This is a genomic window from Parafrankia soli, assembly GCF_001854695.1.
Lineage (GTDB): Bacteria > Actinomycetota > Actinomycetes > Frankiales > Frankiaceae > Parafrankia > Parafrankia soli.
In genome coordinates, this window is record NZ_MAXA01000113.1 from 115,343 (window position 1) to 230,685 (window position 115,343).

Annotated in this window: 88 protein-coding genes, 4 tRNA genes and 1 pseudogene (1 of these 93 cut by a window edge); 55 read left to right on the forward strand and 38 right to left on the reverse strand. The window is 73.5% G+C overall.

Annotated elements, in window-relative coordinates; translation table 11 throughout:
• Window positions 1-1,835, forward strand: partial view of a hypothetical protein gene (locus tag BBK14_RS10925; RefSeq protein ID WP_071061565.1) — the 3' portion only. The gene continues 910 nt to the left of window position 1, outside the view; only the last 1,835 of its 2,745 coding nucleotides appear in the window; its start codon lies beyond the left edge, outside the window; it ends in the stop codon at window positions 1,833-1,835.
• On the forward strand, window positions 1,832-3,109 hold the full coding sequence (locus BBK14_RS10930; protein WP_131802230.1) for a putative peptidoglycan glycosyltransferase FtsW/RodA: 1,278 nt from the start codon (window positions 1,832-1,834) through the stop codon (window positions 3,107-3,109). Before BBK14_RS10925 ends, BBK14_RS10930 begins: the two co-directional genes overlap by 4 nt.
• Before the next feature lie 13 nt (window positions 3,110-3,122).
• Here the strand turns inward: BBK14_RS10930 and BBK14_RS38845 are convergent, their stop codons facing one another.
• Window positions 3,123-3,449 (reverse strand): hypothetical protein, encoded by a 327-nt coding sequence (locus BBK14_RS38845; RefSeq protein WP_198541238.1) that lies wholly within the window; start codon window positions 3,447-3,449, stop codon window positions 3,123-3,125.
• A 24-nt stretch (window positions 3,450-3,473) separates the two neighbouring features.
• On the opposite strand from BBK14_RS38845, the gene BBK14_RS10935 reads away from it, so the two are divergent.
• Both BBK14_RS10935 and BBK14_RS35080 read left to right on the forward strand, forming a co-directional pair.
• Window positions 3,474-4,526: a hypothetical protein gene (locus BBK14_RS10935; protein WP_241831389.1), complete on the forward strand. Its 1,053-nt coding sequence runs from the start codon at window positions 3,474-3,476 to the stop codon at window positions 4,524-4,526.
• 31 nt (window positions 4,527-4,557) lie between these two features.
• The gene (locus BBK14_RS35080) at window positions 4,558-5,214 is read left to right on the forward strand and encodes a LytR C-terminal domain-containing protein (protein WP_083390858.1); all 657 of its coding nucleotides are present in this window, start codon (window positions 4,558-4,560) and stop codon (window positions 5,212-5,214) included.
• A gap of 277 nt (window positions 5,215-5,491) precedes the next feature.
• Here BBK14_RS35080 and BBK14_RS10940 read toward each other — a convergent pair.
• A pseudogene (locus BBK14_RS10940) lies at window positions 5,492-7,659 on the reverse strand (MMPL family transporter).
• Window positions 7,660-7,883: 224 nt separating this feature from the next.
• On the reverse strand, window positions 7,884-8,951 hold the full coding sequence (locus BBK14_RS38850; RefSeq protein WP_241831390.1) for a class I SAM-dependent methyltransferase: 1,068 nt from the start codon (window positions 8,949-8,951) through the stop codon (window positions 7,884-7,886).
• A gap of 220 nt (window positions 8,952-9,171) precedes the next feature.
• Between BBK14_RS38850 and BBK14_RS10950 the strand changes: the two genes are divergently transcribed.
• The 4 genes from BBK14_RS10950 to BBK14_RS10965 all read left to right on the forward strand — a co-directional run bounded on the left by BBK14_RS10950 (window position 9,172) and on the right by BBK14_RS10965 (window position 12,576).
• A complete protein-coding gene (locus BBK14_RS10950) occupies window positions 9,172-9,573 on the forward strand; it encodes a cupin domain-containing protein (RefSeq protein WP_020462702.1) in 402 nt (133 codons plus the stop codon).
• 111 nt (window positions 9,574-9,684) lie between these two features.
• Entirely contained in the window at window positions 9,685-10,491 is an 807-nt protein-coding gene (locus BBK14_RS10955; protein WP_306769266.1) for a TetR/AcrR family transcriptional regulator, read from the forward strand.
• Window positions 10,492-10,536: 45 nt separating this feature from the next.
• A complete protein-coding gene (locus BBK14_RS10960; protein WP_071061572.1) occupies window positions 10,537-11,643 on the forward strand; it encodes an NAD-dependent epimerase/dehydratase family protein in 1,107 nt (368 codons plus the stop codon).
• A 60-nt stretch (window positions 11,644-11,703) separates the two neighbouring features.
• Window positions 11,704-12,576, forward strand: a complete 873-nt coding sequence (locus BBK14_RS10965; RefSeq protein ID WP_071061576.1) for an SDR family NAD(P)-dependent oxidoreductase — start codon at window positions 11,704-11,706, stop codon at window positions 12,574-12,576.
• Between the two features lie 74 nt (window positions 12,577-12,650).
• Here BBK14_RS10965 and BBK14_RS10970 read toward each other — a convergent pair whose 3' ends face one another.
• Window positions 12,651-13,313, reverse strand: coding sequence for a cadmium resistance transporter (locus BBK14_RS10970; protein ID WP_071061580.1), 663 nt, complete (start codon window positions 13,311-13,313; stop codon window positions 12,651-12,653).
• 397 nt (window positions 13,314-13,710) lie between these two features.
• Between BBK14_RS10970 and BBK14_RS10975 the strand changes: the two genes are divergently transcribed.
• The 5 genes from BBK14_RS10975 (at window position 13,711) to tyrS (ending at window position 20,180) form a co-directional block, all read left to right on the forward strand.
• The gene (locus BBK14_RS10975; RefSeq protein ID WP_071061582.1) at window positions 13,711-16,299 is read left to right on the forward strand and encodes a SulP family inorganic anion transporter; all 2,589 of its coding nucleotides are present in this window, start codon (window positions 13,711-13,713) and stop codon (window positions 16,297-16,299) included.
• Between the two features lie 206 nt (window positions 16,300-16,505).
• Window positions 16,506-17,102: a DinB family protein gene (locus BBK14_RS10980; protein ID WP_071061585.1), complete on the forward strand. Its 597-nt coding sequence runs from the start codon at window positions 16,506-16,508 to the stop codon at window positions 17,100-17,102.
• A gap of 253 nt (window positions 17,103-17,355) precedes the next feature.
• On the forward strand, window positions 17,356-17,994 hold the full coding sequence (locus BBK14_RS10985) for a TetR/AcrR family transcriptional regulator (protein ID WP_241831391.1): 639 nt from the start codon (window positions 17,356-17,358) through the stop codon (window positions 17,992-17,994).
• Between the two features lie 16 nt (window positions 17,995-18,010).
• Window positions 18,011-18,655 (forward strand): glycosyltransferase, encoded by a 645-nt coding sequence (locus tag BBK14_RS10990; protein WP_241831392.1) that lies wholly within the window; start codon window positions 18,011-18,013, stop codon window positions 18,653-18,655.
• Window positions 18,656-18,782: 127 nt separating this feature from the next.
• Window positions 18,783-20,180, forward strand: a complete 1,398-nt coding sequence (gene tyrS / locus BBK14_RS10995) for a tyrosine--tRNA ligase (protein WP_071061590.1) — start codon at window positions 18,783-18,785, stop codon at window positions 20,178-20,180.
• Window positions 20,181-20,222: 42 nt separating this feature from the next.
• Here tyrS and BBK14_RS11000 read toward each other — a convergent pair whose 3' ends face one another.
• Window positions 20,223-22,373 carry a serine/threonine-protein kinase gene (locus tag BBK14_RS11000; RefSeq protein ID WP_131802232.1) on the reverse strand — a complete coding sequence of 717 codons (2,151 nt, stop codon included), beginning with the start codon at window positions 22,371-22,373 and terminating at the stop codon, window positions 20,223-20,225.
• Window positions 22,374-22,631: 258 nt separating this feature from the next.
• Here BBK14_RS11000 and BBK14_RS11005 point away from each other — a divergent pair, with 258 nt between their 5' ends.
• Entirely contained in the window at window positions 22,632-24,323 is a 1,692-nt protein-coding gene (locus BBK14_RS11005; RefSeq protein ID WP_241831393.1) for an MFS transporter, read from the forward strand.
• 1,391 nt (window positions 24,324-25,714) lie between these two features.
• On the opposite strand, the gene BBK14_RS11015 is transcribed toward BBK14_RS11005, so the two are convergent.
• Window positions 25,715-26,452, reverse strand: coding sequence for a hypothetical protein (locus BBK14_RS11015; protein ID WP_071061598.1), 738 nt, complete (start codon window positions 26,450-26,452; stop codon window positions 25,715-25,717).
• 671 nt (window positions 26,453-27,123) lie between these two features.
• Between BBK14_RS11015 and mbhE the strand changes: the two genes are divergently transcribed.
• The 6 genes from mbhE to mnhG are packed head-to-tail and all read left to right on the forward strand — an operon-like array spanning window position 27,124 to window position 33,376.
• On the forward strand, window positions 27,124-30,009 hold the full coding sequence (gene mbhE, locus BBK14_RS11020; protein ID WP_071061599.1) for a hydrogen gas-evolving membrane-bound hydrogenase subunit E: 2,886 nt from the start codon (window positions 27,124-27,126) through the stop codon (window positions 30,007-30,009).
• On the forward strand, window positions 30,006-30,572 hold the full coding sequence (locus BBK14_RS11025) for a Na(+)/H(+) antiporter subunit C (protein ID WP_071061601.1): 567 nt from the start codon (window positions 30,006-30,008) through the stop codon (window positions 30,570-30,572). Before mbhE ends, BBK14_RS11025 begins: the two co-directional genes overlap by 4 nt.
• Entirely contained in the window at window positions 30,569-32,140 is a 1,572-nt protein-coding gene (locus BBK14_RS11030) for a Na+/H+ antiporter subunit D (protein ID WP_071061603.1), read from the forward strand. Before BBK14_RS11025 ends, BBK14_RS11030 begins: the two co-directional genes overlap by 4 nt.
• A complete protein-coding gene (locus tag BBK14_RS11035; RefSeq protein ID WP_071061605.1) occupies window positions 32,137-32,748 on the forward strand; it encodes a Na+/H+ antiporter subunit E in 612 nt (203 codons plus the stop codon). The genes BBK14_RS11030 and BBK14_RS11035 overlap by 4 nt, the downstream gene beginning before the upstream one ends.
• Window positions 32,748-33,014: an MrpF/PhaF family protein gene (locus tag BBK14_RS11040; RefSeq protein WP_020462681.1), complete on the forward strand. Its 267-nt coding sequence runs from the start codon at window positions 32,748-32,750 to the stop codon at window positions 33,012-33,014. Before BBK14_RS11035 ends, BBK14_RS11040 begins: the two co-directional genes overlap by 1 nt.
• Entirely contained in the window at window positions 33,014-33,376 is a 363-nt protein-coding gene (gene mnhG, locus BBK14_RS11045; RefSeq protein WP_018500178.1) for a monovalent cation/H(+) antiporter subunit G, read from the forward strand. The genes BBK14_RS11040 and mnhG overlap by 1 nt, the downstream gene beginning before the upstream one ends.
• A gap of 51 nt (window positions 33,377-33,427) precedes the next feature.
• Here the strand turns inward: mnhG and BBK14_RS11050 are convergent, their stop codons facing one another.
• The 5 genes from BBK14_RS11050 to BBK14_RS11070 form a co-directional block, all read right to left on the reverse strand.
• Window positions 33,428-34,351, reverse strand: coding sequence for a proteasome assembly chaperone family protein (locus tag BBK14_RS11050; RefSeq protein ID WP_071061608.1), 924 nt, complete (start codon window positions 34,349-34,351; stop codon window positions 33,428-33,430).
• 225 nt (window positions 34,352-34,576) lie between these two features.
• Complete coding sequence (locus BBK14_RS11055) at window positions 34,577-35,299, reverse strand: DUF1707 SHOCT-like domain-containing protein (protein WP_241831394.1); 723 nt, start codon at window positions 35,297-35,299, stop codon at window positions 34,577-34,579.
• A 76-nt stretch (window positions 35,300-35,375) separates the two neighbouring features.
• The gene (locus BBK14_RS11060; protein WP_071061612.1) at window positions 35,376-36,188 is read right to left on the reverse strand and encodes a polysaccharide deacetylase family protein; all 813 of its coding nucleotides are present in this window, start codon (window positions 36,186-36,188) and stop codon (window positions 35,376-35,378) included.
• A 366-nt stretch (window positions 36,189-36,554) separates the two neighbouring features.
• Window positions 36,555-38,171, reverse strand: coding sequence for an LCP family protein (locus tag BBK14_RS11065; protein WP_071061615.1), 1,617 nt, complete (start codon window positions 38,169-38,171; stop codon window positions 36,555-36,557).
• A 258-nt stretch (window positions 38,172-38,429) separates the two neighbouring features.
• Window positions 38,430-39,335: a class I SAM-dependent methyltransferase gene (locus BBK14_RS11070; RefSeq protein WP_071061770.1), complete on the reverse strand. Its 906-nt coding sequence runs from the start codon at window positions 39,333-39,335 to the stop codon at window positions 38,430-38,432.
• A 302-nt stretch (window positions 39,336-39,637) separates the two neighbouring features.
• On the opposite strand from BBK14_RS11070, the gene wecB reads away from it, so the two are divergent.
• The gene (gene wecB / locus BBK14_RS39915; protein WP_241831395.1) at window positions 39,638-42,274 is read left to right on the forward strand and encodes a non-hydrolyzing UDP-N-acetylglucosamine 2-epimerase; all 2,637 of its coding nucleotides are present in this window, start codon (window positions 39,638-39,640) and stop codon (window positions 42,272-42,274) included.
• Window positions 42,275-42,360: 86 nt separating this feature from the next.
• Here the strand turns inward: wecB and BBK14_RS11080 are convergent, their stop codons facing one another.
• On the reverse strand, window positions 42,361-43,275 hold the full coding sequence (locus tag BBK14_RS11080; RefSeq protein ID WP_071061774.1) for an inositol monophosphatase family protein: 915 nt from the start codon (window positions 43,273-43,275) through the stop codon (window positions 42,361-42,363).
• A 96-nt stretch (window positions 43,276-43,371) separates the two neighbouring features.
• Here BBK14_RS11080 and valS point away from each other — a divergent pair, with 96 nt between their 5' ends.
• The 3 genes from valS (at window position 43,372) to BBK14_RS11095 (ending at window position 47,662) form a co-directional block, all read left to right on the forward strand.
• Window positions 43,372-45,987: a valine--tRNA ligase gene (gene valS, locus BBK14_RS11085; protein WP_071061617.1), complete on the forward strand. Its 2,616-nt coding sequence runs from the start codon at window positions 43,372-43,374 to the stop codon at window positions 45,985-45,987.
• 28 nt (window positions 45,988-46,015) lie between these two features.
• A complete protein-coding gene (locus BBK14_RS11090; protein WP_071061620.1) occupies window positions 46,016-47,056 on the forward strand; it encodes a sigma-70 family RNA polymerase sigma factor in 1,041 nt (346 codons plus the stop codon).
• An 87-nt stretch (window positions 47,057-47,143) separates the two neighbouring features.
• Window positions 47,144-47,662 carry a gamma carbonic anhydrase family protein gene (locus BBK14_RS11095; RefSeq protein WP_235014496.1) on the forward strand — a complete coding sequence of 173 codons (519 nt, stop codon included), beginning with the start codon at window positions 47,144-47,146 and terminating at the stop codon, window positions 47,660-47,662.
• A gap of 111 nt (window positions 47,663-47,773) precedes the next feature.
• Here the strand turns inward: BBK14_RS11095 and BBK14_RS11100 are convergent, their stop codons facing one another.
• Complete coding sequence (locus tag BBK14_RS11100; protein ID WP_071061624.1) at window positions 47,774-48,082, reverse strand: DUF4235 domain-containing protein; 309 nt, start codon at window positions 48,080-48,082, stop codon at window positions 47,774-47,776.
• A 204-nt stretch (window positions 48,083-48,286) separates the two neighbouring features.
• Between BBK14_RS11100 and dut the strand changes: the two genes are divergently transcribed.
• From dut to BBK14_RS11120, 4 genes are all read left to right on the forward strand, one after another.
• Window positions 48,287-48,982, forward strand: coding sequence for a dUTP diphosphatase (gene dut / locus BBK14_RS11105; protein ID WP_071061625.1), 696 nt, complete (start codon window positions 48,287-48,289; stop codon window positions 48,980-48,982).
• Window positions 48,963-49,652: a DUF3710 domain-containing protein gene (locus tag BBK14_RS11110; protein WP_071061629.1), complete on the forward strand. Its 690-nt coding sequence runs from the start codon at window positions 48,963-48,965 to the stop codon at window positions 49,650-49,652. Before dut ends, BBK14_RS11110 begins: the two co-directional genes overlap by 20 nt.
• A 281-nt stretch (window positions 49,653-49,933) precedes the next feature.
• Window positions 49,934-50,320, forward strand: a complete 387-nt coding sequence (locus BBK14_RS11115) for an OB-fold nucleic acid binding domain-containing protein (RefSeq protein ID WP_071061631.1) — start codon at window positions 49,934-49,936, stop codon at window positions 50,318-50,320.
• A 105-nt stretch (window positions 50,321-50,425) separates the two neighbouring features.
• Window positions 50,426-51,229: a DUF3159 domain-containing protein gene (locus tag BBK14_RS11120; RefSeq protein ID WP_116430047.1), complete on the forward strand. Its 804-nt coding sequence runs from the start codon at window positions 50,426-50,428 to the stop codon at window positions 51,227-51,229.
• Between the two features lie 39 nt (window positions 51,230-51,268).
• Here BBK14_RS11120 and BBK14_RS11125 read toward each other — a convergent pair whose 3' ends face one another.
• Together BBK14_RS11125 and BBK14_RS11130 are read right to left on the reverse strand one after the other, a co-directional pair.
• Window positions 51,269-52,048, reverse strand: coding sequence for a potassium channel family protein (locus tag BBK14_RS11125; protein WP_083390860.1), 780 nt, complete (start codon window positions 52,046-52,048; stop codon window positions 51,269-51,271).
• Between the two features lie 58 nt (window positions 52,049-52,106).
• The gene (locus BBK14_RS11130; protein WP_071061635.1) at window positions 52,107-52,769 is read right to left on the reverse strand and encodes a potassium channel family protein; all 663 of its coding nucleotides are present in this window, start codon (window positions 52,767-52,769) and stop codon (window positions 52,107-52,109) included.
• A 155-nt stretch (window positions 52,770-52,924) separates the two neighbouring features.
• Between BBK14_RS11130 and BBK14_RS11135 the strand changes: the two genes are divergently transcribed.
• The 8 genes from BBK14_RS11135 to BBK14_RS11170 all read left to right on the forward strand — a co-directional run bounded on the left by BBK14_RS11135 (window position 52,925) and on the right by BBK14_RS11170 (window position 65,263).
• Window positions 52,925-55,123 (forward strand): APC family permease, encoded by a 2,199-nt coding sequence (locus tag BBK14_RS11135; protein ID WP_071061637.1) that lies wholly within the window; start codon window positions 52,925-52,927, stop codon window positions 55,121-55,123.
• Entirely contained in the window at window positions 55,120-56,745 is a 1,626-nt protein-coding gene (locus BBK14_RS11140) for a class I SAM-dependent RNA methyltransferase (protein ID WP_476739391.1), read from the forward strand. Before BBK14_RS11135 ends, BBK14_RS11140 begins: the two co-directional genes overlap by 4 nt.
• A 41-nt stretch (window positions 56,746-56,786) precedes the next feature.
• The gene (locus BBK14_RS11145; RefSeq protein WP_071061780.1) at window positions 56,787-57,947 is read left to right on the forward strand and encodes an ROK family transcriptional regulator; all 1,161 of its coding nucleotides are present in this window, start codon (window positions 56,787-56,789) and stop codon (window positions 57,945-57,947) included.
• Between the two features lie 289 nt (window positions 57,948-58,236).
• Window positions 58,237-59,394: a sugar ABC transporter substrate-binding protein gene (locus BBK14_RS11150; RefSeq protein WP_083390861.1), complete on the forward strand. Its 1,158-nt coding sequence runs from the start codon at window positions 58,237-58,239 to the stop codon at window positions 59,392-59,394.
• Window positions 59,395-59,489: 95 nt separating this feature from the next.
• On the forward strand, window positions 59,490-60,272 hold the full coding sequence (locus tag BBK14_RS11155; protein WP_071061785.1) for an ATP-binding cassette domain-containing protein: 783 nt from the start codon (window positions 59,490-59,492) through the stop codon (window positions 60,270-60,272).
• Window positions 60,269-61,612: a sugar ABC transporter permease gene (locus BBK14_RS11160; protein ID WP_071061642.1), complete on the forward strand. Its 1,344-nt coding sequence runs from the start codon at window positions 60,269-60,271 to the stop codon at window positions 61,610-61,612. Before BBK14_RS11155 ends, BBK14_RS11160 begins: the two co-directional genes overlap by 4 nt.
• A 429-nt stretch (window positions 61,613-62,041) precedes the next feature.
• Window positions 62,042-63,994, forward strand: a complete 1,953-nt coding sequence (gene dxs / locus BBK14_RS11165) for a 1-deoxy-D-xylulose-5-phosphate synthase (RefSeq protein WP_071061644.1) — start codon at window positions 62,042-62,044, stop codon at window positions 63,992-63,994.
• Between the two features lie 186 nt (window positions 63,995-64,180).
• Window positions 64,181-65,263, forward strand: coding sequence for a lysylphosphatidylglycerol synthase domain-containing protein (locus tag BBK14_RS11170; protein WP_071061787.1), 1,083 nt, complete (start codon window positions 64,181-64,183; stop codon window positions 65,261-65,263).
• 392 nt (window positions 65,264-65,655) lie between these two features.
• Here BBK14_RS11170 and BBK14_RS11175 read toward each other — a convergent pair whose 3' ends face one another.
• The 8 genes from BBK14_RS11175 to BBK14_RS11210 form a co-directional block, all read right to left on the reverse strand.
• Window positions 65,656-67,158 carry a DHA2 family efflux MFS transporter permease subunit gene (locus tag BBK14_RS11175; RefSeq protein WP_071061647.1) on the reverse strand — a complete coding sequence of 501 codons (1,503 nt, stop codon included), beginning with the start codon at window positions 67,156-67,158 and terminating at the stop codon, window positions 65,656-65,658.
• A 150-nt stretch (window positions 67,159-67,308) separates the two neighbouring features.
• A complete protein-coding gene (locus BBK14_RS11180; protein ID WP_241831397.1) occupies window positions 67,309-67,857 on the reverse strand; it encodes a TetR/AcrR family transcriptional regulator in 549 nt (182 codons plus the stop codon).
• 133 nt (window positions 67,858-67,990) lie between these two features.
• Window positions 67,991-70,159 (reverse strand): 3-hydroxyacyl-CoA dehydrogenase NAD-binding domain-containing protein, encoded by a 2,169-nt coding sequence (locus BBK14_RS11185; RefSeq protein ID WP_071061652.1) that lies wholly within the window; start codon window positions 70,157-70,159, stop codon window positions 67,991-67,993.
• Window positions 70,156-71,373 carry a thiolase family protein gene (locus tag BBK14_RS11190; RefSeq protein WP_071061789.1) on the reverse strand — a complete coding sequence of 406 codons (1,218 nt, stop codon included), beginning with the start codon at window positions 71,371-71,373 and terminating at the stop codon, window positions 70,156-70,158. Before BBK14_RS11190 ends, BBK14_RS11185 begins: the two co-directional genes overlap by 4 nt.
• Window positions 71,374-71,538: 165 nt before the next feature.
• Entirely contained in the window at window positions 71,539-73,005 is a 1,467-nt protein-coding gene (locus BBK14_RS11195; protein ID WP_071061655.1) for an HRDC domain-containing protein, read from the reverse strand.
• Between the two features lie 165 nt (window positions 73,006-73,170).
• Window positions 73,171-73,833 (reverse strand): DUF3000 domain-containing protein, encoded by a 663-nt coding sequence (locus tag BBK14_RS11200; RefSeq protein WP_071061658.1) that lies wholly within the window; start codon window positions 73,831-73,833, stop codon window positions 73,171-73,173.
• Window positions 73,834-74,066: 233 nt separating this feature from the next.
• Window positions 74,067-74,321: a hypothetical protein gene (locus BBK14_RS11205; RefSeq protein ID WP_131802234.1), complete on the reverse strand. Its 255-nt coding sequence runs from the start codon at window positions 74,319-74,321 to the stop codon at window positions 74,067-74,069.
• Window positions 74,322-74,711: 390 nt separating this feature from the next.
• The gene (locus tag BBK14_RS11210) at window positions 74,712-75,119 is read right to left on the reverse strand and encodes a DUF3817 domain-containing protein (protein ID WP_071061791.1); all 408 of its coding nucleotides are present in this window, start codon (window positions 75,117-75,119) and stop codon (window positions 74,712-74,714) included.
• Window positions 75,120-75,269: 150 nt separating this feature from the next.
• Here BBK14_RS11210 and hemE point away from each other — a divergent pair, with 150 nt between their 5' ends.
• The 4 genes from hemE (at window position 75,270) to BBK14_RS11230 (ending at window position 81,783) form a co-directional block, all read left to right on the forward strand.
• Window positions 75,270-76,352: a uroporphyrinogen decarboxylase gene (hemE, locus tag BBK14_RS11215; protein ID WP_071061665.1), complete on the forward strand. Its 1,083-nt coding sequence runs from the start codon at window positions 75,270-75,272 to the stop codon at window positions 76,350-76,352.
• A 226-nt stretch (window positions 76,353-76,578) separates the two neighbouring features.
• Window positions 76,579-77,991: a protoporphyrinogen oxidase gene (gene hemG, locus BBK14_RS11220; protein WP_071061794.1), complete on the forward strand. Its 1,413-nt coding sequence runs from the start codon at window positions 76,579-76,581 to the stop codon at window positions 77,989-77,991.
• 110 nt (window positions 77,992-78,101) lie between these two features.
• Window positions 78,102-78,956 (forward strand): hydrogen peroxide-dependent heme synthase, encoded by an 855-nt coding sequence (gene hemQ, locus BBK14_RS11225; RefSeq protein ID WP_165938599.1) that lies wholly within the window; start codon window positions 78,102-78,104, stop codon window positions 78,954-78,956.
• Between the two features lie 1,318 nt (window positions 78,957-80,274).
• Window positions 80,275-81,783, forward strand: a complete 1,509-nt coding sequence (locus tag BBK14_RS11230; RefSeq protein ID WP_071061797.1) for a sugar transferase — start codon at window positions 80,275-80,277, stop codon at window positions 81,781-81,783.
• A gap of 48 nt (window positions 81,784-81,831) precedes the next feature.
• Here the strand turns inward: BBK14_RS11230 and cysC are convergent, their stop codons facing one another.
• Entirely contained in the window at window positions 81,832-83,652 is a 1,821-nt protein-coding gene (cysC, locus tag BBK14_RS11235; RefSeq protein ID WP_071061667.1) for an adenylyl-sulfate kinase, read from the reverse strand.
• Between the two features lie 35 nt (window positions 83,653-83,687).
• On the opposite strand from cysC, the gene BBK14_RS11240 reads away from it, so the two are divergent.
• Complete coding sequence (locus BBK14_RS11240; protein WP_020462642.1) at window positions 83,688-84,581, forward strand: 3'(2'),5'-bisphosphate nucleotidase CysQ; 894 nt, start codon at window positions 83,688-83,690, stop codon at window positions 84,579-84,581.
• Between the two features lie 50 nt (window positions 84,582-84,631).
• Window positions 84,632-85,840: an ATP-dependent DNA ligase gene (locus BBK14_RS11245; protein ID WP_071061670.1), complete on the forward strand. Its 1,209-nt coding sequence runs from the start codon at window positions 84,632-84,634 to the stop codon at window positions 85,838-85,840.
• Window positions 85,841-85,905: 65 nt separating this feature from the next.
• On the opposite strand, the gene BBK14_RS11250 is transcribed toward BBK14_RS11245, so the two are convergent.
• The 6 genes from BBK14_RS11250 to glgX form a co-directional block, all read right to left on the reverse strand.
• Window positions 85,906-88,017 carry a hypothetical protein gene (locus tag BBK14_RS11250; protein WP_071061672.1) on the reverse strand — a complete coding sequence of 704 codons (2,112 nt, stop codon included), beginning with the start codon at window positions 88,015-88,017 and terminating at the stop codon, window positions 85,906-85,908.
• 12 nt (window positions 88,018-88,029) lie between these two features.
• Window positions 88,030-88,365, reverse strand: coding sequence for a hypothetical protein (locus BBK14_RS11255; RefSeq protein ID WP_071061675.1), 336 nt, complete (start codon window positions 88,363-88,365; stop codon window positions 88,030-88,032).
• 243 nt (window positions 88,366-88,608) lie between these two features.
• On the reverse strand, window positions 88,609-89,421 hold the full coding sequence (locus BBK14_RS11260; RefSeq protein ID WP_071061678.1) for a pyrimidine reductase family protein: 813 nt from the start codon (window positions 89,419-89,421) through the stop codon (window positions 88,609-88,611).
• A 198-nt stretch (window positions 89,422-89,619) separates the two neighbouring features.
• Window positions 89,620-91,449 (reverse strand): malto-oligosyltrehalose trehalohydrolase, encoded by a 1,830-nt coding sequence (gene treZ / locus BBK14_RS11265; protein WP_071061680.1) that lies wholly within the window; start codon window positions 91,447-91,449, stop codon window positions 89,620-89,622.
• Between the two features lie 102 nt (window positions 91,450-91,551).
• On the reverse strand, window positions 91,552-94,128 hold the full coding sequence (gene treY / locus BBK14_RS11270) for a malto-oligosyltrehalose synthase (protein ID WP_083390868.1): 2,577 nt from the start codon (window positions 94,126-94,128) through the stop codon (window positions 91,552-91,554).
• Window positions 94,118-96,325 (reverse strand): glycogen debranching protein GlgX, encoded by a 2,208-nt coding sequence (gene glgX / locus BBK14_RS11275; protein WP_071061683.1) that lies wholly within the window; start codon window positions 96,323-96,325, stop codon window positions 94,118-94,120. The genes treY and glgX overlap by 11 nt, the downstream gene beginning before the upstream one ends.
• A 127-nt stretch (window positions 96,326-96,452) precedes the next feature.
• Between glgX and BBK14_RS11280 the strand changes: the two genes are divergently transcribed.
• The 4 genes from BBK14_RS11280 (at window position 96,453) to BBK14_RS11295 (ending at window position 99,237) form a co-directional block, all read left to right on the forward strand.
• Window positions 96,453-96,902 carry an NfeD family protein gene (locus BBK14_RS11280; protein WP_071061800.1) on the forward strand — a complete coding sequence of 150 codons (450 nt, stop codon included), beginning with the start codon at window positions 96,453-96,455 and terminating at the stop codon, window positions 96,900-96,902.
• A 40-nt stretch (window positions 96,903-96,942) separates the two neighbouring features.
• Window positions 96,943-97,965: an SPFH domain-containing protein gene (locus BBK14_RS11285; RefSeq protein ID WP_241831398.1), complete on the forward strand. Its 1,023-nt coding sequence runs from the start codon at window positions 96,943-96,945 to the stop codon at window positions 97,963-97,965.
• A 252-nt stretch (window positions 97,966-98,217) separates the two neighbouring features.
• On the forward strand, window positions 98,218-98,751 hold the full coding sequence (locus tag BBK14_RS11290; RefSeq protein ID WP_041254795.1) for a DUF3145 domain-containing protein: 534 nt from the start codon (window positions 98,218-98,220) through the stop codon (window positions 98,749-98,751).
• 192 nt (window positions 98,752-98,943) lie between these two features.
• Window positions 98,944-99,237, forward strand: coding sequence for a DUF4193 domain-containing protein (locus BBK14_RS11295; protein WP_071061685.1), 294 nt, complete (start codon window positions 98,944-98,946; stop codon window positions 99,235-99,237).
• Window positions 99,238-99,314: 77 nt separating this feature from the next.
• On the opposite strand, the gene BBK14_RS11300 is transcribed toward BBK14_RS11295, so the two are convergent.
• Window positions 99,315-99,926, reverse strand: coding sequence for an isochorismatase family protein (locus BBK14_RS11300; RefSeq protein WP_071061687.1), 612 nt, complete (start codon window positions 99,924-99,926; stop codon window positions 99,315-99,317).
• A 171-nt stretch (window positions 99,927-100,097) separates the two neighbouring features.
• Between BBK14_RS11300 and BBK14_RS11305 the strand changes: the two genes are divergently transcribed.
• Both BBK14_RS11305 and BBK14_RS11310 read left to right on the forward strand, forming a co-directional pair.
• Window positions 100,098-100,913 (forward strand): DUF3097 domain-containing protein, encoded by an 816-nt coding sequence (locus tag BBK14_RS11305; RefSeq protein WP_071061689.1) that lies wholly within the window; start codon window positions 100,098-100,100, stop codon window positions 100,911-100,913.
• Window positions 100,914-101,139: 226 nt separating this feature from the next.
• Window positions 101,140-102,027, forward strand: coding sequence for an N-acetylmuramoyl-L-alanine amidase (locus BBK14_RS11310; RefSeq protein ID WP_071061692.1), 888 nt, complete (start codon window positions 101,140-101,142; stop codon window positions 102,025-102,027).
• A gap of 184 nt (window positions 102,028-102,211) precedes the next feature.
• Here BBK14_RS11310 and BBK14_RS11315 read toward each other — a convergent pair.
• The 3 genes from BBK14_RS11315 to BBK14_RS11325 all read right to left on the reverse strand — a co-directional run bounded on the left by BBK14_RS11315 (window position 102,212) and on the right by BBK14_RS11325 (window position 102,486).
• Window positions 102,212-102,286, reverse strand: a tRNA-Val gene (locus tag BBK14_RS11315).
• A gap of 13 nt (window positions 102,287-102,299) precedes the next feature.
• Window positions 102,300-102,371 (reverse strand) — tRNA-Cys (locus BBK14_RS11320).
• Window positions 102,372-102,414: 43 nt separating this feature from the next.
• Window positions 102,415-102,486, reverse strand: a tRNA-Gly gene (locus tag BBK14_RS11325).
• Between the two features lie 649 nt (window positions 102,487-103,135).
• Here BBK14_RS11325 and BBK14_RS11330 point away from each other — a divergent pair.
• On the forward strand, window positions 103,136-104,272 hold the full coding sequence (locus BBK14_RS11330; RefSeq protein ID WP_198541236.1) for a chorismate-binding protein: 1,137 nt from the start codon (window positions 103,136-103,138) through the stop codon (window positions 104,270-104,272).
• A gap of 125 nt (window positions 104,273-104,397) precedes the next feature.
• Here BBK14_RS11330 and BBK14_RS11335 read toward each other — a convergent pair whose 3' ends face one another.
• Window positions 104,398-104,829, reverse strand: a complete 432-nt coding sequence (locus BBK14_RS11335) for an SsgA family sporulation/cell division regulator (RefSeq protein ID WP_018500117.1) — start codon at window positions 104,827-104,829, stop codon at window positions 104,398-104,400.
• 540 nt (window positions 104,830-105,369) lie between these two features.
• Here BBK14_RS11335 and BBK14_RS11340 point away from each other — a divergent pair.
• Window positions 105,370-105,441 (forward strand) — tRNA-Val (locus BBK14_RS11340).
• 238 nt (window positions 105,442-105,679) lie between these two features.
• Here BBK14_RS11340 and BBK14_RS11345 read toward each other — a convergent pair.
• On the reverse strand, window positions 105,680-107,104 hold the full coding sequence (locus BBK14_RS11345; protein ID WP_071061694.1) for a cytochrome P450: 1,425 nt from the start codon (window positions 107,102-107,104) through the stop codon (window positions 105,680-105,682).
• A 301-nt stretch (window positions 107,105-107,405) separates the two neighbouring features.
• Between BBK14_RS11345 and BBK14_RS11350 the strand changes: the two genes are divergently transcribed.
• A complete protein-coding gene (locus BBK14_RS11350; RefSeq protein ID WP_071061804.1) occupies window positions 107,406-107,975 on the forward strand; it encodes an HIT family protein in 570 nt (189 codons plus the stop codon).
• Between the two features lie 128 nt (window positions 107,976-108,103).
• Here the strand turns inward: BBK14_RS11350 and BBK14_RS11355 are convergent, their stop codons facing one another.
• On the reverse strand, window positions 108,104-110,374 hold the full coding sequence (locus BBK14_RS11355; RefSeq protein ID WP_071061695.1) for an elongation factor G-like protein EF-G2: 2,271 nt from the start codon (window positions 110,372-110,374) through the stop codon (window positions 108,104-108,106).
• Between the two features lie 328 nt (window positions 110,375-110,702).
• On the opposite strand from BBK14_RS11355, the gene pgsA reads away from it, so the two are divergent.
• The 4 genes from pgsA to BBK14_RS11375 all read left to right on the forward strand — a co-directional run bounded on the left by pgsA (window position 110,703) and on the right by BBK14_RS11375 (window position 114,268).
• Window positions 110,703-111,539: a phosphatidylinositol phosphate synthase gene (pgsA, locus tag BBK14_RS11360; protein ID WP_071061697.1), complete on the forward strand. Its 837-nt coding sequence runs from the start codon at window positions 110,703-110,705 to the stop codon at window positions 111,537-111,539.
• Between the two features lie 25 nt (window positions 111,540-111,564).
• Entirely contained in the window at window positions 111,565-112,425 is an 861-nt protein-coding gene (locus tag BBK14_RS11365) for a phosphatidylinositol mannoside acyltransferase (protein WP_071061699.1), read from the forward strand.
• A 13-nt stretch (window positions 112,426-112,438) separates the two neighbouring features.
• Window positions 112,439-113,572 (forward strand): glycosyltransferase family 4 protein, encoded by a 1,134-nt coding sequence (locus BBK14_RS11370; RefSeq protein ID WP_071061701.1) that lies wholly within the window; start codon window positions 112,439-112,441, stop codon window positions 113,570-113,572.
• A 132-nt stretch (window positions 113,573-113,704) separates the two neighbouring features.
• Window positions 113,705-114,268, forward strand: coding sequence for a hypothetical protein (locus BBK14_RS11375; protein WP_071061703.1), 564 nt, complete (start codon window positions 113,705-113,707; stop codon window positions 114,266-114,268).
• Here BBK14_RS11375 and BBK14_RS11380 read toward each other — a convergent pair.
• Window positions 114,181-114,900 (reverse strand): LppU/SCO3897 family protein, encoded by a 720-nt coding sequence (locus BBK14_RS11380; protein ID WP_071061706.1) that lies wholly within the window; start codon window positions 114,898-114,900, stop codon window positions 114,181-114,183. The two genes, BBK14_RS11375 and BBK14_RS11380, sit on opposite strands and share 88 nt — an antisense overlap.
• Between the last annotated feature and the right edge of the window lie 443 nt (window positions 114,901-115,343).

Sequence of the window (115,343 nt, forward strand, 5' to 3'; positions counted from 1 at the left end):
TGGCGCATTTTCCTCGGCTGAACGACAGCCTGCTGCGGCAGCCGGAGAACTGGGCCGGGGCGGTGGAGGACTGGGCGATCCGGAAGGGCGGCCCGCCGCGGAGCCAGCCGGTCATCCTGCCGACCGAGCCGACGATCCCGGCTGGTTCCCGTCAGGTCGCGCCCCTCGGAGAGCCACACGGGCAGCGATGGAGGCACGCGGAGGCCCAGGCTGGCGACGGGCGTCCGGAGGACGCATGGGGCCAGCCCCGACCGGGCGACGGGCCACGGGTACCTGAGGCCTTCTCCGCGTCGGCGGCCGCGCCGACAGCCGTGCCGGTGGCCGGGCCCACCGCCGCCGAGCAGACGCGGCACGCCGAGGACACGCTGCGCCGGGCGATCGCCAACCTGCACAACGGCCTGGTCGGGGAGACGACGCACACGGTCGACGCGTTCGTCCGGGCGTTGCGCAGCCGCCAGTGGCTGACGCCGGTGGAGCGCAACCATGTTCGGAAGTTCCTGATGTGGGTGATGCCCGGGCTGGCTCCACGTGCCGCCAGGGAACCCTACGAGGAGATGACGGACCCCGGCCTGCGACGCATTCGACCGTCGGCCGTCGACGCGCTGGCCCGCCTGGCCAGCCCGGACGCCACCACGATCCCCGCCTCCGTGGACGTCGTCGACTGCCTGGCCGGGGTGCTGGAACTCGAATCGGGGAACGCCCTGCTGCTCGCGGAGACGCGCGACGCGCTTCTTCTGCTGGTACATGTCCCGACGGCGCCCGAGCATGCCGGCGAGGACAGGCGGCCGAAAGAGCCGTCGTCCGAGCTGGCACCTCGCCACGCCGACCGCGCGCGTCCGTGGCGGCCGGACCTGGCGGTTGCCCGAGCGCTGACGGAGCAGGCTGAGGACACCCCCATCAGCCACGCCGACCCCGGCCCGCCTGCCGTCAGCGAACAGGAGCGCGTTCACCAGGCATTTGTCGACCATCTCCTCGGACTTGTGCGGTGGGCCACCGCGGTCGTCCCCGGGCTTTCCATGCGTGACGGCCTGCTGACGACCGCGAGCCTGCCGGCGACCGCGGCCTGGCTGCCCGCGGAGAACGCTCTCCCGCTTCGGCGGGTTGTCCGGCGGTTGGCCGGCTCCGAGAACGACGGGTTGCCCCTGGAGAGTCCCCGGGTCGACGCGCTCGCGCAGGCGCCGGACCAGACGGCGGCGGTGCGCCTGCTGCAGGACAGGATCGGGACGGATCTCGTCAGCCGCACGGACCACCTTTTCGGCCGGGAATCGCGGCTGTCGGCAGACCAGCTCGTGTATGACCTGACGGCCGCGCTGACCGAGGCGCCGGGTGCCCAGAACATGCTGAGTGACGAGTTCGTCGGGGCCGTTGAGACGCTCCGGGCCCAGCTGCTTCACGTGGTGGAGCGGGCCGCTCAGACCGAGCCGCGTGAGCCGGCCGTCCGGCCGGACCCACGGGACGCGGACGAACCGGCCGCAGCCAGCGTGTCGGCGTCCGAGGCTTCGGTCGGCTCGCCGCACGAGGTCTTCGCGGGTCTCATAAACGAGCTGGCGAACGCGAAGATCGGAGACGAGCTGTCGCCGGTGTCCGCCTGGTTCGCCGAGACGCTGCCAAAGGCCTGGCCCGACTCCGCCGGGCACTCCCTGAAGGTCGCGGGCCTGCTGGACCAGCGGATCGAGCTCACCTCCGGTGACGAAGCCGAATCCACCGGTTCCGACGAGGCTGACTCCTCCGTCGGCGGTAGGTACGGCCTGCTCGGTGGCTGGCGCGAATACAGGTACGCCCTCGCCCTTCTGGCGGCTTGCCTGATCACCGGCCTGGCGGCGCTGTGGCGGTGACTGCGACCAAGCCCGCCCTCGACACCCGGTCCCGGGACGCCGGGAAACCGGCCCCCGACACGGAGCCCGAATCCGCCCGGTTCCCGCTGCCGTGGGTCGTGGCCGGAGCGGCCGTGCCGATGCTGCTCACCCTGTGGGACGTCCAGGCGCAGCACCACGACTTCGACGCCGGCTTCGGGCGCGGGCTCGCGGCGGTCGCCTTCGCCGGGCTGCTCGGCGCGCTGCTGGTGCTGACCGTGCACGAACTCAACCCCGACGAGCGGGCACTGGGCACCGGGGTGGCACTGGCCGCCGTCCTGACCGTGAGCTTCCTGAACCAGTCCCGGTTCCTGTGGGAGTCCCCGTCCCTGCTGTTCGGCGGGCTCGCCGTGGCGGCGATGGCGGTGGCCGGCCGCTGGGCCCGGCTGCACGGTGACGACCCCCGTGCGCTGGTCCCGCCGCCGAGGACGGCGCCTGTCCTGGCTACCGCGGTCGCCCTGCTGGCAGGTCTCATCGCCGGGTTCGGGCCCGTCGATGAGACGCTCGGTGCCCAACTGGCCGAGCTCCTGCGCTACCTCCTGCTCGGGCTGGGAGCCGTGGTGCTGCTGGCCGGTGATCCGGCCGGGAACGACGGCGAGGTCACGTTGGACGAGCAGTTCCGGCGGTCGGTCCTGGCCGCGACCACCCCGATCGGCCTGCTGTTCGTGACCTGGGAGCCGGGCTCGGCCGCGATCCTGGCCGCCGGAGTCGTGGCGATGCTGGCGGCCCGGCGCTTCTGGTTCTCGGCGGGGCTCACCGCGGTGGTGGCCGTGGCCGTGGGAACGGTGTGGTGCTGGCTTGCCGCCGGGAAGGCGGACAAGGCGTGGCGCGACAGCCACCTGGAGAAGCGGGCGGAACCCGTCTGGGACAGCAGGATCTGGGAGAGCGCGTCACTCGGCAAGCACCGGAGCTGGGTCGACCAGGAGCTCCCGGTCGCGACGCTCGTTGGCCAGTACGGGCACTTCTTCGCCGTCCTGGGCTGCCTCCTCGTCGCCGCCTTCGGCTGGCTGCTGGTGCGGCTGATGCTGGCGGCCCGCCCCTCCTCGGTTCAGGTGCTGGCGGCCGGACTGGTGGCCATGCTCGTCGCCGGGCTGGCCCTGCCCCTCGTGGCGCTGCTGACCAACCATCGGTTCGGCCTCACCGTGCCGTTGCTGTCGAGCGGCGTGACCTCGTTGATCCTCGCCCTCGCCTCGGTCGGCGTCGCGCTCGGCGCGGCAGCGGGCCCGCGGGTGAGCGGCGTCGGCGGGCGGAGGTAGTCCGCTGTCCAGCTCACCTGTCGATTCCGCGGGCTCCGCCGGCTTCGGTGCCGACAGAGCGTTCGACGGCGCCGCTTTCGAGGCCACCGGCTCCGACGACCCCGGCGCGCCCGACGACCTCGGCCAGTCCGACGACCTCGGCCAGTCCGACGACCTCGGCCAGCCCGACGACCTCGGCCGGGACGACGATCTGGGTGGGGACGACACCAGAGGCGCCCCGGGCCCCGGCCCACGCGGGCCCGGCCCGGCCGGTGCGGACCCGTGGTCGGCGGCCGAGGCGGTGTTCCGGCTCGCGGTCTGYGCCTTCGACGACCGGCCCGACCTGCCGGCCGAGACCCACACGCTGGACGCGCTGGTCTCGGCGATGAAGCGCCGCCAGTGGCTGTCCGCCGAGGAGAGCCTCGCGCTGCACGCCGTCCTGGTCGCGATCTTCCCGAACCTGGCCGGCCGGGCGGTCTTCCAGCGCGGCGTCGCCGCGACGGTGGACCGGCCGGTGCGCAAGCGGCCGCTGTGCGTGCCCGCGCTGCTCGAATGCCTGCCCACCGCCCGGACCAGGCCCGACCCGATCCTGGACGAGCTGACCGAGGCGCTCACCACCCCGGCCGGGGTGGCCACCGACCGGGCCGAGCTCCGCCGTGCGCTCGACAGCCTGGTCAGCCGAGCCTCCCGGCCGACGATGGACCTCCCGGCAAGCCTCCAGCAGTACGAGATCCATCTGATCAACTCGGTCTACGCCGCCCAGGGCCGGATCGCGGAGCTGGCCGAGACGGCGGCCGACCCGCCCGCCGGGGTGCTGTGGGCGCTGCTGGACGCCGTCCGCGACGGAGCCTGGCGCGACGAATCCAGCCTGGCGAGCCTGCGCGGTTCGCTGTTCTCCCAGCTGAGGATGCCGATCCCGGGGTTCGCCGTCGGCCCGCCGATCGTCGCCCCGGATGTCGACCCGACAGTCCTGGAACGGATCGCCGTGGCGGCCGGCGAGGTTCTGGCGCGGCTGCGCGCGGAGCTCGCGGACGTCTGGGACGGCGACCGGGCGCGGGCGGCCGATCTCGTCGTCGACGCACTGTCCGCGCTGTCGACGGGTGTGCTCGGCGGCGGGCCGGGCGACATACGGGTGCAGTCCGCGGTCACCAGGCTGCGCACGCTGGTCACCCGCGCGATGGCGGCCGCCGGCCCGGTCGGCGGCGGGGCCTCGGCTGGCGGGGAAATGGACGGCGGGGGAGCGGAATCCCGGGCGGACCGGTCGGCCGCCGCCCAGGAGACCATTGACGGGCTGGCCTGGCGAGTTCGGACCCAGGTGGGCACGGCCGGGCTCACCGACCTGGTGGCGGAGGCCTTCGCCGAAATCCTCGAACGGCTCGACACCTCGGTCGACATCGACAATCTCAGCGCCGCGCTGCAGCTGCGCTGGGCCCAGTAGCCGGCACCGCCACCTGCAAAGGCAGGCAACCATGCGGAAATTCTCCTTCGGACGGCGCAACGGCCGTGGATTCGGCCTCGACAGCCACGATGTCGCGGTGTCGTCGGCGATCGTCGCCGTCACCCTGATCGCCGCGATTCTCATCGTCGCACTGGTGGACCACCAGGACCCCGGCGGCGGACCAGCCGGCGGCGGCCCGGTCGCCGTTCCCAGCGCGACGGACATCCCGACGCCCCCCCGAACCTCCGCACCTTCCACTCAGACGGCGACCACCACGCCGAGTCCCACGGCGATGGTCACTGCCCAGCCCTCTACTCCGGCGCCTCCCGCCACGTCCACATCGCCGGCGCCGTCGCCGACAACGACGCCTCCTGCTACACCGCCGCCGCCGCTTCGCCCCGCAGTGACTATTATCAACAACTCGAGAATCGAGGGGCTTGCGGTCCAGGTAGAGCCTCTCGTGTCGGCGAAGGGCTTCATCGTCCAGGAAAAGGGAAACTATTCAGGTGAAGTAGTTTTCTCGCATACGACTGTGTTGTATGAAAATGGTCAAGAAGGTTTTGCCGAGGAGTTGGTGGAGGCAATGAAAGGGTACGATGATGATATCAAGATAAAGCTGAATGATGGTGATCGAATTAAGCCGAACGGGACCCTTGTTTTTGTCATAACAAAGAATTTCAAGATCTAGATCGGCAGTGCTGCCGGTCGCGTCGCGCAGTGGCTGGCCGTTATTTCGGGCTTCCGTCGACCTGGGCGTCGCAGCCCCGACCTGGGTAGGTTCTCTGATTTGAGACTCCACGGGTCTCATGGCCTACCGCTGTCGGGAGGCAGGCCCTGGACGGGTATCGCCGGTGCTCGTGGCGAGCCGGTCGGGTTCGGTCGAATGAAGTGGGTTGCGTCAGCGGCGTGTGGAGTGGCTCAGCCAACTCGCTTCGGCGGCACCCAGGCCGGGTGCGTTCGCGAGGTCAGCTGACGACGGCCGGTTGGTCGGAGTCCCGTGCCGCGCCGGTCGGGGCCGGCGGCACGCTGTCGGTCGATTCCGCGTCGGCGGCCGGACCGGTGGCTGGCCCGGTGGTCGGGGCGACCGTGGCGGTGGCGGGCTCGGTGCCGTGCACGTCCACGTGGGGCAGGATGCGGTCGAGCCAGCCCGGGAGCCACCAGTTCGCGCGGCCGAGCAGGCCCATGGTGKCGGGCACCAGGATCATGCGGATGATGGTCGCGTCGACCAGCACGGCGACGGCCATCCCGACGCCGACCATCTTCACCGTGACGTCCGGGTCGAGGGCGAAACCGGCGAAGACCGCGATCATGATCAGGGCGGCGGAGCTGATGACCCGGCCGGTGGCGGCGAGGCCGCGCACGACGCTGCCGTGCGGGTCGCCGGTGGCCAGGTAGTCCTCCCGGATGCGGGAGAGCAGGAAGACCTCGTAGTCCATGCTCAGCCCGAACAGCACGGTGAACATCAGCACGGGCAGCCAGCTCGACATCGGCACGCTGTGCGGCAGGCCGAGCAGCTCGGCGCCCCAGCCCCACTGGAACACGGCGGTCACCACGCCGTAGGCGGCGGCGATCGAGAGCATGTTCATGACCGCGGCCTTCAGCGCGACCACCGGTGAGCGGAACACGACCGTCAGTAGCAGCAGGGACACGCCGACGACGAAGCCGACCACCCACCACAGCCGGTCGGACAGCAGACCGGACAGGTCGGTGAAGACCGCGGTCATACCGGTGATCTCGATGCCCGGGGGCAGGACGTCGGCGCGCAGGTGGCGGACCAGGTCGGCGGCACGCTTGTCGCTCGGTGCGACGGCGGGCGTCACGAAGACCACCGCGGCGTTCCCGCTCGGTGAGGTCACCGGCGGGGCGACGGCCGCGACGTCGGGCGTCGCCCTGATACGGGTCACGAGCGCGGGGAGATCGGCGGCGGGGACTCTGCGCAGGTCCACCGCGAGCATCAGCGGGCCGTTCGCGCCGGGGCCGTACTTCGGCGGCGACCAGATCGTAGGCGCGCCGCTGGTAGGTGGACTCCGGCTGACTGCCGGCGTCCGATCCGGCCGGCCCAGGCTGCGGTGAGCGTCTGCCGGGCCGGGGAGCCGGCCGCCGCGACGCTGGCCTTCCCGACGCCGGCCGTGAGCGCGGCGCGGCCCCGGCGGCCCAGCAGTCGCGTCCCGGCCAGCCCGCACAGAGCGGGGACGAGGGTGAGCGCGGTGACGACCACGGTGACGACCACGGCCGTGGTGGTGAAGCCGGTGGTCACATAGGTGTTCAGCCCGACCAGCCGCAGCCCCATCAGGGAGAGCACGACGGTCACCCCGGCGAACAGCACCGACACCCCGGCGGTGCCGTTGGCGCGGGCGGCGGCCTCCCGGACGGTCAGGCCGGCCCGCAGGCCCTCGACGTGCCGGGTGATCAGCAGGAGGGCGTAGTCGATGCCGACCCCGATGCCGATCATCGAGGCGAGCGTCGGCGCGATGGTGCTGACGTTGGTGCCGGCCGCGATGAGGGTGATGCCGGCGCTGCCGATGCCCAGGCCGATGAGCGCCACCGCCAGCGGCACCCCGGCCGCGACGATCGAACCGAAGGCGACCAGCAGGATGACCAGGGCGAAGCCGACACCGACCGCCTCGGCCCGGCCGTTGACCTCCTGGATGTTCTCGGCGACCTGACCGCCGAACTCGGCGGTGACGCCCGCGTCCGCGGCCGGCCTGGTCGCCTCGACGAGGTCGTCGACCGCGTCGGTGCCGCCCAGGTCGGTGACCGGCCGGTCGTACTGCACGTTGATGAGCGCCGTGTCGCCGTCCGCGGAGGGCCGCGGCGGGCTGACGAGGATGACGTCCGGCACCTCTGCGAGCCGGGCGGAGACGGCCGTGATGACCTCCGGGGCGAGCCGGCTGCCGTCGGCGGTGTGCAGCACGACCCGTGCCTGGGCCTCGGCGAGCACCGGGAACTCGGCGCGGAGCAGGTCGGTGCCCCGCTGCGAGGCGGTGCCCGGGGCGTCGTAGTCGTCGTGGGGCTCGCCGCCCCAGGCCATGGCGAGCGCGGTCGCCACCACGAGCGCGGCGACCCACGCGCCGATCACCCGCCAGGGCCGGCCGGCGGCCAGCCATCCCACCCGGTACAGGAACCCGGACATCTCTCCTCCTTGGTGCGTGTCCGGTGCGGCCGGCTGGCGGGCGCCACGGTGCGCCGCGCGCTTTCACGTCTGCGACGACAGCGGACTGGGCGACTGTGACATCCCCTTGTGGCTGGGTGTGTCGTATCCGCGACGCACGCGGCGCTACGTCACGAAGCCGACGCCCGCGCGCGCCCGTGACACCTGCCTGCGCCGCTGGTGTCAGCGCCGCTGCGTGGCTGGTGTCAGCGGCGGGAGGCCAGTGCGAGGAAGCGGTGCGGCGGGTCGTCGTAGCCGTCGAGCCGCCAGCCGGAGCCGGCGAGCAGGGGGCCGAGCCGGTCCGCCGCCAGCGGCTCGTCGGGGCGCAGCACGCGCCCGTGCCGGGCGGCGAGCGCCGCCCGGCCAGACGGATGGAAGATCGCCAGTCGGCCGCCGGGGCGGCTGACCCGGGCCAGCTCGGCAAGCCCGGCCGGCAGGTCGGGGAGGTGGGTGACCAGCCCGGCGGCGAACACCGCGTCAACCGCGCCGGTCCGCACGGGCAGGCGGCGGGCGTCGCCGAGGAGGAGATCGGCATGCCCCGCCCGGCCGTGTTCCCGGGCCACGGCGAGCATCTCGGGGGTGACATCCAGCCCGAGCACCGTGCCGGCCGGGCCGACGGCCGCGCGCAGGACGGGCAGCGCCCGGCCGGTGCCGCAGCCGACGTCGAGGACGGTCGCCCCCGTCGGCAGGCCCAGCTCGGCCACCGCCGCGGTGTAGGCGGGAGTGTCGTCGCCGAAGCGGGTGTCCCAGGTGGCGGCGCGTACGGCGAAGAACGCCCGGCTCTCGGTGACGTGCCAGCCGTCGTCGGCCGCGAGCCGCTCCGCGACCCGGCGGATCACCGGCCACGCCGGATCGTGCAGGTCGACGACGACGTCCGCGGGCCGATCGGGATCGTCGTCGCGGCCAGTGCGGGTGCGCAGCTCGACGACCAGGTCCCAGGCTGTCGACGTGCGGTCGGCGGGCCGGCCGGAGCTGTGCGCGAGCAGTACCGTCTCGCCGGGCCGCGCGGCCGTCGTCGTCTCGGGGGCTGTCGTCTTGGGGGCTGTCGTCTCGAGGGCCGCCGGCCGGACGCACGGCCGGCCGGCCCCGCGCACCGCCGCGGCCAGCCGGTCGGCGACCGCGGCGACCCTCCGGCCGTCGGCACCCTCGACCAGCACGCGTGCCGCGCCGGCCGGCAGCAGTACACGGATCCGGTCGAGGACCTCGTCCCAGCGGCGGACCTGTTCGGCGGTCATCGCCTCCGGCAGCGGTGGCGCGGAACTGTCGTCGGGCATCCACACATCATGGGCGAGCCGGCAGGCACGGCGGTGGCTGCCGGCGGCCGAAGGCCATGACCACACAGGGGTCGTGAGCCCGCAGGATGCGTCGGTGGGTGTTGGGATTCTGCTGATCAGTGCACGATCCTGTTCCCAAGAGCGAGAGTGGGGTTCTACAGTTGGCGGGTGCCACGGCTGCGGTGACGGGGCTGTGTGGCGACAGGGCTGAGGAGGAAGCATGCCGGTGAGCAAGCCGAGTGAATTACCCGTGGGTGGCGGCGGACGCTGGCCCCTGACGGGGTTCCGCTCCGCCCAGTGGGGGGACATGGAAGTCGGGTACACGGCCACCGGGCCGCTCGACTGCACCAAGGGCTACATCGGTCTGCCCGGCGGTGTCTGTCAGTGCCCCCACTACGGTTACATGTTCAGCGGCAGGCTTCGCTGCGTGTACCCGGGTACCGACTGGCCGGACGAGGTCGCGGTGGCCGGCGAGGCGTATTTCTTCCCAGCCGGTCATGTCCTCATCTATGAGGAGCCGAGCGAGGTGCTCGAGCTCAATCCCGCCGCCGCGCTCCAGCAGCTGATCGACCATTTCGAGGCCATGGCGGCCAGCGGTGGGTTCACCAAGGACGACGGCTGATCCAGCCGACTCCGAGGGCGCCCGGACGCCCGCGTACCAGGACGTCCGGGCACGCCGCCGGCCTGACCCCGGTGGTCGGAACGAGACACGAGAGAACGAGAAGCCGTTTCTGTGAAAGACGACGAGTCGGGTGCCGCCGAGCTGCGGAACGTAGCCGCCGCGGCCAGGTCGGTGTCGGCCGGCGCGGGAGCTGAACAAGCCGTCGAGGTGAACCCGGGTAACGTTTCGGTCGTGTCCTGGGCTGAGCGTGCCGCCGACCGGTCGCCGTCCGTGCAGCGGTCGAGATCGCGCAGCATGCGCCAGATGAAGGTCATCGTCGCCGCGGCCAAGCGGCTGATCGCGCAGAAGGGCACATCCTTCACGACGCAGGAGCTCGTGAAGGAGGCCGGTGTCGCGATGCAGACCTTCTACCGCCACTTCGAGGGCAAGGACCAGCTCCTCATGGCGGTCATCGAGGAGATGGTGACCGATCAGGCCGTGCGCTACGAGCAGGACGCCCGCGACCTGCCGGACCCGGTCGCCCGCCTGCGCCGCCACATCCTCTCGGTGCTCGGCTCGCTCGATGCCAGCGGGGACGAGAGCACCGGGCCCCGTTTCATCACCGCGGAGCACTGGCGCCTGCACCAGCTCTACCCGGAGGAGATGGCGCAGGCCACGCAGCCCTTCGCCGACCTCGTGGCACGAGAGATCCGTGCGGCGCGCGACGCCGGCCTGCTGGCCCCGCAGGACGTCGAGCGCGACGCGGCACTGGTCGCCCGGCTCGTCATGTCCGTCTACCATCACTACGCCTTCGCGGCTGCTCCCGAGCCCGCAGAGGTGATCGCCGATCATCTCTGGGCGTTCTGCCTGGCGGGGCTCGGCGGCGACCTGGGCGGCGGGCGCCCGGCACGGCCGGTCAGACGTCCGCCTTCTTCGTGAACCCGGCCAGCGGGAGCGCCCCGGCCGGGTGGGAGGGGCGTAGCCATGAAGGTGCTGGTAGTCGGCGGAACCGGGCCGACCGGGCCGCACATCGTGCGAGGCCTGCTCGGTAGGGGGCACGACGTCACGATCTTCCACCGGGGAGCCCACGAGCCGCCGGAGCTCGCCGACGTCGAGCACATCCACGGCGATCCGCATTTCCGGGAGTCGATCGACGAGGCGCTCGGCTTACGGGAGTTCGACGTCGTCCTGGCCATGTACGGGCGGATGCGGCACCTGTCGCCGGCGCTCGCCGGGCGGTGCGGCCAGTTCGTCGGCATCGGCGGCGTGCCGATCTACCAGGGGTTCTTCCCGGGTGACGGGAGGCACCGGCTGCCGATCCCGGTGACCGAGGAGCACCCTGTCGTCCAGGAGCGGTCCGACGACCCGGCCGTCCGGTTCTCCCGGCGGCTCGTCGACGCGGAGGAGGCGGCGTTCGCGCACCACCCGGGCGCCACGCTCTTCCGTTTCCCGATGCTCTACGGGCCGAACAACGCCCGGCCGGCGGAGTGGTCGATCGTGCGGCGCGTGCGCGACGGGCGCCCGTACATCATCCTTCCGGACGGCGGATCCCAGATCCACACCCGCTGCGCGGCGGGCAACGCGGCGGCGTTCGTGCTCGCCGCGGTCGACCGCCCGCAGGCCGCCGCCGGTCAGATCTACAACGCCGGTGATCCCACCGACTGGTCGCTGCGGCAGTGGGTCGAGCTGATCGTCCGCCTGATGGGCGCGGATCTCGAGGTGGTGGCGCTGCCGAGGGAGATCGCCGTCGAGGCCACGACGACGCTGCTGCCGCTGGCGGGCACGACGACGGAGCACTGCGTCCTGAGCACCGAGAAGGCGCGCCGCGAGCTCGGCTGCGAGGCGGTGATCGACACGGTCCAGGCGGTCGAGGAGCTCCTGGCGTGGTACGCCGAGCGACCCGGTTTCGACGTCAGCACCAGCCCGTCGTTCACCGACCGGTTCGACTACGCGACCGAGGACGCCCTGGTCGCCGAGTACCGGTCCGCCCTCGACCGGGTGCGCTCGGCCGTCGACCAGTACGCCGCGCCGCCGGTGCACAGCATGCCGCACCCGACCGAGCCCGGGAAGGTGGATCATCGTGGCCGCTGACCTGCCCGAAGTCTTCCGGGACGGGGACCGGCGGTGTGATCCGGCGGTACGTTACCGGTCATGCCCGACTTATTGGAGGACCGCGTCGTCGTGGTCACCGGCGGCGCCAGCGGGATCGGCCGCGCGAGTGTCCTGCGCTTCCTCGCCGCCGGCGCGCGTGTGGTCTTCGGCGATGTGAACGACGCGACCGCCCAGCGGCTGCTCGACGAGGTCGCCGACCCCGCCCGGCTCCATTTCGAGYGGGCGGACGTGGCCGACGAGGCGGAGGTCGCCGCGCTCGTCGCCGCGGCCGTCGAGCGGTTCGGGCGCCTCGACGTCATGTTCAACAACGCCGGGGTCGGCGGGGCGTTCGGCCCGCTCACCGACATCGACGTCGCCGACTGGGACCGCACCTTCGGCGTGATCAGCCGTGGGATGTTCCTCGGGACGAAGCACGCCGCCCGGGCGATGATCGCCCAGGGTGGCGGCGGGTCGATCATCAACAACTCCTCGGTCGCCGGAGTCGGCGGCGGCGGCGGCCCGACCGCGTACTCCGCGGCGAAGGCCGCGGTCATCAACTTCACCTGCAACGCGGCCGTGGAACTGGCGGCCCACCGCATCCGGGTCAACGCGATCTGCCCCGGCCTCGTCGACACGCCGCTGGTGATGGGACGTGACGAGGCGGCGATCCGGGCCCGGATGGCGACCTTCCAGCCCTGGCCCGACCTGGGCCGGCCCGAGGACATCGCCGGCATCGTGCTCTTCCTCGCCGGTCCGGACAGCGTCTTCCTGACCGGGGAGGCGATCCGGGTCGACGGCGGGATGGTCGCCTGGGGCCCGCGGATGACCGACACGTCCGACCCCCGGGGCGTGACCCGCCGGTTCACGGGCTTCACCGAGGGCTCGACCGGCCGTCCACTGACCAAGCGCCCCCTGGACGGCGCCGGCACCTGAGGCCGGGCGGCGTGCTCCCGCCCGGGGGTGCGCTCCTGCCGCAGCGCGGGCTTCCGTCGCGGGGTGGGCTTCGGTCAGAGACCGAAGGCCCCGCCCTCGACGAGGATCGTCAGGCCGATGGCAACCAGGGCCAGCGGCAGCAGCACGTGCCCCCAGCGGCTCAGCGCGCGGGCGACCGGCGGCCTCGTGGCAAGGAACCAGCCGGCCGCGCACCAGACGGCCACCAGCACGAGGAAGACCACCGCGTGGACGGCCGTCCCGCCCGCGCCGACCGCGGTGAAGACCGGGACGTACACGCCGAGGTTGTCGCCGCCGTTCGCGAAGGTGACCGCGGCGACCTCGAGCGCGGCCGGCCCCCTGCGCGAAGCGTCCCTGTCCTGCTCCTCACTCCCGGCTTCGTCGTCGGGGTCGGGGCCGGGCCCGGCGGGATCCCCGGTAGTCGCGGCCGCGCGGTCGCCGCGTTCCGCCAGGGACCGCCGGGCCGCGCGTAGGCCCAGGGCGAGCGGGAGCAGGCCGAGGTAGGCGATCGCGGACTCGGGCAGGAGCGCCGCTCCGGACGCGGCGGCGACGGCGACGGCGACGATTCCGACGAACCCGACGTACTGGCCGGCGACGATCCGCGGCACGGCGCGCCGGTCACCGGCGCCGCGGGCGAAGAACAGCGCCAGCACCAGGATGTCGTCGATGTTGGTGACGGCGAACAGGCCGATCGCCTGCCCGACGGCGCCCGGGTTCACACGGTCGCGACGGGCGCGGCAAACGGCACCGGCCGACCGTACCGGGCGTGTTCCCGGCCGCTGACCGGCGGTTCGCCACGGCTGTGACGCGGTTCGCGACGGCCGCGAGAAGCGAGTGGTCCGACCGGGTGGGCCGCAGGTCGCGGGCGGCTCGGGGCCTTTACACCCCGATCGGCCGGGATGGCTACTCTACGATGCGGTTGTGACGCGCCGCGCGTCCATAGTCGCGGCTCCATCCTGGGACTATTGCTCAGTGACTACTGTGCGCCCACCACGGAGTAGCGGAGCGGGGTGGGGGTTCCGGGTTCTGGTCACGTAACGTGTTCGAACCTGTACCACTCAACATCGAGAATAGATGGCCTGACGCTGACGTTGCGCCCTCGCCGAGGAGACGATCGTGCACGCCGAGCACCACGAGCCAAGAAAACAGCCGTCGTCGGTGACGCCTGCCCCGACCGCGCTGCCTTACCCGTCCGAGCCCGACACGGACCGCGCGAAGATCCCAGACCACGCGGACAGTCCGGGCCACACCGAGAACCCGGACCACCCGGAGAAGCCGGACCGCCTTCCGGGCCGCCGCCCGTGGCGCCGCGCCCGGCGCGCGCCGGCCAGCCCCGCCGCTGACAGCTCCGACGACCCCGCCTCCGACGGCGCCGGCCGGCACGACCCCGACGGCACCGGCCGTCCCGGGTCCGGCGGCTCGGCCGGCCGCACCCTCCGGGGAGCCTGGCGCCACGACCTGGAGGCGTCCGTCGTTGTCTTCCTGGTGGCGCTTCCGCTCTCGCTGGGCATCGCGGTCGCCTCGGGCGCCCCGGTGGTCGCCGGCATCATCGCGGCGGTCGTCGGTGGAGTCGTCGCCGGCGCCGTCGGCGGAGTCCCGCTGCAGGTCTCCGGCCCCGCGGCCGGCCTCACCGCGGTGGTGGCCGAGATCGTCGCCACGCACGGCTGGCGGACCGCCTGTTTCGTCACCGCCGCCGCGGGCGTGGTGCAGATCCTTTTCGGCCTGAGCCGGGTCGCCCGCGCGGCCCTGGCCATCTCACCCGCGGTCGTGCACGGCATGCTCGCCGGCATCGGCCTGACCATCGTCATCGGGCAGATCCACGTCGTGCTCGGCGGTACCGCCGGCTCGGCCGCCTGGGACAACCTGATCGTCCTGCCCGGCGAGATCGTGTCGCCGGCCGTCCCGGCGGCGGCGCTGCTCGGCATCGCGACCATCGCGCTGACCGTGGTGTGGACGCGGCTGCCCCGACCGTTGTCGTCCATACCGGCACCGCTGGCCGCGGTGTCGATGGTGACCGCGGCGTCGCTCCCGTTCGACGTCCCGCGGGTCGCCCTGCCCGACGACCTGCTGGGCGCGATCGCCCTACCCGAGCTGCCCGCCGGCGGTGACTGGGGCGCGATCACGCTGGCCGTGCTGACAGTCGCCCTGGTCGCGAGCATCGAGTCGCTGCTGTCGGCGGTCGCCGTCGAGGCGATGCACTCCGGCCCGCGTGGCGACCTCGACCGCGAGCTGCTCGGCCAGGGCGCCGCGAACACGGTCTCCGGCCTGCTCGGCGGGCTGCCGGTCACCGGAGTCATCGTCCGCAGCTCGACGAACGTCCGCGCCGGTGCCCGCACCCGCGCCTCGGCGATCCTGCACGGCTTGTGGATGGCCGGCTTCGCGCTGCTGCTGGCGCCGCTGGTCGGGCGCATCCCGCTCGCCGTGCTCGCCGGCCTGCTGGTCGTGATCGGCATCCGCCTCGTCGACCTCGCGCACATCCGCGCGATCGCCCGCCACGGCGAGCTCGCGATCTACCTGACGACGGTCGTCGGCGTGGTGCTGTTCAACCTGCTTGAGGGCGTCCTGATCGGGATCGCCACCGCACTGCTGCTCGCCCTGCGCCGGACGCTGGTGGCGCCGGTCCACGTGCACCCGCCCACCGGCCCCGGCTCGCCGTGGCGGGTCGTCGTCGAGGGCGCGCTGACCTTCCTCTCCCTGCCCAGGCTGTCCCGTCGGCTCGCCGAGGTGCCCGCCGGGGCGTCCGTCCGGCTCGACCTGGCGGTCGACTACCTCGACCACGGCGCGCACAAGATGCTGGACGACTGGATCGCCGAGCGGCATCGCGCCGGTGCCACGGTGACCGTCGACGAGGTGGGCGCCGCACCGCTGGCCATCCCCACCGTCGCGGCCCGGCCCCGCGAGGGACGACTCTCCAAGAGCCTCTTCGGGGGGCGTTCCACCGGCCGGCACGCCCGGTCGGCGCGGCCGCCGCGCTGGCTCGCCCCCTGGTCGGACTGGCAGCACGGCCAGCTCCACGACCGCCAGCACCTGCTCAACGGCGTGGACGAGTTCCACCGCCGGACGGCCCCGATGATCGAGCCGTTCCTCACCGAGCTGACCGCGGGGCAGCGGCCGTCGACCCTGTTCATCACCTGCAGCGACTCGCGGCTCGTGCCGAACGTGATCACGAGCAGCGGCCCGGGGGACCTGTTCACCGTGCGCACGCCGGGCGCGTTCGTCCCCGGTCCGCAGGCGGTCGGTGACTCGACCCTGGCCGCGATCGAGTACGCCGTCGAGGTGCTCCGCGTCCGGACCATCGCCGTCTGCGGACATTCCGGATGCGGTGCGGTCGCCGCCCTGCTCGACCGGGGCACACCCGGCCACAGCGGCTCCAGTGTGGGCCCGCTGCGCAACCTGGAGGCCTGGCTGCGCCACGGCGAACCGGCCCTGGCCCGCGCGGCCCGCGACGCCGGTGGCCTTCCACCGGAGCCCGACGAGTTGAGCCGGGTCAGCGTCGCGCAGCAGCTCGTCGCGTTGCGCGGGCTGTCCGTGGTGCGCCGCGCCGAGGCCGAAGGCCGGCTGCAGCTGGTCGGCATGTGGTTCGACATCGCCACGGCGCGCGCGATCGTCCTGAACGAGTCGACCGACCGGTTCGAGATCCCGACCGTCAGCGTCGTCCCAGTGTTGGAGAGCGGACAGCGCCTGGCCGACGCCACCCGGGGCTGACCCGTCGGTCGGCCCCACCCCGAGTACGGCGCAGGTGGCGGCGGGCAGCACCCGACCCGCCGCCACCCCGCCTGCCGTCTCGCCCCGCTCCGGCCTCGACTTGCCGGGTCGGGTTCCCGCCAAGGACAGAAGCTGTCCGCGAGGGTTCCTATCGTCGGCTCCACAGTCATCCGGCGAGCAGTCACCGGCGAGCAGAGGTGGGAACCATGAACAGCACCGTGGACGTCGAGAGCGGCCCCGAGGCCGGCACCGTCACTGAGGCCGGCACCGTCACCGACCCGAACACAGTCAGCGAGGCGGACAGCGCCGTCGAGGGCGGGACCGTCAGCGAGAAGGAGGACCTGCTCGCGACGCTGGCGAAGCACCGGCACTTCCTGCGCTACACCGTCCGTGACCTGACCGACGAACAGGCTGCCCGGCGCACCACCGTCAGCGCGCTGTGCCTCGGCGGGCTGATCAAGCATGTCACCGCGACCGAGCGGTCCTGGGTCGACTTCATTCTCGGCGGAGACCAGCAGGCGGACGCGGAGAGCTGGATGAAGCAGCACCAGATGCTGATGGGCGACACCCTGACCGGCCTGCTCGCCGACTACGAGGCCACGGCCGAGYGGACCACGGAGGTTGTCGGGTCGCTGCCCGATCTCGGTGTGACCCGGCCGCTGCCCGAGGCCCCGTGGTTCGAGCCCGGGGCGCGCTGGTCGATGCGGCGCGTCCTGCTCCACATCATCGCCGAGACGTCGCAGCACGCCGGCCACGCGGACATCATCCGCGAGAGCCTCGACGGCAGCCGCACCATGGGCTGAGCGGAGCCGAGCGGGCCGCCGCCCCCGGGCGGCGCCCGGTCACTCGGCGAGTTCCGGTAGGGGTGCCGACGCCGAGCGTCCCGGCGCCGGGGTCCGTTTCGGGAGCCGTCATGGTCGCACTGGAGTACTTCCATCTGACGTTGACGTCAGATAGGTGGGGCCTCGCGACGGCCGGGTGGCGGGTGGCGAGGCGTCGCGCGGGCGACACGGGTGGAGGTCCCGTCGCCCTCAATTTGGCGGTAACGTCACTACCGTGAAAACGGGGTCAGTGACGCGCACCTACCAGCAGCGACGGCGGGCCGAGTCGGCGGACGCGAACACCGAGCGCATCCTCGCCGCGGGCGCCGAGCTGTTCGGGGAGCGGCCGTTCGACCAGATCACCCTCGCCGCGGTCGCCGAGCGGGCCGAGGTCGGCGTCCAGACCGTCATCCGGCGGGTCGGTACGAAGGACGGGCTCGTCCGCGCCGTCAACGCCTGGCTGGTCCCGCAGATCGAGGGGGCCCGGGGCGAGCCGGACGTCTCCGACCCGGCGGTGGTCGCCGAGCGCCTGGCCCGCCAGTACGAGCGGTGGGGGCAGGTGACCGACCGCGCCATCCGCCAGCAGGACGTCTCCCCGGCACTGGCGGAGGCCGCGGCCGCCGGCCGGCAGGCCCACCGGGCCTGGACGGCCGCCGCGTTCGCTGCCGAGCTCGACCGCCGCCCCCCGGCCGCCCGGCACGACCTGCTCGGCCGGCTCACGGCCGTGTGCGGCGTCGAGCTCTGGCTCGTGCTCCGTAACGACGAGGGGCTCTCCGTCGAGGCCACCCGCGCGGCGGTCGCCGACCTCATCGCGGCCTGCCTGGGCGGCCCGGGCTCCAGCCTGGCCGGTCCGGACTCGTCCACCACTCCCTGAGGCCGACCGGCTTCTGGTGCTGACCGGCGACCCGCTGGAGTACCCGCGCTCGGACGCGCCGGAGCATGTCCGCTTCGTCGGCGCCCAGATCTACGACCCGCCCGGCGAGGCACCGGCCTGGCTCGCCGAGGACGGCGACCCCTGGGTGCTCGTCACCACCTCGACCGACTACCAGGGCGACGAACGCCTCGCCGTGGCCGCCGTCGAGGCCCTGCGCGACGAGCCGGTCCGCGTGGTGATCACCCTGGCGGACGCCTACGGGCACGTCGAGCTGCCGGCCGCGGCGAACGTCCGGGTCGAGCGGTTCGTGCCGCACGGCCCGGTGCTCGAGCGCGCCGCCGCCGTCATCTGCCACAGCGGGATGGGCATCGTGCACAAGGCCATCGCCGCCGGTGTGCCCGTCGTCGCCATGCCGTTCGGGCGGGATCAGCCCGAGGTCGCGCGCCGGGTCGTGGAGGCCGGCGCAGGCGTCATGCTGCCGGCCAGGCGGCTGACCGCGGAGCGGCTGCGGGACGCGCTGCGCACCGCGATGAGCAGGCGCGCCGGGGCGCTGAACGCCGCACGCCGGATCAGGGCGAGCGGCGGCGGCGAGAGTTTCGCCACCGAGGCCGAGGGCCTCGCGGTCGCGCCGCGGCCCGCCGCCGCACGGCCCGCCGCCTGACGGGGAGGGTGGTCCGCGCCGAGACCGTCCGGCCTGGCCGCGGACCCGCCGGGCGCTGCCGGGCCATCGAGTCGGGCGGAGAGTCGGGCGGAGATCAGGGCGCTCGGCGCTGACTACCATTGTCGCCATGACCCGACTCGGAGCCTCCGTCGACCATGTCACCGCGCTGCTCGGCGGGGCCGACCTGGCGTCCGACGCCTCCGTGCGTGAGCTGCTGGAGCAGACCACCGAACGCCGCGGCCTCGACCTCTCCGACCTCGCCCCCGCCGAGCAGGCAGCCCTGATCGCCGAGCGCTCGCAGGACCTGCAGCCCTCACCGGAGGCGCTGGCGGCCCGCATCGGCGACGCGGCGGCCCGGTCACGTCCCTTCGTGGCGAAGTTCGGCATCGACCCGACCGGCGCCGAGGTCCACCTCGGCCACGCGGTGCCGATGCTGCTCCTGAGCCGGTTCGCGCGGATGGGGCACCGCGTCGTGTTCATCGTCGGTGACATCACCGCCAAGATCGGCGACCCGTCCGGCCGGTCGGACGAGCGCCCGGCGCTCACCGACGAGGACATCGCCCGCAACCTGACCACCTACCGGGCCCAGGTCACCCCGTTCTTCGACTTCGAACGGGCCGAGTTCCGCCGCAACGGCGACTGGCTGCGCGAGGTGAGGCTGCCGCGGCTGCTGGAGATCGTCTCGCGCATCCCGGTGTCGATGTCGCTGCAGCGGGAGGACTTCCGGCGTCGCCTCGACGCCGGCCACGGGCTCTCCCTGGCCGAGCTGCTGTACTCGGTGGTGATGGCGCTGGACTCGGTCGAGGTCGACAGCGACCTGGAGATCGGTGGCATCGACCAGTTCCTGAACATGCAGATGTGCCGCAAGGTCATGGAGATCTGTGGCCAGACCCCGGAGATCGTCGTGGCCACCTCGCTGATCGAGGGGACCGACGGCACCGGCGCCAAGATGAGCAAGAGCCGCGGCAACTACGTCCCGCTGACGGCCGCGCCCGGTGAGATCTTCGGGAAGATCATGTCCGTGCCGGACAGGCTCGTCGAGCCGTACTTCCGCGCGCTCAGCGAGTGGCGCGACTCCGAGCTCGCCGTCCTGGCCGCCCGGCGCGAGGCCGGCACGGCGCACCCGATGGACCTCAAGAAGATCCTCGCCGGCGAGGTGACGGCGGCGATCCACGGGGTGGACGCCGCGATGACGGCCCGGGCCGAGTTCGTCGCGCGGTTCTCCCGCCGCACCTTCGCCGAGGTCGAAGACCTGCCGGTGCTCTCCGATCTCGGCGCGACCGTCGCCGACGCGGTGCGGGGGCTCGGGTTCGCGAAGAGCAACGGCGACGTCCGCCGGGTCGCGGAGCAGAACGGGCTGCGGCTGGTGGTCGAGTCCGAGGAGGGCCAGACCCAGGTGCCGCTCACGCCGGACGACGTCCGGGAGCCGCTGTCCGCCGTCCTCAAGGACAGGCTCGACGGCCGGTCCGGTGCCGTGTATCTCAAGGTCGGCCGCAAGCTGGCGCGGATCGAGCCTGCCGGCTGACGGCAGCCGCGCCGCGCGGGCACCTGTCGCACGGCGTCGGTGTCAGAGGTCCTGAGCCTCCGTGCGGGCGGTCTCCGCCGGCGGTGAGCCGGGGTGCGTCGCCGGGGTCTCGGGCGGTGCCGGTTCCGGTGGCGGAGTGGTCCGCGGGGGCGTCTCCGGCGGGGGTGCGGTGGTCCTGGGCAGGTCCTCCGGCGTCGCTGGTGGGGGCGGGTCGGTAGCCATGGGTGATTCCGGCGTCGGGTGCGGCTGCGCTGGTGGGGGGTTCGTCGCGCCCGAGCCCCGCGACGGGAACGGCCAGGACGGACCCGGACCCGGACCCGGCGCCTGCGGCACGGCCGGTGGGCGCTGTGTCCCGGGTGTGGCCGGTTGGCCGCCGCTCCCGCCGGACTGCGGGGCGGCCGGCGCCTGAACCGGGCCGCCGGCCGGTCCCCGGCCCGTTCCCGGATCCTGGCCCGTGCCCGGCAGGCCCTGCTCCAGGCCGCCCGCGGCGCCGTCGACGGTGCCTCCGGTCGCTTCGCCGGGCGTCCCCGCGGACGTGCCGCCCGCCGCGCCGTCCGCCAGGCCGTCCGACGTGCCACTCGGCGTGCCGGCGGATGTCCCGGCGCCGCGGCCGTCGGTGGTGCGCCGGCTGCCCGCCGACTGCCGCTCGGCCGACCGCTGTTCCGCCACGCCCCCGGCGGTCGGCGTGGGCGGCGGGCTCGACGGCGCCCGCGGGGCCTGCGCGCCGTCGCCCCAGCTCGGGAGCAGCTCCCACGGAGTGAGGACGCTGCGCGCCGGCGTCATCGCGACGACCGTGGCGGTGGTCAGCACGGACGCCGCGACCACCAGCCCCCGCACCGGGCGGCGGGCCGGCTCCGTGGGACGGTCCACCACGGCCGGATGCCGCAGCCGCTGGCTGATCTCGGCGATCACCGGCACGGGCAGCCAGCTGGGCGGGCGGGGGCTGGCCCCGAGCTGGGCGTGGCAGCGGCCCAGGATCTCGGCCGGCGTCGGCCGCCGCTGCGGCGCCTTGGCCAGGCACGACTCGATCAGCGCGCGCAGGTCGCCGTCCACGCCGGTCAGCTCCGGCTCCCCCCGGACCACGCGGTAGATCACATCGGCGGTGTTGCCCTCGCCGAAGGCGTTGCGCCCGGTCGCGGCGAAGGCGAGCACCGACCCGAGGGCGAACACGTCGGAGGCCGCGTCCACCCGTTCGCCGCGGGCCTGCTCGGGCGACATGTACGGCGGCGATCCGATGACCTTCCCGGTGGTGGTGCTGCCCGCGTGGTCGGCTGCCCGCGCGATCCCGAAGTCGATCACGCGGGGCCCGTCGATCGCCAGCAGCACGTTCGCCGGCTTCAGGTCACGGTGCACGACCCCCGCGCCGTGGATGGCGACGAGCGCCTCCGTCACCCCGGCGGCCAGCCGGAGCAGGCTGGACGGCGGCAGCGGCCCGTTGCGCAGCACGCTGTCGCGCAGCGTCGGGCCGTGGATGTAGGCGGTGGCGAGCCACGGGCGGTCCGCGGCGACGTCCGCGGCGATCAGCGGCGCGGTGAACAGGCTGTTCACCCGGCCCATCGCGGCGACCTCCCGCTCGAAACGACGCCGGAACTCGCTGTCGGACGCCATGTCGGCGCGGATGACCTTCACCGCGACCGGCCGCTGCCCCGGGGAGTGGCCCAGATACACCGCGCCCATGCCGCCGGAGCCCAGCCGGCCGCGCAGCCGGAACGGCCCGATCTCCCGAGGGTCGTCGGCGCTGAGCGGGGCGAGGAAGTCGTCGGCCGGCCCGCCGCTGGAACGCTGGGAGGGGACCCTGCCGGGGGACGCGTGGGGTGGGCGTGATCCGGGCGGCGCGCCGCTGGTGCGCGGCGGCCACGGCCCGACCGGCGGCGGCTGCGACGGGACGTCCGCCCCGGGCGGGGCTATCCGGGTCTCGCGCTCCGCCTCCAGGATCGCCGCGAGCTCGTGCCACCGCGCCACCCAGGAGCCGACGTCCCCACCGCAGGCGGACACGAAGGCACACAGGACGTCCAGCGCCGGCAGCGACCCGCCGCTGGCGGCGCCGGCCAGGATCTCCGCCGGCATTCCGCTGCGTCGCGCCAGGGTCCGGTACGAGGGATTTCCCGCCCCGCGCCGCACCGCGCGAAGATCGCGCCCGAACGCGCCGACCGGGCCGGTTGACGGGGTCGTCGTACTCTTCCGTGCTCGCACAGTGCGTCGGTCCTCCTCCGGGGCGCGGGCGCGGGTGACCGGACGGCCGGTGGCGCTGGCGGGATCCTGCCAGTGTGCATACTCCACGTCGCCAACTGGGCACGTAGCGAAGCTGGCGAGTTTCCGACAGGGGTGCGGCGCGCATCACGACCCGCTCGGCGCGCGCGGACCCGCTCGGCGCGGGGCGGATCCGCCCGGCGGGACGCGCGGACACGCACGGCGGGATCGAGGTGAGCGCGAGGCCCGTGCCCGGGGAGGATGACCGGCGTGCCCGCTGACCCCGACGCCCACGCCCACGCCCACGCGGTGCCGGCGGGACGGGCCGGCCGGCGGGAGTGGACCGGGCTGGCCGTCCTCGCGCTGCCCACGCTGCTGCTGTCGCTGGACCTGAGCGTTCTCTACCTCGCGCTGCCCGGCCTCACCGAGGACCTGCGGCCCAGCGCCACGCAGCTGCTGTGGATCACCGACAGCTACGGCTTCCTGATCGCCGGCTTCCTGGTGACCATGGGAACCCTCGGCGACCGCGTGGGCCGGCGCCGCCTCCTGCTCGCCGGCGCGGTCGCGTTCGCGCTGACGTCCGTGCTGGCGGCCTGGGCGACGAGCCCGACGATGCTGATCGCCGCGCGGGCCCTGCTCGGGATCGCCGGTGCCACGCTCATGCCGTCCACCCTCGCGCTGATCAGCAACATGTTCACCGACGAACGGCAGCGGTCCACCGCGGTCGCCGTCTGGATGAGCTGCTTCCTCGCCGGGATGGCGGCCGGCCCGGTGCTCGGCGGCCTGCTGCTGGAGTACTTCTGGTGGGGTTCGGTGTTCCTGCTCGGCGTACCGGTCATGGCGCTGCTGGTCGTGACGGCGCCCGTGCTGCTGCCCGAGTACCGGCACCCGGGGGAGGGCCGCCTCGACCTGGTCAGCGCGACGATGTCGCTGCTCGCCGTCCTCGCGGTCGTCAACGGGCTCAAGGAGACGGCGGCGGGCGGTCCGAGCCCGGGTGCCGGCGGGTCGGTCGCGGTCGGGCTGCTGGTCGGCTGGCTGTTCATCCGCCGCCAGCGCGGCCGGGCCGACCCGTTCGTGGACGTCGGCCTGTTCGCGAACCGGTCGTTCACGGCCGCGCTCGGGCTCATCCTGTTCGGCGCGTTCGTCATGGGCGGGATCAACCTGTTCGTGACGCAGTACCTGCAGCTGGTCGCGGGACTCACCCCGCTGCGGGCCGGCCTGTGGCTGGCGCCGGCGACGCTGGCCGTCATCGGCACGAGCCTGGCCGCCCCGGTGGCGGCGCGGTGGATCGGCGCGGGGCGGGTGGTCGCCGCCGGCCTGGGGGTGAGCGCCGTCGGCCTCGCGATCCTCACCCGGGCCGGCGATGGCGGGCTGATCCTGCTGGGGTTCGGGTTCGTCCTGGTCTTCCTGGGTGTCGGACCGCTGGGCGTGCTCGGCACCGATCTGGTGGTCGGATCAGCGCCGCCCGCGCGGGCCGGGTCGGCGGCATCGCTGTCGGAGACGGGCAGCGAGCTGGGCGTGGCCCTCGGGGTGGCGTTGCTCGGCAGCCTGGGCACGGCCGTCTACCGGCACCGCCTCGCCGCGGCGATCGACAGCGGGAGCCCGGCCGGTGGAGCGGGTCGGTCGGCACCGGCCGGGCCGGCCGATGCCGACCGTGAAAGCCTCGCCGGTGCGGTACGGGCGGCGCGATCACTCGCCGACGGCGGAACCGCGGTGCTGGAGCCGGCCCGCGACGCGTTCACCGCCGGCCTGCACACCGTCGCCGCGGTGGGATGCGCGCTGGCGGTTCTGTTCGCGGTGCTCTCGGTCCTCCTCTTCCGCAGCGGCGCGGTGGGTGGCATGACGGCGAGCGACTCGACAACGGGTGACGTCACAGCCGCTGAACAGACCATCGGAATGAATTCCGATGAAGAGGACGGAGCTGCGGACGGACGGGGCGACGCGGCGTTCTGAAGGACACTTCGTAACCCGCATGGGCGGAACACGGCCGCGTGTTCTGTTTTTCCGGTCCTGGCGACGGATGTCGTCATAACCGAGTGGCGGCAGGTACGGGGCGGTCCGCGGGTGGCGGAACGGTCAGCTGCGAGCAGTATGGCCGGTATGGCGATCTTCGCGGTAAGATGACGCGTCCTGATTGGCTGGTAAGCCAGCCGCGCATTGCGGGAAGCCCGTCGCATCTCGTCCGGGCCGCCTGGCCCGGACGTCTTGTCAGCCTCACCGGCCGGGATCTCCCTGCTTCCGACTCCTGGAGTCCGGCCTGCGTAACTGGCATCCAGCGGCGGGCCGCTTGTGGCGTGACTGTGACGCGCTATGATCCGGAGTATCAGGATATTTCGACGCCTCGCTAGGTCGTCGCCGCCGGAAGGTCCCGGGCCTACTGGGGGGTTCTGGCAGTGTTCTCCGCTCGGCACGATCCAGGAACGCGGACCGACTCGCCCGGCATCTTCTCGGGCTGAGTGCGTGCCGGCGCCGTCCCGCGTGATCGAGGTGGCACATGCGGGAGCCCGCGTACAGCGGAAACGCGAAGAGTCGACGGGCGACGGGCGGTACCGGGGCGTGAGCCGCGCTGCCTGCACGGCCGGTGCAACCAAAGGGATCGGAAGCAACGAAGCCTGGGTGAGATCGGTAGGCCGCCTGTGGGCGCGACTGCTGCGCCGAGCCGGCCTGGATCCGGAGGCGGCCGTTGCCGAGATCGGGCCAGGGTTTTCGGCGAAGGTTGCCTTCGGCTTGTCTGACCTCGGGTTCCGGGGCACTGTGATCCTCGTCGAACCGAATGAGGAGGCTGGCGCGTGGGCGGCCGCGGAATATCGCCGGCTTCTTCCGGACGCCGAGATCCGCGTGATGAGTGAACCGGTCCCGGACGCGGGAGCGCTGGCCGGACAGAACACGGATTTCCTGGTCGCGAACCACGTGATCGACGACCTGCTTCTCGACACCTACATCGAGGCGGACGAGCGGGCGAGTATCTTCGGCAGGGTGGAGCCTCCTCCGCCGGTCCGGTGCGCTGGGCCCGGCCCGCGGGTGTTCATGCAGCTGCCGCCAGACTCAGCCATCCCTACTCGCCGCCCGCCTCGTTGCGCACGCTCCCAGGATCCATCGGTGAGACCGCCCCGATCCGGACATGAATCACCACGATGATCAATCGTGGTGAAGGCAAGTGTAAAGGACGGGGGTGCGGGAGGGCGCGCGACGCCGGGCAACGCGCGTTGAGTGAGAACGCGTGGAGTGCGGCGATCTGCGAGGCGACAACCTGGGCGCCGGAACTCCGTGCGGCACTCTGCCGGCATCCCGTCCGGCGGCGGTGCTGAGAGTTTTTCCCGCGCGGCGCCGGAGTCTGCGGCCTCCTATCTCGAGACGCTCTCGGGGGCGGCGGGGTCCTGCGTGGTTTCCGGGACCGGGCCCGCGTTTCCGGCCGGCGGACCGGAATTCCCGGGGAGCGGCGTGTCCGTCACCGTTGAACCGGTCGGGGCAGGCGAGAAGAAAGACCTGGTGGAGGACGGCGTGGACGTCCCGTTCACGACGCTCACCGGAGCGCGCGCGGCAGGGCGCCGACCGGCGCGCAGGCCCCGTTGCGTGCGCCCCCAGGGCTTGAGCGTGGACAGGAACGTGGCGGTAATGAACATCGCGTTCATCAGGCAGGCACCCGCGATGATCGCGACTGTGGGTCCGCTGTAGTGGACGTTTCCGTCCGCTGTGGCATGGCCGGCTCGAACGATCATGGTGCGCATGAAGGCGGCCGCGAAGATGACCGCGACGACCGTGATCGCCAGCTTGGTCACGACCCACTTGTGGTGCAGGAGACCCCATCGGGTGCGCAGCGAGATCAGGATCCCCGTCGCGAGGGTGAGTAGCGCCAGCGGAATGTTGAGGGCTCGATCGAACACGTGCATGAGCTCATAGGCCGGATGCCGGATGTCGCTGTCGAGAGACGCCGTGATGGCGAGCGCGAGCTGGCCCAGCGCGACGCCGTTCCACCCGACGCTCACCAGGACGTGTGCGGTTAGCAGAAGCTGACGGGCGACCCGCCGCTGTCTGCGCGGTCTCGCCGGGGGCCTGGCGGTTGTGATCGCGGTGGCAGTCATGCCGGCGACTCCGGAGGTCGGACGGATCAGGCCAGAAGTGCTATAGCGCAGCGGTGGCGCCGCCGTAACTCGCCGGCTACCCCGGACGAACGGAAATCACAATACATGGCACGACAGGGCTAGATACCAACCTTTCGAGGTCTGGTCCGGATCGTGCCAGGAAGGCCGGTATTCGAATAGGGAATCGCTCGCCAACACGAATCCGCAGGTCGGAGGCCCGGACGCGGATCGGGGGTTGTCGTCGGCGAGCGCCGCCCGCTGGCAGGTTCCCTCATCGGCAACCTGAGCTTGGTTACTCACTGTCACCCGAGTCTTGGGTGTGTTGGACCATGTACGGTCTGACAGAGCGGGTGAATGCGGTTGAGGTGTCTTTGGTACGCGGGTCCGGGCTTGTCGATCGTCACGCTGCGTGAGAATTGTGGCGCGGCTCTCCTGTTTCGCCCGGGCCGTCCAGCGGCCGGAGCGCGCCCACTGCGGCGGACGGGCCACGGCCGCGTCGCGACCGCGGTGATCGTCCCCGGGCCCGCCCGCCCGCCGGGCGGGCGCATACCGCGGTGGCCTGTCGGCCGCCGACAGCAGGCTTCACGTGACAACTCGACACGAGCAGGGGGTGCGGACCGGATGGCCAGACCGACGGGACTCTCAGGGAGCGGGCGCGAGCGGAGTGCCGCGTGTTCGCCGCCGTAGTCGCCCACCTTGTTCTCGCCGCGGCCCTGCCCGCGCTGACCGGCCGGCTGGGCCGCACGGCCTTCCTGCTCGCGGCCGCCGCGCCGGCAGCCACGTTCGGCTGGCTGGTGGTCCGGATACCGGCCACGACGGCCACGACGGCCGCCGTCGGAGGGCACGGCGCCCCCGCCGGTGACCTGCTGGTCGAGACCCTCGCCTGGGCGCCGACCGTCGAGCTGGAGATCGTGTTCCGGCTCGCCCCGCTGGCACTGCTGATGGCGCTGCTCGTCACCGGCGTCGGCGCGGCGGTGCTGGTCTACTCGTTCGCCTACCACGCGCCGCACGCGGCCGACGGCGGCATGCCCGTGCCGGGCTCGGCGGGGCCGGGCCGGGCGAGCGCCGCGCTGCTCGCGTTCGCGGGCGCGATGCTGGGGCTGGTCCTGGCCGACGACCTGTTCACGCTCTACCTCTTCTGGGAGCTCACCACCGTCTTCTCCTTCCTGCTGATCGGGCAGGACGGCGTGAGCGCCCCCGGCCGGCGGTCCGCCGTCCAGGCATTGCTGATCACCAGCGTCGGGGGCCTGGCGATGCTGTTCGGCTTCGTCCTGCTGGGGCAGGCGGCGGGCACCTACCGGATCTCGCGGATCGTGGCGGCGCCGCCGTCCGGCGCGGTGGTCACCGCGGCGCTGGTGCTCGTCCTRCTGGGCGCGCTGACAAAGTCGGCCCAGATCCCGTTCCACTCCTGGCTGCCGGCCGCGATGGTCGCGCCCACCCCGGTCAGCGCGTACCTGCACGCCGYGGCGATGGTGAAGGCCGGGGTGTTCCTCGTGGCGACGCTGACCCCGGCCTTCGCCGGCGTGGTGGGCTGGCAGGTACCGGCGGTGGCTCTCGGCGCGGCGACGATGCTGCTTGGCGGCCTGCGCGCGCTGGTGCAGACCGACCTCAAACGRCTGCTCGCCTTCGGTACCGTCAGCCAGCTCGGGTTCCTCACCGCGCTGGTCGGGTTCGGGTCGCGCACCGCGGCGCTGGCCGGCGCCACGCTGATCCTCGCGCACGGGCTGTTCAAGGCCGCGCTGTTCATGGTCGTCGGCATCGTCGACCACCAGGCCGGGACCCGTGACCTGCGGGACCTGTCCGGCCTGTGGCGGAGCGTCCCGGTGGTGTGCGGGGGAGCGGTCCTCGCCGCCGCCTCGATGGTCGGGCTGCCGCCCTTCCTGGGCTACCTCGGCAAGGAGGCCGCCTTCGAGGCGCTCGTCCACGGCGGGGCCGGCGAGCTGGCGCTGCTCGCCGTGTTCGTGGCGGGCTCCTGCCTGACCACCGGGTACGCGCTGCGGTTCCTGTGGGGCGCGTTCGGCTCGTGGCCGGGCGCGCCGCCGAGCGCGGTCGCCCGTCCGGCGGCGGTGTTCGTGGCGCCGGTGGTGGTGCTGGCCCTCGCCGGACTCGGCCTCGGAATCGCGCACCGGGGCGTCGACCGGCTCGTCGCCGCCTACGCCGACGGCTTCCCCGCCGGCGCCGCGCGCTACCACCTCGCGCTCTGGCACGGGCCGGGCTGGCCGATCGCGCTGTCCGCCGTCGCGGTCGCCGGGGGCGTGCTGGTCTTCGCCGCGGCGGCGGGGCCGCCGCGGTGGCTGTCGCCGCGCCTGCCCGATCTCCTGGACGCGCAGCGCGGCTACGAGCGCGCCGTGCGGGCGCTGGACTGGTCGGCGGTCGCGGTCACCGGCCGGCTGCAGACCGGCTCGCTGCCGGCGTACCTCGGCGTCATCCTGCTCACGGTGCTCGCGGTGCCGGGCACCGCGCTGGTCACCGGGGCCTCCTGGCCCGACGACCTGCCCTGGTGGGACTACCGCATCCAGCTCCCGCTCGCGGTGGGCATCCTGCTCGCCTCGCTGGCGGTCGTCCGCGCCCGCAGCAGGCTCACCGCGACGCTGCTGCTCGGCGCGGTCGGATACGGGATCGGCGCGCTGTTCGTCGTCGACGGCGCGCCCGACCTCGCGCTGGCCCAGTTCCTCGTCGAGACCCTGTCGCTGATCGTTTTCGTCTTCGTGCTGCGGCGGATGCCGGTCCGGTTCTCGACGGCCGACCGTTCGTCGCCGTTGCGGTTGCCGCGGATCGCCGTCGCCGTCGCCGTCGGGGTTTTCGTGGCCGGGTTCGCGATCGTGACCAGCGGCTCGCGCGCCGGGATGGCGCAGCCGAGCCGGGAGTTCATCGCACGCTCGCCCGGCGAGACCGGGGCGACGAACGTGGTGAACGCCATCCTGGTCGACTTCCGGGCGTTCGACACCCTCGGCGAGATCGCGGTGCTCGCGGTGGCCGCGCTCGGCGTGGCCTCGCTGCTGCTGCTCGTCCGCACCCCGCAGGGGCGCACGATCGACCAGCTGCTCGGCCCGGCGGACCGACGGGCCGAGGATCCGGTGCGGGCACGGTCGGTCCTGCTGGAGGTCACGACCCGGGCGGTGTTCCCGGTGGTGCTCGTGTTCTCGCTGTACCTGCTCTTCGCCGGCCACACCAGGACGGGGGGCGGCTTCTCCGGCGGGCTCGTCGCCGGCCTGGCGTTCGTCCTGCGTTATGTGGCGGGACGGCGCCGCCGGGTGGGCGCGGCCGTCCCGGTGGTGCCGACCGCGGTGATCGGCACCGGGCTGGTGACCGCGGCGGCCGCGGGGCTCGCGCCCGCGCTGCTCGGCGATCCCGTCCTGGAGAGCTATGTGTTCAAGGGTGATCTGCCGGTCCTGGGTCACGTCGAGCTGGTGACGAGCCTGTTCTTCGACGTCGGGGTCTACCTGCTGATCATCGGCGTGGTGCTCGAGCTGCTGCGCACGCTCGGCACCGCCGTCGACAAGGAGGCCGACGCCGAGATCGAGGCGGGCCGCGAGCGCGTGGACGAGATCGCATGAGCCCGGTGAACCTGACCTCGGCCCTGATGGTCGGCGGCCTCTACACGGCCGGGACCTACCTCCTCCTGCAACGCTCGCTCATGCGCGTGCTCATCGGGCTCGTCCTGCTCGGGCACGGCACGAACCTGCTCCTACTGCTCGTCGGCGGGGAGAGCGGCCAGCCGCCCATGGTCGGCCCGGCCCGGCCCGAGGACATGTCGGACCCGCTCCCGCAGGGCATGGCGCTGACCTCGATCGTCATCACCTTCGCGCTGACGACCTTTCTGCTCGCGCTCGCGTACCGGGCGTGGACCCTGCTCGGGGACGACGAGGTGCGCGACGACATCGAGGACGCCCGCATCAGCCGCCTGGAGTCCGGCGGATCAGCACATCCCGAGCAGGCGGGACCGCCCGGGACAGCGGGACAGCCCGACGGGGACGACGGAGCGGGACAACTCGGCGGGGGACCGGCCGACGGGGCCGAACAGTCCGACCGGGAGGACCGGGAGCCGCCGCGCGAACCGGGTGAGCTCGCCGTGCCCGGCCTGCTCGAGCGGTGCGACGCCTACGGACGGCGCCCGTGAGCGTCCTGGCGGTTCTCCCGGTCGTGGTGCCCCTGCTCGCCGCCGGCGCCGTGCTCGTCCTGCGCGGCCGGGTGCGGGCGCAGCGGATCCTCGCGCTCCTGGTGGTCGCGGGCGTCGTCGCCGACGCGGTGGCGATCGTCGTGATCGCCGACACCGACGGTCCGCTGGTCGCGAACCTGGGCGGATGGCCGGCGCCGATCGGCATCACGCTGGTCGCGGACCGGCTCTCCGGCCTGCTGCTGCTCACCTCGGCCGTCGTCACCTTCGCGGTGCTCGCCTACGCGATCGGCCAGGGCGTCACGGAGGACACCCGGCGCGGCAACAGCTCGATCTTCCAGTCGGTGTACCTGGTCCTGGTCGCCGGTGTGGCGCTCGCGTACCTCACCGGCGACCTGTTCAACCTGTTCGTCGCGTTCGAGGTCATGCTGGTCTCGTCCTACGTGCTGATCACGCTCGACACCACCCCGGGGCGCATCCGTGCCGGCATGACCTACGTGATCGTCAGCATGACGTCGTCCCTGCTGTTCCTCACGATGCTGGCGCTGGTCTACGCGGCGACCGGGACGATGAACCTCGCCGACCTGTCGGGGCGGGTCGGCGAGCTGCCGGAGGGCCTGGCCGGGGCGCTCGGCCTGCTGGCCCTGGTCGTCTTCGGCATCAAGGCGGCGGCCGTCCCGCTGCACTTCTGGCTGCCGGACAGCTACCCGACGGCACCGGCGCCGGTCACGGCCGTCCTCGCCGCCCTGCTGACCAAGGTCGGCGTGTACGCGCTGCTGCGGACGCACACCCTGGTGTTCGCGCACGACGGCGTGTGGGTGCTGCTGCTGGTCGCCGCGGTGGTCACGCTGCTCGTCGGCGCCCTCGGCGCGCTCGCCCAGGACAACCTGAACCGGATGCTGTCGTACCTGCTGGTGAGCCACATCGGCTACATGCTGTTCGGCCTGTCGCTGTTCACCGTGATCGGCCTCACCGGTGTGATCATCTATATGGTGCACCACATCGTGGCGCAGGCCGCGCTGTTCCTGRCCAGCGGACTGATCACCCGGTACGCCGGGACGTCGGTGCCGCGGCGCATGGGCGGGCTGGCGGCCGCCGTGCCGGCAACGGCGGTGCTCTTCGCGCTGCCGGGGCTCAGCCTCGCGGGCATCCCCCCGTTCTCCGGCTTCGTCGCGAAGCTGACCCTGCTCGAGGCCGGGTCCGGGGTCGGCACCTGGCCGGTTTACGCCGCGGTCGCCGCCGGCCTGGTCACCAGCCTGCTGACGCTCTACGCGATGGCCCGGGTGTGGACGCTGGCCTTCTGGGGATCGCGCCGGGCGAGCGTGCCCGACCCGGAGCCCGCGGACGACCTGGTGGTCGGGACGGAGCGGGTGAACCGCCCGATGATCCTGGCGACCGGTGGGATCGTCGCCGTCGGGCTGGCCGCCGCGGTGTTCGCCGGCCCGCTGGCCGCGCTGAGCCAGCGGGCCGCGGACGATCTGCTCGAGCCGTCGGGCTACGTGGAGTCCGTGCTTCCGGGCGCCGTCCCGGTGGGGCTCCCGCGGGCCGTTCCGGCAGGGGCCGGCCGATGAGCCGCCGGAGCGCCGGGCCCGAGCCGGCCGCCCGCGTGTTCCGTCGGCCCGGCCGGTTGCTGTGGCTGTGGGCGGTGTGGATGCTGTTGTGGGGCAGGCCCACCCCGCTGGCCGCGCTCAGCGGGCTGCTCGTGGCGGCCGTGGTGCTCGCCGCCTTCCCGCTCCGCCCGGTCGCCCCGGGGGCACGGTTCCGGCCGCTGCCGGCGCTCGCCCTGCTCGGCCACCTCGTCGCCGACCTCGTCCCGTCCGCGGTGGCGGTGGCCTGGCAGATGGTCCGGTACGGCCCGCGGACGCGCTCGGCGATCGTCGCCGTGCCCCTGGGCGCGACGTCGGAGGTGGTGTCGACGCTGACCGCGAACGCCGTCTCGCTCGCGCCCGGCGCGTTCGTGCTGGAGATCGACCACGAGGCCGGTGAGCTGTACGTCTACGCGCTCGCCGCCGGCGACGAGCAGGCGGCCGACCGTACCCGCGCGACCGTGCTCGGCCTGCAGCGCCGGGTGCTGGCCGCCTTCGGCGCCGCAGCGGACGTCCCCGCGCCCGGCCGTCGCCGTCGCGGCGCGCGCGCCGGCACAGATGACGCCGAGGTACCCGACCGGGAGGCATGGTGATGACCACCGTCTACACGATCACGTTCGTCCTGCTCGCCGTGGCCGGGCTGCTCACCCTGGCCAGGGCGCTGGCCGGGCCCACCAACCTGGACCGCATCGTCGCCCTCGACGTTCTGGTGATCCTCATCGTCGCGGGTGTCACGGTCGAGATCGGGATGCGCAACGAGGGCTGGAACATCGCGCTCGTCGCGGTCGTCGCGCTGCTCGGCTTCCTCGGGTCGCTGACCGCGGCCCGACTGGTCGAGCGGCGTGGGACAACCCGCTGATGGCCCGCCAGGTGATCTCCGCGGTGCTGCTGCTGACCGGCGCGCTGTTCTGCCTGCTCGGCGCCTGGGGCCTGCTGCGGTTCCCGGACGTCCCCTCCCGGCTGCAGGCGGCCACCAAGCCCCAGACGGTCGGCCTGGTGTCGATCCTGCTGGGCAGCGCCGTCCAGCTCGCGCCCCGCCACGCCGCCGGGCTGCTGCTCGTCGCGCTGCTGCAGCTCGTCACGGCGCCCGTGATCGCCCAGCGGGTCGGCCGGGCGGCCTACCGCACCGGCCGGTTCCGCCACGACCTGCTGGTCGTGGACGAGCTGGCCCGGCGCCGGGGCGGAGTCGCCAGCCCGGGCCAGGCCGCCGAACACCGGTGACACCCGCCAAGCCCGCCCGGGCCGGGCGGCCCGGCCCCGCCAGCCGGCGGCTCAGGTCGGCTGCGGCCCGCCCGGTTCGCTCTGTTCGGCGAGGAAGCGCTCCAGCGCCGCGCCGAGCTCCTCGCCGGTCGGCAGCGGTTCGGAGTCGTCGACCACCGGCAGGTGCTCGCCCTCGCGGCCGCGGTGGAACGCGTCGTACTGCTCCTCGATCGCTTTGACCACCTCGGCGGCCTCGCCGCCGCGCGCGATCTGGCTGTCGACCTCGCCCCGCACCTCCAACGCGGCGGAACGCAGCCCGTCCAGCGGCAGGAGCAGCCCCGTGGACTTCGAGACGGAGCTGAGCAGCGCCTCGGTCGCGGCCGGATAGGTGGCCTGCGCGAGGTAGTGCGGGACGTGCGCGGCGAAGCCCATCGCATCCGCCCCGGACCGGCCGATCTCGTACTCGAGCAGGTGCCCGGCGCTGCCGGGTACCGACAGCCGCCGGACCCACGGCTCGTACCCGACGAGCAGTTCCTTGCGTGTCGCGTGCGCGGTGACCCCGCACGGACGGGTGTGCGGCACGGCCATGGGGATCGCGTTCAGCCCGACCGACATGCGGACGCCCAGCTCCGCCATGACCGCCTGGACGGCCTTGGTGAAGCGCTTCCAGTGCAGGTCCGGCTCGGGGCCGCAGAGCAGCAGGAAGGGCGTGCCGGCCTCGTCGTGGAGCAGCTCGATGGCCAGGACGGGATCGTCGTRGCTTTCCCAGTGGTCCTCGTAGAAGACCATGGGCGGGCGCCGGGAGCGGTAGTCCATGAGCTGGTCGACGTCGAAGGTGACGATCCGCTCGTGCTGCAGCGCCGTCGTCAGGTGCTCGCTGGCGAGCCCGACAGCGCCACCCGCGTCGACGACCCCGGTCATCGCCTCGATCAGTACCGGGCGGCCGAGGTCGTCCAGGTCGCTCCTGATCTCGTAGAGCTCTCTGGGGTCAAGCATCGGTCGTGCCCTCCCTCACCGATCTGGTCCGCGGCGGTCCGCGGTGACACCCTGGCACTAGGAAGTCGCCGTGGCGGTCCCGCATTCCGACTCCGCCGGGGCAGCTCCGATGCGCATGATCGAGAATACCAACGCCCACCCTCGCCCCGGCGGAAATAGTGCCGTACGAGCGGCGTGGCGCCATCGTGCCTGCTATGTCGTGATCGCGTCTCTCGGGATCGCGGGTCACCGCCCGGTCAGCGACCCACTGCTCACCCGGACGTCGCCGATCAGGCCGGCCAGCCGCAACCGCAGCCGGGGGGTTCCCGGGCGTTCCGAGACCATGGCCAGCTCCAGGTGCCGGTCGCCGAGCACGACCAAGCCGCTCATGTCGACCTCCATCCCGTCCGGGACGCTGATGGTGAGATCGCCGATCAGCGAGATATAGAGAATGTCGAGCACGCCGTCGGTCACGGCATCCTCGTCCATCAGCGCACCGCGCAGATCCAGCGTCCAGTCGCCGAGCAGGTTGACTATCACCGTCCGCCGGGGCATCCGCCAACGGCCGAGCCGCCGTCCGTCGCCGAGAATGTTGACGATCGTCGACGACGAGCGCTGGATGCCGACCCGCGGCGGGACGATGCCGGCCCCGGCCTGCGCCAGCTCCTCCACGGTCTGGGCGGCCCAGGCGCTCCCGACCCGCTCGCTGAACTCGTCCAGGGTCAGCCGCCCGTCGCCGCAGGCCGCGCGCAGGTGGTCGGCGGTCGCCTGCCGGTCGGCGTCGGTGATCGGCGCGGACGGGTCGTGGCGCGGGCCGGCGCTCTTCGCCTTGCCGACGCCGAAAGCGGGCCCGGGAGCGGGGCCGGGAGCGGGGCCGGCCTCTGCCGGACTGCCGGCCTGGCTCGGACGGACCGGCGCGGCGTCGTCGCCGGTCGCGGGAGCCGGGCCGGGATCGGGTGAGTCGGGCATGTCCCGACCGTAGCGGCCCACCCACCCGGCGCGAAGCCCGCCTCGGCCCCGGCGACGGACCGGCCGGGAACCGGTTTCACAGGGAGGTGAAGGTAAAGCTCCGGCCCCTGGCCCGCAGCGCCGGCAGGACCTGGCGAAGCGCCTCGACGGTCTGCGATCGATCGCCGCCGCCGTCGTGACACAGCAGGATGTCGCCCGCCCGGGCGCCGGTCAGCGTCCGCACGATCGAGGCCACCCCGGGCCGGGTCCAGTCGCGCGGGTCGACGCTCCAGCCGACCGGTGTCAGGTGCTGCGCGGCCGCGGCGGCGAGGACGGCCGGCGACCAGTCCCCGCCGGGCGACCGGAAGTACCGGGGAGCGACCCCACCGGCCGCGGTGATGATCGCCTGGGCCGCGGAGATCTCCCGGGCGACGGTCGCGGCGGAGCCGGCGCCGAACGGCGTCGGATGGTCGAGCGAGTGGTTGCCGACCGTGTGCCCCTCGGCGAGGACGCGCCGGACCAGCTCCGGGTGGGCTTTCGCCTGGACCCCGATGACGAAGAAGGTCGCGCGGACACCGTTGCCACGCAGCACCTCCAGGATCCGCGGCGTCCAGACCGGGTGCGGTCCGTCGTCGATGGTCAGCGCGATCGCGTTCGCCGGCGCCGCGGGCCGCGCGCCGCGGACCCGGCTCACCGCGCCCGACCGCCTGCCCGCCGCGGGGGCGGCCAGGGCCGGGTCGAGCGCGCCGAGTGCCGTGAGGCCGGCCGCTCCCGCGATCGACCACCCCAGCAGCCGTCGCCGGGACGGCCCGCCCGCCCGGCCGCCGCCGGCCTCACCGCCCGCTTCGCCCCCGGCCTCGAAACCGCCCCTGGCCCCGAAACCGTCCCCGGACGAGGGCCGCACGCTCATGGCGAGACCTCACCGCTGCGACTGGAGCGGATGCGGCACGTACGGCTGACCTTCATCCCGTTGTCCCTTCACTGTTCCGAACACCGGGTCTCACAGCGCCCGGCGCCGGTAGACCATACGTCGTATGTGCCGGTACAAAGCGGGCATAAATTGCGGCTGGAAATGTCAACGGCGGGGATGAAAAAAAGAGGTTGCGGACGGTGGCCGGTCTGGCCCGGAGCCGAGTGGTACCAGTGCCAGAAAAGGGCCTGACGGGAGTAAAGCGTCCAGTTGTTGCCGGAAAGGTGCGGCCGGGTCGGATGGGAGTGCTCACCCGCTGGCGGCCACCGGCACCGAGCCTGCCCTACAACGACCCGGTAGGTCCCATTAGTAGATGCAGGCGGCGGCGGCGGTCACCGGCGGCTCGGTCGTCGCGGACGATCCCACCGGCGGCCCCACCGGCAGTGTGGCGGACGGCCCCGGCGTGCCCGGGGTGGTGCCGGCCGTGGCATCCTGCCCGGTCCCGGCGATCGGCCGGGCCAGGATGTCGACGCCGGCGCCGACACTGACACCGGTCGGCGCCGTGGCCGTGGGCATCGCCGTGGGCGGGGGTGTGGGGGTGGCTGTTGGCTGTTCGGCCGGGGAGGCGGGCGTCGATGCCACGTCGGGTACCTGAGGCGTCACCGTGGGGGTGGCGCTCTCGGTGGGTGGGAGGGCGACTGCCGCGGTGGGGGCGGCCGGTGCGCCGATCGAGGGTTCCGGGGTGAAGGCGCCGCCGAGCGGGATGGGGTCTCCGGAGCCGGTGGGCTCGGGCAGGGACTCGCCGCCGGTGATGTTCCGGAAGAACTGCCGCATCTGGTCGGGGTCGTACAGGAAGTAGAAGGCCGGTTCGGCGATCTGGCCCGTGATCGGGACGGTGGAGAACGTGACGGCGCCGGTCGTCATCCCGCGCATCCGCTCGGCCAGCGCGCGCAGCTCGGTGAAGCCGGTCTCGTCGTCCAGCACCACCGACCGCGTCACCGCGCCCAGAAACGCGGCGAGCTTGGTCGGGCGCAAGAGGACGTCGCTGCTGCTGACCTTTCGGAACATCGCCGCGAGAAACGCCTGCTGGCGGCGGATCCGGGAGAGGTCACCGTCAGCGAAACCATGTCGTTGCCGAACAAAGGCAAGCGCATTTCCGCCGATCAGATGATTGTTTCCCGGCTGCCCGAGGAAACCGGAGCTGGGGTCGTTCAGGTTCATCGACCGCACCCGCCGGCCGTTCTCCAGTGTGTGCGGCTCGACGTAGCTCGATGCCTGCAGACACACGTCGATGCCACCGATCGCGGACGTCATCTGCTGGAAGCCGTTGAAGTCGAGTTCGGCGTAGTGGTTGATGCGCAGTCCCGCCACCTGCTCGAGGGTGGCGACGAGGAGCGCGGGGCCACCGCCGCCGAACGCTGCGTTGATCCTGTCTCGGCGGGCCCGGTGGTGGGTGCCGCCGTCGTCGGTCCAGGCCGGGATGGGCACCCTCAGGTCACGGGGGACCGACACGATGTTCGTCCGCCCGTCCGAGGCCAGGTGGGCGATCATCATAGTGTCGGATCGCGCGCCGCTGACCGCCGCGGCGTCCGAGCCGGTGCGCACGTCGGAGCCGACGAGGAGCCAGGTCTCGGTGCCGACCGGCGCGGGTGGTGGGCGGGTCACCGTGATGTCGGCAGGCGGCGCGATGGTCTCGCGATCGATCCTGCGGTCGTAGAAGGTGATGACGAACCAGCCGGTGGTGGTTACCACCACCACGGCGACCGACAGCAGGGCGGTCAGGACGAGCAGAACCCGGCGTACCGGGCCGCGCTGCGCGGCGCCGGCCGCCGCGTCGCTCCCGTCACCCGGCGGGCCGGCCTCGCTGCCGCCTTCGGCCTCGCCGTCGATGTCGCGTTCGCGGGTGTCGTGCTCACCGTCCACGGTCTCTGCCGGCGTCACTTCGGGGGCGTCGCACGACTGCCGTGCGCGCGCGTCCCGCATGCCGCCGCCCCTCGCCGCGCCTCATACCGGCGCGTGCCTGCCGGCGAAAACAAAGGTAAGTCAACGAAAGATAAGTCAGCCAATAGTGATGTTGCGGGCCCGCAAGTCGGATGTGACAACCGACGCGGGACGAATCGGGGCACACCGCATCATCTGTCAGATGAGGGTGCCGCTGCCGCGCGGACGCCGCCGGACGGCCCGAACGTGCCCCGCCCGGCCGGTCGGGCGCGGCCGGTCAGCCGAGGCCGGTAGCTCCCATTAGGCGCGGACGGCCACCAGGTGCAACGAGCCGGGGTCCTCCCGGTACACCGGCGAGCTCGGGGACGTCCCAGAGGCAGACGTCCCGGAGGCGATCTTGAAGCCGGCGCCGACGAGCCGGCGCTCGGCCGTGTGCGCGTCGTAGTGCCACCGGTTCACCGGACTGGTCGGGTGCCGCGCGTTCCCGCGCCGGGGCAGGCCGAGGCGCCCCGCGCCCCGCTCCTCCCCGGGCGAGCGCAGGCGCTGCCACGCCACCAGCTCGTCGGCGTCGATCTCGCCGCGGACGTACCGGTCGACCGCGTACCGCAGGTCAGGTAGCACGACGTGCAGCGTCCCGCCCGGGCGCAGGACGCGGGCGTACTCCTCCAGCGCCCGCCGCATCGCCGGCGGCGGCAGCTCCTGCAGGACGTGCGCGCAGAGGAGGTGATCGACCGAGTCGTCGTCCAGTGGCAGCGCGGCCCGCGGGTCGTGCCGCGCGACGACGGCCACCTCCCGGGCCTCCCACTGTTCGCGGATCGTCCAGCCCCGTCCGCCCCGCGGCCCCGCCGGTAGGTCGCGCCGGCGTGGACGCGGACGTGGGCTGGGACGGGGGCGGGGGGCGAGCCGGGCGACGACCGCGGCCAGCCGCGGCCGGCGCGCCGATCGCCAGCCGGCCGCGCACCCCCTGCGCAGCAGGCGCAGCGTGCGGGACGCCCGCAGCAGCCGGGTGAGGTCGGACATCCGCCGCAGCGCGGGGTAGGCGGCGACGAGGCCGGGGGAGAACGCGGGGTCGAGGTTGACGTAGTCCGGCAGGACCAGGTGGGACGAGGTGACGTTCACCCACAGCTCGCCCCGGCTGTTGCGGTGGTACCGCAGGCGCCGTGCCCGGCCTGGTGGCGCCGGGAGCCGTGCCGTCCGGTGCGTCATCCCCGTCTCGTGCCCCATTCGTCCGTTGCCCGTGGGCGATCCGTCCCGGCGCCCGCGCCTCCGACCAGCCGTCGGCGACCCGTCCGAGGCCTGGGCGCGCCTTTTGGTCGTCACTTAGGCACAGAGAGTAGATCGACCCGGGCTGATGTCTGGCATCTCTGCTCGGCGCGTCATCGCTTCAGGTAGCGATCATTTCAATACAGAGAGTCATACTTGCTTCAGTGTCAGCGGCCAGGCGCCGGACACCCGAGCACCACGAGGCCGGGCATCACGAGCGGACGGCCCACTCGAAGGAGCGCTAGATGCGTGTACTGGTCCTCGGTGGCGACGGCATGCTCGGCGGTGAGCTGGTCCGCCGGCTCGTCCGCGACCATGACGTCACCGTCGCCGTCAGGGCCACCGCACCGTCCTGCCCGCCACCCGCCGACCGGGTGCTCACCGGCGTGGACGTCCGCCGCCGCGACACCATGGCCGACGCGTTCGCCGCGGTGCGGCCGGACGCCGTCGTGAACTCCGTCGGCCTGGTCGGGCGGCGCGCGGAGGGACGTGAGGAGGGCGTGCCCGACCCGGTGGACGTCCACGGGATGACCAAGCTGCTCGGCGAGGTGCGCAACCGGGCGCTGTCCGCGCGCCGGCTGCGGTCGGTAACCGGCTCCGGTCGCCCGGGTGGCCGGCGATGGTCGACGAGCTGGCGACCGCGATCGAACGGCGTGACATCGAAGGCTCCCCCCGGCTCCCCCCGGCTCCCCCCGGCGCCGCCCGGCGCCTCGTCCCGGCGCGATCGGAAGCCCCCGCGCCGCCCTCACCTCCCCGAACGGAGTGCACGCCGATGCCTGACAGGAACCTCGACGAACACGGCTCCGGTAACCGGCCGCCGCATCAGCCCTGGTCGGCCGAGCCGGTCGATCCGCTCCGGTAGAAGGGACAGCGGCGTGTCGAGAACGAGAGGCGACAGAGACGACCACACCGGCGCCCGGCAACACGGGGACGACGCCGAGCTCACGCGGACGGGCTTCTTCCGGAGCTGGTTCTCCGGCGGGGGATCCCACCGCCAGCGCGGCGCGGACGCCCAGCGCGGCGCGGGGGACCGACGCGGCGCGGGGGACCGACGCGGCGGGGACGTCCGGCGTGATTCCGACGTACGGCGTGACCCGGATGCCCGACGTGACTCGGATGCCCGGCGTGATGCGGACGTCCGGCGTGATCCTGGTGTCGCCGGGGAGCCCGACATGGGGGTGTCCCACCGGATACCGGCGGCCAGGCCCAGGCCACAGACCGGCCACACCGCGACCTCTCCCAACACGACCGGGCTGGACGGCGGCGGTGCCGACGGTCAGACCGTGCCCGGTCAGGGCGCCAGGGGCCAGAGCATTCCCGGCCAGGGCGCCGGCGGGCCGGGCGTCGGGGCCCAGGGCGTCGGTGGTCAGGGCGCCGAGGAACAGAGCGTCGCGGACCAGGGTGCCGCGGGAGAGAGCACCGTCGGGCGGGGGCCGGCGGAACGAGGAGGAATGACCGCAATGACCGGGACGGCGGGAACGACCGCACGAACAGGTCCCTCTGTGCCGACCGCGCCGTCCACGCCGATCGCCCCTACCGGGCCGACCGTTCCCACGGTCCCGAACCGGCGCCTCTCCCCGGACCGCCAGGGCGCGGCCGGCCGGATGACCATGCCCGACCGGGTGCCGCGCACGGAGATCATGGGAGTCCCCGCGCCGGTGCCGCGCGGCCGCCCCGGGCCGGCCGAGCACCGGGCCCGGGTCATGATCCTGGTCGGCACCCGTCCGGAGATCGTGAAGCTGAGCCGAATCATCGCGGCGCTCGAGCGGGCCGTGGACGTCTGCCTGGTCCACTCGGGCCAGCACTATGACTACGAGCTGAACCAGGTGTTCTTCGACGAGCTCGGTATCCGCAAACCGGACCACTTCCTCGACGCCGTCGGCGCGAGCGCCGCCGAGACCATCGGCCGGGTGATCGCCCGCTCCGACGCGGTGTTCGTCGACGAGTCCCCGGACGCGCTGCTGCTCTACGGGGACACGAACACCACGCTCGCGGTCATCGCGGCCCGGCGGCGGCACATCCCGGTGTTCCACCTGGAGGCCGGGAACCGCTGTTTCGACGACCGGGTCCCGGAGGAGATCAACCGCCGGCTGGTCGACCACCTCAGCGACATCAACCTCCCGCTCACCGAGCACGCGCGGCGCCACCTGCTGGCCGAGGGTCTGCCGGCGCAGCGGATCTTCGTCACGGGCTCGCCGATGAAGGAGGTCCTCGACCATTACGCGCCGCTCGTCGACGCCTCACCGGTGCTCACGAACCTCGGTGTCACCGCGGGCCACTTCCTGGTGGTCAGCGCGCACCGGGAGGAGAACGTCGACGCGCCGGAGCTGCTCATCGGCCTGCTGGAGACACTCAACGCGCTGGCCGCCCGCTACCGGGTGCCGATCATCGTCTCCACCCACCCGCGTACCCGGGATCGTCTCGACGCCCTTGAGGCGTCCGGCCGCGCCCCGGCGACCGACGGCCTCGTCCGTTTCTGCCGGCCCTTCGGGTTCGCGGACTACATCGCGTTGCAGCGGGCGGCGCAGTGCGTGATCTCGGACAGCGGCTCGCTGACCGAGGAGGCCTCGCTGCTCGGGTTCCCCGCGGTGATGATCCGGGAGGCGCACGAGCGCCCCGAGGGCGTCGACCACGGAGTGGCGGTCTCCTGCCTGCCCCGGCCGGACCGGGTCCTCGCCGCGGTCGACCTGGTCGTCGACGCGGCGCAGGGGGACCGGGCACCGCGGATCGTCCCCGATTACGACGTGGACGACGTCTCCCGCCGCGTCGTACGGATCATCGTCAGCCACATCGACTACGTCCGCCGCACCGTCTGGTTCGAGCGCCCACCAGCCGGGACCAGCAAACCAACACCCGGAGGCACCTCCCTGACCCTCCCATAGCCCAGCCCCAGCCCCTGGCCCGGCTGGGCCGGGGCCGCATCGCGGAGCCCGGAAGCGGGGCCGGACCGCCGGGCTGGTGGTGGCCGCTAGTCGGTGTCGGCTCGGGGGTGTTCGGCCAGCAGGGCGGTGAGGTTGGCGAACAGGGAGGGGGGAGCGGCTATGACGAGGTCCTCGCCGGCTTCCCGGCCGTCCAGGCCGCCGACCCGCAGGCCCGCCTCGGCGGCGATCAGTGCGCCCGCCGCGTGGTCCCAGGGGTGTAGTCCGCGTTCGTAGTAGGCGTCGACGATGCCCGCCGCGGCGGCGCAGAGGTCGAGGGAGGCCGCGCCCATCCGGCGGATGTCGCGGACCCTGGGCACGACCCGGGTCAGCACCGCGGCCTGGGTCGTCCGGCGGCGCTCGGTGTATCCGAAGCCGGTGGCGACGAGTGCGCCGCCCAGCTCGGTCACCGCCGAACCGGTCAGCTTCGTCGGCTCCCCGGCCGTCGGCCCGAGCGACGCGCCCGCGCCGGTGCCAGCGCCCAGGTCGCCCCCGCGATCCGTGCCCACCGGTGTCTCCCAGCGGAAGGCGCCGCCGCCGCGGACAGCGGTGTATGTGACTCCCATCGCGGGCGCGTGCACCACGCCCGCCACGATCTCGCCGTCCAGCTCGGCCGCGATCGACACCGCCCAGTTGGGCAGGCGGTAGAGGAAGTTGACCGTCCCGTCGAGGGGGTCGACGATCCAGCGGACGCCGCTGGTGCCCGCTGTGTCGGAGCCCTCCTCGCCGAGCAGGCCGTCGTCCGGGCGGGCTTCGCGCAGGCGGCGGGCGACGAGGGCCTCCGACGCCCGGTCCAGCGCGGTGACGACGTCGGTCGGCGAGGATTTCGTCGCCTCGGCGGCGACCGTGCCGGCGCGGCCGGTGACGAGCAGGGCCCCGGCCTCGCGGGCGACGTCCAGGCCGAGGTCGAGCAGGGCGGCCGGGGCCGGGCGGAGGGTGCTGGGGGGCGCGTCCACGGTGCTCATCCTGCCAAGGCTGGCCGGCGGCGAGAGCGGCGAGGGGCCCGCGGCCCGCACTCCCGCCGCGATGGCGACGATCGCGTGCCCCGTAGGATTGTGCGCGTGGTGGCAACGGACAGTACGGAACGGCCGACCCGCGCGGTGCCCGCCAAGCCGAGCTTGGACGGGATCGAGACCCGCTGGTCCGAGCAGTGGCACGAGCGCGGGACCTATGAGTTCGACCGGTCGGCGCCGCGGGAGCGGGTCTACTCGGTCGACACCCCGCCACCGACCGTGAGTGGCTCGCTGCACGTAGGCCACGTGTTCTCGTACACCCACACAGACCTGATCGCCCGCTTCCAGCGGATGCGCGGGCGCGAGGTCTTCTACCCCATGGGGTTCGACGACAACGGGCTGCCGACCGAGCGGCGGGTGCAGAACTACTACGGCGTGCGGTGCGACCCGTCGCTGCCCTACGACCCGGATTTCACCCCGCCGGAGAAGCCGGGCAAGGACCAGCTCCCGATCTCCCGGCGCAACTTCGTCGAGCTCTGCGAGACGCTGACGATCGAGGACGAGAAGGGCTTCGAGGAGCTCTGGCGCCGTCTCGGGCTCTCCGTCGACTGGTCGCACACCTACGCGACCATCGACACCCGGTCCCGCGCGGTGGCGCAGCGGGCCTTCCTGCGTAACCTCGCCCGCGGCCAGGCCTACCTGGCCGAGGCCCCGACTCTGTGGGACGTCACGTTCCGCACCGCGGTCGCCCAGGCCGAGCTGGAGGACAGGGAGCGCCCCGGCGCGTACCACACGCTCGCGTTCGGGCGGCCCGGCGGCGACCCGGTGGTGATCGAGACGACCCGTCCGGAGCTGCTGCCGGCCTGCGTGGCACTCGTGGCGCATCCCGACGACGCGCGCTACCAGCCGCTGTTCGGGCAGACGGTGCGCACGCCGCTGTTCGACGTCGAGGTGCCGGTGGTGGCGCACCGGCTGGCTGATCCGGAGAAGGGCTCCGGCATCGCCATGATCTGCACCTTCGGTGACCTCACCGACGTCATCTGGTGGCGTGAGCTGCGGCTGCCCGCCCGCGCGGTGATCGGCCGGGACGGCCGCCTGATCGCCGAGGCCCCCGAGGCGATCTCGTCGCCGGCCGGCCGGGAGCACTACGCCCAGCTCGGCGGGAAGACGATCGCCGCCGCGCGGACGGCGATCGTGGCGGCCCTGCAGGAGTCCGGCGCGCTGCTCGGTGAGCCGCGGGCGATCAATCACCCGGTCAAGTTCTACGAGAAGGGCGACCGGCCGCTCGAGATCGTCACCACCCGCCAGTGGTACATCCGCAACGGCGGCCGGGACGAGCAGTTGCGTGAGCAGCTGCGCCAGCGTGGCAGCGAGCTGCGCTGGCACCCCGAGTACATGCGGGTGCGCTACGAGAACTGGGTGGACGGCCTCAACGGCGACTGGCTGATCAGCCGGCAGCGTTTCTTCGGTGTGCCCTTCCCGGTCTGGTACCCGCTCGACGCGGACGGCCAGCCCCGCCACGACGCCCCGATCGTCGCGGCCGAGGCCACCCTGCCCGTAGACCCGTCCAGTGACGTCCCCCCGGGCTACACGGCCGAGCAGCGGGGCGTGCCCGGCGGCTTCATGGCCGACCCCGACGTCATGGACACCTGGGCCACCTCCTCGCTGACGCCGCTGATCGCCAGTGGCTGGGAGAGCGACCCGGCGCTGTTCGCGCAGGTGTTCCCGATGAACCTGCGCCCCCAGGCACACGAGATCATCCGGACCTGGCTGTTCTCGACCGTGCTGCGCAGCCACGACGAGTTCGGCACGCTGCCCTGGACGGACGCGGCGATCTCGGGTTGGATCCTCGACCCGGACCGCAAGAAGATGTCGAAGTCCAAGGGCAACGTGGTCACGCCCATGGGCTTGCTCGAGCAGCACGGCTCGGACGCCGTCCGCTACTGGGCGGCCTCGGGCCGTCCGGGCACCGACACGGCCTTCGACGTCGGCCAGATGAAGACCGGCCGCCGGCTCGCCATCAAGATCCTCAACGCGAGCCGGTTCGTGCTGGGCCTCGCCGAGGCGGGCGAGGGCGAGGCGGCCCTCGCGGGCGACGCCGCACCCGGCCCGGCCGCGATCACCGAACCGCTGGACAGAGCACTGCTCGCCGAGCTCGCCCGGGTCGTCGACACGGCCACCGGCGCGTTCGAGGGCTACGACTACACCCGGGCGCTCGAGGTCACCGAGACCTTCTTCTGGCGGTTCTGCGACGACTACGTCGAGCTGGTCAAGGGCCGGGCGTACGGCGGGCACGGGGAGGCCGGCGCCGCCTCTGCCCGGGCGACGCTGTCGATCGCGCTGTCGACGCTGCTCACCCTGTTCGCGCCGTTCCTGCCGTTCGTCACCGAGGAGGTCTGGTCCTGGTGGCGGGCGGGCTCGGTGCACCGGGCCCGCTGGCCGGAGGCCGCCGAGGTCCGCGAGGCCGCCGGGGACGGCCGTCCCGAGCTGCTGGACGCGGTCGGCGCCGCGCTCTCCGCGGTGCGCCGGGCCAAGTCCGAGGCGAAGGTGTCGATGAAGGCCGAGGTCGCCACCGCCCGGGTCAGCGGTGACGCCGACGTCGTCGCGCTGGTCGGGCAGGCTACCGTGGACCTGCGCAGCGCCGGCGGGATCTGGGAGCTGAGCCTGGTCGGCACCGGCGGCGAGCTGGCTGTCGACGTGGTGCTCGTCCCGCCGGCCGGCTGATCGTCACCGTCCGCGACGGGGATGCGGTGTGACCGACAGGCCCGACGTGGGCGGCCCCGGTGCGCTGGCCGAGGCGTTCGAGGCGGAGCGCGGGTACCTGCGCGCCGTGGCCTACCGCATCCTCGGCTCGGTCACCGACACCGAGGACATCGTCCAGGACGCCTGGCTGCGTCTCGCCCGGACCGACCCGGCCGCCATCGAGGACCTGCGCGGATGGTTGACCGTGGTCGTCGGCCGGCTCTGCCTCGACCATCTCCGCTCGGCCCGGGTCCGGCGGGAGACCTACGTCGGGCCGTGGCTGCCCGAGCCGCTGGTCGACCCGTCCGGTCCGGGCGGGTCGGCGGTGGCCGGCGTCGCGGCCCACACCGGCAGGGGTCGGCCGGGCCCGGCCGGCGGGGGCGGCGCGACCGGCCCGGTCGGCGAGGTCACGGCCGTGGCCGCCGAGCGGGCCGACCCGGCGGACCGGGTCACCCTCGCCGAGTCGGTCAGCATGGCCATGCTGGTCGTCCTGGAGTCACTGAGCCCGGCCGAGCGGACCGCGCTGATCCTGCACGACGTCTTCGGCTACGGCTTCGAGGAGGTCGCCGAGGTGACCGGCCGCAGCCCGGCCGCCAGCCGGCAGCTCGCCAGCCGCGCCCGGCGGCACGTGCGGGAGCGGGCCGTCCGCTTCGATCCCGACCCGGCCCAGCGGCGCGGTGTCGCCGATGCGTTCCTGGCGGCCGCCGCCGGCGGTGACCTGGCCGCGCTGCTGCGCGTCCTCGACCCGGACGTCGTGCTGCGCTCGGACGGCGGCGGTGTGGTGCGCGCCGCGCTGCGCCCGATCGACGGGGCGGACAAGGTGGCGCGGTTCCTGCACGGCCTGATCGAGAAGGGCCGCCGGCGGTACGGGACCGCGGTGCGCTTCGTCCCGGTCGAGGTCAACGGGGGAGCGGGTATCGCCACATACGCCGGTCCGCGGCTGGTGAACGTCGTCGCGCTCACGGTGTGGCGCGGGCTGGTCACGGAGATCGACGTCGTGGTCAACCCGGCGAAGCTGCGCCATCTCACGCAACCGCCACACGGCGGCTGAGTACGTCGCCACCCGCCCGGACGGGCGCCGCGACCAGCGGAAACCATGAGTGCCACGGGTGGCGGCACGATACGGCAGGATGGAAACGTGGCCATCTACGCGTTGGGGGACCTCGAACCCTCGATCGATCCGTCCGCGTACGTTCATCCCGACGCGACGGTGATCGGGAACGTCACGATCGGCCCGGAGTCGACGGTCTGGCCCGGCGTCGTGCTCCGCGGCGACCATGGGCGCATCGTGATCGGCGCGCGGACGTCCATCCAGGACGGCACGGTGATCCACACGACCGCGCAGTTCCCCACGATCGTCGGGGACGACTGCGTGATCGGGCACATCGTGCACCTCGAGGGCTGCGTGGTCGAGGACGGCTCCCTGGTCGGCTCCGGGTCGATCGTCCTGCACCAGGCCCGGGTGGCACGCGGCGCCCTGGTCGCCGCCGGCGCCGTGGTCGGCAACCGGATGGTGGTTCCCGAGCGGGCGATGGCGTTGGGCATCCCGGCGAAGATCCGCGAGGGCGCCGCCTCGCAGGAGCTCATCACCATGGCGGCCGCCCACTACGTCGAGAATGGACGCCGCTTCCGCAAGGACCTGCGCCGCCTGGACTGACCGAGGCCCGCGGCCGAGGCCGCTGCCCGGCGTTCGGTGATCCGTGGCGGTTGAGCGAGTCGTGGATGTCACTCAACCGCCACAGTTGTACGCAGCGGTGCCGCCGTCGGCCTAGTTCTCCGAGGTCGAGATCTCCGGGCGCAGCATGCCGGGGGGCGGGGAGCCCGTCGCCCGGACCCAGCCGCGCGCGGCGACCCGCTCGGCGGCCAGCCGGCCGAGACCGATGGCCAGGCCGGAGAGCGCGGCCCAGGCGATCGCCTCCGCCCAGGAGGTCTCCGGGTCCGCCGGGTTCACCGGCGGGTCGGACTTGCGTATCTTCCGGTAGGCCGCGGTGACGCCCCTGCTCGCCGCGGTGCCGGCGAGCGCGGTCGCCGCGCCGCCCACGATCTTCCATCCCATCTTCGAAGCCGGTCCGGCCACCCCACACCTCTCGTCCGTGCGCCCCGACTCGCCGGGGCGCAGCTGGTATCGCTCTTCTGCCCTACCCCGCGGCGCGGGGTTTCCTCCTCGCGACCGCCGGAGGCCGGGTCGTCCTCGTGTCGCCGGCATGTGCCGGCCGTCTCGTCACGGGGAGTCGTTAGTGTCGCGGACAGCCCGCCCGGGTGAGGACGACCCAGGAGAATCATGACCGCGACCACCCCCACGCCACCCGGCGCCCCGCTTCCTGTCGGCGCCCTGCGCGCCTACGTTCCACCAGCCGACGCCGTGCCCGGTGATGGCGTGGCCGGCGACATCGTCCCCGGCGCGCAGCGCCCCGAGCCGCCGACCCGCCAGCCGACCGGTGATTCGGTGCCGCCGACCGGCCAGCCGGCCGTCGGCGCGGGCACGCTGGAGGTGCTGGTCCGCCGTCTGGACCCGGATCTCCCGCTGCCCGCCTACGCCCAGCCCTCGGACGCCGGCGCCGACCTGGTGACCGCGCAGGACGTCACGCTGGCGCCCGGTGAACGGGCCATCGTCGGAACCGGCCTCTCCGTCGCGCTGCCCGAGGGCTATGCGGCTTTCGTGCATCCCCGCAGCGGACTGGCCGCGCGACACGGTCTGTCCGTGGTCAACGCCCCCGGAACCGTCGATGCCGGTTACCGTGGAGAAGTCAAGGTGATACTTATAAACACCGATCGAAGTGAAGTCATCGCTCTCCGTCGTGGGGATCGGGTGGCTCAGCTCGTGGTCCAGCGGGTGGAGCACGCGGTCTTCCGCGAGGTCGACCTGCTCCCGGATTCCGTCCGGGGTGCGGGCGGCTTCGGGTCGACGGGCGGTTTCGGGCGGTCCTCCGACGGTGGACCGCGAAGGGAGGGCCACGGTGTTCGGTCGGGGTCGTAGGTCGTCGGCCGTCATGGCGGCCGACCCGAGGGCGGAGGAGCCGGACGACGTCGATCTGGTCGGCCCCTTCGACCTCGAGGAGGCGCCCGACGACGACGTGCACAGGCTCGACCTCGGGGCGCTGCGGGTGCCGGCGCTGCGCGGCGTCCAGGTGCAGTTCCAGGTGGAGGAGTCGACCGGCAAGCCGCTCACCGTCGTCGTGACGGACGGGCGCAGCGCCATGGAGCTCGCGGTGTTCGCCGCGCCGAAGACCAGCCCGCTGTGGGACGACGTCCGCACGGAGATCCTGGAGACCGTGCGGGACACCGGCGGCAGCGAGGTCGAGGGCCCGTACGGGCTGGAGCTGCGGCTGCGGCTGCCCACGAGCCAGCCGGGGGAGACCGTGCCCGGGCGGATGATCGGCGTCGACGGGCCCCGCTGGTTCCTGCGGGCCGTCGTGACCGGCGCGGCGGGGCAGGACCCGTCGGCCGGGCCGCTGCTCGACGAGACGCTCGGTGGGATCATCGTGGTCCGCGGCGACTCGGCGATGCCCGTGCGGGATCCGCTGCCGCTGCGGCTGCCGAAGGAGATCTCCGAGCATCCGGACGGCCCCGGCGCGGAAGCCGAGCAGCGCTCGGATTCCAGGCCCGCGATCCCGGTTCCCGGCGTTCGGATCAGCGAGACCCGCTGACCCTTTCCCGGCCCGTCGGGCCGCCGCGCCGAGGCCGGTGACCGGAGGCGGAACGGCGCCGAAACAGTACGGGAACGAGTCCGTGGCGCGCGGCGGGCCCTCGCCGGCTGTCCCATCATGGGCGCGATCGGTGGTGGCGGGTGGTCCGTCCACCTCATAATCCCGGTTCAGGGCGCCGATGCGTGGGCTCGTGGTGGGATTCCCACCCGCCGGTCCGGTGACGTCCCAGGTTTCGGATTCCGTCGCCCGGCTTCGGGAGCGGTTCGATGATCGGAGGAGCCGTGGGCGAGGGGCGCGGCTGGTTGGGACGACGGTTCCACCGGCTGACAGCGGACAACCAGGAACTTGAGGACGAGGAGCTGCGGCAGGCGTCGGTCGCCGTCGGCGCGGACCCGATGCACGCCTGTCGGGACCGCGAGGAGGCGTGCGTCGCCGGATCCATACGTTCGGTAACCGTCCGGGCGCGTTCGGGGGCACCGAGTCTGGAGGTCGACCTCTATGATGGAAGCGGCACCGTGACTCTCGTGTTCCTCGGCCGCAAGCACATCGCGGGCATAGAGGCCGGTCGATCGGTCAAGGCATCCGGTCGGGTCGTCGTGCGCGACGAGCGGACCACGATGTTCAATCCCCGCTACGAGCTGCTGCCAGCCTCCTCGACCAGCGCCTGAGTGGCGCCCGGCGACAGGACTACACCGCCCATGCCACCAGCGTCTCCGCAGGATCCGTCAGTGCCGAACCCGGCGACGGGTCCGGGCGACCCCGGCGGAGCGGCCGTGACCCCGGTCGACGGCGTCGCGGTACCGGGGGCGGGCCCTGGCCTCCCGGCCGGGCACGACGACGCCGGTGGCCGGGCCGGTGGGATCGCCAGCCGGGCCGGTGGGTCCGGTGGGTCCGGCGGTCGCGGCACCGGTGGTGAGCCACCGGTCACGCTGGCAGAGGCGGTGGGCGGCCCGCGCGGAATCATCGACAGCGCCATTCCGACGGTGGCGTTCGTCACCGTCAACGCCGAGGCCGGCCTGACGGCGGGGATCATCGTCGCGATCGCGGCGGCGGCCGGGCTCGTGGTCCTGCGGGTGGTGCGACACGAGCCCGTCCAGCAGGCGTTCTCCGGGCTCTTCGCGGTCGGGTTCGCCGCCTTCATAGCCTCCCGGACGGGCAGCGCCGAGGGCTTCTTCCTGCCCTCGATAGCGAAGAACGCCGTCTGCGCCGTCGTCGGCCTCGGCTCGGTCCTCGTCGGGCGTCCCGTCGGCGGCTACGTGATGGCCGGCTTCGACCAGCGGTACTCCAACTGGCGGGAGACACCGTCCGTCCGGCGGGCGGCGGTCTGGGCCACCTTCGTCTGGATCGCGGTGTTCGCGGCGCGGTTCGCGATCCAGGGCGTGCTCTACCTCGCGGGGGAGTCCGGCTGGCTCGCGGCGGCGAACATCGTGCTGGGTCTGCCGTTGTTCGGCGCGGCCGTGCTGGCCACCTTCGCGATCGTCCGGCGCCTCGCCCCGCTGGCGGAGGACGAGCCGTCCGGGGAGGACGGTCAGACGGGCGAACCCGGCCAGCTCGCCGCGGGCATCCCGAACGACTGACAGACCGCGCCGCGCCCCCGGCGCGACGACCGGGATCGGCTAGAGCACCCCGGAGACGCGCTGGTTCCGGCTGGCGTCGGCGGGGACGGCGCCGAGTAGCGCCGCGAGGCTCTCCTCGGCCTCGCTCGTGGTCGCGACGGCCAGCACCTCGTCGCCCGGCTCGAGCGTGCTGTCCGGTGACGGGACCACCGCGTTGCCGTCCCGCAGGATCACGACGACGGCGGAGTCCGGTGGGAGGTCGACGTCGCCCAGCCGCCGGCCCACGACGGGCGCGTCCGCGGTCAGGGTGAGCTCGACGAGGGAGGCGTCGCCCTGGCGGAACTTCATCAGGCGCACCAGGTCACCGACGCTCACCGCCTCCTCGACCAGCGCGGTCAGCATGCGCGGCGCGGACACCGCCACGTCGACGCCCCAGGACTCGGTGAACAGCCACTCGTTCTTGGGATGGTTGACCCGCGCGACCACCCTGGGCACGCCGAACTCGGTCTTCGCCAACAGCGAGACCACGAGGTTGACCTTGTCGTCGCCGGTGGCGGCGACCATCACCGCGCAGCAGTCCAGGCCGGCGCCGTCGAGGGAGGACAGCTCGCAGGCGTCGGCGAGCAGCCAGTCCGCCGCGGGCAGCGCGTCCCGGCGGATCTTGTTCGGGTCGCGCTCGATGATGAGCACCTCGGAGCCGTTCTCCAGCAGTTCCGCGGCGATCGAGCGGCCGACCTTGCCGGCGCCCGCGATCGYCACCCGCCGGTTCGCCGTCCCGCTCCGCTCGGCGGCCCCGTCCTGTTCGGTGCCCCCGGTACGCGCGTCCGGATCCGCGGTCATCGCAGGTCCTCGTCTCTCGTCGTCAGTCGTGCCGGCGTCGCCAGTGGTGCCCGCGTCGTCAGTCGTGGTCGGGGCCGGTGCGGATGATCGCGTCCGCCTCGGTGGCCCGCGCCTTGGCGACCGCGATGTGCAGGACGTCGCCGTCCTGCACCATGGTCCGCCCGTCGGGGAGCAGGCCGTCGCCGAACCGGGTCACGCACGCCACCCTGACCTCGGCCCGGGACTCCAGCTCGGCGAGCCGCCGTCCCACCCAGCCGCGCGCCGGCGTGACCGCCGTGAGCAGCACCGAGCCGGACGTGTCCGTCCACTCGGGGGTGACGGCGTCCGGGACGAGACGACCGAGGATCTGGTCGCGCGTCCAGCGCACCGTGGCGACGGTGGGGATGCCGAGGCGTTCGTAGACCTCGGCCCGCCGGGGGTCGTAGATGCGGGCCACCACCCGCTCCACGCCGAACATTTCCCGGGCGACCCGGGCGGAGATGATGTTCGAGTTGTCCCCGCTGGAGACTGCGGCGAACGCGGCCGCCCCGGCGATGCCGGCCTCGACGAGGGTGTCCCGGTCGAAGCCCATGCCGGTCACCGCCCGCCCGCCGAAGCCGGCCGACAGGCGATTGAACGCGGCCGGGTTCTGGTCGATGACGGCCACCGAGTGGCCGAGCCGCTCGACGGCACCAGCCAGGGATGAGCCGACCCGGCCGCAGCCGAGGATCACGACGTGCACGGGAGGTGAGCGTAGTCCGATCGGGGTTGCCCGGTCGATGTCTGTCGGCCACCCGTCCTGGCAGCTCATCGGGCACGTGTGTCGCTATGGCCGGGTTGGAGTGCGCCACGTCACACACACTGGGGAGGTGGGATCGGGGTCGGTAGCATCGCCGCGTGGCGCTCACAGACCGACTGAAGCGCGGATTCGTCGGTCGCCCCATCGGCTCGGACCGACTCGGTGAGACATTGCTGCCCAAGCGGGTCGCGCTCCCCGTGTTCGCCAGCGACGCGCTCTCATCGGTCTCCTACGCGTCGGAGGAGATCCTTCTCGTCCTCGCGCTCGGCGGACTCACGCTGCTGCACTACACGCCGTGGATCGCGGGCGCGGTCGTGATCCTCATGCTGACCGTGGTGGCGTCGTACCGGCAGAACGTGCACGCCTACCCCAGCGGCGGCGGCGACTATGAGGTGGCCTCAGTCAACCTCGGCCCCCGCGCCGGCCTGATGGTCGGCAGCGCCCTGCTGGTGGACTACGTGCTCACCGTCGCCGTGTCGGTGTCCGCGGGTGTCGCGAACCTGACATCGGCGGCGACGGGGCTCGCCGAGCACAAGGTGCTCATCGCCAGCCTTCTGGTCGTGCTGCTCACGCTGGTCAACCTGCGCGGTGTGCGTGAGTCCGGGTCGGCGTTCGCCGCGCCGTCCTACGCGTTCATCATCGGCATCCTCGTGATGATCGTGACGGGGCTGGTGCAGACCGTCCTCGGGGACGCACCGCGGGCCGAGAGCGCCGGTTATGAGGTCCACGCGGAGCAGAACTTCGCCGGCCTGGCCCTGCTCTTCCTGGTTCTGCGCGCCTTCGCGTCGGGCTGCACGGCGCTGACGGGTGTCGAGGCGATCAGCAACGGCGTGCCCGCCTTCCGCCGGCCGAAGAGCCGCAACGCCGCCACCACGCTGCTGATGATGGGCGTCATCGCCGTCACCATGTTCGTCGGCGTGACGGCGCTGGCCCTCATCTCGGACGTCCACATCGCCGAGAACCCGGCGGACCTCATCGGGGCGCACGGCGAGCAGCGGACCGTCGTCGCCCAGATCGCGGCCGCGGTGTTCGGGGACGGCTCGGTGGGCTTCATCTACGTGGCCGCGGTGACCACGCTCATCCTCATTCTGGCGGCCAACACCGCCTTCAACGGCTTCCCGGTGCTCGGCTCGATCCTCGCGCGCGACGGCTACCTGCCCCGCCAGCTACACACCCGCGGCGACCGGCTCGCCTACTCCAACGGGATCGTGCTGCTGGCCGGGTTCGCGATCCTGCTCATCGTCGTGTTCGACGCGCAGGTCACGGCGCTGATCCAGCTCTACATCCTCGGTGTGTTCATCTCGTTCACCCTCAGCCAGACCGGGATGGTCCGGCACTGGGCGCGCCTGCTGCGCGAATCCGACCCGGCGGCCGCCCCCGACGGCTCCGCCCCGCTGGTGGCGGGCGGCGAGCGGAGGGCCGAGCACGGTGGCGAGCGGAATGGTGACCCGCTGGCCGGCGGCGTGCCGCTGGACGCGAGCATGCGCCGCAGGATCCGCCGCTACCAGGCCATCAGCTTCCTCGGGGCGTGCCTGACCGGGGCCGTGCTCATCCTCGTGCTGCTCACCAAGTTCACCCGCGGGGCCTGGATCGTCTGCATCGCGATCCCGGTGATCTACCTGGGCATGCAGGCCATCCACCGGCACTACGACCGGGTCGCCACCGAGCTGACGCCCGAGCCCGGGCCGCCGACCCTGCCGTCCCGGGTGCACGGGGTGGTCCTGGTCAGCAAGATGCACGCGCCGACCCTGCGCGCGCTGGCCTACGCGAAGGCCACGAAGCCGCACACGCTGGTCGCCGTCACCGTGGCCGTCGACCCGGCCGAGACGGAACGGCTGCGCCAGGCCTGGGAGGAACGCGGTATCAAGATCGATCTCGTTGTACTGGCGTCGCCGTACCGGGAGGTGACCCGCCCGGTCCTCGACTACGTCGCCCGCATCCGGCGGGAGAGCCCGCGCGACGTGACCGCGGTGTTCGTCCCGGAGTACGTCGTCGGGCGCTGGTGGGAGCACCTGCTACACAACCAGAGCGCGCTGCGGCTCAAGGCCCGGCTGCTCTTCCAGCCCGGGGTGATGATGATCAGTGTCCCGTGGCAGCTCGCGTCCAGCTCGCACGCGCAGACCAGGCAGGAGTCGGTCGGCGCGGGCGCGGTCAGACGGGGCAGCGCGGCCCCGCCCGGGCACTTCCGGCCTGGGCACCGGGGTCCGGGGCCGGGGAGCGCTGGTGGCGGTGACGCCGCCGTGACCGCGAACCCGCCGGCCAGTTCAAACGCGGCGCCGCCCGGGGATGCCCCGTGAGCGGGCGCCCGGCGCGGCCGTCCAGCGGGACCAGGCGACACCCCGCGGCACCGGACGGCACGGCGGAGCGGACCGGACGGCCGGTCCGGCACCGCGCCGGCGACGCCGCCCGGGACCGCGCCGGCGATACCAGCCGGGACCGGCCGGAGCGGGCCGATCGGGACCGGACCGACAGGGTGGGCGGGGTGACGCGCCCCGTCCCCGTTCCGCCCAGCGAACTGGTGGAGCTTGACGTCGGCCCGGTCGCGCACCGTGGGCTCTGTGTGGCCCGCGCCGGCGGTCGGGTCGTGTTCGTGCGTCACGCGCTGCCCGGCGAGCGGGTACGAGTCCGGATCACCGACGTCTCCCACGACCGTTACTGGCGCGCCGACGCCGTCGAGATCCTCGTCGCCTCCCCGGACCGGGTGGCGCCCCCCTGCCCGCACGCGCGTCCCGGCGGGTGCGGAGGGTGCGACTGGCAGCACGCCACGCCCGCCGCGCAGCGCCGGCTCAAGGCACGGGTGGTCGAGGACGCGCTGCGGCGGCTGGCCGGCCTCGACCGCGCCGTGCTGGTCGAGGCGTTGCCGTCGGAGGGGCCCGACGGGCTGGGCTGGCGCACCAGGATGCGCTTCTCGCGGACGCCCGACGGCGGCGTCGGGCTGCGCGCGCACCGCTCCCACGAGGTGGTGCCCACTCCCGACTGCAAGATCGCTCATCCGCTGCTCGCCCGGGTGATCGCCGACCCGGTCTTCCTGACCGGCGACGGCTCGCCCGAGGTGACCGGCCAGGCGGTGGAGCTTGTGGCGATGCCCGGCGACGCCGTGGCGTACTCGACGCGGTCCGGCGGGTGGCGCGTCACCGAGACCGGCCTCGCCGCCGACGCCGAGGGCCCTGGTCCTGACCGCGGCGAGCCGGCGCCGGTCGAGGTGGTCGAGACGGTCGAAGGCCGCGAGTTCCGGCTGGAGCCGGGGGTCTTCTGGCAGGTCCACCCGGCCGCCGCGGCGACGCTGGTCGCCGCGGTGCGCGAGGCGGCCGCGGCTGCGGCGGGGGACACGGCCCTCGACCTGTACTGCGGGGCGGGGCTGTTCGCCGCGTTCCTCGCCGAGGCGGTCGGACCGACCGGGCGGGTCATCGCGCTGGAATCCGACGAGGCCGCCGTCCGCTCCGCCGCGCGGAGCCTGGCGGACCTGCCCTGGGTGTCGCTGCGTTCCCTGCGGGTGACCCCGGCGACGGTCCGCGGCCTCGTCGGCGCGGCGGACCAGCCGGCCGCGCCCGCCGACGGCCTCCCGGCCGGCGGCGCCACGCCCGGCCCGGCCCGGCGGGCGGTGGATGTCGCGGTGCTCGACCCGCCGCGGACCGGCGCGGGTCGTGAGGTTATGACCGAGCTTCTCGCGCACCGGCCGCGCCGGGTCGTCTACGTGGCCTGCGACCCCGCCGCGCTCGCGCGGGACGTGGCGGTCGCGGCGGGCGAGGGGTATCGGCTCACCGAGCTCCGCGCGTTCGACCTGTTCCCGATGACCTCGCACGTGGAGTGCGTGGCGACCTTGGAGCCCGCGCCCGCGGGCGCGACCGGTGCCGCGGGCGCGGCCGGCTCCGTGGAGCCGGCCCGGCCAGGTACGGGCAGCACGGCGCTACCGCGATGACCGTTGACGGCCACGTGGCCGCGCCGCAAGGCTTTGTGTTCATGCCCCGAACGCCGCCCGGCTCCCAGTCGTCGCTGCGCGCCGCCAACCGGGACCGGGTCCTGGGCGTGCTGCGGCGGGAGGGCAGCCTCGCCCAGGCGGAGATCGCGCGGCTGACCGGGCTGTCCCCGGCGACCGTCTCCAACATCGTCGGTGAGCTCCGCGAGAGTGGGGACGTTGACGTGCGCCCCGCGGTGAGCGGCGGGCGGCGGGCGGTCCGGGTGTCGCTGTCGCGGCGGTCCGGAGTCGTGATCGGGCTCGACTTCGGCCACCGCCACCTGCGGGTCGCCATCGGCGACCTCGCGCACGAGGTGCTGGCCGAGGACGTCGTCGACATCGACGTCGATCACCAGGCCCAGGAGGGCATCGCGACGGCCGGCCGGCTGGTCGACGACCTGCTCGGGCGGCTCGCCGTCGACCGGGCGGACGTGGTCGGCGTGGGCATGGGCCTGCCCGGCCCGATCGACGCGGTCACCGGCGCCGTCGGATCCTCGGCGATCCTGCCCGGATGGGTCGGCGTGCCCGCCGCCGCGCAGATGTCGGAGCGGCTCGGGCTGCCCGTCCGGGTCGACAACGACGCCAACCTCGGTGCCCTCGCCGAACTGCACTGGGGCGCCGGCCAGGGCGTCCGCGACCTCGCCTACCTCAAGGCCTCCACCGGCGTCGGCTCCGGCCTGGTCATCGACGGGCGCGTCCACCGCGGCGGAGCGGGAACCGCGGGCGAGATCGGGCATACCACGCTGGACGAGAACGGCTCGGTCTGCCGCTGCGGAAACCGCGGCTGCCTGGAGACGATCGTCGGAACGTCGGTGCTGCTCGAGTCGCTGCGCACGAGCCACGGGCCGGACCTCACCGTGCGCGGGATGATCGACCGCGCGGTCGCCGGTGACGCGGGATGCGCCCGCGTGGTCTCGGACGCCGGCCGGGCCATCGGGAACGCGGCCGCGAACCTGTGCAACCTGCTGAACCCCCAGATGATCGTCGTGGGCGGCGACCTCGCGGCGGCGGGGGAGACCCTGTTGGAACCGATGCGCCAGGTGGTGCACCGCTTCGCCGTTCCGGCGGCCGTCCCGACAATCGTGGCCGGCGTGCTCGGCGAGCGTGCGGAGGTCCTCGGCGCCCTCGCGCTGGTGCTGCGCGAGGGCGAGCCGATCCCGCGCTGACCGGGCGCCAATCCTGACCGGCGCCGCGCTGACCCCTCCGGCCTGACGGGCGCGTCCGCGCAGGCCCAGCTCCGGAGTACCAGCTCAGGGCGTGTTCCGGCCCCACCGCCGCAACCCTGAGTCGCCGATCTGTGCCTTCGGGTCGTGATGCCATCGGAACATGAATGAGAAACTTTGCGGACCTAATTCTTGTATTCAAGTCTTGACGGCAAAGTCATCCTCTCCGCAGACTGCCACCAGAGCGTGACCGGTTCGCTCCGGCACGCAGCAGCGAACTCGGGAGGGGCGCGTGGCAGACAACTCGCTCGACGACGGGGTACCTCGGCGCGGTCGGATGCGCGGCCATGCGGGGAGACGGCGAGGTCGCCTTTTCGCGGCCGCGTCGGTGGCGGTCATGGTCGTGCTGGCCGCCGTGGGATGCACGTCGGACTCGTCCGATGACGAGGCGCCCCAGGGAGGATCCGAGAGCGGAACCATCGCGCTCCTGTTACCCGAGACCCAGACGACCCGCTACGAATCGGCCGACCGCCCCTACTTCGAGGCGCGGATGGCGAAGATCTGCCCCGACTGCAAGGTGCTGTACTCGAACGCCGACCAGGACTCGGCCGCCCAGCAGAACCAGGCCGAGCAGGCCATGACCAACGGCGCCAAGGTCCTCGTCCTGGACCCGGTGGACGGCGAGGCCGCGGCGGTGATCGCCCGCAACGCGCGGGACCGTGGCGTGCGCGTGGTCTCCTACGACCGGCTCATCCAGAAGGCGCCCGTCGACGCCTACGTCTCCTTCGACAACGAGAAGGTCGGCCAGTTGCAGGGCCAGTCGCTCCTCGACGCGATCGGCGACCGGGCCGGCGCCGGCAAGGTCATCATGATCAACGGCTCGCAGGACGACCCGAACGCCCAGCAGTTCAAGGACGGCGCGCTGTCGGTCCTGGAGGGCAAGGTGACGATCGGCTTCGACACGTTCACCCCCGACTGGTCTCCCGACACCGCCGGTCGGGAGATGGACCAGGCGATCACCACCGTCGGCCGGGAGAACATCGTCGGGGTCTACGCCGCGAACGACGGCATGGCCGGCGCCGTGGTCGCCGCGCTGCGCCGGGCGAACGTGACGCCGCTGCCGCCCGTCACCGGCCAGGACGCCGAACTCGCCGGGGTACAGCGCGTACTCGCCGGAGATCAGCACATGACCGTCTACAAGGCCATCCGCCCCGAGGCGGAGCAGGCGGCCGACCTGGCGCTCGCGCTGCTGCGCGGTGAGCCCGTCGACACGATCGCGACCGGGCGCGTCGACAACGGCAACGGTCAGGTTCCCTCCGTCCTGCTGGAACCGGTCGCGGTCACCCGGGACACCGTCGCCGAGACGGTGGTGAAGGACGGCTTCCTCGCCAAGGCCGACCTGTGTGCCGGCACGTACGCGACGGCCTGCGCGTCCGCCGGCATCTCCTGACCTCACGTCCCGTCCCCGGGATCCGCGGTGAGCTGCTTTGCCGGCGGCTCACCGCGGATCCCCTCGTGGCTGTTCCTGGAAGGCACGGGCCCGTCATGTCCGATCTGGTGTTGTCCCTACGTGGGATCTCCAAGCGTTTCGGCGCGGTGCAGGCGCTCACCGACGTCGACCTGGACCTGCGCGCCGGGGAGGCGCTCGCCCTCGTCGGCGACAACGGCGCCGGCAAGTCCACGCTGGTCAAGTGCATCTCCGGCGTCTCGCCGCCGACCGGCGGGGAGATCTGGTTCGCCGGCCGCCCGGCACGCCTCGAGCGCCCGCAGGACGCGGTGGCTCTCGGGATCGCGACCGTCTACCAGGATCTCGCGCTCTGCGACAACCTCGACGTCGTCAACAACCTCTTCCTCGGCCGCGAGCGGCGCCGCCGGCTGGGCCGGTTCGCCGGCGCGCTCGACGAGATCGGCATGGAGCGCAGCGCGCTGGACCTCCTGCGCACCCTGGCGGTGAGCATCCCGAGCGTGCGCATCCCGGTGGCGTCGCTGTCCGGCGGCCAGCGGCAGTCCGTCGCGATCGCGCGCTCGCTGCTCGGTGATCCGGCGGTGGTCCTGCTCGACGAGCCGACCGCCGCGCTGGGCGTGGCGCAGACCGAGCAGGTGCTCGACCTCATCGTCCGGCTGCGCGAGCGCGGCCTGGCCGTACTCGTGATCAGCCACAACCTCGCGGACGTCTTCGCCGTGTGCGACCGCGTCGCGGTGCTCCGGCTCGGCCGCAACGCCGGCACGTTCGACATCGGCTCCGCCTCCCGGGAGGACGTCGTGGCCGCGATCACCGGCGCCGACACGGCCCACGGGACGGGCCGGGCGGAGGTGCGTTCGCGATGAGTGAGCTCGCGCCCGGCGCCGCCAAGCCCGCAGCCGGCTCCGCCCAGTCGGACCCCGTCCAACCGGACCCCGTCCAGTCGGTTCCCGCCGCGGGGGCGGTCGGTGTCGTCGCGCCCGGGCGGGGTGACGCGGCGGTCGACCCGCGCCTGCTCTTCGCCGGCCCGGGCCTGCGCGGCCTGGCGGACTCGGCGCTGCGCCACGTGCGCGCGGGCGAGCTCGGCTCGCTACCGGTCATCGTCGGGCTCGTCGTGATCTGGACGATCTTCCAGTTCCAGAACTCGAACTTCCTCACCTCCTACAACCTGACGAACCTCGCACTGCAGGTCGCCGCGACCGGGACGATCGCCACCGGCGTCTTCCTCGTCCTGCTGCTCGGCGAGATCGACCTGTCGGTCGGCTGGGTCAGTGGGCTGTGCGCGTCGGTCATGGCGGTGCTGTCGGTGCGCCACGGGTGGGCGCCGGTTCTGGCGATCGTGGCCGCGCTGGTCGTCGGCGCCGCCGTAGGTGCCCTGCAGGGCAGCCTGTTCGCCGTGTTCGGCGTCCCGTCCTTCGTCGTGACGCTGGCGGGCTTCATCGCCTGGCAGGGCGTGCAGCTCAAGGTGCTCGGCCGGGACGGATCGCTCAACCTGCCGGACAGCGAGATCACGAAGCTGACGTCCACCTTCTTCACCGACGCCACCGGATGGGTGATCGCCGGGATCGCCGTGGCCGGGTATGCCGGTGCCCAGCTCGCCGAGGTCCGCGGCCGCCGGCGGGCCGGGCTGCGGCCCCGCCCGATCGCGGAGGTCGCGGTGCGGGTGGTCGTCGTGGGCGGCGCGCTCATCGCGGCGGTGGCGATCCTCAACGACGACCGCGGGCTGCCGCTGGCGCTGCTGATCTTCGGCTGCCTGGTGCTGCTGGTGGACCTGGTTTCGCGGCGCACCAGCTACGGCCGCCACCTGTACGCCGTCGGCGGCAACGTCGAAGCGGCGCGCCGGGCCGGCATCAACGTGCGCGCGCTGCGCGTCTCGGCGTTCGCCGCCGCGTCCTGCCTGGCCGGCGTCGGCGGTGTCCTCGCCGCCGCGCGGCTGACGAGCGTCACGCAGGCCTCCGGCGGCAGCGACACGCTGCTCAACGCGATCGCCGCGGCGGTGATCGGCGGGACGAGCCTGTTCGGCGGGCGCGGTCGAGCCTGGTCGGCGCTGCTCGGCATCCTGGTGATCGGTTCGATCGCCAACGGGATGGACCTGCTCGGTCTCGACCAGTCGGTCAAGTTCATCATCACCGGGTCGGTCCTGCTCGCCGCGGTGCTTCTGGACGCGGCCGCGCGCCGGGGGAGGCAGGCGAGTGGCCGCGGGTGAGCCGCCCGAGTCCCCAACGGTGCTGACCGTGTGTAATCGCGAGCGAGCCGATCAGGGGTGCCCATAACGGCCGTTCACATGTGACGGCGACGTGACAACAAGATGACAGGCCCAGCAGTGTTCGTGCGAAGGGCCCGCCGGCCCGGGAAAAAAGCCCCGCCGGCGGGCCCTTGTGGCGTCGGGAGCGGCCCGGCGTGGGGCCGCACGCCAGGCCCTCCGACGCGTCATGCCTGGTTCCCGGGCTCTCTTCACCGACTACTCGTCGCACATTACCGACAACGGGGAGGTGGATTCTACCGCGACCCGGCGAAATATCTGACGCTCTTCGGGCAGCTCACATGTCGGGAGCCTGTCTGCGGAGCCCGGGGTGCCCTGCGTAGACTTTGCCGGACCCGGACCGATCCCCTTTCGGGGGAGGGAGAGCACGCCGTGTCGCTTCTGTCGACGATCGACAGCCCGCAGGACGTCAAGCGCCTCGACCATGAGGAGCTGGTGACGCTCGCGGCTGAGATCCGTGATTTCCTCATCCACGCGGTTGCCCGCACAGGCGGCCACCTAGGGCCGAATCTGGGCGCTGTAGAACTGACTCTCGCAATCCACCGAGTGTTCGATTCACCATTCGACCGTGTCCTCTGGGACACGGGCCACCAGTCCTATGTTCACAAGATTCTGACCGGCCGCCGGGAGCAGTTCGACCGCCTCCGTCAGCGCGGCGGGCTCTCCGGCTACCCGAGCCAGGCCGAGTCCGAGCACGACATCATCGAGAACTCGCACGCCTCCACGGCGCTGTCGTACGCCGACGGGCTGTCCCGCGCCTACGAGCTGCGCGGGGAGAACCGGGCCGTCGTCGCGGTCGTCGGCGACGGGGCGCTGACCGGCGGAATGTGCTGGGAGGCGCTGAACAACATCGCCGCCAGCGACCGGCAGGTCGTCATCGTCGTCAACGACAACGGCCGGTCCTACTCACCCACCATCGGCGGCCTCGCCGACCACCTCGCGTCGCTGCGCCTGGCGCCCGAGTACGAGCAGGTCCTGGACGTCGTCAAGCAGGTGCTGGGCCGCACCCCGCTCGTCGGCGCGCCGCTGTTCGACGCCCTGCACGGCATCAAGAAGGGCATCAAGGACGTCGTCACCCCGCAGGGCATGTTCGAGGACCTCGGGCTGAAGTACGTCGGCCCGGTCGACGGCCACGACGTGGTCGCCATGGAGTCGGCGCTGCGCCGGGCCAAGGACTTCGGTGGCCCGGTGATCGTCCACGCCATGACCCGCAAGGGCTTCGGGTACCCGGCGGCCGAGCAGGACGACGCCGACAACTTCCACGCCGTCGGCGTCATCGACCCGCTGACCGGTAAGCCGAAGTCGRCAGCCAAGGGCGCCACCTGGACCTCGATCTTCTCCGAGGAGATCGTCCGGATCGGTTCCGAGCGGCCCGACGTGGTCACCATGACCGCGGCGATGCTCCAGCCGGTCGGCCTGAAGTCGTTCGCCAAGGCCTTCCCGGACCGGGTCTTCGACGTCGGCATCGCCGAGCAGCACGCGGTCACCTCGGCCGCCGGCCTGGCCATGGGCGGTCTCAAGCCCGTCGTGTGTATCTACGCGACGTTCCTGAACCGCGCCTTCGACCAGGTCCTCATGGACGTCGCCATGCACCGCCAGCCGGTGACCTTCGTGCTCGACCGCGCCGGGATCACCGGCGAGGACGGCGCGTCCCACAACGGCATGTGGGACATGTCCTTCCTGCAGGTCGTGCCGGGTCTGGCGATCGCCGCCCCGCGTGACGCCGCGACCCTGCGCGCCGAGCTCGACGAGGCGGTCTCCAACACCGACGGCCCGACGGTCGTGCGTTACCCCAAGGGCAAGGTCGCCGCGGACTCCCCGGCGATCGACCAGGTCGGCGGGGTCGACGTCCTCTACCGGGCGCCGGCGGCCGCGCGGCACCGCGAGGTGCTGCTCGTCTCGATCGGCGCGATGGCCCCGACCTGTCTGGACGTCGCCGAGCGTGTCGCCAGCCAGGGCATCGGCATCACCGTGGTCGACCCGCGGTGGGTCAAGCCGCTCGACCCGGCGCTGGTCGACCTCGCCCGTGACCACGACCTCGTCGTCACCGTCGAGGACAACGGGCGGGTCGGTGGCGTCGGTGCCTGCGTCGCGCAGCTGCTGCGGGACGCCGACGTCGACGTCCCGGTGCGTGAGTTCGGGGTCGCCCAGCGCTTCCTCGACCACGGCAAGCGCGACGACGTGCTGGCCGAGGTCGGCCTCGCCCCGCAGGACCTGGCCCGCAAGGTGATCGAGGCGGTCGCCAAGCGCCAGCACGCCCTCATGGGCGACGAGGTCGGCGCGGACGAGTCCAACCAGACCCCCGCCGGCGGCGGTCAGGCCTGACCGGCCGGGCCTGACCGGCAGGGCCCGCTCGGCCGGTCACGACCGGCCGGGCCTGACCGGCGCGGGGCCGGGTCGCGCCCGTGTGCGCCCGGCGCGGGTGCCGTCCGGTGGACGCCTTAGGCTGACCCGGTGAGTCGGCGTCCCGCGCACCGCGAATCCCCGTCCGCCATGGCTGGCGGGGACGTCGTGGGTGGGCCCGCCGTCGCACCGGCGGCGGGCCCCGACGAGGCCCGCCCGGCGGAGGAACCGGCTGCCCCCGCCGCCCGTCGGGGCGTGCGGTGGTGGGTGGTCCGCGCAGCCCTGGTGCTCGCCGCCGCGCTTCTGGTCGTGGCGCTGGTCGGCCAGTGGAACGACGTCCGGGACTCGCTGGGCGACCTGACCGTTCTCGGTGTCGTCGGCTCCGGTGTGGCGACGACGCTCGCGGTCGGCGCCACCGTCCTGTCCTGGCGTGCCGTGCTCGCCGGGCTCGGTGCGCTGCTGCCGCTGCGCGCCGCCGTCCGGATCTTCTGCGTCGGCCAGATCGGTAAGTACATTCCGGGCAGTGTGTGGCCCGTCCTCGCCCAGATGGAGCTCTCCCGCGACTACGGGGTCTCCCGGCCGAAGTCGGCCCTGGCGAGTCTTGTGGTGCTCGCGCTGGCGGTGCCCTGCGGCGGTCTGGCCGCGGCCGTCACCCTGCCCTTCTCCTCCCGCGACGCGCTCGCCGACTACTGGTGGGCGCTGGCGGTGGTGCCCGTCTTCGCGGTGGTGCTCTACCCTCCGGTGCTCGCCAGACTGCTGGCGGTCGCGTTCCGGCTGCTGCGCCGCCCGCCGCTGACCGAGCCGCTGACCGCCCGCCCCATCGCCGTCGGCGCCGGCTGGCTGCTGGGCAGCTTCGCCTGCTACGGCGTGGGGACCTGGCTGCTGGTCCGTGACCTGCAGCCGGAGGTCGGCGGCGCCCGGCTGGTGGCGCTGTGCGTCGGCGCCTACGCCCTGGCCTGGACCGCGGGCTTCCTGGTGCTCGTCCTGCCCGCGGGCGCGGGCGTGCGCGAGGCCGTACTGGTGCTTGCCCTGGCCCCGGCGCTGCCGAGTGGCCCGTCGACGCTGATCGCTCTTGTCGCGCGCCTGCTCGCCACGGTCGCCGACATCGTCTGGGCGCTGGTCGGGGTGGCGCTGCGCCCGCGTGGCGAGGCGGTCGCCAGTAGGCCGGAGGACCTCGCCGGGTCGGGCCAGGCCGGCCCACGGGCCGGGGGCGCCGCGGCCGTCGCCCAGCCGGCGCCGAGTAACCGCTGACCCGCGCACCGGCGTGGGAACGTCGCCGTTCCGCACCGTCAATGATCGGAAGCGTGACCGGTGAGGTGCCCAGAGCGATGTCCTCCGTATTCGGATCATCGATCGGGTGTCCTTTCGGGCGGAGTTCAGGAAACTGTGGCGCCCCAGCTTTTTCGCCGGAGGTGACGCTCAGCGTTGAAGCGGCCGGTGATGCTTTTGTCCTGGGGGCTTCGGCGGCCTGGTGCGCCGGGTGGGTTTTTGTCGGTGGCCTGTTCCGACTGATGCCGTGAACCGGGGCGAATCGGTGGGATCCAGCTACTGATCGCGCCGCCGAGTATCGATTCTCCGCAGGCGGGCGCAAACGACGTCCGGGTACGGATCACCGTGGTGGGTGATCCGTACCCGGACCCGCTTCAGACGGACGACGGCCGGCCGACCACGGGCAGGGCCCGGGGTGCCGCGGGCGTGGCGGCTGCCGCGGGCGTGGCGGGTGCCGCGGGCGTCGCGGATGCTGCCGTCCTCGCGGGCGCTGCCGTCCTCGTGGGCGACGGCAGCAGCGTGGCCACTGCCGCGGCGGTGAGCAGGACGGCCGCCCCCACCCACAGCGCGGGCCGGGTGCCGTCCACGAACGCCCCCGGGCTCCCGTAGCCGCCGTTCGCGGCGAAGACCGAGGCCAGCACCGCGACCCCCAGGACGCCGCCGAGCTCGCGCATCGCGTTGTTCGTGCCGGAGGCGAGACCCTCCTGCTCCGCCGGGACCGAACCGAGGGCCACCGACGCGACCGGAACGAAGAACAGCGCCATGCCCACACCGGCCAGGACGAAGGGCGGGACGAGCCCGGCGTAGTCGGCCCCGGTGTCCAGGATCGTCGCGAGCCAGGCCAGGCTCACGGCCTCGATCGCCATACCGGCCACGATCAGCGGGCGCCCGCCGATCCGATCCGAGAGCGGTCCGGCGATCGGGGCGATCAGCAGGGGCATCGCCGTCCAGGGCAGCGTGCGGATGCCGGCCTCGAGGGGCGAGTAGTCGAAGACGTTCTGCAGGGCCTGCGCCAACAGGAAGATCGACCCGAACATGCCGACCGAGAACAGCAGCGACACGGCGTTCACCGCCGCGAACCCGCGGCGGCGGAACAGGGCCATCGGCAGCATGGGGCTCCCGCCGCGCCGGGCCACGCGCCGCTCCCAGGCGATGAAGGCGCCGACCCCGGCCGCGCCGGCCAGCAGTGACGTCAGGACGGCCGGGCTCGTCCACCCGTGGCTCTCACCGCGGACCAGCCCGAGTGTGACGCCGAGCAGCCCGGCGGAGATGATCGCGACCCCCGGCAGGTCCAGCCGTCCGGCCGGCCCGCGGGACTCCGTGAGCCTGCGCAGCGCGAGCGGGACCGTCACCAGGCCGATCGGCACGTTCAGCCAGAAGATCCACTGCCAGCTCGCCCCCTCGGTGATCGCGCCACCGACCAGGGGCCCGACGGCCACGGCAAGCCCGGACATCGCCCCCCACACGCCGAGCGCGGCGCCCCGGCGCTCGGGTGGGACCGCCGCCGACAGCAGCGTCAGGCTCAGTGGCAGGACCAGCGCCGCGCCGACGCCCTGCATGGCCCGGGCGGCGATGAGCGCCTCGATGGACGGGGCGAGCGCCGCGCCGAGGCTGCCCAGGGTGAACACCCCGAGCCCGGTGGCGAACACGGCCCGCCGCCCGAGCCGGTCGCCGAGCGCGGCGCCGGTCAGCAGCAACACCGCGAACGGCAGCGTGTAGGCGTTCACCACCCATTCCAGGCCCTCCAGGCCCGCCCCGAGGTCGTCGCGGATCTGGGGAAGTGCGGTGGTGACCACCAGGTTGTCCAGGGCCACCATGAACGCCGTTATGGACGTCACGACGAACGTCCAGACGGTGGCGGATCGCTTGTCGGTCACGAGTTCCCTCCAAGGTCTTGAGTGCTCACTACCTTCGTTGGATAGTGATTGGTCACTAGATTCGTGGTGTGGACGAGGGTGCGGACAGGTGGAACGGGTGCGAGGGAGGCGAACGCGGGTCTGGAACGGCGCGGGCCGACCCAGGCCGGTCTAGCTGCAGATCTCCCGGGCCCAGCGGTCGCCGATCTCCTGCAGGTTCATCGCGGCCACGACGTTGAGCAGCATGCCGTGCCCGAAGAACGTGCGCAGTTCCTCGTCGTCGCATCCGCTGACGCGTTCGACGGTCTGCCACAGGTCCCGGAAACCCTGCCGGGTGACCTCCTGGATGTCCGGGTCGCCGCAGGAGGCGTAGCTCTGCATCTGCATGAGCAGGTAGGTGCGGTCGGTGAGCAGCTCGTCGTAGGCGGACCCGATCGCCGTCAGGGCGTCGGCGCCGACCAGGTCGCCCGCCGCGGTCTCGAAGCGTTCGCGAGTCAGGGTGAAGGTGGCCCGGACGGCCGCCAGGAACAGTTCCTTCTTGGTGGGGAAGAGTCGGAACAGATAGGGCTGGGAGATGCCGGCACGGCTGGCGATCGCCTCGGTGGACGTGCCGGTCAGGCCGCCCAGGGCGAACTCCTCGACGGCCGCCGCGAGCACCACCGCGCGTCGTTGCTCCGCGCTCATCCGGGTGCCGGTGCCGCCGGTTGTCCTTGGGGCCACGACCTCAAGGTAGTGGTCACTCAATAACCAAGTCAAGGAGAATGTCGGCCCGGAGCGCGGCGGATCCGAGCGGCGGCCTCGGACGGGCACTCCGGGCGGGCAGCGCCGGTGTCCGCCCGGCGTGCCCGTCCGATCAGGCGACGGTGGCGACGCCCGGAGGGTTGAAACGGCGACCGGTCACGCGTTCGCTGATGCCGGTGCGGTCCAGGTACGGGGTGATGCCGCCGAGGTGGAAGGGCCAGCCGGCGCCGAGGATCATGCACAGGTCGACGTCCGCCGCCTCGGCCACGACGCCCTCGTCCAGCAGGAGCCTTATCTCCTGGGCCAGCGCCGAGAGCGCCGCCTCACGGACCTGCTCGGGCGTCATCGCCGCGCCCTCCCGAGCGGTCGGCGCGGTGCCGTCGTCCATGCTCCGGACGAGATCGGCGACCTCCGGGTCGACGATCTGCTCGCCGCCCGGTCCGGCCGTGTAGAAGCTGCTCTTCCCGGCGGCCACGACCCGCGCCAGGCCGTCCGGCGTGCGGAACCGGTCGGGCATGGCCTGGTGCAGGGTCCGGGCCACGTGCAGTGCGACCGGCGGGCCGACCAGCGAGAGCAGGACCAGCGGCGACATCGGCAGTCCGAGCGGGTCGAGCGCGCCGTCGGCCTGTTCGATCGGGGTTCCGGTCTCGGTGGCCGCGAGCACCTCGCCCATGAACCGGGTGAGGAGGCGGTTCACCACGAAGGCCGGCGCGTCCGCGACCAGCACCGCGTTCTTCTTCAGCTGCTTCGCGACCTGCAGCGTGGTCGCGATCGCGGCGTCGTCGGTCCGCGGGGTGCGGACGACCTCGACCAGGGGCAGCACCGCCACCGGGTTGAAGAAGTGCAGCCCGGCGACCCGCTCCGGATGGGTCAGGTCGGCGGCCATCTCGGTCACCGAGAGGGCCGAGGTGTTGGTGAGCAGCAGCGTCTCCGGCTTCACCACGGACTCGAGCTCGGCGAGCACCGCCTTCTTGACCGACATGTCCTCGAAGACGGCCTCGATGATCAGGTCGGCGTCGGCGAACGCGTCCTTGGTCAGTGAGCCGGTCACGGAGGCCTTGAGCCGGTTCGCGCGGTCGTGGGAGATCCGCCCGCGCAGCAGCAGGTTGTCGATCTCGCTGTGGACGTGTGCGACTCCCGCGTCGAGACGCGCCTGGTCGAGGTCGGTGAGGACGACCGGCACCTCCAGCCGCTGGGCGAACAGCAGCCCGAGTTGGCTGGCCATCAGCCCCGCGCCGACCACGCCGACCTTGGTCACCGCCCGGGCCAGCGAGCGGTCGGGCCCGCCGACCGGCCGCTTGGCACGCCGGTTCACCAGGTCGAAGGAGTAGAGCCCGGCGACGAGCTCCTCGCTGGACCCGAGATCGGCCAGCGCCGCCGTCTCGGCGGCGTACCCCGTGTCGGCGTCCGCGGTCTCCGCCAGGGCCATCAACTCGAGGGCGCGGTAGGCGGCCGGGGCCGCGCCGTGCAGCCGGGCGTCCGCGAGGACGCGGCCGCGCTCCAGCGCCGCGGCCCAGGCGGCACCCCGCTCGACGGGACGGCGGCCCTTGGCCGGGTCCACCTCGCCCCGCAGCACCTGGCCGACCCAGTGCAGCGCCTCCTCGAGGAAGTCCGCGGCATCCAGCAGGACGTCACCGAGGCCGAGCGCGAACGCCTTGGGGCCGCGCAGCGTCCGGTTCTGGCTGAGCGCGTTGTCGATCATGATGGTGACCGCGTTCTCCGGGCCGACCAGGCTCGGCAGCAGCTGGGTGCCGCCCCAGGCCGGCACCAGACCGAGGAAGACCTCGGGCAGCGCGATCGGCGCGGCACCGGCGGAGATCGCCCGGTAGTCGCAGTGCAGCGCCAGCTCCAGGCCGCCGCCCATCGCGGCGCCGTTGACCAGCGCGAAGGTGGGGACCCGCCGGTCGCCCAGCCGGCCCTCGCCGACCCGGCGCAGCGCGGTGTGCCCAAGCTCGCCGAGCGCGGTGAGCTTGGGCCGGACCTCGGCCGGGTCGGTCAGCGACGACCGGTAGGAGAGGTCCGCGCCGGCGCAGAAGATGAACGGCTTGCCGGTCACCGCCACCGCCGCCACCGGCGGGTCGTGGGCCTCGATCTCCTCGACGGCGGTGAGCAGCGACCGCAGCCCGCCCGGGCCGAAGGTGCTCGGGCGGGTGTGGTCCTGCCCGTTGTCCAGGGTGATGAGCGCGACCGGGCCGCTCACGCCGGGCAGTTGTGCGTACCGGACATGGGCCTGCGTGACGACCTCGTCCGGGTGTTCCAGGGTCATCGTGGCGCTGCTCATGCTCCTTCTCCCGTTCGGCCGAAGTGCGGGTTCTCCCAGATCGTCGTCGCTCCCATGCCGAAGCCCACGCACATCGCGGTCATCCCGTAGCGGACCTCGGGATGCTCCTCGAACTGGCGGGCCAGCTGGGTCATCAGCCGCACTCCGCTGGAGGCGAGCGGGTGCCCGTACGCGATGGCGCCGCCGTAGGGGTTGACCCGCGGGTCGTCGTCGGCGAGGCCGAAGTGTTCCAGGAAGGCGATCACCTGCACGGCGAAGGCCTCGTTCAGCTCGAACAGGCCGATGTCGTCGATGCTCAGGCCGGTGCGGGCCAGCGCCTTCTCCGTGGACGGGATCGGCCCGACCCCCATGACCTCGGGCGCCACACCGGCGAACCCGAACCCGACCAGCGACATCTTCCGGGTCAGGCCGAGCTCGTCGGCGACGTCCGCGGCGGCGAGCACGCAGCCGGTGGCGCCGTCGTTGATGCCCGCGGCGTTGCCCGCGGTGACCCGCCCGTGCGGCCGGAACGGTGTCCGCAGCCCGGCGAGGCCCTCGACGGTGGTGCCGGGCCGGGGCGGCTCGTCCGCGGTGACCAGCTCCCAGCCGCTGTCGACGTGCCGCGCGGTGACGGGGACGAGGTCGGGCTGGATCCTGCCGTCCGCGTACGCCTTGGCGGCCTTCGCCTGCGACGCGGCGGCGTACGCGTCCGCCCGGGCCCGGGTGATCCCCGGGAACCGGTCGTGCACGTTCTCCGCGGTCATGCCCATGACCAGCGCGGAGGGATCGACGAGACGCTCGGAGACGAACCGCGGGTTCGGGTCCACGCCCTCGCCCATCGGATGGCGCCCCATGTGCTCGACGCCGCCGGCGATGGCGATGTCGTAGGCGCCGACGGCGATCGCGGACGCGGTGGTGGTCACCGCCGTCACCGCGCCCGCGCACATCCGGTCGATGGCGTAGCCGGGCACCGACTCGGGCAGCCCGGCCAGGATGCCGGCGACCCGGCCGATGGTCAGGCCCTGATCGCCGATCTGGGTCGTCGCCGCGATCGCGACCTCGTCGACCCGCTCGGGCGGCAGCGCGGGATTGCGCCGCATCAGCTCGCGGATGACCCGGACCACCAGGTCGTCGGCCCGGGTCTCGGCGTAGACGCCCTTGGCCTTGCCGAAGGGAGTGCGTACACCGTCGACGAACACCACGTCACGGATCGAACCCTGCGCGCTGACGAACACCACCGGCCTCCTCGACGCCTCACCCGTGGGCGGCACGTGCGCGGCCCGCGGCAGACGGTGTCGGGCCGGCTGCCCGCAGTGGCGCCGGACCGCGACGGGAACAGCCTACGGCAGGAGTTACCCATGGGTAGGTAAGGGTCGGTACGTACCGCGCGTGCGGCCGGATCAGGACGCGGCGGGTTCCCCACCGGACGGCGGACGGCCGCCGGTCCGCCGCGTTCTCGCCCGCGCGGACCCGCCGCCCGCCGCGGCACCGGTGCCGCTGCCGGCCGTCCCGGAACCGGTGCCGCCCGCTCCGCCGCCGGCGGTCTCGCCGCCGGTGGCTCCGGGCGCGGCGGCGGTGCCCGCGGGCGGGTCCACCAGGGCCGCGGCCACCGCGGCCGCCGTCAGCTCGACCTGCCAGGGGCGGGCGCCACCCGTGGTCAGCGCGGCGGTCACCGTCTCGGTGTCCCGCGTGGCCGGGGGAGCCCAGGTGACCCGGCGGGCGAGTGCCGGCTCCAGCAGGTTCTCCACCGGCATGCCCTGATCCTCGGCGATCGCGTTCAGCGCCGCGCGCACGCGGGCCAGCCGCGCCGCCGCCACGGGGTCACGTTCCGCCCAGCGGTTCTGCGGGGGGAGGCCGTCGCCGCCCGGGCCCGCGGTGCTCGGCAGCTGGTTCTCGGGCATCTCGGCGGCGGCGCGCAGGGCATCCATCCAGGTGGTCGCCGAGCGCCGCATCCGCTGCCCGGAGAAGATCGGCAGCCGGGTCAGCGCGGCGGCGTCCTCGGGGACCTTCAGTACCGCGTCCATGATCGCGCTGTCGGGCAGCACCCGGCCCGGCGCGATGTCGCGGGCGCGGGCGACCCGGTCTCGGGCCTGCCACATCGACCGGACGGCGGCGAGCTGGCGGCGGCTGCGCGCGCGGTGGATCCCGCTCGTGCGCCGCCACGGCTCGGCCCGCGGCTCCCGCGGCGGAGCGGCGGCGATCGCGCCGAACTCCTGCCGGGCGAACGCCATCTTGTTCTGCGCGACCAGCTCGCTCTCGAGCTGGTCGCGCAGCTCCACCAGCAGCTCCACGTCGAGAGCGGCGTAGCGCAGCCACGGTTCGGGCAGCGGGCGGGTCGACCAGTCGGCGGCGGAGTGCCCCTTCTCCAGCCCGAAGCCGAGCACCCGCTCGACCATGGCGCCCAGCCCCACCCGTTCGTAGCCCAGCAGACGGCCGGCGAGCTCGGTGTCGAACAGCGTCTTCGGGCGCAGGCCCAGCTCGGCCAGGCAGGGCAGGTCCTGGCTGGCGGCGTGCAGCACCCATTCCGTGTCGCCGACGGCGTCCTGCACGCCGCTCAGGTCGGGCAGTGCGATCGGGTCGATGAGCAGGGTGCCCGCGCCGGCCCGCCTGATCTGGACGAGGTAGGCGCGCTGGCTGTACCGGTAACCGGAGGCGCGCTCGGCGTCGAAGGCCACCGGGCCGGTGCCGGCGGCCAGCCGCTCGGTGGCGCGGGTGAGGTCCTGCGGGTCGTCGAGGACGGGCGGGACGCCACCGGCCGGCTCCAGCAGCGGGATGGGTACGGTTGCCGACTCTTCGACAGCGGCGGCAGCATCGATCGCCGCACCCTCACTGACCTGGTGCGTTGAGTCAGGAACCGTCGACGTCACGATCGGCGATGGTACGTGTGAATGACCGGCCTGGCAGCCCAGTCGGCCGAGCAATCGCACTAATTATACGCTTCGTGTTCGATGGTGGCTCCAAGGTAGTCGTCGCGGATGCGCTCCGTTGACATTCCCGGCGCGCAGTGTTCGGACGGGGAGGTTCGGATCTGCTCAGGCGCGGCGGGCAGGTAGCGGTACGACCCCGGAGAGACGTGGCGGCAGCCCCGCCATCGCGGCCAACAGGTCGGCGAAGGAGTGCAGGTGCGCGGCAGCGTCCGCCGGGTCCCACGGCGCCGCCCCGTCGGCCCCGCTGTGCGGCGGCTCCGGCACCGTCTGGTCCTCGGCTTCCTCCACCGATCCTGCCCAGCGTGGTGACCAGGAACACCGGAGCTCGACGTCGAAGTTGTCGCCGTCGGTGGCGAGCACCCCGAAGCGCCGGGACGAGGTGGTGGTGACCGTCCCGCCGAGGGCGCCGAGCTCGGCGCCGTGCGACTGCAACGACTCCCGCAGCCACGACCAGGCGACCCCGGGCAGCAGCGGGTCGTCGGCGACCTCCGGGTCCACCGAGGCGCGCGCATAGCAGACGATCCGGGTGGTGCCCTCCCAGGCGTCCTGCCCGTCGGGGTCGAACAGCAGCACGAACCGGCCGGAGGCCGCCTCGTCGTCACCGGTGAGGCCCCCGGCGAGCGCGAACGCGTAGGGAGCGATCCGGGCGGGCGCGGGGATCTCGCGGACGGCGACGTCCGGCCGCAGCTCCTCCAACGCCGCCCGCAGCGCCTCGGTGGCGGCCACGAAGAGCGCCGGAGCGTCGCTCGGTGCCCGAGTGCCCCCCATGGCGGCAACGTTAGGGCGTGCACCTTGGCCGCGCTGGCCGGACGTCGGAGAGTGCCGCTTAGCGCCCTCCGGGTGGGAACGGGCGCTTCGGGTCAGCGGGGCGAGCCGTGCCGGCACGGCCTGCTCGGGCGGCTGCGCCGACGCCGGGCGCGTCCCGCCGAGCGCCGCCGGCCGGCCGGCCGGGACGAACGGGTCCCCCGGGAGGCCTGGATGTGGTGCGGGACTGTGCAGGCTCACGCCACGGCCCTGGAATCGGATCGGCCGGCGCCGCGGCGCGCGGTAACGGTCACGACGGTCACGGGCCGGTCGGCCCCGGCACCCGCCGGTGGCACCGCGGCGGGCGCGGCGCCGACGAGAATCGCGTGGCCGCACACGACACAGGCACGTTCCGGGCAGTCGGCGCTGTGGCCGTCCTCGCACGGCGGTTGCTCGAACTGTTGCTGTCGCGCGCATCCCGCGCAGTAGCGGATGTGATCGTCGGCGCTCACCAGGACCTGGTCCACTCGCGTATCACTCCCCGGGCACGGCTGCGTCGTTCGCGTGGTAACAGCCTGCGGGCGGGTGTGGCGTGAACCTGACCGCGGCGCAGCCCCCCGCGGGCCGCGTCAGCGCGCCATCCAGCCGCCGTCGGCCGGTCGGTCAGGAGGCTGAACGCGGGACATCGCGGATTGTTGCCGCCTATTCCGACCGGTCTGACGGTGCCACGGGTAGGGCGGTTCTCCGCGCATTCTCACCGGCGTGTCGCGTGCGGCCGGCTGTGCGCGGTGCGGGGCCGACGTTCCCTCGGGGGTGGAAGGAGGTGGTTCGTCGCCGCCGGGCGGGTGACCTCGGCGTACGGGCGGCCTCAGGGCGCCGGCTAGCTCAGGGCGCCGGCGAGCTCAGCTCGCGGGCGCGGAGCTGGCGCGCCCCGGGGAGCCGCCGTGCCCGGACGTGCCGTGCCCGGCCGCGCCGTCGGAGGCCGGGGCCGGCTCCCGTAGCCAGTGCCGCTCCACGAAGAACGGCGCTACCGGCAGGACGGACGCCCCGAGCGCGAGCAGAGTCCGCTTCACCGGCCACCGCCGCAGCGACCCCACGTACAGGACGAGCAGGCAGTACGCGATGAACAGCCCACCGTGGACCGGCCCGAGGATCTTCACGCCGATCTCGTGGTCGGCCCCGTGCTTGACCGCGGTCGCTATCAGGAGCAGGAGGAAGGAGGTCGCCTCGGCCAGGGACACCGCGCGGGCGGCGCCCATCGGCCACGCGCCGTCCCGGGTGGAGCCGTCCTGAACGGAAGGGTCGGTCATCGGACACTCCTCGACGTCGCTTGCGGCCTCGCCGTGCTCTGACATCGCCGGACGCGTTCTCCAGCCTGACTTCTACTGCGAGTAGAAGATATCGCACACAGTCGTGTGCCCTGCGCGGCATCTGTCCGCCGGGCGTGCAACGATCGGGCCATGTCCCTCGGAAGTACCGCCGTTGCGCCGCCTCGCCCCGGGGTCTCGCCCCGACGTCCAGGTCTCGCCGCGACTTCGCCGTTCCTGCGCGCCGCCGCCGGGGACCGCCCCGACAGCGTGCCCGTGTGGTTCATGCGGCAGGCCGGCCGGGTGCTTCCCGAGTACCGCGCCCTGCGCGCCACCACCGCCATGCTCGATTCCTGCCGCAACGCCGACATGGTCACCGAGATCACCCTGCAGCCGGTGCGCCGTTTCCGGCCCGACGCCGCGATCTTCTTCTCGGACATCGTCCTGCCGCTCGCGGCCGTCGGGGTGGACGTCGACATCGTCGCCGGGGTCGGGCCCGTGGTGGCCCATCCCGTCCGGGCGCCGTCCGACCTGGACGTGCTGCGCCCGCTGGAGCCCGGTGACGTGCCCTACGTGAGCGAGGCGGTGGCCTCCCTGGTCCGCGAGCTCGGACAGACGCCGCTGATCGGTTTCGCCGGTGCGCCGTTCACCCTGGCCAGCTACCTGATCGAAGGCGGGCCGAGTCGCAGCCACACCCGCACGAAGGCGCTCATGTACGCCGAGCCGGCGCTGTGGCACGACCTGCTCGGCCGGCTCGCCGACATCACGGCCGCCTTCCTGCGGGTGCAGGTCGACGCCGGCGCCGACGCCATCCAGCTGTTCGACTCGTGGGCGGGCGCGCTCAGCGAGGACGACTACCTGCGCTACGTGGCTCCGCACAGCACCCGGGTCCTCGCGGCGTTCGCCGACGACGGCATCCCGCGCATCCACTTCGGGGTGAACACCGGGGAGCTGCTCGGCGCGATGGGCACGGCCGGCGCGGACGTCGTCGGGGTCGACTGGCGCGTCCCGCTGGACGAGGCCGCCCGCCGGGTCGGCCCCGGCCGTGCCGTGCAGGGCAACCTCGACCCGGCCGCGGTCTTCGCCCCGTCCGACGTCCTCGCGGCGAAGGTCCGCGACGTCTGCCGCCGGGGTGCGGCCGCTCCCGGGCACATCTTCAACTTCGGGCACGGCGTGCTTCCGGAGAGTGATCCGGGCGTGCTGGCGCACATCGTGGACCTCGTCCACCAGTTCTGACAGCGGGGCGGCAGCCACCGACTCGCCAGGCCCGCGCACGGGGCCGTAGGCCGGTCCGGGGCCGCTCGGCGGTGCCCGCCACCGGCGTGGCACGGCCGCGGGCGAGACTGGAGCCGGCCGCGGGACTCGGGCCGGCCCGGCCAGGTGAGGTCGGTGGAGCCGTGGGCCCAGGGCCCCGATCCGGGGGCGGCCACACGGGGACGGCGTGAAGGGGCTGGGAGAAGACGTGCGGGTTGTGATCATTGGAGCGGGTATCGCGGGGCTGTCCGCCGCGAGCGCGCTGGCGGGCAGGGCCGAGGTCACCGTGGTCGAGGCCGGTGACAGCATCGGCGGCAAGCTGCGCACCACCCCGATCGAGGGGCTGGCGGTGGAGGAGGGCGCGGAGGCCTTCCTCGTCCGCGTGCCGGAGGCGCTCCGGCTGGCCCGGCACATCGGGCTCGGGCACGACATCGTGCATCCGACGACGACCAAGGCCTCGCTGTGGGTGGGCGGGCGGCGCCGTCCCATCCCGCCCAACACGATGCTGGGGGTCCCCACCGACGTGCTCGGCCTGGTGCGCTCCCGGGTGCTCTCGCCCTTCGGGCTGCTGCGCGCCGCGGCCGACCTGGTGCTCCCGCGCACGACCCTGCCGACGGACCCGACGGTCGGCGGGTACGTCGGCGCCCGCGTCGGGCGGGAGATCGTGGACCGGCTGGTGGACCCGCTGCTCGGCGGCGTCTACGCCGGGCGGGCTGACGCGCTCTCGCTGCAGGCGACCGTCCCCCAGCTCACCCCGATCGCGACCGAGGACCGCTCGCTGCTGCTCGGGGCGCACCGCGTCCGGGCCCGGACCGGACCGGCCCCGGCGCAGACGCCCGTGTTCGCCTCGCTGCGCGGCGGCCTGGGCTCGTTCGCGGAGAAGGTGGCCAGCACCAGCGGTGCCACGGTGCGGACCGGGCTGATGGCCCGGGAGCTGCGCCGGGTCGAGGGCGGCTGGCAGGTGCGCTGCGACCCGGTGGGCGGCGGTGAGGTGCCCCCGCCCCTGGTCGCCGACGCGGTGATCCTCGCGGTTCCCGCCGGCGCCGCGCGTGATCTCCTCTCCCCGATCGCCCCGCACGCGGCCGCGCCCCTCGCGGGGGTGCCGTACGCGTCGGTGGGCCTGGTCACACTGCTCTACCGGGGAGCTGTACCGCCGCCCGGCAGCGGCCTGCTCATCCCCGCGCGGGCCGGCCTGTCGATCAAGGCGGTGACCTACCTGTCGGTGAAATGGCCGCACATCGCCCGCGGCGGCGACCTGACGGTCGTGCGGGCCAGCGTGGGCCGCGCCGGCGCCGACGACGACCTGCGGCGCGGCGATGTCGAGCTCGCCGGCGTCGCCGCCGCCGAGGTCGCCCAGGTCACCGGGATCAGCGCCCGTCCGATCGCCAACCGGGTCAGCCGCTGGGGCGGGGCGCTCCCGCAGTACCTGCCGGGGCACCTGGGCCGGATCGCGGCCGTCCGGCGCGCGCTGCCGGCGGGCATCGCGCTCGCCGGCGCCGGCTACGACGGTGTGGGCATCCCGGCGTGCATCCGTTCCGGCGAGGCGGCCGCGGCGTCGGTGGTGGGCCAGCTGCGGCCGGACGGGACGCAGGCGGCGGAGTCCGAGCCGGCGGGTGCCTGACCCGCGGGAGCCTGGGGCGGAGGGCGCACCGCGGTGGTGGGCGGCCCCGCACCCCGTGACGGTGGGCCTGGCTCGCTCGCCGACCCGCGGCCGGGGTGGACAATGGTGGCATGTCAACTGGCGATGACGTCCAGCGCAGCGGCACCACCTCGGCGTCCGCGTCCTCCGTTCCGGGTGGGCGGCCTCCGGTCACCGTGCCCACCAACAGCGCCCCCCCCACCACCACCGTCCCCACCGGTGCCCCCGCCTCCGGCGCTCCCGGACCTGCCGACGGGGAGTCCACGAAGTCGGCCCGTGAGCTGAACGACGAGCTGCTCTACACGGGCTGGTTCGTGTTCGCCGCCCGGCAGCCGCTGCCCGCCGATCGCGCGGGCATCACGGCGGAGGCCGGCGAGCTGCTTGACGGCGCACTGGCGAAGGACGTCTACACCCGTGGTATCTACGAGGTCTCCGGCTACCGGGCCGACGCCGACGTGATGATCTGGTGGACCTCACCCAACCCGGACCTGCTGCAGCAGACCTACCAGCGTTTCCGGCAGACCGGCCTGGGGCGGTGCCTGGAGCCGGTGTGGTCCGCGGTGGGTCTGCACCGTCCGGCGGAGTTCAACCGGAACCACATCCCGGCCTACGTGCGCCGGGAGGACCCGCGGGACTACATCTGCGTGTATCCGTTCAACCGGTCGTTCGAGTGGTACCTGCTGCCCGACTACGAGCGCCGCGGCCTGCTCGCCGAGCACGGGATGATGGGCCGGGAGTACGAGGACGTGCGGGCCAACACCGTGGCCGCGTTCGGCCTGGGTGACTACGAGTGGCTCCTGGCGTTCGAGGCCGACGAGCTCCACCGGATCGTCGACTGCATCCGCCACCTGCGGGCGAGCGCGACGCGCCGCCACACCCGGCTGGAGACGCCGTTCTACAGCGGCGCCCGCAAGCCGCTGCCGGACGTCGTCGCCGCCCTGCCGTAACCCCGGGTCCCGGCCTTCCGGTTCCGGCCCCGCCACCGGCGAGCTGAGCCCCGGTCTCGCCTCCGCGAGAAGAGGTCGGCGCCTGCCCGGGCGCCCCCACCCGTCCGGCAGGCGCCGACCGCCCCATTGCTGCCCTCACGGCCGGGCGGCGGATGTCGACCCGGGCGGGCAGAGACCACCGGCATCCATCGGTCCGCAGGACCCGGGCGCTCGGTGGTCGGCGGCCGGACGCTCCCCGGCCCGGCCATGACTGACAGTAGCATCGCCGCTCGGTTCTGTCTGCTACTCGACAATAGAATGCACTGAACGTAACTGCAAATCGCCTCAATTCGGTTGATTCGGTTTCTGTGTGACGGTGAGCAACTGAAGGGCCTCGGTTGTTTTAGCTACTCTTAGTCATCGGCGGGGCGGCTATACCCGACGCGGAGCTGTCGGAAACACGGCTTCGGCCCCGGGCGGGGCGCTGGTCGGCGGCGGTGGTCGTGCCGGTAACGTTGCCGCCTGACCATCGAGCGCCGCATGTCGGGGCCTGGGCGGACCGCGGCGGTCCGCGTCGGCGTCCCGGGTCGCGTCGGTTGCCCACACCGCGCGGAGGTGTTCCCCGGGCCGATTCGGGGCTGCCCGGGTCCGTACACGATCGCTGGAGGTCGGAGTCGGTGAAGCCGCGAGCGATGAAGCCACGGGGGAGTGAACCTGCGATGAACGCCTCGGTGCGAGGCGTCAACGTGCCTGGGCCCCGGGTCCGACCTTGTGTCCGCGTCGGCGATCTGCCCCACGAGCCGGTTGGTTCTGATCGACAATGGCTGCGGCGGGGAGATGCGCGGGGGGCGGTCTCCACCCGTCCAGCTCGCCGATCGGAACTGATGTACCGAGGTCCTGGGGGGGTCCTGCTGTGACGGAGACTGTGTCCGGAGGAACGAGACCATTCGAGGGGGCGAGATCGTCCGGGGGGGCGGTGCCCCCCGGCGGCCCGCGTTCGTCCGGCGGAGCCATGCCGCCCGGTGGGGCGAGGCCGGCGGGAGGGGTGAGGTCCGTGGGTGGAACGAGGCCGGCCGGTGGATCCTGGCCGCCCGCCGGCGGCCCGGGTGTCGTGCCGCAGTCCCGCGGCTACTTCGAACCGGGCCAGCCGACCCCTCCGGGGCCGCCCGTGCGGCCAGGCTGGCCGGGGCAGCCCGAGGAGTCCGACTGGCTGGAGCCGGAGCCGCCGGCAGAGGCTGACTGGTCGGAGCCGCCGGCGGGAACCGGCTGGCCCGAGCCGCCGGCCGCGCCCGGCTGGCCGGGGCCGCCCGCGCAACCGGCCACCGGCCGGCACCATCGTGTGCCCGCTGGCACGCAGTTCGACTTCGCCCACGTCGAGACCTCGCCCGACGCGACCAGCTACCGGGCCCAGGTCGGCTGGGAGCGGCGCTACGTCCGGCTGCTGGTGCTCTTCGACGCGATCGCCTGTGTGATCTCCGCGGGCCTGGCCTACTTCGTCCGTTTCGGGGACGTCGTCGACTTCGACACCAAGCCGCCCTCCTCGAAGCCGTACATCATCATGACGGTCCTGCTGCCGCTGGCCTGGGTGCTGGCGATGTCGCTCAACCGCGCCTACGAGAGCCGCTTCCTCGGCGGCGGCTCGGAGGAGTTCCGGCGGGTCGTCAACGCCGCCGCCCGGCTCACCGCGCTGGTCGCCGTCGCCTCTTACGCGACAAAGGCCGAGATCGCCCGTAGCTACGTGCTCATCGCCTTCCCGGCCGCCACGCTGCTGTCGGTGGCCGGCCGCTCCGCCGGGCGCGGCATCCTGCACCGCATGCGGCGGCAGGGGCGTTGCCTGCACCGTGTCCTCGTCGTGGGGGCCGGCGAGTCCGCGGCCACCCTCGTCCGGCTCGCCCAGCGCGACCCGACCACCGGCTGGTCCGTCGTCGGTGTCTGCCTGGACCGCCTGCCCGGCCGGCACAGCCACGACCGCCCCGAGCGCAGCGGGTTCGACCTGCTCGGTGTGCCGATCGTCGGCACCTCGGAGAACCTGCACACCGCCATCCAGGCGACCCACGCGACAACCGTCGCGATCGGCCCGCAGATGGACGGCGAGACACTGCGCCGGGTCCTGTGGGCCCTCGAGGGCAGCGACGTGGACGTCCTGGTCAGCTCGGCGCTGACGGACGTGACCGGGCCGCGGATCTCGATCCGGCCGGTGGCCGGCCTGCCGCTGCTCCACATCGAGGAGCCCGAGCTCAGCGGCACGCGTCGGCTGATGAAGATGGCCTTCGACCGGATCGTCGCCGGCACCGCGATCCTGCTGTTCGCTCCGCTGCTGATCGGGCTCGGCCTGGCGGTGCGGTTCACCAGCCGCGGTCCGGCGATCTTCAAACAGATCCGGGTCGGGCGCGGCGGCAGCGAGTTCCGGATGTACAAGTTCCGTTCGATGTATGTAGACGCCGAGCAGCGCAAGGCCGAGCTCGAGTCGAGCAACGAGCGCGCCGAGGGCCTGCTGTTCAAGATGCGGGACGACCCTCGGATCACCAAGGTGGGCAAGTTCCTCCGGAAGTGGTCGCTCGACGAGCTGCCCCAGCTGTTCAATGTGGTCAACGGCAGCATGTCGCTGGTCGGCCCGCGCCCGCCGCTGCCCTCGGAGGTCGCGCGCTACGAGGACGACGTCTACCGCAGGCTGATGGTCAAGCCCGGCCTCACCGGGCTGTGGCAGATCAGCGGGCGCAGCGACCTGGAGTGGAACGAGTCCGTCCGGCTCGACCTGCGCTATGTCGAGAACTGGTCGCTGGCCATGGACTTCGTCATCCTGTGGCGCACGCTGTTCGCCGTGCTGCGCCGCGAGGGCGCCTACTGACAGCGGGTCCCTCCTGCTGCCAGCGGGCTGGCGGGTGCCCACTGGGGCCTACTGGCCGCGGGCGCCCTCGACCCAGCCGGCCTCGACCAGGTGCGCGAGCACCCGGTCGACGGCCTGCTCGGTCGGCAGGCCCGCCGTGTCGACCACCACGTCGGCGTCGGCCGGCTCCTCGTACGGGTCGGAGACGCCGGTGAAGGCGGGGATCACCCCCGCCCGGGCCTTGGCGTAGAGGCCCTTGCGGTCCCGTGCCTCGCACACCTCCAGCGGGGTCGACACGTACACGAGCACGAAGCCGCCGCCGCGGGCGGTGGTCATCGCCCGCACCTGGGCGCGGACGTCAGCGTAGGGCGCGATCGGCGCGCACACGGCGATCCCGCCGGCGCCCGCGACCTCCGCGGCGACGAAGCCGATGCGGCGCACGTTCGTGTCCCGGTCGGCGCGGGAGAAGCCCAGGCCCTGGGAGAGATGCGTCCGCACGATGTCGCCGTCGAGCAGGGTGACCCGCCGGCCCCGTTCGAGCAGCCGGCACACCAACAGGCCCGCCAGGGTCGACTTGCCCGAGCCGGACAGCCCGGTGAACAGGATCGTCAGGCCGCGCTGGCGGCGCGGGGGAACCGCGCGGGTCAGCTCGGCCGCCACCGCGGGCGGGGTGAGCTCGGCGGGCAGCGGCACACCCGCGTCGAGCAGGGTCGTGAGATCGTCGGCGCCCGGCGCGCCGATCGCCGGCCCGGTCAGGCTGCCGGCACAGCCGTAGACCTCGGCGAGATGGGCCCGCAGGGCGGTGAGCTCGGCGATCTCGTCCAACGCCGGCTCGCTCGCCGCCTCGTCGGCCAGGCCGCCCGGGGCGGTCGCGCTCATCGCCGGCTCACGGGGCGCGGCGAGCCGCTCCGACGGGACGACCGGGACCAGCACGAGCATGCTGCGGTGCCGGCGGGACTCCGGCGCGAGCGCCGCGGTGTGGGCCGGCTCCGGCGGACTGGCCGGATGCGTCCGGCCGTCGTCCCGCGACACCGCGTCGGAGGCGACCGGCTCGTGGGCCAGCGTCGCCTCGGCCGGGCGGGGCGGTGCGTCGATCGCGTCCAGCGCGGCGAGCAGGCAGCGCACCCGCAGGTGGTGCGCGGCGTCGGCCGGGTCCGCCCCGCCGACCGGGGCCAGGATCACGCAGTGCTTGCCCTGCCGGGTCAGCGCGCGGATGCGCCCGACGTCGGCGGTGTACAGCAGGCCGTCGGCCCACACCGCCCACGGGGCCGCGCCCGCGCCGGTCGCCCAGCCCCGGGCGGCGAACTCGGCGCGCAGTCCTTCCGGGGTCAGCCGTAGCCGCGGGTAGTCCGGATGGCTGGGCAGCTCCAGGCCCTCCACCGTGCCGACCAGGCGCACCGGGCCCGCCCCGGTGGCAGTCGCCGGCGTTCCGGAGGCCTCCGCCGGCATCGCGGTGGCGGGCGTCGGTGAGTCGTCCGCGGTGGGCTCCAGACCGAGCAGGTGCAGGGCCGCGATCATCACGCCCTCGCGGTCGCGCAGCGCGACGTCCATGCCCGGGCCCAGCGCGGCCGCTGTCTCACCGGGGACGGTCAGGCTCGGCACCGGCGGCCCGGCGGGCTGGCGGGCCCGGCCCGGGTAGCTCGGCGCCGGGCCGAACGCGCCGAGCAGCATCAGCTCCAGGTCGGTGAGCTGGCGCGTGTCGAGCACGACCGACGGCCAGGCCACCGAGGCGGCCCGCAGCTCGCGGGCGCGGTCGGCAGCGACGACGGCAAGCGGACAGACGCCGTTCGCGCCGCGCTGCTCACCAGCGCCCGGTATGTCGGGCGGACCAGCCGTGGCATGCGGATCCGGGGCGGACGAGCCGACGGCGGTGTCGGAGGTGGCGCTCACACCCGCGACGGTAGCGGGTGGAAGACTCCCACCCGATGAGCACCGACGACATCCGCCGGCCGGACGGGTTCGCCACGGTTCCGGTCGACATCGCCACGGATGAGCTCAGCGATGCCACGCTGGCCGTCCGGCTGGCCACTGACGCGGGCAAGCTGCTCCTGCGGATCAGGGCCGAACTGGGATTCGCCGAACCGGCGACCCTGCGCGAGACCGGCGACGCCCGGTCGCACCGGCTGCTGGCCCGCGCCCTCGGCCGTCACCGGCCGGGCGACGCGGTGCTCTCGGAGGAGGCGGCGGACGATCCGGTGCGGCTGGGCGCGGACCGGGTGTGGATCGTCGACCCGCTCGACGGCACCCGTGAGTTCGCCGAGCCGGGGCGGACCGACTGGGCCGTGCACGTCGCGCTGTGGGAACGGGGCGAACTGACCGTCGGGGTCGTGGCGCTGCCCGCGCTGGGCGTGACGCTCTCGAGCGAGGGCCCGCTCCCCGCCCGGGCGCTCCCGGCGGCACGCGGGGCCGGCGCGGTGGCCGCGGGCCCCGCGGGGAACCGGGGGATCCCGGCCGGCCCGGTGGCCCCGGCGGGCGCCGACGCCGCGGTGCCGCGCATCGTCGCGAGCCGGACGCGGGCGCCGCGGGTCGTCACCGACGTGGCCGAGAAGCTGGGCGCGACCGTGCTGCCGATGGGGTCCGCCGGGGCTAAGGTGGCCGCGGTCATCCGCGGCGACGCCGACATCTACGTCCACGACGGCGGGCAGTACGAGTGGGACTCCGCGGCGCCGGTGGCCGTCGCGCGGGCGGCCGGCCTGCACACCAGCCGGCTCGACGGGTCGGAGTTGCGTTACAACCAGCCCGACCCGCTGTTGCCCGACCTGGTCGTGTGCGATCCCGCCCACGCCGAGCAGGTGTTGGCCGTGACCCGCGCGCGCTGACCCGCCTGCCGTGCTCGCGATGCGCCGGCCCGATGCGCGAGGATCGGCGGGTGGACCTGCCTGTGACACCGCCGGTGAAGCCGATGCTCGCCCGCGCGGCGCCGCAGATCCCCCCGGACATGCTGTATGAGCCGAAGTGGGACGGCTTCCGCGCCCTGGTCTTCCGTGACGGGGCCGAGCTGGAGATCACCTCGCGCAGCACCCGGCCGATGACCCGCTACTTCCCCGAGCTGGTCGAGGTGCTGCTCGCGGCACTGCCCGACCGCTGCGTGCTTGACGGCGAGATCGTCGTCGTCGGCCCGGACGGACTGGACTTCGAGGAGCTGTCGCAACGGGTGCATCCGGCGACCAGCCGGGTGGCGAAGCTCGCGCTGGAGACCCCGGTCTCGTTCGTCGCGTTCGACCTGCTGGCACTCGGTGACGAGGCGTTCACGGAACAGCCGTTCGCCCGGCGGCGCGCCGTGCTCGAGGAGGTTCTCGCCGGCCACGCCGGCCCGGCTGCGCCCGGATCGGCACCGGTCCGGCGAGTCCCGAGCGGGGTCTACCTCACGCCCTCGACCGGCGAGCTCGACATGGCCCGGCAGTGGTTCGAGCGCTACGAAGGCGCGGGGCTCGACGGGCTGGTCGCCAAGCCGCCGGACGGGGCGTACCAGCCGGACAAGCGCGCAATGTTCAAGATCAAACATGACCGCACCGCCGACTGCGTCGTGGCCGGCTACCGGCCGCACAAGAACGATCCGGAGGCGGTCGGGTCGCTGCTGCTCGGGCTCTACGCCGACCCCGCGGACGAGGCCGACCCCGAGGACGCGACGGACCCGGCCCGGGAAAGCCCGCTGCTGTCCGTCGGGGTCACCTCGGCCTTCCCGATGGCGCGCCGGCGGGAGCTCGTCCGCGAGCTGGCCCATCTCGTGGTGCCGATCGACTCCCACCCCTGGGCCCGCCAGGGCCCGGAGAACGCCGCGCAGCCGGGCGGCGACGCGGGCGAGGAACCGACAGCGGCCGCGGGGCAGCCGGCGCGCACGCCCTGGGACGCCGAGGAGAGCCGGTGGGCCCGTGGCCGTGACCTCTCGTTCGTCCCGCTGCGGCCCGAGCTGGTCGTCGAGGTGCGCTACGACCACATGGAGGGACCGCGCTTCCGGCACACCACGCAGTTCGTCCGTTTCCGGCCCGACCGTGACCCCGGCGGATGTACCTACGCCCAGCTCGAGCGCCCGGTGCGGTTCGACATCGCCGACGTCCTGCGCATCCCGCCGGACTGACCGGCCCAACCTCAGGTTCGGGCGCGCGGCCGCGGCGGTGCCCGGGCGGCGGGTGCGGTGGGGGATCATCCCGGCGGCACCTTGCCCGCGGGCGCAGACCGGGCCCAGCCCGGGGCCCACCCGGGCACCACGTCCGCGGGTGGCGCCGTGAGCACCGCCGGCAGCCGGTCGTTGTTCGCCACGATCGCGGGGCTGGCCAGCCAGGCGGCGTACGCCGTCCGCTGCTCCCGGTTCATCCGGGCGACGTCCATCGGCTCGCCGCCCGGACCGGTGAAGTCGTTCGCCGGCCCGGTGACGAACCCGTCGGCGCGCGGGTCGCCGGTGTAGTGGCGGGTACCGCCGCCGGGGAGCTGGACGACGACCGGCCGCAGGGGGTCGCCGTCCCGGTGCCGCCACATGTCCGCCACCGAGGCGCGGTAGCGGGACTGCCACCCCGGAATGGCCCGTAACCCGGCGCGCAGGTCGGCCAGGACGGCCTGGGAGCCCGCGGTGGGCAGGTGGGCGGTGGCCCGGCGGACCCGGTCCTCGACGATCTCGACCGTCAGACCCCGGGCGGCGTTGGTGAGGGTCCGGACCACGCTGGTGAAGTCGATGGACTTCGCCACCTCGGCCAGGATGTCGATCATGACTGCGGTGCGCAGCCGGTGCTCCTCCTGCCTCGTGGCGTGCTCGCGCAGCACCCGCTCGGCCGTCTCGCTCAACGCCGTCCCGAAGAACGTGGTCACCTCGTTCGCCTGGTGGTAGGCCAGGGCCCGCGGGCTCGCCGGGTAGTGCGCCGCGCCGGGACCGTTGTAGCCCCGGGTCTGCTCCCAGGCCCGCTGATCGATGCCCGCCCCGACGGCCACCGCGTCCGCCGCGAGCAGCGGGGCGCTGGCGCCGCCGCGCAGGCTCTCACGCAGCAGCGCGGCCCACTGTCGGGGCTCCCGCCCGAGCCCGGGCGCGTCGAGCGCGGCGGGGTCGGGCGGCAGCGGTGAGACGACCGCGGCGTAGAGGTCGTCGCGCCAGGCGTGCAGGACCTCGCCGTAGGCCGCTCGCATCCGCGGGGAGACCTCGCTCGGGCCGGCCCCTGCCACCACGTCCACCAGTTGTGCGACGAACTGCCGGGCGGCGCCCGGGCGCGCCAGCCGAGCCTCCGCGCCGCCGGCCGCCGCGACCAGCTCCGTGCGCGCCGTCTCGAGTTCCGGGGCGCGCCAGCCTCCGGCTGGGCGCAGGCCGGCCGGCACGTCGGCGCTCTGCGCCCTGGAGGCGTGCAGGAGCTGGGGGAGGTGCCTGGTGCTGAAGGTGGGCGCGAGCTCGGGGTCGGCGGCTATCGCGCGCAGCAGCGCGGAGCCGAACGCCTCCCGGCTTAGCCGGTCACCGCCCGCATCCCCGGCGCCGCCCGCGCCTCTGATGCCGGCCGCGCCCCTGGCGGCGGGCCCGCCCGGCCCCGCCTGGAGGCCGACGTCGCGCAGCGAGCCGTCGCCCGTCCCGAAGAGCAGTTCGCCGAGGCGCGCCAGCAGCGCGGAGGCGAAGCGGCCGTGCCGCAGCAGCGGCCCGAGCAGCGAGGTCTCGACCTGGTCGTCCCGGCGCCGGCTGTTGAACCGGCCGAGCCAGGAGGCGTCGAGGCGGCGCAGCCGGCTGTAGCTCGCCAGGGTGCGACCGATGATCTCCTCGCCGTGCCGGGCGGCGCCCGGCTCCCGGGCCCCGAGGACCTGGTGCAGAAGACCGGCCAGAGCGGAGGGGCCGAGGCGGTCGTAGAAGCCGGTCACGAAGTCGGGGTCCGCGGCCCGCCCGGACAGCGCCGCCGCCAGGTCGGCCAGCCTGCTCCGGTCGCGGCGGTCGGGATCCGGGCGGAGCAGGCGGTCGGCGAGCGAGCGCCCCGCGGCCCGGGCCTGTTCGGCGGTGTCGTACAGGTCGGGAACGCCGCGCAGGGCGGCCGGGGGCAGCGGGCCCGTGGTCCCGGGATCGGCGGCCTCGGCGAGTGCCAGCCGCCGGCGCAGCATCGTGATGTCCTGATCGGCCCAGGCGTGGGCCGCCCGCAGCCTGGCCGGCGTGTCGCCGGCGATCCGGGTGGCGTCGACGTGGGCCGACAGCAGCCGGGCCTGGGCCTGCGCCGTCTCCCGCAGGTCGGCCATCGCGGTGATCAGTCTCCGCAGCGAGTGGGGATCGACAACGACTCGGTTGGCGGGTGCGGGCATGGCTCGGCGCGGTCACCGGCCGCCGGCCGGCAGGGCCGGCCCGGGGTGCCGGGCACGGGGATCGTCGGCGGGCACCCACTCGGGCTGTCCGGCCAGTGACCGGCGGCAGGCGTCGGCGAACGCGTCGACGGTGCCGAGGGTCGCCGTGCGCGCCTGCTCGGCCTGGCGCCGCCAGTCGCTCGCCGCGCGGCCCTGCCAGCCGCCCTCGTCCGCGACGGCGAACAGCCGGTGGAAGGCGTCGGCGAGCCTGACCCGCCCGTCGGTAGCCGCCGCGAGCGCGGCCTCGACCGCCTCGCGGTGGCGGTTCGGGCGTGCAGCCTCGCCGGTGGGCGCGCCCGGCCCGGTCATCGGCCGTCCGCACGCCCGGGTGCGGACGGCGAGGCCGCAACCACCCGTCGATGCGCCGGAGCAGGTCGTTCGGAACTCATGAAGGCCACCGTTCGCCGAAGCCGCCGGGGAGACCGCCGGCCGGGCCCACCGTCTCCCGTCGGAGGCCGGCACCGGAGGTCGCTGTCGACGCTATTCACGCGGATCGCCGCCGCACCCGGCGTCAGCCAGGCTGTGGACGAAACGAAACCGTGCACAGGGCGGTCAGCGGAGGTAGCGCAGGAACAGCGCCCCGTCCTCCTCCAGGACCTGGCCGAGCCGCAGCCCGACGGGCGCCGGCCACGTCGGGCCCTGCATCAGTCCGAGGCGCCCCGGCCCGGCGAGGAGCGGGGCGAGGGTCAGGCACAGCTCGTCGAGCAGGCCGGCCTGGGCGAACTGGGCGTGCAGGCGCGGGCCGCCCTCGGTCAGCACGCGTAGCAGCCCCCGCTCGGCGAGTGCGTCGAGCGCGGCGCGCGGCTCGACGGTCTTATCCCCGCAGACCACGATCTCCGCCACAGGCTCGAGCGCACGGCGCCGCTGCGGTGGGGCGGCGTCGCAGGTCAGCAGCAGCGGCCGGACGGCCGCGGTGAACAGGCGGGCGTCCGGGTCGAGCTCGAGCCGCCCGCTGACGACCGCGACGGGGGGGACGGGAGCGAGCCCGGCGGCGGCCCGCCGCTCCCGCCGCTCGGCCGGCACGAGGACCGGGCCGTAGTCCTCGGTCCGCGCGGTGCCGGCGCCGACCAGGACCACGTCGCTGAGCCAGCGCAGCGTCCGGAACACCCGCAGGTCGGCGGGGCCGCCCAGGTCCGCGGAGCGCCCGTCGAGCTCGATGGCGCCGTCCGCGGACGCCACGAAGTTGGAGCGGACGTGCGGGACCCCCGGAGTCGGCTCCGGCAGCGCGTAGGCGAGGTCGAGGTCGACGTCGACGTCGTGGTCGGCATCGTCCGGTTTGTCCGCGGCACGCGCAGCCTCCGGGCCGTCCTGGGGAGCCGCGCCGTCGAGAGGAACTGGGGCGCCACCGGACAGAAGAATGCGCATCGGCCCGACTGTAACCGGCGCCGCCGCGAGCGGTGGTGCCGCTGCTGCCAGGATGGAAACGTGAACACGTACGTGGTCCTGTTGATCGGTGTACTGATCGTGAGCCTGGTCGGGCTCGGCCTGCTCTACTACGCGCTCTCCCGCTCGGCGGCCCGCCGGCGGTGAGCGGGCCGGGGCCGCCGACCCGCGAGCCGGCGGTCAGCGAGCCGGCAGCAGCCGCACGATGACGACCGACTCGCCGGCGAGCTCGACGCGGCCCGGCATGTAGGTGAACCCGGGGCGGGACGCGGCCGGCGCGTCGAACGGCACCCCCTCGACCGGGACGGCCTGCCGCTCGGGCGAGAGGTTGCACACGACCGCCACGTCACCCGCCCGGGAGAGCCGGCGCAGCACGAACCAGTTCGCCGCGGCGTCGTAGGAGCAGCGCACCGACGCCAGCGACGGGTCACTGAGCTGCGGCAGCTGGCGGCGCAGCGAGATCAGCCGGCGGTGCCAGTCGAGCAGGGCGGCGTGCTCCGGGCGTTCGGGCTCGCGCCAGTCCAGCCGGGAGCGCTCGAACGTCGCCGGGTCCTGCGGGTCCGGGACCTCCTCGGGCCCCCAGCCGTGCGCGGTGAACTCACCGCGGCGGCCCTCGCGGACGGCGTCCGCCAGCCGCGGGTCGGTGTGGTCGGTGAAGTACTGCCAGGGCGTGGTGGCGCCCCATTCCTCGCCCATGAACAGCATCGGCGTGAACGGGGCGGTCAGCAGCAGCGCGGCCCCGATCCGCAGCCGGCCGTCGCTGAGCGTGGCCGACGCCCGGTCGCCGGTCGCCCGGTTGCCGATCTGGTCATGGTTCTGCAGGAACGTGACGAAACGGTAGGCCGGCGTCCGCGGCGGCACCGGCCGCCCGTGGGAGCGGCCGCGGAACGCCGAGTAGCCGCCGTCGTGCACGAAGGCGGAGCCCAGCGCCTTCTCCAGCGTCTCGAACGAGCCGAAGTCGCCGTAGTAGCCCTGCCGCTCGCCGGACAGCGCGGCCCAGAGCGCGTGGTGGACGTCGTCGCACCACTGGCCGTCCAGTCCGTGCCCGCCCGCCTCGGGGGCAACGACCATCCGCGGGTCGTTCAGGTCGGATTCGGCGACCGCGAACAGTGGGCGGCGCTGCTGGGTGCCGAGTCGGTGCACCTCGTCGGCGATCTCCTCCAACAGGTGGCGTGCCCGGTTGTCGGCGAACGCGTGGACGGCGTCCAGGCGCAGACCATCGCAGTGGTAGTCCCGCAGCCAGGCCAGCGCGCTGTCGATGACGAACGCGCGGACCTCGTCCGAGCCGGGGGTGTCCAGGTTCACCGCCGGGCCCCACGGGGTGCTGTAGCGGTCGGTGAAGTAGGGCCCGAACCGGCTCAGGTAGTTCCCGTCCGGGCCCAGGTGGTTGTAGACCACGTCCATGATCACGCCGAGCCCGCGGTGGTGCGCGGCGTCGACGAAGCGCTTGAGGCCCTCCGGCCCCCCGTACGGCTCGTGCACGGCGAACAGCCCGACGCCGTCGTACCCCCAGCCGTGCCGGCCGGGGAACGCGTTCACGGGCAGCAGCTCGACGAGGTCGACGCCGAGGTCCACCAGGTGGTCGAGGCGCTCGATCGCCGCGTCGAAGGTGCCGCCCGGCGTGAACGTGCCGACATGTAGCTCGTAGACCACGCTGCCGGACAGCGGCACCCCGTGCCAGTGGCCGTCCGTCCACGGGAAGCGGGCGTGGTCGACGAGCCTGGAGCGGCCGTGCACGCCGTGCGGCTGCCAGCCCGACCGCGGGTCGGGCAGTTCCTGCTCACCGCCGTCGAGGAGGTAGGCGTAGTCCGCTCCGTGGTGGGCGGAGGGAACGTCGACGGTCCACCAGCCGCCGGCGGCGGACATCTCGTGCACGGTGTCCCGCCGGCCGCCGGCGCCGCCGCCCGTGCCGCCCGCCTCAGCCGCGGCGTCGCCGTCCGCGCCGCCGCCGTCCGCGATGACCACACTGACCGTCTTCGCGTCTGGTGCCCACACCCGGAAGGAACTCATGACTCCTGTCTACCGGTCCGACGTCCCCTCGGTGGCGGTTCCGGGGGGCGGGATCCGCCGAGCCGTGGATCCGGCACGACCCGGGCCGGGCGGGGCCACACTTCAGGGCGTGCGGATCAGCAGGCTGACCGGGAAGTCGCGCAGCAGGCGCAGCACGTAGGCCGTGCCACCGTCGTGCCGCCGGCCGGTGAGGACGTCCGCCCAGCGGCCCTCGGGCAGGGTCACGGTGGTGTCGCGCCACCCGCCCCCGCGGCGCAGCCCGAGCACGAGGCGGGGGACCACGGTCACCACCGACTCGGAGCGGCTGAACGCGACCACGTGCTCCGCCGCGGACCCCGACGCCCACAGCGGCCGGTACGTCCCCTCCTCCCCGAACCACTCGGGGTGCTCCCGGCGGATGCGCAGCGAGCGCGCCACCACCAGCAGCTTCGCCGCCCCGGAGTCGTCGAGCACGGGCGGGCGCCGCGGCGCCGCGAGCTCGGAGCCCGGTTCGACGCCCAGCTCGGTGAGCATCTTCGTCCGCTCGCCGAAGTTGACCGGACGGCGGTTGTCCGGGTCCACCAACGAGTGGTCCCACAGCTCCTGGCCCTGGTAGACGTCCGGGACGCCGGGCATCGTGAGCTGGAGCAGCTTCTGCGCCAGGCTGTTCTGCCGGCCGAGCTCGACCAGGGTGGAGACGTAGGTGTCCAGCGCGGCGACGAACTCCTCGTCCTCGAGGGCGGCCTCGACGTAGTTCGTCAGCGCGGCCTCGTACGACGGGTCGGTGTCCGTCCACGTCGTGAACAGCTTGGCCTCCCGCACCGCCTTGACCATGTACTGGGTGACCCGGTCGGCCGAGATCGGCCAGGCGCCGACGAGCGTCTGTACCAGCAGGTACATCGTCACCGGATCGGGCCAGCCGGCCTCCGGGTCGGCGTGCCGCTCGCCGAGGCGGGCCAGCCGCCGCACGATGTCGGCCCAGCCCCGGGGGTCCTCCGAGAGCACGGCGAGCCGGGCGCGGACGTCCTCGGACCGCTTGGTGTCGTGCGTGGAGAGCGTGGTCATCGTCAGTGGCCACGTCCGCTGCGTGGTGATGTTCGCCTCGTGGAACTCGTTGACGGCGCTGCGTGGATGCCCCGTCGGGTAGGCCGGGAGATCCCCGGGCGCCCCACCCACCTCGTTGAGCGCGACCATCGGGACGTACCGGTAGAAGGCGGTGTCCTCGATCCCCTTGGCCATCACCGGGCCGCAGGTCTGCTGGAAGCGCACCACGAACTCGCTCGGCCCGCCGAGCGCGAGGTCCTCGATGAGGTCGATCTCGCTGGCCCGGCCGGGCAGCGCCACCCGCGCCTGCTCGCAGGCCCGCACGATGTGGCCGCGCGCCTCCAGGCTGGGCGTGCCGTCGGGGCGGATGTAGGCGCGGTAGACCTCGAAGGCGGCGAGCACCTCACGCAACGCCTCGCGCAGGCCGGCCCGGGTGAGATCGGCGCGGTCGCGGCGGGCCTCGGCGAGGGCGAGCCCGGTGAGCCGGTCGACCTCCGGCCGCAGGACGCTCGTGAGCACGTCCATCTTGGCCTCGCGCGCCACCGGCGCGAAGTCCGGTGAGCGCCCCGTGATCTCCGTGTACAGCGTGGACATCGCGCGCGCGGACACCGGATCGAGGAAGAGCCTGGTGAGCCGGTTGAGCGTCTCGTACCCGGTGGTCCCGTCGCAGGCCCAGCCCTCGGGCAGCGCCTCGTCCCGCTCGACGATCTTCTCGACGACCGTCCAGACCCCGCCGGTGGCCTCGGCGAGCTGGCGCAGGTAGTCCTCGGGGTCGGCCAGGCCGTCGGGGTGGTCGATCCGCAGGCCCTCCAGGTTGCCCGAGCGCACCTGCTCGATCAGCAGCCGGTGGGTGGCAGCGAAGACGTCCGGCTCCTCCTGGCGCAGGCCGGCCAGCGAGGGGATGTCGAAGAAGCGCCGGTAGTTCAGCTCCGTCCCGCCGACCCGCCACCAGCACAGGCGGTAGTACTGGGCGTCCAGGGTGGCGGCGACGTCGGAGGGGTCGGCGGTGCCGGCGGCGACCGGCAGCACGTGGTCGTAGTAGACGACGATCCACTCGCCGTCCTCGTCCTGCTCGACGGCGATCTCGTCGGCGGCGAGGCTGTCCGCCAGCGACTGGCCGAGCAGCGGCAGCAGGACCCGGCCGGGGTTGTCGGGGGAGTCCCAGTCGATGTCGAACCACGAGGCGTAGGGGGAGTCCGGGCCCTCGCGCAGCACCGACCACCACGCCGTGTTCGTGGTGCCGGGCGTGAGCACCGCCATGTGGTTGGGCACGACGTCCGCGATGATGCCGAGCCCCGCGCGGCGCGCGGCGGCGACCAGCCGGCGCAGCCCGCCGAGCCCGCCCAGCTCGGGGCTGATCTGGCTGTGGTCGACCACGTCGTAGCCGTGGGTCGACCCCGGTGCGGCCTCCAGGACCGGTGACAGGTACAGGTGCGAGACCCCGAGCCCGGCGAGATAAGGAATGATCACCGCGGCGTCGGTGAACGAGAACTCCATGTGCAGTTGCAGCCGGTAGGTACCGGTCGGGACGACGCGGCCCTCGCCCTCCCCGCGCTGGTTCTCCCGCGCTCCGGCGCCCTCGCGGCGGCGGTCGGACGCGGAGTGCCGATCGGCGGGCCCGTGCCGGTCGGGTCCGCCGGGCCGGTCAGTTGACACGGCAGAGCACAAGCGTGGCGCGGGCGTCCACCTCGAGCGGGTCCTCGGCCTTGACCACCCGGTCGACGTCGACCGGATCGAGATCGGTGCCACCGAGCACCGCCGAGATCTCGGCGCTGGACGAGCGCGTGTCCACGATGATCTCCCAGGTGGTGCCGAAGTCGACCGGTGGAACCCGGAACTGGATCGGCTCGTGGTGGGCGTTGAAGAACAGCAGGAAGGAGTCGTCGATGATCGCCTCGCCGAGCGCGTTGGGATCCGGGATGCCGTGCCCGTTCAGGAAACAGCCGAGCGAGCGCGCCGTTCCGGACTCCCAGTCGGTGTCGGACATCTCGCTACCGTCGGGTCGAAGCCAGACTATGTCCTTGGCGGCCAGGTCGACGGCGGCCGCGCCGTCGGGTCGCCCGCCGGCGCCGTCCTCACCACCCGCCGAGCCGCGGATCGACTCGCCCTGGAAGAACCGCCGCCGCCGGAAGACCGGATGGGTCCGCCGGAGATGCGAGAGCTGGGCGGTGAAATCGATGAGACCGGCGTTGCGCTCGGCGTCGGACCAGTCCAGCCAGGAGATCGGGCTGTCCTGACAGTAGGCGTTGTTGTTCCCCTGTTGGCTTCGGCCCATCTCGTCGCCGGCTACCAGCATGGGCACCCCCTGCGAGAGCAGCAGGGTGGTGAGCAGGTTGCGGGTCTGCGCGTCACGCAGCCGGTTGACCGAGACGTGGTCGGTCGGGCCCTCCACACCGCAGTTCCAGGACCGGTTGTCGTCGGAGCCGTCCCGGTTCTCCTCGCCGTTGGCCTCGTTGTGCTTGTCGTTGTAGGAGACCAGGTCGTGCAGGGTGAAGCCGTCGTGGGCGGTGACGAAGTTGATCGAGGCCCAGGGGCGCCGGCCGCTGTCCTCGTAGAGGTCGGACGAGCCGGTGAGCCGGGAGGCGAACTCGGCGATGCCGTGGTCCTGCCCGCGCCAGAAGTCGCGGACGGTGTCGCGGTACTTCCCGTTCCACTCCGTCCACAGCGGGGGGAAGTTGCCCACCTGGTAGCCGCCCTCACCCAGGTCCCACGGCTCGGCTATCAGCTTGACCTGGGAGACGACCGGGTCCTGCTGGACGAGGTCGAAGAACGACGACAGCCGGTCGACGTCGTAGAACTCCCGGGCCAGGGTCGCCGCCAGGTCGAAGCGGAAGCCGTCCACGTGCATCTCGGTGACCCAGTAGCGCAGCGAGTCCATGATCAGCTGAAGCACGTGTGGATGGCGGACCCGCATGCTGTTGCCGGTGCCGGTGTAGTCCATGTAGTACTGCGGGTCGTCGTCGACCAGCCGGTAGTAGGCCGCGTTGTCGATGCCTCGGAAGCACAGCATGGGGCCCATGTGGTTGCCCTCGGCGGTGTGGTTGTAGACCACGTCGAGGATCACCTCGATGCCCGCCTCGTGCAGGTTGYGGACCATCCCCTTGAACTCCTGCACCTGCCGGCCGTCGCCGCCCGCGGAGGAGTAGCCGTTGTGCGGCGCCAGGAAGGCGATGGAGTTGTAGCCCCAGTAGTTGCGCAGCCCACGGCTGACCAGGTGCTCRTCGTGGACGAACTGGTGCACTGGTAGAAGCTCGATCGCCGTCACGCCGAGGCGGCGGTAGTGCTCGATCATCACCGGGTGGGCCACGCCCGCGTAGGTGCCGCGGTACTCCTCGGGCAGGCCCTCGTGCCGCATGGTCAGGCCGCGCACGTGCGCCTCGTAGATCACGGTCTCGTTGTAGGGGCGGCGCGGCGGCCGGTCACCGTTCCAGTCGAAGAACGGGCTGATCACCACGGACTTCATCATGTGCGGCGCGGAGTCGGTCGTGTTCACGCTGTCGGGATCGCCGAAGTTGTAGCCGAAGACGGCCTGGTTCCAGTCGACCTCGCCGTCCACCGCCTTGGCGTACGGGTCGAGTAGCAGTTTGTTGGGGTTGCACCGGTGGCCACGCGCGGGATCATGGGGACCGTGGACCCGGTATCCGTACCGCTGGCCCGGCAGGACCGTCGGCAGGTAGGCGTGCCACACGAACGCGTCGCGCTCCCGCAGCTCGATCCTCCGCTCGGCGCCCACGGCGTCGAACAGACAGAGCTCGACACGCTCGGCGACCTCCGAGAAGATCGCGAAGTTCGTCCCCGATCCGTCAAAGGTGGCACCGAGGGGATAAGGGCTGCCAGGCCAGACCTGCGACATACGCACGAAGCCTACGGCTCACTCCCCGTCGGTGACTTGGGGGCGCGCGAACCCCGACCGGTTCGCCCACTGCCGCCATTGAGGTTTCGTTGATCGCAAGATAATTGATCTTATTAAGGTGATGGTCATGGCGGACGAGGTCGTGTGGATCGTCGTCGCCGGCGCGCTCCTCGTCGGCGAGCTGCTCACGCTCGACCTGGTCCTGGTCATGTTCGCGCTCGCGGCGCTGGTGGGGGCGGGACTCGCCGTCCTGGGGGCCGATCTGATCGTGCAGCTCGTGGGGTTCGCGGTCGCCGCGGCCGGGCTCACGTTCGGCCTGCGGCCCGTCGCCCGCCGCCACCTCACCAGCGGCCCCGTGCTGCGCACCGGGACCGACGCCCTGGTCGGAGTGCCGGCCGTCGTCCTGGAGCGGGTCGACGGTTCGACCGGCCGGGTCCGGCTCGCCGGTGAGGTCTGGTCCGCGCGGTCGTACCCGGCGACGGACGAGTTCGAGGTCGGGGCCACCGTGCGGGTGCTGCGCGTCGACGGTGCCCACGTGATCGTGCACGCGGACGCCGTGCGCCGGGAGCTGGATTAGAGCGCGGCGACACCGCGCGCCGGGAGCTTGAGGAGTGAACATGGGCGGAGTCATCGCCGCCGCGGTCGCGGCACTGGTGGTCCTGATCTTCCTGGCGCGGACCGTGCGGATCGTGCCGCAGGCCCGGGCGATGGTGGTCGAGCGCCTCGGGCGCTACCACCGCACGCTGACGCCGGGCCTGGCGATCGTGCTGCCGATCGTCGACCGGATCCGGGAGCGCATCGACCTGCGGGAACAGGTGGTCAGCTTCCCGCCCCAGCCGGTCATCACCGAGGACAACCTCGTCGTCGGGATCGACACCGTCATCTACTTCCAGGTCACCGACCCGCGCGCGGCCACCTACGAGATCGCCGACTTCATCCGCGCCATCGAGCAGCTCACCGTGACCACGCTGCGCAACGTGATCGGCGGGATGAACCTCGAGGGCACGCTCACCTCGCGCGACCAGATCAACGGGCAGCTGCGCGGGGTGCTCGACGACGCGACCGGCCGGTGGGGCATCCGGGTCAACCGGGTGGAGCTCAAGGCCATCGACCCGCCCCGCTCCATCCAGGACTCGATGGAGAAGCAGATGCGGGCCGAGCGCGACCGGCGGGCCGCGATCCTGACCGCCGAGGGTGTCAAGGCGAGCGAGATCCTGCGGGCCGAGGGCGAGAAGCAGGCCGCGATCCTGCGGGCGGAAGGCCACCGGGAGGCCCAGATCCTCACCGCCGAGGGCGAGGCGAAGGCCATCGGCACCGTCTTCGGCGCCATCCACGAGGGCGACGCGGACCAGAAGCTCCTCGCCTACCAGTACCTGCAGATGCTCCCGCGGCTGGCAGAGGGCCAGGCCAGCAAGCTGTGGATCGTCCCCAGCGAGCTCACCGCCGCCCTAGGCGGCCTGGCCGGGCCGGGCGGCCTGTTCGACGTCGGTGGCCGGGCAGCCGGCCCGTCTGGTCCGGCTGGTCCGTCCGGCCCGGTCGAACCAGCCGGCCCGGCGGGACCAGTCAGCACGGCAGGACCAGCGGGGTCACACAGCCGGGAGCCGGGGCACGTGGCCGGTCCGGGGCCTGCCCGCGACTGACGGGGCGGGACGGGCGGACCGGGCCCGGCGCGGACCCGACCATCGCCCGTGGCCGGCCGGGACGTTGGGTCCGCGCGGCCCGCGGACCAGCCCTTCCGTCGGGGTGGGGGTCACCACATGTGGCACCAGGGGAGGGGGTGGGTCTAGTCCTCGAACGCYGGTCATGGCACGATCGACTGGTATTCGAGGGGTCCGGCGTGACGAGACGCAGGGGAAGGCGTTCCTCGTCGACGGAGGTCCCGCGTGGTGGCAATGTCCTCGACAGCTCGTGAGCTGTCTTCCGGCTCGTCGTCCTTCGCCGTGCCGGGCAAGTTGGCGGTGCTCGCATGTCCGCCGGCACTGTGCCCGCACCTGGAGTTCGCCGTGTCCGGTGCCCTGTCCGCCCCGGTCTCCCTGACCTGGACGGCGCAGCCGGGCCGGCCCGGTTTCCTGTATGCCGGTCTGGAATGGCGGGCGAGCCCGGGAACCGCCGGGCGGCTCGCCGCCGTCCTGCGCCGGCTGGGTCATGTCACGTTCGAGGCCGTCGAGGGGCCCTCGCCCGGCTGCGACGCGGAGCGCTACTCCTTCACTCCCGATCTCGGCCTGCACCGGGCCGCGATCGCCGCCAACGGGGACGTCGTCGTCGGCGAGGGGGCGCTGCTGGCGCTGATGGAGCGCGGCGAGGCGCGGGAGACCCTCTCGCGGGGCCTGCACCGGCTGCTGGGAACCGCCTGGGACGACGTCCTCGAGCCGCTGCGCCGTGGGGCGCACGGAGCTCCGGTCACCTGGCTGCGTCGTACCGGGTGACGTCCGCCGACGACATTCCGTGCCCGGGGAGATTGCCCCGTTAGAAGCCCGTGTGTGTCCTTGTGAGCCCGCGCTCACCTCCCTGTGGCCAAGCCCACATCGTGTTCGCGTGGGCCTGACGGGCACATACCCCCGGGGTCGTGCGTTGTGGGTTGCGCACGACGAGCGCACAACCTTTCTGGGAGTACTTCAGTGGCCACCGATTACGACACCCCCCGCACAGCCGATATCGAGGAAACCTCGGAGCAGAGCCTCGAGGCGCTCAAGGCCCGGCGGGCGGACGCGGCGGCCGACCTCGGTGACGATGTCGATCCGTTCGAGACCGAGCTCGGCCTGCCCGGCGCCGACCTGTCCGGAGAGGAGCTGACCGTCCGCGTCCTGCCTCGGCAGGCAGATGAGTTCACCTGCACCAGTTGCTACCTTGTCCACCACCGCAGCCAGCTCTACGACACCCGGCGGATGGTGTGCCGGGACTGCGCCGCCTGACAGCGGCTTCACACCGACAGCGGCACCGCCGCGGGAGCCCGCGGCAGCGCCGCGGCGGGTGACCCGGCGGGGCGGCGTCAGCCCCCTCCCCGGGCGGCCAGGCCCTCCACCCGCACGCCCGCCCCGACCATCCGGGCGATCGCGCGTTCGCGATCACCCTCCGCCAGCTCGACGAACCGGGTCAGCTCCAGCGGGAGCGTCACCTCCAGACCCAGCGCACGGGCGTCGAGCGCCGTCTCCAGCACGCAGTAGTCACCAGCCAGGCCCACCACCACGACCGTGCGGACGGAGCCGGCGGCCAGCCGCTCGCCGAGCACGGTCGCCGACCGCTCGCCCGAACGTGGGTCACGGACGGAGAAGCCCGAGTACCCGTCGTGGCCGTCCACGCCCTTGCGGATCACCTCACCGGCCACCGTCAGGTCGGGRCACAGGCGCGCCCCGGGCGTGCCTCGCACGCAGTGCGGCGGCCAGATCCCGCCCTCGGTGACGAAGTGCGGCGTGGACGGCGGATGCCAGTCCTGGGTGTAGAAGACCGGGGAGCCCGCGCTCGTCGCCGCCGCGATCTCCCGGTTCACCCCGGCGACGATGTCCTCGCCACCGGCGACGTAGAGGCTGCCCCCGGGCACGGCGAAGTCGTTCTGCAGGTCGAGGACGACCAGCGCCACGCCGGGCCCGTACCGCGTTGCCATCGCGTCACCTCGATCCCGATCCGGCGGCGCCTCGCCCGGGCCCCGGACGCCCCTCGCCCGCGCCGCTCGGCAGACCGCCCCGCGCCCCGCCCGCGGGTTCCGCCCCGCCTGTGGGTGGAGGGCGGCGTGTCGCCGGGAATGCCCGCGCCTGTCCCACTGTAAGTTGCGGGCGTGCGCAGTCGCGACTACGGACACGACGTCCTGGCCCAGCCCGAACGCCGGGCGCCCAGGAAGCCCCGGACGGTCGAGATCGAGTCGGACCTGGTGGTCGAGGACGCCGACTCGGGCTACTGCGGGGCGGTCGTCGGCGTGGAGGCCGGCGGCGTGATGCTCGAGGACCGCCGCGGGCGCCGTCGGGTCTTCCCCCTCGGCGAGGGCGCCTTCCTCCTCGACGGCGAGCGGGTGACCCTGGCCCGCCCCCGTCCGGCCGCGCCTGCCCGGCCCAGCCGTACCGCCTCGGGATCGATCGCCGTCCCCGGCCTGCCGGCGCGGGTGGCCCGCGCCAGCCGCATCTACGTCGAGGGCCTGCATGACGCCGCGCTGGTCGAGCGGGTGTGGGGCGACGACCTGCGGATCGAGGGCGTCGTCGTCGAGCCGCTGGACGGCGTGGACGACCTGCCGTCGATCGTCGCGAGCTTCCAGCCGGCGGCCGGGCGCCGGCTGGGTGTCCTCGTCGACCATCTCGTGGCGGGGTCGAAGGAGAGCCGCATCGCCGCGTCGGTCGCGGGCGCGCACGTGCTCGTCACCGGGCACCCCTACATCGACATCTGGCAGGCGGTGAAGCCCTCCTCGGTCGGGATCGAAGCCTGGCCGCGGGTGCCGCGCGGGCAGCAGTGGAAGGAAGGCGTCTGCCGGGCGCTGGGGGTCGCCGAGCCGGCCGACATGTGGCGCCGGGTGCTGGGCGCCGTCGACTCGTACGCCGACCTGGAACCGGGCCTGCTCGGGGCCGTCGAGCGGCTGATCGACTTCGTCACCGAGCAACCCTGACGAGATCGTGCCCGGCCGCCGCTGGCCGAGACCGCTGGATGCCTCGGCCAGGACCACGCCGCGCCCCGGTCGAGGCCGGTCCCGATGAGTCGGCGAGGCGGTCGGTCGCGTACGGTCGGTTCGGACTTTCCGGTCTTCCGGCCCAGCTCTGCCGATCTCGCTCCAGTCAACGCCGGACGCTGGACGGGCCGTGTCCAGGAGGGGGCGGACAGAATCGGGGGCTGACATGCCCGGGTACACGCCAAGGAGAGTTTCGCCCTACGTGCTGCTCGGCGTGGCATCCCTGGTCGCCATCGCTGTCGCGCTGGCCGGGATGGCTTTCTGGCCCGGGTCGTCGGATCCACCCCGGTCGCCCCAGGCGGCATCCACGGCGGTGCCCCTGCGTGATCCCCATGCGCTGACCGGGCGGACGATCGTGCTCGACCCGGGCCACAACGGCGGGAACGGTGCCGCGGGATCGGCCATCAACCGCCTCGTCGACGCCGGCGGGTTCCAGAAGGAATGCGACACCGCCGGCGCGGAGACCGACGCCGGATATCCGGAGCACGCATTCACCTTCGACGTGGCGACCCGGGCCGCGGGCCTGCTGCGCTCGCGCGGGGCGACGGTGATACTCACCCGCGATGACGACACGGGCGTCGGTCCCTGCGTCGACGAGCGGGCCCGGATCGGAAATGCGGCCGGCGCGGAGGCTGTGGTCTCCATTCACGCCGACGGCGGGCCGCCCGAAGGTAGCGGATTTCACGTCATCGCGCCTGCGGCCAGTCCGGACGGTGGAAACGGGGGCATTCTCACCGCCTCGGCGCGGCTGGCGGATCTGCTGCGCGGCTCCTTCGGCGCGGCGACCGGCCAGCGTCGGGCGGACTATCTGGGAGACGACGGGATCACGGTCCGCTCGGATCTGGGCGGGCTCAATCTCTCCCGTGTTCCCAAGGTTTTCCTCGAGTGCGGAAACATGCACAACCCGGGCGACGCCGGGCGGATCAGCGACGCCGCCTGGCGGCAGCGGGCGGCCGAGGGCATCGTCGACGGCCTCGCGGCCTTCCTGGTCAGCGCCCCGTCTGGCGGCCCGTCCGGCGCCCCGACCGGCGTGGCCGGGCCGGCCACGGGCTAGCCGGCCCCGAGGGTCGGCGGGCTGGCCGGCTTCGGGCTGTCGCGGTGGGCGCGCCGATGGTCCGGGCTGTGCGCCTCGGCCGCGTGTCGCAAGTGAATCATGATGTTCGCCTGGTGCATGCAGGGGCCCGGGAAACCAGAAAGGCCATCCCCTGAGGGATGGCCGTTTGCGCTGATAGCGCGGGTGGTGGGCGATACTGGGATTGAACCAGTGACCTCTACCGTGTCAAGGTAGCGCTCTCCCACTGAGCTAATCGCCCGGAACCTGATCAGAGGCGGAGGCGGGAATCGAACCCGCGTACAGGGCTTTGCAGGCCCTTGCCTAAACCACTCGGCCACTCCGCCGTGAAAGGCCGTGATGGCTTTACTTCTGACCACACCGCTTCCGAGCGGACGACGGGATTCGAACCCGCGACCCTCACCTTGGCAAGGTGATGCTCTACCACTGAGCCACGTCCGCATGCTCCGCTGCTGCTTCTGCTACGAGGAGGAATTTACCACGAGCAGGTGGGGCGCCGATCTGGCTGGCGTCCCGCTTGGCGGTGCAGGTAGCACTCTAGCGGACGATCGGGGCGGTCGTCGAATGTGGGTGCCACCGTRCCGGGATGTCGCCCGGATGTCGCCCTGGTGTCGATGAGATGTTGCGTTGGAGCGCGATCTTGGTGTCACCGGTGTGTCGCCCGGCCGCGCGGGCCCGGCGTGCGGTGGGCGGGGGCCGGGCTCGCCGTGGGTAAGGGTCAGGACCAGGGCGGGCGGCAGCCCCGGAACTCGGGCGGGCGAAGGTCTGGGACCTGGGAGGGAGAGCGGGGTCGGGGCGGGAGAGCGGGGCGGGAGCCGTCCGGCCGGGGACAGGCCGGACGGACCGCGGGGCCGGGCGTGGGGGGCCGGACCTGGTGAGGGACGGCGCACAACGGGGGTAGGCAGAACAGGGGTGGTGGGGCGGAGGCGCGTACACAGGGGCACAGGGCAAAACCTCCGCCGTCTCCGGGCGCCACGCGCACGGTGACCTGGGCGTGGGGTACGGCGACCACGGCGATACGGTGATCAGGATGACTGGGGCGAATGGGGGCACAACGCGCGGGGGCTCGACGGACAGGAGTGGCACAAAGGTGCGTCTACGAGCGACCGGCGGGCCCGTCGCGGCGCGGGTTCGCGGCCGGGAATCCTATCTGCTGGCGGGCGGCAGGCTCGCCACCGGGGTCGTGGAAGTGCACGACGACCTCCGGGTGCTCGACCGCGGTGGCTTCTGGGGAGTCGTCGTCGACTTCGAGGGTCGTACCCGCTGCGTCCGGTTCAGGCACGTGCGCCCGGCGCCTGACGTCACGGCGCTCGCGGCCGGGCCGTGGCGCGGCCCCGCCCGGACGGACTGGGCGACGAGCATGGACGCCGCGGCCTACATCGCCGGCGTCCACGCGATCCGGTCCGAGATCGCCGCCGGCGAGGTCTACCAGGTGAACCTGTGCCGGCTGCTGTCCGCGCCCACCGTCCCAGGCCCCGCCGGCACGGACCTCGCCGCGCTGGCGACCGTCCTGGCCGCGGGCAACCCGGCCCCCTACTCGGTGGTGCTCGACGCCCCCGAGGCCGGCGTACGCATCGTCGGGGCCTCACCGGAGCTGTTCCTGTCGCGGGAGGGTGACCTCGTACGGTCCGGCCCGATCAAGGGCACCGGGCGCACGGTCGCCGACCTGCGGGACAAGGACGTCGCGGAGAACGTCATGATCGTCGACCTCGTTCGCAACGACCTGGGACGGGTCGCCCGGCCCGGCAGCGTCACGGTGCCCGCGCTGTGCGCGGTGGAACGGCATCCCGGCCTGGTTCACCTCGTGTCGACCGTGCAGGCCACGCTGGCGCCGGGTGTGGGGTGGGCCGAGCTGCTGGCCGCGACCTGCCCACCCGGCTCGGTGTCGGGAGCGCCCAAGTCGAGCGCGCTGCGGATCATCCGGGAGCTGGAGCCGGTGGCGCGCGGCCACTACTGCGGCGGCATCGGCTGGGTGGACGCCGACAGCGGACGCGGCTGGCTGTCGGTGGGAATCCGCACGTTCTGGCTCGCCGACGAGCGGATCTGGTTCGGGACAGGCGCCGGCATCACCTGGGGCAGCGACCCGGAGGCCGAATGGCGCGAGACCGAGCTGAAGGCGCACCGGCTGCTCGCCCTGGCCTCGTCACCAGGGCGGGACGGCCGGACCGGTCCCTCCATGCCGCCACGCGAGGCGGCCCGGAGCCGGCGGATCGCGGCGGCCCGCTGACCGCGGACAGCAAAACGCCTGGTGGGGAAGTTCTCCCCACCAGGCGAATGATCGTGCGCCTGATCTGTGCCGGAAGTGCCCGCACCGGTTTGCCGGGGTCGGACACGGTGCCGACCCCGGTGAGATCACCGCTCGGGGCCGCCCCAGATCAGTAGGGCGAGTTCGGCATCCAGGTCGATGACGTCGCTCTCCCCGCCGAGCGGTACAGCGGAGTACGTGCGGCGGAGGAAGGCCAGCACCTCCGCGCGCGGCATCTCGAACAGAGCGTGACCGGATGGACTGGACAACGACAGGCAGACGATCCGCCCGCCCGACTGCGCGGCGGGCCAGACCTGGACATCGCCGTCGCCGGCTGGCCGGCGCACGCCGTCGCTCAGCAGCTGCCGGGCGAATGTCCATTCGACGACCTCGTCGGCGCCGGTACGGAAGCCGATGCTGACCGCATAAGGGTCAGCAGGCTCGTATCGGACGGTGGCGGCGACCGGAACCGGGGCGCCGCCGGGAACGACGAGCCGAAGGGCGAGTTCTGCGGTGATCGAATCGTGACGAATAGTCATCGGGCGGCCTCTCATGGTGCGTGGTGCGGGCGAGCACCCGTGTAACGAGATAGTTCCCTCTMTGAGTCCCGTTGGAAACAAGGTTATGCCAAGACAACATCCGTTACGGCGATTCGGGCGAGTTGCCCTACCCAGGAAGCCCGACCGAAGTCCTCCGAGAAGACCCGGCCGGCGCGGTATGCGCGGCCGTCGGCCTTACGTGGCCGGACGATCGCTGTCCGCGTTCGACTGAGGGTTCCCCCGAGCACAATGGCCGTTCTGCCGAGGCCGTGCCACTCACAGCCTTCCCTGTCCGGACCCGTCTCAACCACGGCGAGTCCCGGTCAACCCGGCGCTGTCCGGCCATCGGCCGGAGGGTTGACATGCCCGCATCCGTCCGGCGGCCACCCCCCGTCCGACACTCGGTCCCGTCCGTGTAAGCTGAGTCCAACCTCGGCGAGGACGCAACACATCCCAGCCGAGGGGCGGTTCCGGAAGGCCGTCCAGGCCTCGGAGCACCCATACGGGTGCACCCGACCAGGCGTCCAACCAGGCCAAATCGGGCGTATAGCTCAGTGGTAGAGCGCTGCCTTCACACGGCAGAGGTCCGTGGTTCGAAACCACGTACGCCCACGCGATCGGGCGTGGTCTGGTCGATCCCCCTTTGGGGGATCTTCCCGGGCTCCCGCGCGATGTCTTTCGGGGGCCCAGCCCCCCGAACCCCCCAGGTGATGTGTCTGGGGGGTTCTTTGTTGTTTGGGGTGGCACTTTGGTGGGGGTTGCTCTCTGTGCGGCTGGTGGGTGGCGGGGGTCTGGTGGGTGGCGGGGGTTAAGTGCCGCTGCGAGGCTGGTGGGTGGAGGGCGTGGGGTGTCAGTGCGGCTGGTGGGCGGCGGGGGTGGGGTGGAGTGTGCGGGGGTGGGCGGTCATCTGTAGGGGCTGGGGGCGCAGGGTTACGCGGGGGATGGGGGTTACCGGGCGGCCTGGGGTGGGGGTCAGGGTTCGGATGGAGCTGATCGCGGCCAGGGCCAGTGCTCCTTCCATCTCGGCGAAGGTGTTGCCGATGCACTGGCGGGTTCCGCCGCCGAAGGGGAAGTAGGCGTACTTCGGGCGGGTGGGGTCGGGGGTCAGCCAGCGCTGGGGGCGGAACTCCTCGGGGGCGGGCCACCAGGTGGGGTCCCGGTGGATCACCCACTGGCTCAGCAGGACGTTCGTGTCCGCGGGCAGGTGGTACCCGGCGAGGGTGACGTCCCTCGTCGTGCGGCGCAGGAGGATCCACGCGGGTGGGTACAGGCGCAGGGTCTCGCTGAACACGGCCCGGGTGTAGGGCAGCTCGGCCAGGTCCGCGGTGGTCGGTTTCCGGCCGTTGAGGACGTCGTCGAGTTCGGTGTGCATCCGGTCGCGGGCCTGCGGGTTGGTGGCGAGCAGGTGGTAGGCCCAGGTCATCGCGTTCGCGGTGGTCTCGTGACCGGCCAGCAGGATGGTCAGCGCCTCGTCGCGGATCGAGGTGTCGTCCAGGGGGGCGCCGGTGTCGGCGTCGCGGGTGGCCAGCAGGGTGGACAGCAGGTCGGAGCCGGCGGCGTCGAGTGATCTGCGCTGCTCGATCATCTCCATGACCACGGCGGTGAGGTCGTCCCGCGCGTCGCGCGCCGCTCGCAGCGGGCCGATCGGCAGGTGCTGCTGCAGGCGCATGGCTTCCGGGAGAACGGCCAGCTGGGACAGTCGCATGTTCGCGGCGACGGCGCGGCGCACCCGCCGGACCACCTCGCTGTCGACGTCGACGCCGAACACGGTGCGGGCGACGACCGCGAGGGTCAGCTCGCTCATGTCGGTGTGGACCTCGCGGTGGGAGCCGTCCGCCCAGCCCAGCGCGGTGGCGCGGGACAGCTCGGAGATCGCGGTGCCGTAGTCGGCGATCCGCTCGCGGTGGAACATCGGCTGGATCAGCCGGCGGCGGGTCCGGTGGAGGTCTCCGCCGCTGGTGAGCAGGCCCGAACCGAGCAGCAGGGACAGCGGCTGGATTCCCTCGCCCGGCGGCATGGTGCGCCGGCGCAGGCCCTTCGCGTAGGCACGCTGCTCGCCCACCAGGACCTGCTCGACCGCGTCGGGGCCGCACACGAGGTGGAAGCCGCCGCGCCCGACCGGCACCCGGACGATCGGGCCGTAACTGGTGCGCAGCCGGGTGAACAGGCGGAGCGGGTCGGCGAGCAGCTCGCGCAGGAACGCCGGGGTGGCCCGGCCCGGCCCCGGTGCCTGCGCCCCGGTGTGCCCCGCGGTGGGGAGGCGGTCGATCGACATGTGCGGCTCCAGGAGGCGCTCCGGGGACAGCGGCCCCGTACCGCGCCCTCGGGATTCATCCTGGACCCCGGGTCGGGTGGCCGACCGTCTCGCCGGCCGCGGGCGGGCCTGTACTGGCCGCCCGTGCGCGGTCCGCGGGTGGGTACCGTGGTGTCTCGGACGGGTACCGGCGGGCCGGCTGGTGATCGGCGGCGGCGGGACGGGGCTCGCGGGGCGCGGGAGGCGGCAGCGTGGTGAGGGTGGCGCAGGTCGGAGGGCGGTGCTGGCGGGAGCCGATCCCGTCGGCGGCGGGGCCGGGCAGGTGAGCGCGACCGCGGCGCCGGACGGCACGCCCGTCGACGAGCAGGCTGGTGTCGGCCACCCGGACGCCTTCCAACGTCTCTACACGCCGCATCGCATGGCGTACATCAAGGGGGCGGGGCGGTCCCCCGACGACGAGTGCCCCTTCTGCGCCATCGTGGCGATGACGGACGAGGACGGCCTTGTGGTCGCCCGGGRAAAGTCCGTATACGCCGTACTTAATTTGTATCCATACAACGCGGGTCATTTGATGGTGGTGCCGTACCGCCATGTCGCCGACTATGCCGAGATGGACTACGACGAGACGGTGGAGATGTCGCTGTTCGTCCAGCACGCGTTGCGCGCGTTGCGGATGGCCAGTGGCGCGCATGGCTTCAACACCGGTATGAACCTCGGTTCGGTGGCCGGCGCCGGAATCGCCGCCCATGTGCACCAGCATGTTGTTCCGCGCTGGGGCGGTGACACGAACTTCATGCCCGTCGTCGGCGCGACCCGGGTGTTGCCGGCGCTGCTCGGCCAGACGCGGGAGCTGCTTGCGCAGGCGTGGCGGCGCACCGGGCAGACGGCCTGACCCACCCGCGCGGGGTGGGCCGGCGGCCGTCCGCGGTGACCCGCTGTCACCCGGGAGGGTCGGGCCCGGCGCCGTCCGGCACAGCCGCGCCCGCGCGGGTCATGCCGGCGCGGGGCGGCCGTGCGGGGTCACGACTTCTCGGTGAACCTGGCCGTCAGATGGTCGGGAACCGGCTCGTAACCGAGGGGGCGGCGGCTGAAGACGCCCGTCCCGTGGCTCACGGAGCGTAGGTCGACGGCGTAGCGGGTCATCTCGGCCGCGGGGATCTCCGCGTGGATGGCGGTGCGCGCCGGGACCTCCGGGCCGCCGTTGCCGACCGGCGCCATCCCCACGACCCGGCCGCGCCGCGCGGAGACGTCGCTCATCACCGCGCCGACGTGCTCGTCGGGCACGGTGACGTGCACCTCCAGGACGGGTTCGAGCAGCACCACGCCGACCGCGCGCGCGGCCTCCCGCAGCGCCAGGCCGCCGGCCGCCTGGAAGGCCATGTCGGACGAGTCGACGCTGTGCGCCTTCCCGTCGACCAGGCGCACCCGCAGGTCGACGGCGGGGAACCCGGCCTCCAACCCCCGCTCCAGCTGGGCCCGCACTCCCTTCTCCACCGAGGGAATGAACTGGCGGGGGACCGCGCCGCCGACGACCTCGTCCACGAACTCGAAGCCGCTGCCGGCGGGCAGCGGCTCGACCTTGAGGCGGCAGATCGCGTACTGCCCGTGGCCGCCCGACTGCTTCACCAGCCGCCCGACGCCCTCGGCCGGCCCGCGCAGCGTCTCCCGCATGGGAACCCGCAGCGGGATCTTCTCGAGGGTGACGCCGAACCGCTCCCGCAGGCGGTCCAGGACGACGTCGCAGTGGGCCTCGCCCATGGACCACAGGACGAGCTGGCCGGTCTCGGCGTCCTGCGTGACGGCCAGGGTGGGGTCCTCGGCGCAGACGCGGCCCAGCGCCGCGGACAGCTTGCTCTCGTCGGAGCGGGCCGGGGCGCGCACGGCTACGGGCAGCAGCGGCTCCGGCATCGTCCAGGCGGGCAGGTGGTGCGGGTCCGCCGGGTCGGAGAGGGTGTCCCCGGTCTCGGCGGTGGACAGCCGGGTGATGACGCAGATCCCGCCGGCGGCGCACTCGTCAACCGAGTGCAGCGCGATGCCGACGGCCTGCGAGAGCGCCCCGACCCGTTCGTCGTCGTCGTGGTCGGGATGTCCGGCGGCCGCTCGTCCGTGGCCTGAGACGTGTACGGCCGCGTCGGGGCGCAGGATGCCGGAGAAGACCCGGACGAGGGACATCCGGCCGATGTACGGGTCGGTGGTGGTGCGGACGATCTCGGCGACCAGGGGCCCGGCCGGGTCGCCGACCGCCGGTGGGCACGGTGAACCGTCCGGGCGGGTGAGGCTGGGCAGCGGGTGCTCGCGCGGGGACGGGAAGGCGTGTGCGAACAGGTCGAGCAGCTCCACGGTGCCCAGGCCGGGCGGCACGCCACGAGCTCCGGCCGCGGCGCGTGACGGTACCGCGAGCGGCAGGACGGGGTAGAACGACCCGCGCGCCACCGCGGTCTCCAGGTCGTCGAGCAGCATCTTGGGGTCGAGCTCCTCGCCGCCGAGGTACCGCTCGAGCAGGCTCTCGTCCTCGCTCTCGGCGATGATCCCCTCGACCAGGGCACCGCGCGCCGCCCCCGCGGCGCCGGTCAGCTCGGCCGGGGGCTCCTGCTCGCGGCGGGTCCCGGCCGAGTACTCGATCACCCGTCCGGTGAGCAGGGCGACGAGCCGGGACGGCTCCGCGCCGCCGGGTTCGGGCAGGTAGACGGGCAGGACTCCGGCGCCGAAAGTCTCCTGGCAGGCGAGCAGGGTCGCGTCGAAGTCGGCCCGGGGATGGTCCAGCCGGGTGATGGCGATCGCGCGGGGCATGCCGACCGCCGCGCACTCCTCCCAGAGCATCCTGGTCGACCCGTCGATGTCCTCGAGGGCGCTGATGACGAACAGGGCGGCGTCCGCCGCGCGCAGGCCCGCTCGCAGCTCCCCGACGAAGTCCGGGTATCCGGGGGTGTCCAGCAGGTTCACGGCCAGGCCACGGTGGCACAGCGAGGCCAGGACGAGCGAGATGCTCCGCTGGGCCGGTTCTCCGCCGGGGGATGCGCCCGCGCCGCCCCCGGCGGCACCCACCCCGGGCGCGCCCCCGTCGGCCCCGGCGCGGGCCTGGCCGCCGGCGCCTCTGCCGTTGGCGTTGGCGCGGCCGTTGCCACCCTTCCTGCCGCTGCCGCTGCCGTTGCCGGCGGCTGGCATGGTGGCGGCGGGCTGCCCGTCGAGGAACTCGGCCACCTGGAGGAGATGCCGCAGCAGGGTCGTCTTGCCGGCACCGGTGTGCCCGACGAGGACCACGTTGCGCACATCACACGGAGTTGCTGACATTCCGGCCTCCCAACAGGGTGCGGCGGAGCCGGTGCGCCGGCGCGACTCCGCCGGCGCGGATCCGCCTGGCTCGCGGTGCCCGCGGCCGGCCGAGGGGCCGTACCCCGCGGGCGTGCTGTGTTCTGCGTGGCAGGTCTTGCGTGGCAGGTCCTGCGCGCCGTGTCTGTCGTGTGTCCGCCGCGGGCACTGGTACGTACCCCGAAGAGTCCTCCGATGTGACGTGGGGAACAACCCCAGCCCCGATCGTGATCGGATATGAGCGGATCGTGACGGCGGTACTGTGAGACCGCCCCAACCCGGGCGGTACGCCAGAGACGACGGGACGGACATGCTCGCAAGCAAGGCGCGACCCCAGATCCAGAAGGTGCTCGATCCGTTGAGCCAGTGGGCCGCGCGCTCGTCGGTGTCACCCGACATGGTGACGGTGATCGGCACGATCGGGGTGGCCGGCGGGGCCCTCGGCTTCTTCACCCGCGGAGTGTTCTTCGTCGGAACGCTCGTCATCACCCTGTTCGTCTTCTCGGACCTGATGGACGGGGTGATCGCCCGGGCCCGCGGCATCTCCTCCAAGTGGGGCGCGTTCCTGGACTCGACCTCCGACCGGGTCGGCGACGGCGCGATCTTCGGGTCACTGGTGATCTGGTACGCGGGCGACGGCGACTCGCTGCCGCTGGCGGGCGCCGCCCTGCTCTGCCTGGTCGCCGGCTCCGTGACCTCGTATGTCAAGGCCCGCGCCGAGGGCCTGGGGTTCAGCTGTGACGTCGGGTTCGCCGAGCGCGGCGAGCGTCTGCTGATCCTGCTCGTGGCCGCCGGCCTGTACGGCCTGGGCGTGCCCTATTTGCTGCCCGCGGCGCTGTGGTTCCTGGTCGGGGCTACCCTGCTCACCGTGAGCCAGCGGGTGGTGCACGTGCACCGCCAGTTCGTCCGGTCCGGGCGGCCCACGCTCGCCCCGCCGGCCGGCTCGCCGGCACCCGACCCGGCTGTCGAGCAGCCCGGCTCGCCGGGCGGCGACCCGTCCGGTGCCGCGTCGGTCATGAGCGCGGGCGGCGGCATGGACGGCGCGCCCACCCCGGCCGGGGTGGGCGGCGCGCAGCAGCCGGCGGTGCCGGCACAGCAGCCGCAGCCGCCGGTGCCCGCGGTGCCGCGGATCGCTCCGGGCCACTGACCGCCCGAATCGGAACCGACCGTCGATGACGTCCGCGGGGCGGGTGACGCTGCTCGGCTACGTGCTGGGGTGGCGTCTCGTCCGGCTGCTGCCCGAGCGCGTCGCCGCCTGGTGTTTCGCCCGCGCCGCGGATCTCGCCCACCGCCGTGGCGGGCGCGGGACGGCGCGGCTGCGCGCCAACCTGGCCCGGGTCGTGCCGCCGGGCACCGACCTCGACGCGCTGACCCGGTCCGCGCTGCGCTCCTACGCGCGGTACTGGATGGAGGTCTTCCGTCTCCAGGACATGCCGACCCGCCGGCTGATCGGCGCCATGCGGGTGCTCGACGAGGACCGGCTGCGCCGCGCGCACGCGACCGGCCGGGGCGTCATCCTGGCCCTGCCGCACATGGGGAACTGGGAGCAGGCCGGGGCGTGGCTGGTGGCCACCGGCATCCCGTTCACGACGGTGGCCGAGCGGCTGCGCCCCGAGGAGCTCTTCGAGCGGTTCGTCCGGTTCCGTACCGCGCTCGGCATGGAGGTCATCCCGCTGACCGGCGGTACGCAACCGCCGTCGGACCTGCTGGCCGAGCGGCTGCGCGCCGGCGGCGCCCTGTGCCTGCTGGCGGACCGCGACCTCAGCTCCGCCGGGGTTGCCGTCACCTTCTTCGGGGCGACGGCGACCATGCCGCCGGGGCCGGCCGCGCTCGCGCTGCGCACCGGGGCGGTCCTGCTGCCGGTCACGCTGTGGTTCGACGACGACGGCTGGAGCGCGCGGATCCATCCCGAGGTCGAGCACACCGACATCCCGGCCATGACCCAGCGGCTCGCGGACGAGTTCGCCTCCGGCATCGCCGCCCATCCGTCCGACTGGCACATGCTCCAGCGGATCTGGCCCGACCGGTCATGAGGAGCAGCCGGCGGTGAGAATCGGACTCGCCTGCCCCTACACCTGGGACGTGCCCGGGGGCGTCCAGGCGCACGTGCGTGACCTCGCCGAGACGCTGCTCGACGCCGGGCACGAGGTCTCGGTGATCACCCCGGTGGACGACGAGTCCACGCTGCCGGCGTACGCCGTGGACGCCGGCCGCGCGGTGCCGGTGCCCTACAACGGCTCGGTGGCCCGGCTGCTCATGGGGCCGGTCTCGGCCGCCCGGGTGCGTCGGTGGCTGCGCGAGCACGACTTCGACGTGCTGCACGCGCACGAGCCGACCGCGCCCAGTGTCAGCCTGCTGGCCTGCATGCTCGCGGACGGCCCGCTGGTGGCGACCTTCCACACCGCCAACCCCAGGTCAAGGATCCTCACCGCGGGGCACCGCGCGCTGCGGCCGTCGCTGGAGAAGCTGCGGGCACGGATCGCCGTGTCCGAGGCGGCACGGCGCACGCTCGTGGAGCACCTCGGCACCGGCGCGATCCTCATCCCGAACGGAGTGGCCGTGCGGGCCTTCGAGGGCGCCCGCCCACTGCCCGGCTACGGCACCGCGCCGACGGTGGCGTTCCTCGGCCGGATCGACGAGCCGCGCAAGGGCCTGGACGTGCTGATGGCCGCGTTCCCGAGGCTCGTCGAGAAGGTGCCGGACGTCCGCCTGCTGGTCGCGGGCCCCGGCGACACCGAGGCGGTGCGCTCCCGCATCGACCCCGCGCTGCTCGGACGGGTCGACCTGGTAGGGCTCGTCCCGGAGGCCGACAAGGCCGCGGTGTTCGCCTCCGGCAGCGTGTACTGTGCCCCGAACACGGGGCAGGAGAGCTTCGGGATCGTGCTGCTCGAGGCGATGGCGGCCGGGACGCCGGTCGTCGCGAGCGACATCGACGCGTTCCGGCGGGTGCTCGACAACGGGCGGGCCGGGCGGTTGTTCGGGGTGGGGGAGCCGGCGGAGCTGGCGGCGAACCTGGCCGAGCTGATCGAGGACCCGGCCGAGCGAGCCCGGCTGGCCGAGCGCGGCCGCGCCGTCGTCGCCCGGTACGACTGGCGGGTGATCGCCCAGAGCATCGTCGGCGTGTACGAGATGGTCTCCGGTGACCGCCCGGTGTCGGTCGCCGCCCCCGAGGAGAGCTGAGCCGGCCGGCCGGTATCCCGCGGCGGCCGGATCGCGGCGCCGGCCGGTGTCCTGTGCCCGGCGATATCCCGCGCCGGCCGATATCACCGACCGGCCGTGACCTGTCCACCGGGGTTGACTACGCTGCGCGAGATGACAGTCGTGGTGGTCGTGGTGGTGGCCGTAGTGGTGATCGCCACCTACCTGACCTGGCTGGCGAGTCGGCTCGACCGGCTGGCCGGCCGGGTCGACGCGGCGCGCGCCGGCCTCGTGGTCCAGCTCATGGCCCGGGCCGACGCGGCGCACGAGCTCGCCCGCCGCCGTGACCTCGCCGAGCTCGCCGACATGGCCGAGCGTGCCCGGGCCGGCCATGCCGCCCTGCTCGCCGGCGCCGGTCTGGGCACCACCGCGGAGGACGCGGAGAACGCGCTGAGCCGGGCGCTGCGCGCCCCGGCCGTCGTCGCCGTGGGGCAGCGCGCCCCGGAGGAGGTGCGCGCCGTCGACTCGGCGGCGGCCCGGGTGGCCCTGGCCCGCCAGTTCCACAACGACGCGGTCGGCGACGTCCGCTCGCTCGCCGGCCGGCGCCTGGTGCGAGTCCTGCACCTGTCGGGGCGCCGGCCGCTGCCCGCCTACTTCGAGATCGACGACGCGCTGCCCGCCTGGGAGGAGGACCCCCCGCCCCGTTCGGACGACCCGGCCGGGATCCCCGGAGCCTGAGCGCTCGCGTTGCGCGTGGTCCCCTGCTGGTCCGGCACGGCGCTCTGGTCGGGCTGCCCCGCGCCCGCGTCGGGCACCGGCCCGAGACACAGGACGAAGTCAGGCCCCGGCCCGGTCTGCGTGTAGCTCGCGGTCGTCTCCGTCCAGAGGTCGCACCGGGCGTCGGAGTCGCCGTCCAGCCTGGTCAGGACGACGTACTGGGCCTGCGGTGACGCGCAGTCGACGATCGAGATCCGCTGGCCGTCCCGGCGGACGCAGTCGCCGGAGCGGGCCCCCGCCTCACTCGGGTCGCTCGTCGCGATCGCCGCCACGACCAGCGCGAGCGCGAGGAGCGGGACCAGCAGGCCGAGGGCCTCGGGCCGGCGGAACAGCGGGCGTCCCGGCCGCAGCGGCGGGGCGAGGGCGGGCCCCGGCGGGGGCAGCTTGCCGATCTTCGAGTGCTCGGTGAAGTTCAGCAGCAGGATCACCGGGGTGATGAACAGCGACGCGATGCCCCACCAGCCCTGCCAGAGCGTTCGCGCGTTCATGGCGCGCAGCGTCGCGGTGCCGCAGGTGCGGCAGAACGGTCCGTGCTCGGCGCGGAACCGCATGAAGATGATGAAGCCCTGGTGCCCGCGGATCGTCGCGGGCACGGCCGGGGCCGCACCGCAGATCCGGCACCGCGTCCCCCCGGGCCATCCGGCGGGCCCCGGCCGCGCCCACGGCTGGGGCCCCGCGGGCCCCGGCGCCGCGTACGGCCCGCCTGGCGGAGGCCCGGTCGGCGGCGGGGGGCCGGGGAAGGGCGGCGAGCCACCACCCGGCCGGCCCGGATACGGCCCGCTGGGTGCCGGCCCGGGGTAGGGCCCGGCGCCGGGCGGGGGCCCGTAGCCGCCGGGCGCGCCGCCACCCCACGGCGGCTGTCCAGGAGCAGGTTGCCCAGGTCCAGGCTGCGGGCCGGGCGGTCCACCGCCGTAGGGACTTGTCATGACTCTCCTGGAAGGTTCCGCGTCGTGGCACGGCAGGATACTGCGCTGGTCACCGGGCGGATATCGGTACGGACACCCGGTGTGCCCTCCGGTGCGCCGCCTGGTGCGGG

What these genes read in the sequence shown, in the direction of transcription:
- BBK14_RS10950 (WP_020462702.1), top strand. Translation starts at nt 9,172, where the DNA reads ATGCCGGTGAGCAAGCCGAGTGAATTACCCGTGGGTGGCGGCGGACGC.
- BBK14_RS11065 (WP_071061615.1), bottom strand. Translation starts at nt 38,171, where the DNA reads ATGCGGGACGCGCGCGCACGGCAGTCGTGCGACGCCCCCGAAGTGACG.
- BBK14_RS11185 (WP_071061652.1), bottom strand. Translation starts at nt 70,159, where the DNA reads ATGAGCAGCGCCACGATGACCCTGGAACACCCGGACGAGGTCGTCACG.
- BBK14_RS11040 (WP_020462681.1), top strand. Translation starts at nt 32,748, where the DNA reads ATGACCACCGTCTACACGATCACGTTCGTCCTGCTCGCCGTGGCCGGG.
- BBK14_RS11375 (WP_071061703.1), top strand. Translation starts at nt 113,705, where the DNA reads ATGACAGTCGTGGTGGTCGTGGTGGTGGCCGTAGTGGTGATCGCCACC.
- BBK14_RS11005 (WP_241831393.1), top strand. Translation starts at nt 22,632, where the DNA reads ATGACCGGCGTGCCCGCTGACCCCGACGCCCACGCCCACGCCCACGCG.
- BBK14_RS11145 (WP_071061780.1), top strand. Translation starts at nt 56,787, where the DNA reads ATGCCCCGAACGCCGCCCGGCTCCCAGTCGTCGCTGCGCGCCGCCAAC.
- BBK14_RS11255 (WP_071061675.1), bottom strand. Translation starts at nt 88,365, where the DNA reads ATGACCGGGCCGGGCGCGCCCACCGGCGAGGCTGCACGCCCGAACCGC.
- BBK14_RS11310 (WP_071061692.1), top strand. Translation starts at nt 101,140, where the DNA reads ATGCCCGGGTACACGCCAAGGAGAGTTTCGCCCTACGTGCTGCTCGGC.
- tyrS (WP_071061590.1), top strand. Translation starts at nt 18,783, where the DNA reads ATGACCCGACTCGGAGCCTCCGTCGACCATGTCACCGCGCTGCTCGGC.
- BBK14_RS11345 (WP_071061694.1), bottom strand. Translation starts at nt 107,104, where the DNA reads ATGTCGATCGACCGCCTCCCCACCGCGGGGCACACCGGGGCGCAGGCA.
- pgsA (WP_071061697.1), top strand. Translation starts at nt 110,703, where the DNA reads ATGCTCGCAAGCAAGGCGCGACCCCAGATCCAGAAGGTGCTCGATCCG.
- BBK14_RS11200 (WP_071061658.1), bottom strand. Translation starts at nt 73,833, where the DNA reads ATGGGGGGCACTCGGGCACCGAGCGACGCTCCGGCGCTCTTCGTGGCC.
- BBK14_RS11250 (WP_071061672.1), bottom strand. Translation starts at nt 88,017, where the DNA reads ATGCCCGCACCCGCCAACCGAGTCGTTGTCGATCCCCACTCGCTGCGG.
- BBK14_RS11155 (WP_071061785.1), top strand. Translation starts at nt 59,490, where the DNA reads ATGTCCGATCTGGTGTTGTCCCTACGTGGGATCTCCAAGCGTTTCGGC.
- BBK14_RS10960 (WP_071061572.1), top strand. Translation starts at nt 10,537, where the DNA reads ATGAAGGTGCTGGTAGTCGGCGGAACCGGGCCGACCGGGCCGCACATC.
- BBK14_RS11080 (WP_071061774.1), bottom strand. Translation starts at nt 43,275, where the DNA reads ATGAGCACCGTGGACGCGCCCCCCAGCACCCTCCGCCCGGCCCCGGCC.
- BBK14_RS10935 (WP_241831389.1), top strand. Translation starts at nt 3,474, where the DNA reads ATGAAGCGCCGCCAGTGGCTGTCCGCCGAGGAGAGCCTCGCGCTGCAC.
- BBK14_RS11260 (WP_071061678.1), bottom strand. Translation starts at nt 89,421, where the DNA reads ATGCGCATTCTTCTGTCCGGTGGCGCCCCAGTTCCTCTCGACGGCGCG.
- dut (WP_071061625.1), top strand. Translation starts at nt 48,287, where the DNA reads ATGACCGCGACCACCCCCACGCCACCCGGCGCCCCGCTTCCTGTCGGC.
- BBK14_RS11160 (WP_071061642.1), top strand. Translation starts at nt 60,269, where the DNA reads ATGAGTGAGCTCGCGCCCGGCGCCGCCAAGCCCGCAGCCGGCTCCGCC.
- BBK14_RS35080 (WP_083390858.1), top strand. Translation starts at nt 4,558, where the DNA reads ATGCGGAAATTCTCCTTCGGACGGCGCAACGGCCGTGGATTCGGCCTC.
- BBK14_RS11025 (WP_071061601.1), top strand. Translation starts at nt 30,006, where the DNA reads ATGAGCCCGGTGAACCTGACCTCGGCCCTGATGGTCGGCGGCCTCTAC.
- treZ (WP_071061680.1), bottom strand. Translation starts at nt 91,449, where the DNA reads ATGAGTTCCTTCCGGGTGTGGGCACCAGACGCGAAGACGGTCAGTGTG.
- BBK14_RS11060 (WP_071061612.1), bottom strand. Translation starts at nt 36,188, where the DNA reads ATGAGCGTGCGGCCCTCGTCCGGGGACGGTTTCGGGGCCAGGGGCGGT.
- BBK14_RS11015 (WP_071061598.1), bottom strand. Translation starts at nt 26,452, where the DNA reads ATGACTGCCACCGCGATCACAACCGCCAGGCCCCCGGCGAGACCGCGC.
- BBK14_RS11210 (WP_071061791.1), bottom strand. Translation starts at nt 75,119, where the DNA reads ATGACCGACCCTTCCGTTCAGGACGGCTCCACCCGGGACGGCGCGTGG.
- BBK14_RS11240 (WP_020462642.1), top strand. Translation starts at nt 83,688, where the DNA reads ATGAGCACCGACGACATCCGCCGGCCGGACGGGTTCGCCACGGTTCCG.
- BBK14_RS11285 (WP_241831398.1), top strand. Translation starts at nt 96,943, where the DNA reads ATGGGCGGAGTCATCGCCGCCGCGGTCGCGGCACTGGTGGTCCTGATC.
- wecB (WP_241831395.1), top strand. Translation starts at nt 39,638, where the DNA reads ATGCGTGTACTGGTCCTCGGTGGCGACGGCATGCTCGGCGGTGAGCTG.
- BBK14_RS11365 (WP_071061699.1), top strand. Translation starts at nt 111,565, where the DNA reads ATGACGTCCGCGGGGCGGGTGACGCTGCTCGGCTACGTGCTGGGGTGG.
- BBK14_RS11290 (WP_041254795.1), top strand. Translation starts at nt 98,218, where the DNA reads ATGTCCTCGACAGCTCGTGAGCTGTCTTCCGGCTCGTCGTCCTTCGCC.
- BBK14_RS11335 (WP_018500117.1), bottom strand. Translation starts at nt 104,829, where the DNA reads ATGACTATTCGTCACGATTCGATCACCGCAGAACTCGCCCTTCGGCTC.
- hemQ (WP_165938599.1), top strand. Translation starts at nt 78,102, where the DNA reads ATGTCAACTGGCGATGACGTCCAGCGCAGCGGCACCACCTCGGCGTCC.
- BBK14_RS11055 (WP_241831394.1), bottom strand. Translation starts at nt 35,299, where the DNA reads ATGCCCGACTCACCCGATCCCGGCCCGGCTCCCGCGACCGGCGACGAC.
- mnhG (WP_018500178.1), top strand. Translation starts at nt 33,014, where the DNA reads ATGGCCCGCCAGGTGATCTCCGCGGTGCTGCTGCTGACCGGCGCGCTG.
- BBK14_RS11035 (WP_071061605.1), top strand. Translation starts at nt 32,137, where the DNA reads ATGAGCCGCCGGAGCGCCGGGCCCGAGCCGGCCGCCCGCGTGTTCCGT.
- BBK14_RS38850 (WP_241831390.1), bottom strand. Translation starts at nt 8,951, where the DNA reads ATGCCCGACGACAGTTCCGCGCCACCGCTGCCGGAGGCGATGACCGCC.
- hemE (WP_071061665.1), top strand. Translation starts at nt 75,270, where the DNA reads ATGTCCCTCGGAAGTACCGCCGTTGCGCCGCCTCGCCCCGGGGTCTCG.
- BBK14_RS11070 (WP_071061770.1), bottom strand. Translation starts at nt 39,335, where the DNA reads ATGACGCACCGGACGGCACGGCTCCCGGCGCCACCAGGCCGGGCACGG.
- BBK14_RS11280 (WP_071061800.1), top strand. Translation starts at nt 96,453, where the DNA reads ATGGCGGACGAGGTCGTGTGGATCGTCGTCGCCGGCGCGCTCCTCGTC.
- BBK14_RS11355 (WP_071061695.1), bottom strand. Translation starts at nt 110,374, where the DNA reads ATGTCAGCAACTCCGTGTGATGTGCGCAACGTGGTCCTCGTCGGGCAC.